Genomic DNA, 115343 nt, shown 5'->3' with positions numbered 1-115343 from the left:
CAGATGGGCGACATCCTGATCGGCAACGACGCCCTGCGCGGTGCGATTGCCGATGGGCTCATGCTCAAGGATCCGGGCGCGGCGTATTACGTGTACGAATGCTCCGGAGAGCCAGGGCGCGTGACGGGTGTCGTGGCGATCTGCCCGGTCGGCGTACTGACGGGCGACGACGCAGCTTCCGCAGATGCGGCCGCAGCCGCCCGTACAATCGCCGAGCTCAAGGTGCAGCCGCGCCCCGTGTCGCTCGCCTACGAAGCCTCGCCCGTCATGGATATCATCCTGGGCGCCGCCAAAGAGGGCGCGTCGCTCTATGCCGTCACCGACCCCACCGGCATTACGCATCGCGTATGGGAAGTCAAGCGCGAGGACGCCGTTGCCGCCATCCGAGCCATGCTCGATCAGGCACCGGAGCCGGCACTGGCCGACGACCCCGCCTACGCTGCCGCGCTGGCAGGGGCGGCGCAGCTCCTGGCAGACGAGGCCCGCGCAGCCGGCACCTACACGGGCAAAGAGCCGTTCAACTTTACCGTGGCCGTGCTGTTCCCCGCCGCGCAGGTCAGCGGCGGCGCGCCGCAGGTTCCGACGGGTCTGCTCACTCACCAGATCTCACGGTTCTAACGGGGCCTAAACGCCCAGCACAAAGACTCGGCAGCTCAACAAGCAAGGGGCGGGGATGCCTGCGCAGCCATCCCCGCCCCCTTCGCATCGAGCAATTATGTCGGCGATCCGAATCGCCGCACCCGCGCTACCCACGCCGCGGACCCGCCGCCGCCACGAGCGGCTCTAGCCCCAGCTCACGCGCGTAATCCTCCTGCGTAAAGACTTCGACCAGTTCAAACGTATCGGTTGCATCGTCAAACGCAAAATGCAGAACCGAGCAGTTGCCCGGCACGCGCTCGCGCTCGTCGGCCGCCGCTCCCCTAGAGTGGTCCAAAAACTCCTTGATGGCCGAGGCATGGCTCACCGCGAGCACGCACGAATGGTCCGGGCGTCGCATAAGATCGGTCAACGTCGTCACCATGCGCTCGCGTACCTGCATCTGGCCCTCACCGCCAAACTGACGATAAAAGTCACGCCACGGACGCTCGGGCATCAGCATCACGCGCTCGGCCTCAAAGTCGCCAAAGAACCACTCGCGCAGGCCATCCAGACGCTCGTAGGCAAGGCCCGGCCACAGGCTGGCAATAGTCTGCTCGGTGCGGTGCAGCGTCGAGGTGTAGGCGTGATCGGGCTCAACGCCACGCGCACGCAAGAACATACCGGCACGCGCCGCCTGCTCGCAGCCCAACTGCGTGAGCGGCGAATCGCTCCATCCCTGAATAATGCGTTTAAGGTTGAATATTGTCTGTCCATGACGGACCAGATACAGATCTTTGTTCATAGGGGTCCTTTCGTTCGTTACCAATCAAGGAGCGAAAACGCCCCGTCGCAATAGCCAAAATGAAGCACGGCACCGTTGTCGGGCTGCTCTCCCCCGCCGGTCACGCATCTAAGAAACTCCTGGCAGGCAGAGCCATGAGAGACCGCAAGCACACAATCGTGCTGCGGTCGGGCCATAATACGGGACAGCGCCGCGACCATGCGCGCCCGAAGCTCGCCTTCCGACTCGCCACCAAAGGCCACCGGATAATCGCCCCAGGGCTGCGGCGGCATATCGCGATTTGATGTGCCCTCCAGCGTGCCCAGGCGCCACTCGCGCAAATCATCGACCGGCTCTATGGGAAGATCCTCGCCAACGATCAGCTCGGCCGTGTGGCGCGCCCGACCCAACGGAGACGTATACGCGTGGTCAAAGGAGATGCCGCGCGCCTCAAACGCCGCGCGCGTCGCCAGTGCCTGCTCGCGCCCGCGCTCCGTGAGCGGCGAGTCTTGCCAGCCCTGCAAAATGTTCTGCACGTTAAGCTCGGTCTGCCCATGCCGAACCAAATACAGATCGGACACACGCCCTCCCCTCGCACCACCACAAAGGGGACAGGCACCTTTGTGGTGGTTTGCCGCCGGATCGCGCCGCAACGACGCAACTACACCAGCACGTCGGCAAGCGGACGCTTGGGCACGTGATGCACCTGCGCCTCGTCGCGCCAGTAATTAATAGAACCGTCGGGGTTGGAATCGATCGCGTCGATAACCTGGGTCTCGGCCGGCACGCCAAAAGCCATGATCAGCTTGAGCTCGTACTTGTCGTTATCGAGCCCCATCGCATCGATCGCGCGGGGCGTAAAGGCCTTGAACATGCAAGCCGCCACCTCGGGCGTTGCGCTGCGCGCGGCGAGCATCATCGTCTGAGCCGCGATGCCCGTGTCGACCTCGGTGATAGGCGCGGCGGGTTTGCCGGGAACGGTGCGCTCGGCAAGAATTGCAATGTAGCCGGTCGGACGCTCGCCCTCGACAGGACCCGGCCAGTCCTTGAGCGCCCCGGCCCATGCGAGCTCGTCAAACACGCGAGCGCAGTCCTCGGCACCGCTCACCACATGAAAACGCAAGCGCTGAGCATTGGCGCCACAGGGGACCAGGTGCGCCAGCTCTGCCAGCTCGAGCAAAAACTCGCGCGGCACGCGCATGGACTCGTCAAAACGGCGGCATGTGCGGGCGCGACGGACCAGCGCATCAAACGCATCCAGACCAAGCTTTTCGCAACCCTGCTTTGCCATCGACTCGGCGCTCGACGGCACCACGGGAACTGCTTCGTTCATAGGGACCCCCAAAAAGCCAATTGTTCTTAGGAAAATCTAACCTAAAACGCAGGCAATAACGAACAGAGCTGCAATGTTCTACACCTGTTGAATAGAAAATCGCGACGTGGGGAACAACGGAAACAAATCGGGGCCTTTGAGTTGCGTTTCGCCCTCCCCGGCCCATACGCCAGCGCCTTTAGGCGATACTGGTTGTAACGATCGCGGCTTACGCCGCACGGAAAGGAGGCCTCATGGGCATCTTTAAGAATGACGACCAGCAATCGAGTCTGTTTGGATTTGACGAGAAAAGCATGGCAGGCAAGGCGATTAAAGCCGTGCGCTGGATCTACGCCGCCACGGGCGTCATCGCGCTCATCGCCGGCATCGCGCTGCTGTTTGCACCCGCCAAGACCCTCGTCTTTTTGACGACCGTACTGGGCTTCTACTTTGTGATCACGGCTGGCGTCAGGCTGTTCACCGCCATTTTTGAGCCGCTGCTGCCCGCCGGCTGGCGCGTCACGAGCATCCTCGCCAACCTGCTCATCATCTTGGGCGGCGTGGTGATCCTGCGCAACCAGGCGCTTTCGACCGCGACGCTCAGCACGCTTGTGGTGGTCGTGGCCGGCTTTGGCTGGATTGTCGAGGGCATCATGTCGATTCTGGAGTCCGAGCTTTCTTCCAACCGCGCCCTCGCCATCCTGAGCGGCGCGCTCTCCATCATCGCCGGCGTGTTCGTGTTCATCTATCCGCTGTGGTCGGCAAAGATGCTCGTCATCTTTACCGGCGCTGCACTCCTGGTGTTTGGCGTGACGCTAGTTATTCGCGCTATCCGCTTTGGCAAGCTGGTGCACTAGATGCCGCGAACGCTGTTTATTGATGCCGACGCCTGCCCGGTCACGCGTGAGTCGATCGACTGCGCGCGACGGGCGGGTGTTGCCGTGGTTGTCGCCGGCAACAGCACGCAAAACCTGGAGCGGCACATTCGCCGTGACGACCCGCGCGATGCCGAGCACGCGCGACGTGGCTTTTGGGTCACAACGCTCGACGTGAGCGTAGGCGCCGATAGCGCCGACTTTGCCATTATCGAGCGTCTGCAGGCAGGCGATGTGGTCGTGACACAGGACATTGGCCTGGCGAGCATGGTGCTCGGTCGCGATGCCGCCGCCATCGGCGTGCGCGGGCGCGTGTACGACAAAGCCACCATCGATATGCAGCTGTTTATTCGTCACGAAGAAAAGAAAGTACGCCGCGCCGGCGGTCGCACCCGTGGACCGGCAGCCTTCACCAGCGAAGACCGCGCCCGCTTTAAGCGCAACCTCACCGACCTGCTGCGCTAACCAAGGTAGATTTTTGGGACATGCCTAAAAATCTACCTTTTTGTTTTGGCGATTGGCGCGCATCCAACGCCGGTCATGGCGGTAGATGTTTGAGGCATGCCCCAGTTTTTACGGGATACCTCAAACATCTACTTAGAGGCCAAAGGCGGAAAGGATAAGACCCCAGCCCGCGCCGATGACGTACATCATGACCAGGAACACAGCGTTTTCGCGAGCGCTGCGATTGGTGCGGAACAGCACCAGGTAACCCACGCCGGCAGAAATGAGCGTGCCGGCGAGCATCGGTGCCAGCTGCAGCGCGCCTTCCAGATACAGCTGCGTGATGACCACGCTCGCCGAGCAGTTGGGAATGAGGCCGACAAGCGCCGAACCCAGGACAGCGAGCGTCTCGTTGCCGCGCAGGAACTGCTCGATCGCGGACTCGCCGAAGGTCTCGAGCACGGCGACCAGAATCAGCGTCACCAGAAAAATGAATACCGAAACCTGCACGGTGTGCGAGATCGCGCTGCGGATAATCGACAGGACAGGCGCGCCTTTGTGTGAGTGGGAGTGACCGTGGTGGTGTTCGTGCTCGCCCTCGTGTCCGTGGTCGTGGCCATGTCCGTGGTCGCGGTCGGCCTCGTCTTCATCACAACCGCAATGGTCGCGCTCGCACAGCTCATGGATGTGGTCGGCGCTCACGCCCGCCTCGGCCACCTCGTCGATGATGTCACCGCCGCTGTGATCGTCATGCGCGCAGTTAACGTGCGCCGGATTGGCAGCGGTTCCCAACACGGTACGGCGGATCGCCGCATGAGCACGGGCGTTGCGACGCAGACCGCGAATGGCGGCATCTACGATAAAGCCCGTGACCAGCGCGATCAGCGCCTTCGAAGCCAAAAGCATCGCCATAGTCTGCACGGGAACCTGCTCGGCAAGCAGCAGTGGCAGCATCTCGTCGGAGGTCGAGAGAAACACCGCCACCAGGGTGCCCAACGTCACGACGCGACCGGCGTACAGCGTTGCCGCCATCGCCGAAAAGCCACACTGCGGCACCATGCCCAGCAACGAGCCAACCACGGGGCCAGCGGCGCCGGCACGCTTGACGGCGCCGTTGACGCGATCGCCCGCCACATGCTCCAGCGTCTCGAGGGCCAGATATGTCACCAACAAGAACGGCACCAGCGAGAGCGTGTCCTTGCCGGCGTCGAGCAAAATATCAATCAGCAAATCCATGACGGATGGAACCTTTCGTGTCTTTCGGCAGCATTGTAAAAGTCCTAGCGGTCAACTAGGGTATTGTAGTTGTCCTAGGCGTGATGCCAATAGTTGCATGTGGTAAACTATCATCTCGCCACATCTCAATGACCCCGAGCCGCATGACGCGGCCCGTCCAAGGAGCAGTATATGAACGTTTCGCAAGCACTCGAATACGAGCGCCAGCCGTTTATCCCCATGTTCATCTATGGCGATCACGGCGCCATGGAATCCGAGCGTCAAAAAGGCGAAGAGGCCCTCAAGGTGCTCGAGACCGAGTACTTTACCGCCGAGGGCGACCCTGGCTTCGACTTTGCCACCGTGCGCGACCTGGCCGACCGCAACCGCGACCTATGCGACCAGATTGGCGAGGCGCGCCTGCGCAACGTGACGCCCGTGACGCTTTCGCGCGGTCTGTCCGACGCCGATACCTGCGCCGCCATCGGCAAGATGCAAAAGCGCACCGCCGCGTCCGTCATGCGCGAGATCCGCGGCGACCGCGATGCGCTCGGCGTGGCGTACGCCCGCAAGCCCATCCAGGGCACGGTGCTCGGCATCGACATCGAGACCACCGGCCGTGCACCCGAGCGCGGCTACATCATCAACGTGGGCTGGGAGATCATGGAGCTCACCAGCGACGCCGTCCCGCACGACGCCGAGGCACACTATTGCGGCCTGCCCGATATCTACCGCGGCGAAGATGTGCCGCTGTCGAATATCCATCACATCACCTGGGACGACATCGACGGCAAAACGCCCTTCCGCGAGAACAAGGAGCTGCAAAAGCAGCTGCTCAAGCTCATGAAGAAATACCCGTACATGGCGCACAACGCCGCCTTTGAGGACAGCTGGTTCAAGATCCATCTGGACGGCTATGCCGAGGCGCGCCGAGCCGGCAAGATTATCGTCATCGACTCGCGCCAGATCTGCCGCAGCCTGGACGCCGACGTGCGCTCGCTCCCCCGCGAGTCCGCACCCGCCGCACTCGAGAACTGGGCACGCCGTCGCGGCACCCTCGCGCCCGACGCCAACGAGCAGCACCTGGGCCTCGACGACACCGACCTCATGCTCCGGACGGTGCAGGCCGAGTTCAACCTCAAGAACCTGTTTGCCAAGTAGATTGCCAAGCAGAGGCGCCATTCGCGAGCAATACTTGCCGGACCATAGCGCCCCGCGCAAAAGCGACACGCTGAGGCGCCTCCCTCAAGCGACGCAAAAACGGGCCGATGTCCAAGCGGATATCGGCCCGTTTTTCGCGCCGTACAACGCGGCCCTCCAGCCCCCGATGTCTAGCCGCCGCATAACCAAGAACTTCATCTGCGCATGTTCAAGCCAAATTGCACATTTTTGTTGACGCCGCCTTTGCATCAAAACGATGCTGACCAGCATCAGTTGTGGAGGTCTGCGTAGTCAGCGAGCTGCGACAATGCTCCAAATAGCATCTTTCTCCATCATTGGCGTCAAGCGCTTGGACAGCTTTTGTTATGCCGCGCCATTTTGCCTTGGCATTCATTGCGAACCCCGCCGCCTGGTCTGCCATGCTATCTGTATGAGTATCGTGCTTTCACATAACACGGCAAAAGCGGTCTACCAAGCCGCATACTCGGTATCCGCAATTGGCACCGAGCCCTGCAGCCCTGCCAAGATCTACGGGGCGCGCCCCAGCAAGGAGCTGCTCGACTCTGCCGCCGACTGGCTCGCCAGGCACAACGTCGCTCTGGATAACGATGCCCCGCTCGATACAACGGTGTTCGAGCGCGCAAACGTGCGCAGCATGACGGGCTGCAAGTGCCACGTATCATCCAAGCGATTCGCGGGCTCGCGCTTTATCAAGCTTGCCGACGACATCTATATTGTCGGCGTCGAACTCTGTGCGCTTCAGGCCGCAACCTATCTTCCCTTTCGAGAACTTGTGGAGTACTACTTCGAACTGTGTGGCGCCTATTCCCTTGGGCACGATGCCTCGACATCCTATACCGAGCGCTTCGCGCTCACCTCGACTTCGAGCCTTAAACATTTCTTTAACTCCCTCATCGACTGCAAGGGCCTCGAACTTGCCCGAAAAGCCATCCAATGCGTGCGGGACGGATGCCGATCGCCGATGGAAACGGCGTTTGTCATGATGCTCACGCTACCCAGGCGCGAGGGCGGTCTTGGCATTAGCGAGATCGAGACCGACTACGAAGTAAAGGTCACAGCTGCTGCAAAGAATCTCACGCGGCGCGAAAAGTTCTATATGGATGCATATCTCAAGCGATCCCGAACCGACATCGAATACAACGGATTTCAGCACGATGCCGAAGAAGACCGCGCCATTGACGAAGAGCGCAAGAACGCGCTGGCGTCCATGGGCTACGGAATCATTACCGTCAGTCGCTATTCCTTTATGCACGCCAGCGCCTTCGCCAGGGTTATGGAGGCAATCCAGCGAAAGGAGGGCATTCGCCCATCGCGCCTGCCCAAAGATTTCGCAATCAAGCAAGAAGAGCTGCGACAATTTGTGCTCAGGAGATTTATCGAGGAAAAGAAGCGTATTGAGGAGCTCCTCCGTCAAGACGCAGCGCAGGGTAATGCACTTGAGCTCGAGCGCGCAGTGCTCGAGGGCATCTCGCTGGACGACCCGACGATCAACAATGTCCCGGCCATCGACGACATGCAAGTCATCGAGCTAGATTGCCCGGAGTTCGCCCAAACAAGCACCTCCACACCCGAAGGCAGGGTGTACGGGGCCAGAACAGAGGCGGACTGACAGGGTGGGTACCCCGGCGACGTGCAAAAACGGGAGTTTTCAGCAGAGCCGAGTATCCGAGGGCGGCCGAATTGCCCCATTTTGCACCGAAGCCGCTGTTTTCGATGTAAGTTAGGCAACAGCTGGGGAATATCTATTGCCATTTGCACTCCAGTAAAGCCCTGTGGCGGCAAACGACGCTGTATCATGCAATAAATAACCCCTCGTCGATGCTGAAAACTCCCGTTTTTGCACGTCGCTAGGGTACCCACGTTGGCATCGGCGGCCTTATCAGCACCAACCAATGCCCTTAGCCGCCTCTGGGGCCAATCGACAGCAAAAAAATTCGCAAATTATATTGACATATGAACATGCGCTCATATACTCGGAAGTAAGTTATATGAGCACATGTTCATATGAAAGGATATTGCAATGAGCGAACACGCCGATGAAATAAGGACCGACATCGACACCACCATCGTGCCCGACATCCCCACCACTTGCTCGCCCGAGGACCTTCCCGACGAGGAGCTGCTGTACGACCTTGCCGACTTGTTCAAGGTTTTCAGCGACACCACGCGTATCAAGATCCTCTACGCTCTCATGGGCCGCGAACTCTGCGTGGCCGACATCGCCGAGGCGACCGCAACCTCGCAGTCCGCGGTGTCGCACCAGCTGCGCACGCTCAAACAGTCGCACCTGGTTAAATTCCGGCGCGACGGGCGCAATATCCTCTACTCGCTCGCCGACGATCATGTCTACACCATGCTCAACCAAGGCATGAGCCACATCTGCGAATAGCGACCAACCACGGTACCAGCGCGGTCTGCACCCAAGCCGCAAATACAGGGAAAGGAACCCATCATGAAAAAGCAGTTCAAGCTCGACGAGATCGACTGCGCCAACTGCGCGCGTGAGCTTCAGGACGAACTCGCCAAGCTCGAGGGCGTCAAATCCGTTTCGGTCAACTTTATGACTCAGAAGCTGACGCTCGAAGCCGACGACGCTGAGTTCGACGAGGTCCTTGATCGCGTCGTGGAGTTCACCGCCGACGCCGAGCCGGACTGCGAGATCATTCTCTAGCCTGCGCATACGCTGATACGCAAGGCCGCGCTTGTCGCGGCCTTTGTCTCGATGTTATATGAGTGGATGTTCATACATTCAAATGGGAGGATTGAGTCATGGCCACCGCCGACCCCAAGAAGAAAAAGAAGAAGCACAAGAAAAAAGAGTCACTCGAGCATAAACGCAACCGCATCCTGGTAGCGCTGGGTATTTTTGTCGTGGTGTACGCCCTCGATGAGCTCGGCGCCCTCACCGCCGCATTCGGCACCCCAGGCAACATCTACGCCAGCTTTGTGCTGTTCCTCGTGCCGTTTTTGATTGCCGGCTACGACGTGCTCCAAAAGGCATTCAGCAACATCCGCCGCGGCAAAGCCTTCGACGAGAGTTTCCTCATGGCCGTCGCGACCATCGGCGCGTTTGCCACGGTGCTCTTCCCCGATACCGACCCGCACATGGCCGAAGGCGCCGCCGTTATGCTGTTCTACCAGGTCGGCGAGCTGTTCCAGGCATACGCCGTGGGCAAGAGCCGCAAATCGATCAGCGCCATGATGGACATCGCGCCCGATTACGCCAACGTTGAGCAGGCTGACGGCACGCTCGAGCAGGTCTTTCCCGATGACATCGCCGTCGGCACCGTCATTGTCATCAAGCCCGGCGAGCGCGTGCCCATCGACGGCGTTATCGTCGATGGCGAGACACAGCTCGACACCGCCGCCCTCACCGGCGAGTCAGTCCCCCGTACCGCCAAGACCGGCGACGATATCATCAGCGGCTGCATCAACATGACGGGTCTTATCCGCGTGCGCACCACCAAACCCTTTGGCGAGTCCACCGTCGCGCGCGTCCTGGAGCTTGTGGAAAACGCCAGCGAGAAGAAAGCACGCACCGAAAACTTCATCACACGGTTCGCCCGCGTCTACACGCCCGCCGTCACCGGCGCGGCAGCGGTGCTCGCGCTCGGCGGCGGCCTGGTGACCGGCGCTTGGTCCGATTGGATCCTGCGCGGCCTGACCTTCCTCGTCGTCAGCTGCCCGTGCGCACTCGTGATTAGCGTGCCGCTGAGCTTCTTTGGCGGCATCGGCGGCGCGTCCAAGCTGGGAGTTCTCATCAAAGGCTCCAACTACCTCGAGGCGCTCGCCGATGTGGATACCGTCGTCTTCGACAAAACCGGCACGCTCACCAACGGCACGTTCTCGGTCGTCGCGGTTCACCCCGAGGGCGGCTATACCGAGCAATCGCTGCTTGAAGTCGCAGCCCTCGCCGAGTCGTTCTCCGACCACCCCATCGCGCAGTCGGTGCGCGCCGCCTTCCAGGGCGAACTCGACCCCAAGCGTGTATGCGACTCCACCAACGAAGCGGGCCATGGCGTGACGGCGAACATCGACGGCAAGCACGTCGTCGTCGGCAACGCCAAGATGCTCGCCGCGGTCGGCATCGAAGCGCCCGATTGCGAGGTCGTCGGCACTATCCTCCATGTGCTGGTCGATGACGTCTATGCCGGTCACATCGTAATTGCCGACACCGTCAAAGCCGATGCCGAGCAAACGATTCGCGAGCTGCACGCCGCCGGCGTCAAGCGTACCGTCATGCTCACGGGAGACCGCGAGGAAGTGGCCGCCGCCGTGGCCAATCAGCTGGGAGTCGATGAGTTTCACGCGCAGCTTCTGCCAGGTGACAAGGTCGAGCGCGTCGAGGCATTGCTGGCGACCGAATCGGGCAAGGGCAAGCTCGCCTTTGTGGGCGACGGTATCAACGATGCGCCCGTGCTCACCCGTGCCGATGTGGGCATTGCCATGGGCGCCATGGGCTCCGACGCCGCGATTGAGGCCGCCGACGTTGTACTCATGGACGACAAGCCGTCCAACATTTCCCGTGCAATCCGCGTGGCTCGCAAGACCATGACGATTGTTTGGCAGAACATCATCTTTGCACTGGGCATTAAGTTACTGATTCTGGTACTCGCGGCACTGGGCATTGCCAACATGTGGCTCGCCGTGTTCGGCGACGTGGGCGTGGCGATCATCGCCATCCTGAACGCCATGCGCGCGATGGGTGTCAAGAACCTGTAGCATGCGTGGCTGTCCGGCCGGGCGACGCGGCACACCACGCGCAAGGGGCGTCCCCAACTGCCGGCAGAAAAGGAACGTCCCCAAGTGCCGAGCCGCAGCTATAGCAGCCCAAAGTGCTTTGCGGCGTTGTAAATTCCGTCGTCGTCCACGGCGGTCGTCACGTAGGTCGCCGCAGCCTTTACCGTGTCTTGCGCGTTGCCCATGGCCACGCTCGTGCCCACGGCGGCAAACATCGACAGGTCGTTCTCGCCATCGCCAAAGGCGATCGCCTCGCTCGCGTCGATGCCCAGACGCTCCAGCGTCGCCGCCACACCCAGGTCCTTGCCGCCGTTGGCCGGAATAATGTCGCAGAACAGGTCGCACCAGCGCGTGGTGAGCGAATGCGACACGGCATCGGTCACGATATGCTCGTCGGCAGGATCCACAAAGGCGCAGAACTGGTAAACCGGCGCATCGAAGGCGTGCTCAAACGGCTCCTCGTGATAGACGATTCCCGCGTTGTTACCGGCCGTCACCACGCGCTCGGACAGGCGGTTCACAAACGAGTTCTCGCCCTGCATGCACAGTGAGTCATAGCGCCCCTCGGCCACCTGGTCCACAATCACTGCAACGTCGTCCGGATCAATCGGACAGCTGCGGTAAACGCCCTCGGCATCAAAGCAGTGCTGGCCCGAAAGCGTAATGTACGCATCCCAACCAAGATCGAACAGCCAATCGGGCATCTGGTAGGTCGGACGGCCCGTGGCGATCACGCACGCAATCCCCTGCTCGTGAAAGCTGTCGAGCACTTGCTGCGCCGACGCCGGAATCCGGTGCGTCTTAAAGCTCAGCAGCGTGCCGTCGATATCGAAAAACGCGGCTTTGATCATCCTCGTCTACTCCTCGCCCTCGAGCTTCTCGCTCGCCTCGAGCCACGCCATCTCCAGCTCGTCCATAGCGGCGTGAGCCTCGTCGATCTTTGCCTGTTGCTCGCCCAGCGCCGTGTAGTTGGTGGGGTCGACCTGAGCCATCGCGGCCTCGGCCTCCTCCACGCGAGCGCGCTGCGTCTCCATCTTGCGCTCGAGCGAGCTCACCTCGCGGCGGAGCTTCTGGCGCTCGGCGTTGGAAAGGCCATTGGGCTGACCGCTCGCCTTGGGCTTTTCGGCCGCAGCTGCCGCGGCACCGGTGTCGAACGTGCCGGTCTTGGCGCTCGGCGCACCCACGGGCTCGCCCTCGGCGGTGGCATTGCACAGGCGCAGGTACTGGTCGACGCCGCCGGGCATGTGCGTCAGGTGGCCGTCGAGCAGCGCCCACTGCTGGTCGGTCACGCGCTCCATCAAAAAGCGGTCATGCGTTACCAGAATCAACGTGCCGGGCCAACCATCGAGCAGGTCCTCGACAATCGCCAGCATGTCGGTATCCAGGTCGTTGCCGGGCTCGTCCAGGATGAGCACATTGGGCTCGTCCAGGATCGTCAGCAGCAGCGATAGGCGACGGCGCTGTCCGCCCGAAAGATCGCCGATACGACTCCAGAGCTGCTGCGTCGTAAAGCCCAGACGCTCGCAGAGCTTCTCGGGCGAGGTCTCCTTGCCATCGATAACGTAGTACTTCTTGTAGTTGCTGAGCACCTCGCGGATCGTGTCGCCCATGTAGGGCTCGAGCTCCTCGAGCTGCTGCGACAGCACGCCAAAGCGCACCGTCTGGCCAATCTTCACGCGGCCGCGCAGGGGCGCGATCTTGCCCTGAATCACATCGAGCAGTGTGGACTTGCCGGCGCCGTTCTCGCCCAAAAGACCATAGCGGTCGCCCGCACCAATGAGCCAGGTCACGTCGGAGAGCACTTGCTTGGGCGCGCCGTCGGTATCGGCATAGCCGGCGTCCACGTCGACCACGTCGATAACCTGCTTGCCCAGGCGACTCACCGCCAGGCGCTTGAGCTCCAGCTCGTCGCGCACGGGCGGTACGTCGGCGATGAGCTCGCGAGCGGCCTCCACACGAAACTTGGGCTTGGTGGAGCGCGCCTGTGCGCCGCGGCTCAGCCATGCGAGCTCCTTACGCGCCATGTTGCGACGGCGCTCCTCGGTAACGGCGGCCATGCGGTCGCGCTCTACGCGCTGAAGGATATATGCGGAGTAGCCGCCCTCGAAGGGGTCGACCTGGCCGTCGTGGACCTCCCACATGCTGGTGCAGACCTCGTCCAAGAACCAACGATCGTGCGTGACCACGAGCATGGCGCCCTGGCCGCGCTGCCAGCGGGCCTTTAAGTGGCGCGCGAGCCAGTTGATGGTGCGCATGTCCAGGTGGTTGGTGGGCTCGTCGAGCATGAGCACATCGTAGTCGCCGATCAGCAGGCGCGCGAGGTCCACGCGGCGGCGCTGACCGCCCGAAAGCTCGCCCACCGTGCCCTCCCAGGGCACATCGCTAATAAGGCCGGCCAGGATCTGGCGCGTACGCGGGCTCGACGCCCATTCGTACTCGGGCGTGTCGCCGACGACGGCATGATGCACGGTGTCGGTATCGACCAGGTTGTCCTTTTGGCCGAGCAAACCAATCGTCGTGTCGCGTCGATGCGTCACGCGGCCGTCGTCGGGCTCCAGTGTGCCGGCGAGCACACTCAGCAGCGTCGACTTGCCATCGCCGTTTTTACCGACGATACCAATACGGTCGCCCTCGTCCACGCCGAGCGTCACGCTCTCGAAAATATGCTTGGTGGGAAACTCTAGGCTGACGGAATCGCATCCCAAAAGAATCGCCATATGCCCTGCTCCTTCGTAGAAATTCAACGTTGTCCATGATAGCAGCGAGCCCCACCCCAAAACCTACCAAAAAGGGACAGGTTTATTTTGGCAGGTTTTATCTGGGCAAACGTCAGAGCAGTCCAAGGGCACTCCGTGGTAAAACGTTAAACCTGCCAAAATAAACCTGTCCCTTTTTGGTAGGTCGACGGCCGCACACGACACAAAAAGGCGGGCCATCTCCCGCAAGAGATGACCCGCCTCTCCAATCAGTCCCGCGGCAAGCATGGCCGCCGCGGGCCTCAAGCATGTCCCGGACTAGGAGAACATGCCGGTGAGGTAATCATTCAGCCGCTTATCCTTGGGCCGTTGGAAAATCTCGTCGGTCTCGTCGTACTCGACCATATCGCCCATGTAGAAAAACGCCGTGCGGTTGGACACGCGCGACGCCTGCTCCATGTTGTGCGTCACGATGACGATGGCGCGATCGGCAACAATCGATGACATCAGGTCCTCGATTGCCAGCGTCGAGATAGGGTCGAGCGCCGAGCAGGGCTCGTCAAACAGAATCACATCGGGATTGAGCGCCAGCGTGCGCGCAATGCACAGGCGTTGCTGCTGGCCGCCCGAAAGCGCGTAGGCGCTCTTGTCGAGCTTGTCCTTGACCTCGTCCCACAGCGCCGCGCCGCGCAGGCTTTCCTCGACCATGCGATCGAGCTCGTCGCGGTCAGTAATGCCGTGGCGTTTGGGCGCAAACGTGATGTTGTCGCGAATGGACTTGCGGAAAGGGTTGGGCTGCTGAAACACCATGCCAATGGAGCGACGCAGCTCGTAGGTGTTCTCGGTCTTGGTGTTCACGTTGCGCCCGCGGTAGTTGATCTCGCCCTCCACACGGCAGCCGCGAATCTCGCGATTCATAAGGTTGAGGCTGCGCAAAAAGGTCGACTTACCGCAGCCCGAAGGCCCGATGAGCGCCGTGATCTCGCCCTTGTGAAAGTCGAGCGACGTATCGTGCAGCGCATGGTGGTCGCCATAGTACACGTTGACATCCTTGGTGGAAAGCACGACCTCGTCGCTCACGGCTTTGCCGCTTACGCGCACGCGCTTCTCGCTCTCCCCCACGCTCGACAAAAAGTCCTGGGTCTCGGACGCGGCCGCCTCGGTTGCGGGCGTTGCATTTATCTCGCTCATTCGGCCGTCATCCTCCTTGCCAGTTGCTTGCCCACGATACGGGCGACTACGTTAAACAGCAGCACGCAGATCATCAGCAGTGCCGCGGTGCCCCAAACAATCTGCTGTGCCTCGGGGCTGCCCTCGCCGTAGATCTTATAGATGTGCACGGCGAGCGACTCACCGGGGCGGAACACGTTCCAGGCGCAAGTGGGACTCGACAGGTTAAAGCTCAAGAAGTTCAGACGCACCGGCGAGCTCATGCCCGAGGTAAAGAGCAGCGCCGCGGCCTCGCCAAACACGCGGCCGGCCGAAAGCACGATACCGGTCACGATGGCGGGCATGGCCTCGGGGATCAGGATGTGCAGCGTGGCCTCCCAACGGGTGAGGCCCATGGCCAGGCACGCATCGCGCTGGGCCTGCGGCACGTCCTCGAGCGCCTGCTGGATCACGCGCACCAGGATGGGGATGTTGAACATGGTGAGCGCGACGGCGCCGGAGATGATGGAGTACTTCCAGCCCAGCTGCACCGAGAACACCAGAAAGCCGAACATGCCGACGACGATGGAAGGCAGCGAGGACAGCGTCTCGATGGCGGTGGAGGCGATGTCGCGGATGGGTCCGTCCGGCGCGTACTCAACCAGGAAAACCGCGCCGCCCAAGCTGATGGGCACCGAGATACCTAGGGTGATCAGCAGCAGATAGAACGAGTCGAACAGCTGATAGAGCACGCCGCCCTGGGTTCCGTTGGCGCGCGCGGGCTGCGTGAGAAATCCCGGCTGGAACAGCGTCGAGATGCCCTCGAACAGAATATAGGCCACCATGGAGACGACGATGAGCATGACGATGGCGACGATTGCCGTCAGCACGCCCGTGGCGATACGGTCCTGCTTTTGGACGCGCCTGAGTCTCGCCTCGTCGATATGAATGCGCGTGCTAGCCACGAGCCTTCGCCCCCTTGCGGCCGATAAGGTGGATGATCAGGATAAAGATGAGGCTCATGCCCATCAGCAGCAGACCGAGCGCCCACAGGACGTCGTCTTGGGCCGAGCCCTCGGCATAGACCGCCATAGACGTGGTGAGCGTGGTGGTGATGGTGGAGGCCGGCGACAGCAGCGACGTCGGCATGGCCTCGATACCGCCGATAACCATGCGCACGGCGAGCGTCTCGCCAAAGGCGCGGGTCATGCCGAGGATGACCGCGGTCATGAGCGACGGCATGGCGGATTTGAGCACCACGTGCCAGATGGTCTGCCAGCGGGTGTAGCCCAGCGCGAGCGAACCCTGACGGTAGCTATCGGGCACGGCACGCAGGCCATCGACCGAAAGGGTGGTCATCGTCGGCAAGATCATGACGGCCAGCACAATGGCGCCGGGCAAGATGCCCAGGCCCGTGCTCACGTGGAAAACGCTCTTCATAAGACCGACGACCACGTGAAAGCCGACCAGGCCAAAGACGACCGAGGGAATGCCGGTCAAAAGCTCAATAAGCGGCTGAAACACCTTGGAGCCAAACTTAGGGCTAATCTCGACCGCAAAGATGGCAGAGCCGATGGCGATGGGCAGCGCGATAAGCGTGGAGAGCACCATGACCGCAAACGAGGTGACGATCAGGGGCAGGGCGCCGGTATAGGGCAGGCCGTTTTTGGCCGTGTTGGCCAGGTCCCACTTGGTGCCGGTAAAGAACTCGACGACCGAAACGCCGTCCTTGAGAAAAGCCGAGAGGCCCTTTTGGGCGACCATAAAGATGAGCGCGGCAACGACAAGCGTCACGAGCGCTACGCACGCGCCCGTGACGCCCAGGCCCACGTTCTCAAGGTCGCGCTTTGGCAGCTGTTTTGCCATTGCAAACCTTTCCGGGGCGATTACTTATTTAGCGGAGACCTTGCCACTGGCGTCCTTGACGACCTTCATGGCAGAGACAGGGATAAAGCCCTGTTCCTCGACGAGTTTGCCCTGGACGTCGTCGGAAAGCATGAACTCCAAGAAGGCCTTGGTGGCATCGTCGGCGTCCTTTGCGCAGTACATGTGCTCGGTCGCCCAGATCTTAAAGGAGTCGTCGGTGACGTTTGCGCTCTTGGGCTCCACGCCCTCGACCTTGATGGCGTTGAACTTGGAGTCGTCGAAGTGCGAGAAGTCGAGGTAGGAGATGGCGTTGTCGGTGCTGGCCATCTGAGTCTGGACGTCGCCGGACTTGTCGAGCTCGGCGTCGCCCTTAAAGTCGACGGCCTCGTCACCAAAGACGGCGGCCTCGAAGGTGGCGCGGGTGCCGGAGCCGGCCTTGCGGTTGAGAACGACGATGGTGGCGTCGTCGCCGCCGACCTCCTTCCAGTTGGTGATCTGGCCGGAGAAGATGCCCTTGAGCTGCTCGAGGGACAAGTCGTCGACCTTCACGTTCTTGGAGACGACGGGACCCATGCCCACGACGGCGACCTCGTGGTCGACGAGGTTCTTGACCTGGTCGGCCTCGAGCTTGGTCTCGGCGAAGACGTCGGAGTTACCGATGGTAACGGTACCGGCGGCAACGGCGGTCAGGCCCTTGCCCGAACCGTTGCCCGAGCCAGAGACGGAGACGTCCGGGTTGGCGTCCATGAACTTCTCGGCAGCGGCCTCGACGAGAGCCTGGAACGAGGAGGCGCCGTCGTAGGTCACCTCGCCGGAGACGAACTCGGCAGCGGCGCTGCCCTTGTCGGCGGCGTTGGAAGCGCCTGCGCCGCCGCAACCAACGAGGCCGAGGCCCACGAAGCTGGCAAGACCACCAGCGAGGCCGAGGAACTGACGACGAGAATAAGCCTGATCGAGCATAATCTTCCTTTCATACATGCGACTCGCGGGCACCCTGCCCGCTTTGCTGTTTGGAAAGATACTGCCTCGATCGGGCGGCGCCCGCGCCAACTGCGGTTTCTTACGGGCATTTGATAAACCCTTACCGCAAGCGCGACTCGGCTTTACAGACGAATAACAAACCCGCCCCCAAGCATGGCCCGCCTTTTACACCAATAAAAACAAAGTTGCGGTGAAATAGTTCCTGCTTGGCCATCAAATGGCCCATTCTAGGAACTATTCCATCGCAACTTAGATTAGGAAACCGCGTAACCTTAAAGCTCTAATTCATTCAAACGGAGGATCGCAACAATATAGATCTTGAGCGCCTGCTTGAGCTGTTCCTCGTTGGCGCACTCGTTGGGGCCGTGCATCTGGCCGCCCCATGCGGGCAGCTCCAGGCCGGTTTCCTCGGGGCCAAACGACACGGCGCGGGCAAAGTTGCGTGCGTACGTGCCGCCGCCCATGGCAAAGGGCTCGGCATGCTTGCCCGTAAACTCGTTATAGGTATCAATAAGCGCCTTCACGGCCGGATCGTCGGCGGACACCGAGAACGGCACCTTTGCACGACCCACACGGCACGTCACGCCAAAGCGGCCCACGAGCGGCTCGAGCTGCTCGCAGATGGTATCGGCGCTTGTGCTGTCGGGGAAACGTACGTCGATGACCTGCTCAATATGGCCATCCATCACACGGATAACACCGGGGTTGCACGTGAGCGGGCCAAACGCCGGGCTCGTCGCGTCGATACCCAGGCCGTGACCATAGGCATCCGCATGTACAAAGGTCAGAAACTTGACAAACTCGTGCTCGGCGGGCGTCAGCAGGCGCTCGTCGCGTGCACCAAACGCGTCCTCGGCCTCGCGCAGATACGCCACGATGAGGCCGACGGCATTGATCGTTCCCTCGGGCATCGAAGCGTGGCCGCCAATACCGTGGGCGAAAATCTGCGCATGCCCGTTATCGAGCGCCGTGATCTCCAGGCGGTCGGCGTTCTCAACGGGCGCCGGCAGCTCATCGGCGGCAATCGCGAGCTCGCAGATAGACTGCGACGGAATGGCGTTGCTCGCCTCGGCACCGCTCCACGATACGATGCGCCCGCCGTCGATCTTGGAGCTCACAAACGTCGCCCCAAACTGGCCCTTCTCGGCATTGCAGACCGGGAACTCGGCATCGGGCGTAAACAAAAAGTCGGGGTCTGCATGGTTCTCCAGATAATGGTGAACGTCGGACATGCCCACTTCCTCATCGCAGCCCAGCAGCGCGCGGAAGGTATAGCGCGGCACAATGCCGTGCTTGATCAGGTAGGCACCGGCGTAGAGCGACAACACGGCCGGGCCCTTGTCGTCGATCACGCCACGACCGAGCAGCCAGCCCTCGCGGCGCTCCATCGCAAACGGGTCGGTGTTCCAACCGGGACCGGCGGGCACCACATCCACATGGCAGATGGTCGCAAGCTGCTTATCGCCGCGGCCGGGAATGTCGGCGATGCCCACATAGCCCTCGTCGTCGCTCGTCTGGTAGCCGAGCTTTTGCGCAATGCCGAGCGCGCAATCGAGCGCATCACGGACCGGGCGGCCAAACGGCGCACCGGGCTCCGCATGGGCAGCAACGGCCACGGACGGATAGCTCACCAGCTGCTCGATATCGGCAACGACATCTTCCCAGATCTCGTCGACATACTCGGTAACGCTCTGCTCCACCTGATTCATGGACGTCCTCCTTACCAATGAGCGACGGCCACACCCGCCCCTCGCATAACGTCATTAGATGGCGAAAAGTTTAGCAAGCTCGGCCACCGAGTGCACCACTGCATCGGCGCCCGCCGCCTCGTGCTCGCCCGGCACCGCCGCGCCCGAATAGATGCCAATGCACGGCACGCCCCTTGCGTGCGCGCCCTCCACATCGTTAAAGCGATCGCCGATCATCACGGCATCGTCCGCCGTCGCGCCGAGCGCCGCCAGGGCATCGCGAACCGAATCGGCCTTGGTCTCGCGCCCCTGCGGCGGATTCATACCGACCACCGCCTCAAACTGCGAAAGCCCCAGCTCGCCCACCATGTCGATGCACTTTGCCTCCATGCGCGACGTCGCCACGGCCAAGTGATGCCCCTGGGCGGCCAGGCCATCGAGCAGTTCGGGAATTCCATCGAACACGGGGTACTCTTCCGGTCCCAGCTCATCAAAAAAGGCACGGTACTCGTCGGCCACCACAAGCGACTCCTCGCGCGAGAAGCCGTAAAAGTCGTGGAAGCTCTTCCACAACGGAGGCCCGATCATGCGGCGCAGGTCACCCATCTGCGCCTCAGAAAACCCGCGCGCAGCCAGCGTTTTACGCGTCGAGGTCATCACCGCCCGGCCCGTATCGGCCACCGTGCCGTCAAAATCAAACAGCACGACCGGCCGCTTGCATATCTCCAGAGCCTCCATCGACATCCCTCTTCCCCAGTTGAAGATTTCCACACCGACACTTCAAACTGTTGACTATTCAACAATTGAACCTAGCAATGTGGAGCGACTCTACTATACTTGTCGCACTTTGCTCTCAGAAGGCGGCGCGCAAGCGCCCCAACGAAAGGTGCAATTATGTCTTTTGCCATCATAACCGACTCCACGTCGGACATCTCCCCCGCCCGCGCCCAAGAGCTCGGCATTTACGTGATTCCACTTCATGTGATTATCGAAGGCGAAGACTTGCTCGACCAGGTGCAGGCCAGCTCACGCAGATGCTCAATATTCGCCTGACCGTTTCGCCGGGGTGGAAATCGGGCGAGATCAAGGCGATCAAAAAGGGTCGTGGCGCCAAGCGCATCGTCGCCAACCAATCCCTATTCCACCGCAACTTAGAAGCAGTTCATTTGGGACGGGGCCAAAAAGACTGATATCAAACGTTTCAGACCAGTCTTTTTAGCCCCGTCCCATTTTACCTACCCTACATCAGCCCGCTCAGGACAATATCGACGGCCTCGTTGAGGTCATCGGTGATGTGGACGAGGTCTGGATCGAGTGGGCTGATCATGCCGGCATCCATCACCGGGCCGTTGAGCCAGTCGAACAGGCCCTGCCAGTATTCGCTGCCCACCAAAACAAGCGGCATGCGCTTGACCTTGTGCGTCTGCACCAGCGTGAGCACCTCAAACATCTCGTCGAGCGTACCAAAACCACCGGGAAACACGATGGCGCCCGAGCTGTATTTGACAAACATGGTCTTGCGCACAAAGAAGTAACGGAAGTCCATGCCGAGGTTCACGTATTTGTTGAGCCCATGCTCGTGCGGAAGCTCAATACCCAAGCCGACCGACTTGCCGTTGGCGCTCGCCGCTCCCCTGTTGGCCGCCTCCATAATGCCAGGACCACCGCCGGTGATAACCGCCACCCCGCGCTGCGCGATCTTGCGGCCGACCGTGCGCGCCGCCTTGTAGAGCGGATCGGTCTTGGGCGTACGGGCACTGCCGAAGATGGTCACCGCGGGCCCGAGCTCGGCAAGCGCGCCGAAGCCATCGACAAACTCGGCCTGAATGCGCAGCACACGCCACGGGTCGGCGTGCAACCAGTCAGTCGAGTCCTCGGGCGCCAGCAGGTTGGCGTAGGTGTTGTCCTTAGGAATCATAGGGCCGCGCATAACCACGGGGCCGCGTCGGTACGTCTCGTCGTAGGCCGGCTCGCCCTCGACGTTCTCATTCTTAATCATGGGATACTCCTATCGAAAATAGAAACGGGCGGGGTCGACGCCATACGTCAAACACCCGCCCGAACATCAACCATTCGGTATGTACCCACGATGCATCAAGCGCTTGCAAGGCATCGGTCAGAGGTCGTGCAACCGATGCCGACGCATGCGATGCCCGGCGCCGGCTACGCACGGTCGATTGGCACGTAGCCTCGACACCGCGCGAGCGCCCCCGTAAGCGCACCCGCAGCTCTTAGTAATCCACTGCCGCGGGGCTGTTCATCCAGTCGCTCACGAACGCACCGTAACGGCCCTCGATAATGGCCTGGCGGGCACGCTGCATAAGGTTGAGCAGGTAGTAGATGTTGTGCATCGAAAGCAAAATGCCGCCGAGCATCTCCTTCTGCGTGACCATGTGGCGAATGAGCGCACGGCTGTAACCGCCCGTGCACACCGGGCAGGTACAGGTGGGATCGATGGGGCCGTCGTCGTGCGCAAAGCGGGCGTTGCGGAAGTTAAGGCGACCCTCGCTCGAAAACGCCGTCCCCATGCGGCCGGTGCGCGTCGGCAGCACGCAGTCGAACATGTCGATGCCCACGCCTACACCACGCACGAGCGTCGTCGGGTTGCCGACGCCCATCAGGTAGCGCGGCTTATGTTTGGGCATGTACTCGCTCGCGAGCGGTGCCAGCGTCTCAAACATGGTCTCGTGGTCCTCGCCCACCGAGTAGCCGCCAATGCCGTAACCGGGGAAGTCACCGCACTCCTCCAGATGGCGCAGCGAACGCAGGCGCAGGTCCAGATGCATGCCACCCTGAACGATGCCAAAGAGCGCCTGGTCGTCGCGGGTATGAGCTTTATAGCAGCGCTCGGCCCACATGCTCGACAGCTCAACGGCGCGCTCAACGTAGGCGCGCGTGGCGGGATAGCCCGGGCACTGGTCGAGCTGCATGCAGATGTCGGAGCCGAGCTTCATGGCGATTTCCATGTTGTCCTCGGGCGTCCAGAACACGTGGCGGCCGTCGTAGTCGTTGACGATAAAGCGCACGCCCTCGTCGGTGAGCTTGACGGCGTCGTTGTGGCTGAACACCTGGAAACCGCCGGAATCAGTGAGGATGGGGCCATGCCAGTTCATAAACTTGTGCAGACCACCCAACTCGGCGATGGTGTCCTCGCCGGGACGCATGGACAGGTGATAGGTATTGGCGAGCACGATCTGGGCGCCGAGCTGCTTGACAGTCTCGGCAGGGATGCCCTTGACGTTTGCCTTGGTGCCCACGGGCATAAAGATCGGCGTCTCGATGTCGCCGTGCGGAGTGTGCAGCACGCCGGCACGCGCATGCGTCGTCGGATCCTCGGCGATCAGGTCGAATTTAAATAGGCTCTGGTCCATAAACTGGAACTCCTTGGTTGCGGTTCATACGCAAACCATTATAAAGACCGCGGCAGGCGAACGGCATAACGTCTTTCGGAGAAGGGAATGTCAAGCGCAAACTGAATATAGCGGCCGTATTTTTGCTATCCAAGCGAGCCATCGAACACGTTTTGAAACTTTGCTGCGGCGCGCGGGATGCCGGCGCGAGACTTTATCATAGGGTGACAAACAACGATGAGGAGCACATGCCTATGACAGACGAGCTGGACCCCCAGACTCAGCAGCATATTGATGATTCCGCAGACGTCACCGACGACTGCAGCACTCCTACCTGCGTCGCCGCTTCCGTCGATGCATCCGCCGATGATGCGCACGCCGGTGCGGATAAGGCAACAGACACAGGCGATACTGTCGAGCATGACGAAGGCGAGCAACCGGAGTCGAACGACGCCGAGCCCGACGCGGACCCCGCGCCACAGGCGGCAGGACCCATCGAGGTATCTTCGGAAGAAGAGCTCGATGCCGTCATGGACTCCATGATGGATGCCGTCAAAGCGATGAAAGACGCCGTGGCCGACGCCGATGTGGACGCCGAAGAAGAGAAGGCCGCCGAGGCCGCATCGACCTTCGTGCCTGGCGAGACCCCCGTTGCCGACCAAGGCAGCACCGTACCTTCGTTCTTACAGCTCGAGCACCCTACAATTGGCGCAGATGCAGTTGACCCGCACACTGCCGGCTTTTCCGTGATCGAGGGCGGCACCGGCAATATCGCCACGTCGCAGGCGTCCGATGCGGGTACGGCCGACGCCGGTCACCCGACCGCTCCACACGCCCCTGCAGCCAGCCGCGATCTGGGAACCGCCGTCTCAAATACAGCAAACGCCGTAGGCACTTTTATCGCCCAGGGCGCCTCTGCCATGCGCGAGATGAACGCCGCAAAGAAGGCGCTCGCGGACGCTCGTGCCCACCTGGCCGAACTTGAGCAGCGCATCGCCGATCAAGGCGAGGAGCTCGAGACGCGCCAGGATATCGCAGGGCGTTACGACCAGATTGTCGCCGACCAGCGCCAGGCAATCGCCACGGCTCAAAAGACCGCTGCGGCGGCAGAAATCGGCCGCGATACCCATGCCGCCAAGACAACAGAGCTCAAAGCGCAGCTCGAACAAATAAAAGAAGAGGACGACGCCACCGAGCGGCGTCTCAAAGCCGCACTCGATGCCGTCGAAGCGCGCGAAGCCAGCTCGCGCGAGACCGGTAACCGCCTCGTACGACGTCTCGAGGATTCCAAGCGCATCCGCGACAAGGTACAGGCCGAGCGCGACGCCGGCATTGCGGCCGCACAACAAACCGTCAACGCCACGCGCGCCCAGCTCGAGACGCTGCGCCGTGAGTATGCCGAGCTGCAGCGCAATCCCTCGGCAAATCCTGCCAACTATACGGTGCGCACCAGCGAGCTTTCGATGCAGATCTCCGACACGGCTGATGCCCTGCGTAAAGCCGAGGAAGATGTCCCGCGCATCACCGCCGATCTTGAGCACTCGCTCGCAGCCGCCGAGCACGCCGTCGAGCAGGCGCAAGCCCCCATCGCCGACGCCAAGCGCGCCCATCAGGCCGTGACGGCCGAGGCCGATGCCGCGCGCGACGAGCTGCAGACCGCAAAGGCGGCCGCTGCAACGCGCCAGCGCGAATTACGCGAGAAGATCGTCACCGAGGACAAAGCGCGTCAAGAGCAAGAGCAGGCTATCGCCAATGCCCAGGCGGACGTCGCGCATGCGCAGTCGATCATCGAGCAGGCGACCGAGGTGCACAACCACCCCGAGATCACCGAATCGCTCGCGGGCTCCCTGGCTCGCGATAAGGACGAGCGTGCCGAAACCGAGCGCGAAGTGGCTCAGCTCGAAGCCGCCGAGAACGACGTGCGCGAGCGCACCCGTGACTCACGCGTCAAATTCACCGGCGCAATCGTCTGCATTGTCACCGTAATCCTCGTGATCGTCCTGATCTGGCTGTTCGCGAGCAAGTAAACCAGCTGCCAAAAAACACTCACCGCAACGTTTTGATTGGTGCAAAGGGGCCAGGCTTCTTTGCACCAACTTGGTGCATATAAAGCAGTCCCCATTGCACCAACAACGTTTGACCAGATAAAACCTGCCAAAATAAACCTGTCCCTTTTTGGCAGGTTGAACCACGGCAACGCCAATGTTTTGGCGAAGTCAGCGAAAACCCGCCAGAACGGCAATCTCTTGACAACCAAAGAAATGCCGATGTTTTGCCAGCGACAGCGAGCGGGTCGCATTTGAGGCAAGGTGACGTGAAACGAAAGGGCGCTGACCTTCTGGTCGCGCCCTTGAAGTTGAACGTCAGATTGTCCAAATGCGGCCCGCGCAGCGTCGAGCAGTTACGCGGTTCGTAGAACCGCGTAACTAACAAATGAGCATGGCGTCGCCAAAGCTGAAGAAGCGGTAGCGCTGCTCGATAGCGGCGGCGTAGGCATCCATGATCTGGTCGCGGCTAGCAAGTGCGCTCACGAGCATCATGAGTGTGGAGCGCGGAACATGGAAGTTAGTGATCAGCGCGTCGACCACGTGATAGGTCGAGCCGGGCATGAGGTAGAGCTGCGTCGTCGCGTTCTCGCGCGCCACGATGTCACCACGGCCGAGCGTGTCGGCCCCGTCCTTACGGCCCTCAAAATAGCGCGCCGTCACAGCCGGATCGGACACCGGCGCGTCCGCGTCAAACGCACTCTCGAGCGAGCGGACTGCGGTGGTACCGACAGCAATCACGCGATGCCCCTCGGCCTTAGCCTTATGCACGGCGTCGACAACCTCCTGCGACACGTGATAGCGCTCGGTGTGCATCACGTGCTGCGTGGGGTCGTCCTCCTCCACTAGGCGGAAGGTATCGATGCCCACCTCGAGCTCGACAGCGGCAAACTTCGCACCCTTGGCCTCGATAGCGGCCATGAGCTCGGGCGTGAAGTGCAGGCCCGCCGTGGGAGCGGCAGCTGAGTGCTCCTCCTTCATGGCGTAGACGGTCTGGTACTTCTCGGGATCGCCCTCGTAATCGGTAATGTAGGGCGGCAGCGGCACGTGGCCGGCAGCATGGATGGCCTCATCGAGCGTACGCGGCTCGCCGGCGGCATTGCAACCGGCCGGCTCAAAACGCACCAGGCGGCCGCCGCGGCTATCGGTGACAAAGTCGACGACCTCGGCCGTCAGCACCACGGGAGCACCCTCGGGCGCATGGGCACCACCGGCGCGATACTCAATCTGAGCGCCGGGCTTTAAGCGCTTGCCCGGCTTGACCAAGCACTCCCAAACATGACCCAGCGGATCCACGTCCTCGCGGCGCTTGAGCAGCAGCGTTTCGACCACGCCGCCCGAGCCTGTCTTGCGACCGATAAGGCGGGCCGGCATCACGCGCGTCTGGTTGATGACGAGCACGTCACCCGGCTCGATATAGTCGATGATGTCGCAAAAGATGCGGTGCTCAACGGTACCGCCATGCTCCAGTGGCGTTCCCGCCTGGGAGCCCCTGCGATCCACCACCAGTAGGCGGCAGGAGTCGCGCGGCTCGGCAGGAGCCTGGGCAATCAGTTCCTCAGGAAGGTTGTAGTCAAAATCATCGGTACGCATAGACACGTCGAATACTCCTTATATAGCTAAAATCCGCTCTACATCCTAGCAGGCTGCCAGCCCAAAAGAACTACTTTTTGGCGGCTTTGCGCTCGTCGCGGATGCGGGCGCGGTCCATGGCCGCCTCGACGGCCGAGAAGCGGCAACCACAGTAGTTCTGCCGATACATGCCCAGCTCGCGCGAACGACGCGTGGCCTCGGGATAATACGGGCGAAAATCGCGAATCACCGGGATGAGACCATGTGCCGCCGCCAAGCGCTCAAGCACATCGTTGCAGGTTTCGAACAACTGATACGGCGAGACGGCGAGCGTCGTACCCACAAACTCAAACCCGCACTCCTGGGCCACACGGCATGCCTCGGCCAGGCGCAGGGCATAGCACGCACGACAGCGACGGGGTCGATCGGCGCCCAGCGGGGCCACGCCGGCCTCCCAGCGCTCGCGGTCCTCCCCCGCCTCGATGAGCTCGATGTCGCCATCGGCACACCACCGGCGCAGCTCGTCCAAGCGGCGCTGCCATTCATCGCGCGGCTGAATATTGGGGTTGGTCCAGCAAATCGTGGGCTCAAACCCCTCCTCACGCAGCAGACGAACCGGCTCAAGCGAGCACGGCGCACAGCAGGCGTGCAACAGCAACGGCTTCATGGACATCTCCTCCCAATCTTTGCCCAGGATAGTCTTTTTGGGACGGGGCTATTTTGACTACTTTTGACATAAAGCAGTCAAAAATACCCATCTCCAAAAAGTAGTCAAAATAGCCCCGTCCCAAAAAGACTAAAAATAGCCCCGTCCCAAAAAGACTACTGACCAAAAAAGCGCACGCCAAAGGACGTGTCCTCGCAGGCGACAATGCGGCGGTCGCGCAAAATGGTCCGCACGTAATACCAGTCGCCCACACAGCCCGACAAATGCAAGCCGGCTGCCAGGTAGCACAGCAGCGGATAGCCCGAAAACGCAAACCCCAGGGTAAACGCTGTCGTCACGACAACCGTCGGCGCCAGACAAACTGCCACGTACCGCCGGCGCGAATACACCACGCCCTCGGCGCAGGCGTAAATCATGCACGTCTCGAGGTTCGCCCCAAAGGTCACGTGCGCACCGGCGGGCGCAAACAGCTTAAAGAACACGCCGTGCACCAACTCGTGCACGGCAAATGACGCCGCCGAAACCGCAGCCAAGCCGACTATCCAGCCCAAGACAGCCGTCCAGCCACCCGCGTCAGCCGCATCCAAGTCCGCGGGCCCACCCAGCAGCATAAACACCGGCACCAGGCACACGGCAAATGCGCCAAGCACGGCCATCCCCCACACAAAGCAAGCGTGCAGGAAATCCTCGTCTTCAAACGCATGTATGTTGGAAATCTCATTCATAGCATCTTAGGATAGCGCCCCTGCCACGTACCCGTCCGCATGTGCGATAATGTCGAACGATATGCACGAATTGACCACCGCGTCGCCGAGCCCCGCGCCCGGCCACGCTCTCACCATATGCGAAGGAGTCCCATGGCATCCAAATACTCCATGAACGACCGTCCCAACTGGCCTCGCCGCGCCATCGTCACCGCCGGCGAGCCCTATGGCAACAAGGGTCTTCACTTTGGCCACGTTGGCGGCGTCTTTGTTCCGGCCGACTTCTTCGCCCGCTTCCTGCGCGACCGCCTGGGCCGCGAGAACGTCATCTTCACCTCGGGCACCGACTGCTATGGCTCGCCCATCATGGAGAGCTACCGCAAGCTCAAGGAGAACGAGGGCTACGATAAGTCCATTAGCGAGTATGTCGAGTCCAATCACTCCCGCCAGGCCGCGACCCTCAACAACTACAACATCAGCTGCGACATCTACGGCGGCTCGGGCCTTGAGCCGGCGGCCCAGATTCACAACAAGGTGACCGCCGAGATTATCGAGCGCCTGCACGAGCAGGGCACCATCTCCAAGCGCTCTACCCTGCAGTTCTACGACGCCAAGGCCGGCACGTTCCTCAACGGTCGCCAGGCCATCGGCCGCTGCCCCATCCAAGGCTGCAAGTCCGAGAAGGCTTATGCCGACGAGTGCGACCTGGGCCACCAGTTTGAGCCCGAGGAGCTCATCGCGCCCAAGAGCCAGCTCACCGGCGAGGTGCCCGAGCTGCGCCCGGTCGACAACCTCTACTTCGACCTGCCCGCCTACCTCGACTTTATGAAGACCTACACCGCCAAGCTCGCCCAGAACCCGCAGGTTCGCTCCGTGGTCTCCAAGACCATGGAAGAGTGGCTGCTGCCGGCACAGCTCTACATCCAGAACAAGTTCCGCGAGGCCTTCGACGCCGTCGAGGATCAGCTTCCCGAGCACACCGTGCTGGAGCCCGAGGGCAACAAGAGCAGTTTTACCGTCACCTTCCCCAGCTGGAAGGAGCGCGACGACGCCCACGCGGTGCTCGCCAACGGCGGCGTGCGCTTCCGTAGCGGCAAGGCGCTCGTGCCCTTCCGCATCACCGGCAACATCGACTGGGGCGTTCCGGTGCCCGAGGTCGATGGCGTGACCGATGTCACCTGCTGGTGCTGGCCCGAGAGCCTGTGGGCGCCCATCAGCTACACCCGCACCGTGCTCGCCCGCGATGCCCGCGCCGCCGGCGTGACCGAGGGCGTCGCCGCCCAGGACGCCGCCCTTATGGGCGAGCCCGCCGCCGATTCCACGCAGGTCCCCGCGCCCACCTACCAGCACAGCTCGCTCGACTGGCGCGACTGGTGGTGCTCGGACGACGCACAGATCTACCAGTTTATCGGTCAGGACAACATCTACTTCTACTGCATCGCGCAGACCGCCATGTGGGAGGCCCTGGGTTGGAACCTCACGCAGAGCACCGTCAGCGCCTGCTATCACCTGCTCTACATGGGCAAAAAAGCCAGCTCGTCCTCGCAGACGCCTCCCCCGCCGGCAGACGACCTGCTCAACCACTACACCTGCGAGCAGATGCGTGCGCATTGGCTGTCGCTCGGCCTGTCCGAGAAGCCGGTGAGCTTTAGCCCCAAGGCATATGACACACGCGTGACCGGCAAGGACAAGGACGGCAACGAGGTGCGCGCCTGCGACGACAAGCGCGTTATCGACCCGGCCCTTAAGGAGAGCGCGCTTTTGACCGGCGTGTTCAACCGCCTGGCCCGCAGCTGCTTCTACGGCGTCGCCGTCAAGGAGGGCGACGAGAGCCCCTACCGCAACGGCTGCATCCCCGCCGGTGCCGCCTCCGCCACCGTGGTCGAAGCCGCCGAGCAGGCAGCTCTCGCCTTTGAGCAGGCCATGTACAAGTTCGAGACGCACCGCGCGCTCGCCGTGTGCGACGACTACCTGCGTGCCGCCAACAAGCGCTGGAGCGACGCCTCCAAGGCTGCCAACAAGCTCGAGGGTGGCGAGGCAAACGCCGCAATGACGCAGGCACTGGTCGACGCCTTTACCGAGCTGCGCGTGGCGACCGTGCTCATGCACGGTATTGTGCCGGCCGGCTGCGAGCTCATCTGCGAGTACTTCGACGTTGATCCGGTCGCCTTCTTTAGCTGGGATAACATCTTTGCCTCCACGGATGAGTTTGTGGAGAGCCTGGGCGAGGAGCCCGGCGAGCACCGCGTGAAGCCGCTGCCCCCGCGCTTCGACTTCTTCAGCAAGCACGAGAGCCAGTACTAGACAAACGCCAAGGCAGACTAGTCAATTTGGGACGGGGCTATTTTAGCTACCCCGTCCCAAATTTAACTGCAACGCCTGCCGAAACGGACGGGCAGCTAAAATAGCCCCGTCCTAAATTGACTACTTTTAATGGAATGGGAAGGAAAGACGGATGTCCAAGCCGCGTCGTCGTAAGCAGAAAAAGCAGGTTAAGCCCGAGCTCAAGCTTAGGCAGTTTGCCGCTACCGAGCTTTCCGACCAGCTTGCCGCCCAACACTCCGCCGCCGACCTGCCGCGCTTTATGATCGACACGGTCGCCGGCGCCTATGCGCCTGCCGATGCCGAGCTCATGATCGAGGGCTTTGGCGCCGCGGCGACACGCCCGGTCACGCTGCGTGCCAACACGCTCAAGGCGACCGCCGAGGACATCGCCGCCGCGCTCGACGCAGCCGGCATCGCCCACCAAACCGTTGCCTGGTACCCGGACGCTTTCATCCTGCCCGAGGCCCAGGTATCCGATCTGTGGGATCTCGACATCTACCGCAACGGCAAAATCTATCTGCAGAGCCTGTCGTCCATGATGCCTCCTTTGGTGCTGGGCGCTCAGGCCGGCGAGGATATCCTGGACATGTGCGCGGCCCCCGGCGGCAAGACGACGCAGATCGCCGCCCTCACCCAGGGACAGGCGCACCTCACCGCCTGCGAGATGAGCATTCCCCGCGCCGAAAAGCTCGAGGCCAACTTGGGCCGCCAGGGCGCCAAAAACGTGCCCGTCATGCGCACCGACGCACGCGAGCTTGACGAGTTCTTCCGCTTTGACCGCATCCTGCTCGACGCCCCCTGCACCGGCACGGGCACCGCCATCAGCGGCAACGAGAAAAGCCTGCGCGGCCTGACCGAGCAGCTGCTCTGCAAGTGCGCCCGCTCTCAGCGCGCGCTTCTGGACCGCGCCATGGGCGCCCTCAAGCCAGGCGGCACGCTCGTCTATTCCACTTGTTCGATCTTGCCGCAGGAAAACGAGGACGCCCTGCAAGAGGCCCTCGACAAACACATGGACTGCGAGCTCATCCCCCTCGACGGCACGCCGAGCGAAAGTGAAACGCGTCGCGCCCAGGAAGCTGGCGAAGAGCCACGCGTCGAGAGCAACGCCCTCACCGAGGCCATCGCCACCGGCCACGTCTCGACCGTCGCCAACGGCATGCCCGGCACGCTGACCATCCCGCCCAGCCGCGACTTTGAGGGCTTCTACATCGCTCTGATCCGAAAACGCAGCTAGCGCACGGACCAACTCAACAAGCTATCTCCGTACGCGCTTGTCCTGCTGGTCACGGTGCTGCTTAAGTGCCTCGCGTTCCTTGCGCTCGGCTCTTTTGCCCTTAATGGCCGTAACCACAAAGTAGATGACCGCGGCGGCTACGATTGCGCCCACGCATAGGCCAATCGAGCCCAATAATGTCGAGATTTCCATACCGCGTCACCTCTCTTTTGTATACGGGACATCCAAGATAGCACCTCGATTCCCGCCACCACAGCTCCTTCACGTTCGCGGCCCTTCAGTCTAACGGATGGCGCGGCGGGGAAAAATCAACTCGTCAAACGTTTTAGCAACGTAGCGCCGGTCGCACACTGCCGACCGCACATTATAGAAACGGACCGCAATGGATTCTCTCAACGATTTGAACGAGCGTGTTGACGCTTTTGTCGCCACCAGCTCCTTCGACACGCCCGCCGCGACGAACGACCAAGCCCCCATCGATGTTCCCGCCGAGGTTCACGAGGACATCGTCGCCTCGGTCGATTTCTCAGAGGTTGAGCTTGCGGACGAATTTACCGAGCCCCAGGTGGCCGTAACCCCCAGCGGCCTTTTGCCCATGGAGCCGCTGCCCATCGATGGGCGCCTGCGCAAGGCGGCCCTCCGCATGCCCGATGAGATCGAGGAGGCCAGCGGCTTTACGCTCTTTGGACGCCGCATCAAATCGCTCATCTACACCACCGACGTGGCGGTCATCCGCAACTCCAATGCCGACGCCGTGTTTGCCGTCTACCCCTTCACGCCGCAGCCCGCCATTACGCAGGCGCTGCTGACTGTTGCCGAGTGCCCGGTCTTTGTGGGCGTTGGCGGCGGTACCACCACCGGTAAGCGCTCCGTGCAGATGGCGGCCGTCTCCGAGATGCAAGGCGCGGCGGGCTGCGTGGTCAACTCCCCCGCTACCGCCGAGATGGTCGAGCACATCACCAACATCGCCGACATCCCCGTCATCGCCACGGTCGTTCGCTGCGATGACGATGCCCACGCCAAGGTGCGCGCCGGGGCCAAGATCCTCAACATCGCCGCCGGCAAAAACACACCCCAGGTCCTACGCGAGCTGCGAGAACACTATCCCAGCCTGCCGCTCATCGCACCGGGTGGCAAGACGCCCGAGAGCATCCGCGAAACCATCGCCGCCGGCGCCAACGCTATCATCTGGACGCCGCCTTCGGCCCAGCAGCTGCAAACCGACATGATGGAGCGCTACCGCAAGATGAAGGAAGACGCCACGCCTGTCATCTCGCGCGACGATGTGCCCATTATCGACCAGGTCGCCGCCGCCGAGATCAGCCAGGTCGAGAACATGAATCCCGACGTGCCGATTCCCGACGAGGTCATCGAGCGCGTCGCCTCGATCCACGATCATATCGAGGAGCGTCGCGCCAACCGCGGACTCAAGCCCTCGCTACACGGTTTCTTCTTCCGTGGAAAGAAACGCTAGCCGCAACAGCAAGGCCCGCCCCGCAAACAACGGGACGGGCCTTTTTCTGTTATCAAATGTCAGGAGGACAGGCGTAGCCGTTAAAACCGTCAGCCAGCCCACAAACGTTAGTCCACGCGCTTGTCGCCCATAAAGAAGAGCGCCACCGTACCAGGTCCGGTATGCGAGCCAATCAGAGTACCGATGTCATTAATCTCAATCTTGCCTTTAAGCTGCGGAATCTGTTCCTCTATCAGCGCCGCAACTGCCTCGGCATCCTCGCGACACGCCGAGTGCGACATGATGCACTTACCCGAATAATCCGCACCGCCCTGCACGTGTGCCATCATGGTCTTAGCCATCTCGGAAATCGCACGCTTCTTGGTGCGAATCTTCTCACGCGGCGCCAGCTCACCTTCGCAATCGACCGTCATAAGCGGGCAAATCTTGAGTGCCGTGCCGATGATCGCGCTCGCAGCCGAAATGCGACCGCCGCGCAGGTAGCTCGACAGATCGGTCGAGAAGAACCAGTGGTGCAGGTTGAGCTTATGCTCCTCAATCCAAGCGGCCGTCTCGTCGAGCGAAGCGCCGCCATCGCGAACGTCGGCGGCACATTCCGCCAGCAGGCCAAGGCCCGAAGACGCCGCCAGCGAATCGATGACGCGCACCTTGCCGCCCTGGGGATAGCGATCCGCGAGCATCTGCGCCGCAACGCAGGCCGATCCATACGTGCCCGAAATACCCGACGACAACGTCAGGTGCAGCACGTCTTTACCCTCGGCAACAAACGGCTCCCAAAACTCCTCGTACTCACCCACGCTCACCTGAGACGTCTTGGGCATGGCGCCCGCGGCAATCTGAGCAAAAAACTCGTCCGGCGTAATCGACTGATACAGATCGTCCGTATAGACAACATCGTCGATCTCGTAATGAAAACACACGACAGGAATATTGCGCGACGCAAAGAACTCACGGGTTCGATCGGCGGCGGATTCACAGGTCAGGACAAAATCACTCATATGAGGCTCCTTACTCATCGCTGCGCAAATTATCGCACAGCATGCGTGAATACGGTACAAATGTCCGTTATTTACCAAATTGAACCAAAGGTAGTGAACATCTTTACCGTCATCATCTCTAGCGATCCCGGAGGTATGCGCCTGCAAAAACGACCCTACGTCTCCACTCAACCGCCATATCTACCTCAACTAAATCGATTTAGCAAACCGTTCGGCCAACAATTCAATCTCCTAACCCCAATCGAAACAAAAGCAGCGCATACTGATAAACGTTTGACGCTGTTTATCAGTTTTACCAACCACATCGGAAGGTGTTTCATGGTCGCATTCGATCGCAATCCGCAAGACTTCAAGTATCTGCGCCTGCTGTCGAGACAGTTCCCCACCGAGCAATCCGCATTCACCGAGATCATCAACCTCTCGGCCATCCTCAACCTGCCCAAGGGCACCGAGCATTTTATGAGCGATGTGCATGGCGAGTACGAAGCCTTTATGCACATCCTCAACAACTGCTCGGGCGTCGTGCGCGAGCATGTCGACGAAATCTTTGGCGACACGCTCTCCTTTAACGAAAAGGGCGAGCTGTGCACGCTCATCTACTACCCGCGCGAGAAGATCGATCTGGTCCGCAGCCGGCACGAGGACTCGCCCACCTGGTACAAGACCATGCTCAACCAGCTCATTGTGGTTGCCCGCTCGCTTTCGAGCCGCTACACCCGCTCCAAGGTACGTAAGGCCATCCCGCGCGATTACGCCTACATCATCGACGAGCTGCTGCACACGCATCCGGACGAGAACAACTACCGCGTGCGTTATCACGAGCGTATTATCGAATCCATTTTGGAGACCGCCAGCGCCGACGACTTTATCGAGTCGCTCGCCTCGCTCATCAAGCGCCTCGCCGTCGACCACCTGCACTTGGTGGGCGACATCTTCGACCGCGGCGGCGGCGCGGCCAAGATTATGGACCGCCTGCTCACCTATCATTCGCTCGATATTCAGTGGGGCAATCACGACCTGTTGTGGATGGGCGCTGCTGCCGGCGAGCCCGCCTGCATCGCCACGGTGCTACGCAACAACCTGCGCTACGACAACTACGAGATTCTCGAGAACGACTACGGCATCTCGCTGCGCGAGCTTGTCGCCTTTGCCAACGCCACCTATACCGCCGGCGAGCCCATCAGCCCGCTCATCAAAGCCATCAACGTTCTGCTCTTTAAGCTCGAGGGCCAGATTATCCAGCGCCACCCCGAGTTCGACATGGCCGACCGTCTACTGCTCGACAAGGTCGATCACGATGCCGGCACGGTCACCCTCGCCGACGGCAGCGTGTGGCCGCTCACGACTAACGACTTCCCCACCGTCGATCCGGCGGACCCCTACACGCTCACGCCCGAGGAGCAGCACATCATAGACAAGCTCGTGTCCGAGTTTGTCACCGCCGATCATCTGCATCGCCACATCGATTTCCTCTATACCCACGGCTCCATGTATAAGGTCGCCAACGGCAATCTGCTGTTCCACGGCTGCGTACCGCTCAACGAAGACGGCACCTTTAGCAGCATGAACTGCCTGGGTACCTGGCACGCCGGCCGCGATTATTTTGATTTTTGCGACTATATCGCTCGTCGCGCCTGGCGCGTCGGCGACCGCGATGCCCTCGACTGGATGTGGTACCTGTGGATCGGCTTTAACTCACCCGCCAGCGGACGCGTGGTGCGCACCTTCGAGCGCGCCTACATTGCCGACAAGAGCACGTGGGTCGAGCCGATGGACCCGTACTACACGCTCACCACGTCCTCGTCCGTTTGCGACGACATCATGCGCGAGTTTGGCGTCGCCCCCATGGCTTGCTCGCCGACGGGCCATATCATCAACGGCCATACGCCCGTCAAGACCACCAAGGGCGAGCAGCCCATCCGCGCCAACGGAAAGTTGCTGGTCATCGACGGCGGTTTCTGTCGCGCCTACCACCCCAAAACGGGCATCGCCGGTTACACGCTCATCTCGAGCTCGCGCGGATGCCGCCTTAAGTCGCACCAGGCCTTTACCAGCGTTGCCGAGGCGCTCACCCGCAATGTCGATATCGAGAGCGAGACCAACCGCTTTGACGAGGCCGACCGGCGCCGCATGGTGAGCGACACCGATACCGGCGTCAAGATTCGCAGTCAGATCCAAGACCTGCGCCAACTCCTCGATGCATATAGAAACGGTGCTATCGAGGAGCGCGCCTAGCCCCGCCTACGGGGATTGGTTAAACTTGCTGGGTTTGTCATCCCCGCGGCGCCCCGGCGCCACCCTAAGGCAGGTACCATGCAAAAGCTCCTTGCGCAGATCATAAAGTTTGGCGTCGTCGGCGTCGTTGCCACCGTCATCGACTTTGGCATCATGAATCTGCTCCACTACGGCCTGGGCCTCAACATCTTGATCGCCAACACCAGCGGTTTTATCGTCTCGCTCATCTTTAACTACGTCGCGAGCATGAAGTACGTGTTTGCACACAAGGAGGGCATGAGCCGCCGCCGCGAGTTCATCATCTTTGTCGTGCTATCCGTTATTGGCCTGGCGCTCAACGACGGCATCGTGCTTGCCCTCAACGCCGGCCTGGGCCTCGAGGCCAATATCGCCAAGATTTGCGCTACCGCACTCGTCATGGTCTACAACTTTGTAACGCGAAAGATCTTCCTAGAGGGCGAGCAGACCAAATAGCTCGGCCTCCTCGTTGCACTACGGGGACCTGCGGATGACGCGCGTCGAGCGCTGTTTATTCGTGGGCCTTGCTCGTTTACGGGAAGATTTGCAGCGTTTGCGGATTTCCACTTGAATATTTGGCGAGTTCGTATAGTTCTTGCCAAAGACCTTACGTTTGCCATGCAAAAGCTCTAAAGTATCTCGTTGCTCGATTCATCAACGCATTGGATGTGATTACGTGCGCAACGCGCTGGCACAACCTCATACCAAGCAGTTCCTCAAGTTCGCTGTCGTGGGTCTTATCTCCTTTGGCGTCGACTGGGGCATGCTTATTGCGCTCGTCGAGCTGTTCCACCTCGACTTTTTGATGAGCACGACGGTCTCGTTTACCACGTCCGTCGTGGTTAACTACTGGCTCAGCATGAAGTACGTGTTCGACCATCGCGAGGGCATGAGCCGTAAGCGCGAGTTCACGATCTTTACCATCCTGTCGGTGATCGGTCTGGGCCTCAACGACCTGTACATGTTTGTGGGCGTCACGTTTTTGAGCATCGGCTACCAGGCCATGAAGGCCATCGCCACGTTCCTGGTCACCTGGTACAACTACTTTAGCCGTCGCTTTTTCCTCGAAGGCGCACGGTCGTAGACGGCCCAACATACCCTTGCATTCGCAACCGGTTGGAATTCTCGTTCCAACCGGTTTTTTGTTTGCAGAGAGACCCGGCGGCCCAGCCCCATTCGCATAAAAACGGGCGGCTCGGATGTTGGTCCGAACCGCCCGTTTGGCGTGTTATGTCAAGGCATTTAACCCGTTACGTAATACCAGACCACGCTGTCGCCATTGGAGAGAACGTAGTTGCTGCACGCCGTGTTGGGCGTCACACCGTTAACGGAGTACATCCAGCCGCTTGTACCACCGTGCTCCTTCTCGGCCAAACCACCGATAGCGGCGACATACGTGCCGTACGATGAGCCGTGCGCATTTACGGAAAGGCCCAGTGCGCACAAAGCATCGTAGGGGGTAGCGCCCTCGTTGAAGGTGAACGTACCGCCAGAAGACACCGGGTTACCCACGGCACTCGACGTCACAGAGACCGTCACAGTAATGTAGCCAGGCTGCTGCGAGCTGCCCTGATTGCCAGCAGAGGCGCTGTCGCCGTTGGATGCAGACCCACCGCCAGACACCGAGCCGCCGCCCGAAGAGGAGCCGTTTGAAGAACTCGATCCACCAGCGGATTCGGAGCCCTGTCCGGCAGACGCGTTGTTGGACTTCTTGCCGCCCTTGTCTTCGGACTTCTTCTCTTTCGAATCCTTGTCTGACTTCTCGTCCGAAGACTCGGAAGCGTCCTTGGAATCCGATTCATTCGAATCCTTGGACTCGGAGTCCACAGCGTCAGAAGACGAGGAGCCCGCTGTCTCCGTCTTGCGAGAGGCAATAGAGCCAGAGTCGGCAACGCTCCTCCCCGCCACGGCCCGAGCGATCCAATCGATGGACCAGGCGCCGCTGGCGGAAGGGTGAACAAAGCCCAGTGAGACGACAATCAGTGCGATGCAGACGGCCGTCAGAGAGCCAAGCAGCGCCTTGCGCCGAGAGGCGGACGCCGCCGAGGCGGCGCCCTTTTGCTTAGCATCGTCGAGCTGAATGAACGACGAGTCGGGTTGCTTGGAGTCGGCATCCTGAGGTTTATTGGACACAGCTCTCACCTACCGGCGCTTGGTAAACACGAACACGCCAATGACCGCAAGCCCGATCACGCCGGCCGCTACGCCGACAATGGCGAGCGGGTTGAAGCCAGACTGCTGTGCCGGAGCCTCAGCGGACTTCTTAGCGGTAGTCGCGGCAGCCGAGCCCGTATCGGACTTGGAGCTGGACTTCTTATCAGACTTCTTGCTGTCCTTCTTGTCGGACTTGTCGGAATCCTTCTTGGAATCCTTGCCGTCCTTGGTCTCGGTCGTGGTCGACGACACCGGCTTCTGCCCAGGCGAAACAGCACCGCCAGTCTGCTGGCCATTTGTGCCGTTACCGGAGCCAGAACCAGCACCGGCATTACCCGAACCGCCATTGGATCCGCCATTGCCGCTATTGGAGCCAGAGTCACCGTTGCCGCCAGGGGTAACGGCATTCTTGGTCCACTTAGCGTAGAGCGTCATGTCGGCCGTCACCGCAGCGCTAAAGTCATACGCCTTGGTGCAGGCAGCATCGGTGTACCAACCGGCAAAGGTGTAGCCCTTGCACTGCGGCTTAGTCGAGGGCTCCGTCACCGCTTTGCCTTCCTTCACGCGTTGAGAATCGGGCATCGCCGCATCCTTACCGTTGGCGTCGAACGTCACAGTATAGCGTTTGACCCTTTGGCCATTACCCTTGACAGCAAACAGCTTGCCCGAGTCATTGACATAGTAGAGTGAGCCATCGGATCCGACCGAAATAGAAGCCATGCAGTACTGCTGGTCGCCCGCCGCGGGCGTATAAAGCAGCTCGGCCTCGTCGTCGCCAATACGGTAGCGATAGATGCCGCCCGGGTTGTTGTTAGACGTAAAGTAGACGTACGTCTCGCCATTCTGGACAGAAACGACCGGCTGCGACTTTACATCACCGCCGCCCGAAGCCCCCTGACGAATATAGCTACCGTCCGCCTTGCAAATGGAATAGTCCACGGCAAGCGTCTCGGCATCAATCACTGCAAGCTGACCGTAGTAGTACGTGTACTTGTTCTGATAGCCGCCCATAAAGGACTCGGTCGATGCGCCTCCGACCACAATTTTGCCGTTGACCAACACCGGCGTCGAGGTCGAGCTGCTGCCAAACGAAACCTTGCCGAGCTCAGAAAGCGCTCCGTCCGTTCCAACCAAAAGCTTATGCAAAACGCCATCGGCACTTACAACATAAGCGATTGACCCATCGACCAGCACCGTCGTGCGCACGCGCTCGGCAATTTTGAGCGACGCAACGGTCTTTCCAGTTTCGGGGTCGACCGTGCTCACCGTACCGGAATCATCTGCGATGACGCCATAATTGCCCGAGAACGCCAAGCCGGCCCAGTAGTAGCCCTTGCTGTTCTCGTTCTTATGCTGCCACATAACCTTGCCATCGGAGATGCGCACGCAGAGCAGGTAGCCGTCGCTCGAGTCGGACCAGCTGGCCGATGCCGTCCCAAAGTAAGCAAAGCCGTCACGAACCGTAATGGACGCAAGAGACTGCTGGGCACCATCGGGACCAGCAGGCAACTCATCGGTTACCCAAACCGTCGCCAGGGCATCAACCGTCAGCGCCTGCAGACGACCGCTCGAAAGCGGCACGAGTATCACGCCGTCGGCGTATACCATACGCGAGGTCGAATCGATCTTTGCCGCCAAAGGCGATTCGGCAACAGTCTCACCCGTATCGACATTCTTCTTTAGCAGTTTGGAGCCAACGGCCACGTAGAGGTAGTCACCGACCAGCAGCGGGTCGGAAATACCCTTGCTCCATTCGCTCGAGCCCTTGAGCTCGCTCACCCATTTTGCCTCGGCGTCCTTCGTGGGCACAGGAGCATCGGTTACCTTGTTGGCGCTCGTATAACCAGGCCAATCGCTGTCCCAGTTGGGACGTGCGGCGCTCGGGTTCAAAACTACGCCGTCAAGCGGTTTTTCACTATCGGACGCGTAGACATACTGGATGTCGTCGCCGGGCTTGAGCACAGCCTGGTCGGCACCAACCTTGGAATATTCGCCATTGACGTAGAGCTGCCAATAGCGACCCGTCGCCTCATTCGAACCCAGCTTTCGACCGTCGGTCGACGTAATGCTCTCCAGGAGGAAGTAGCCGTCCTTCTCCGGCGTCTTCAGCTCGTACCCAAGGCCCGAAGCCTTCAGCGCCATCGACGTCAGGTCGGCAGCCGTCGCACCGCTCTGGAGCTTCGCGTCGTTGAAGGAGTACCAGACCGAAGTCTTCTCGTTAGCATCAGGACCAATCAGACTCAACGAGGCCTTGACTTTAGCCTGCCCAATCTCGTCAAGACTGGTACCAAAAGCGGAATAGTAGAGCACGACGCTATCGCCGGGGGCGAGGTGAACCTGGCCGGCGCCGACCTCAGGCGCCTTCCCGTTAACAAACAGCTGCCAGTACCTGCCTGTCGACACATCCCAGCCCAGCTTGCGACCATCCGCCGAAGTGATATCACTCAGATAGTAACTCGCCGTGCCCACACCGGTCGCGGTATGGGTCATGCCCTTTAGAGCGTCTTCAATCACATCGCCGGCAGTCGAGCCGTAAACGACACTCTTGGCGGAATCGGCCCAAACCTCGTCGTTGCCGTCGGCGTCGATACCAACGAGCTTAAAGGCAACGGAAATCTTGGGGTCGGAATGATCGACCGTACCAACAACGCGATACGTCGCCTTAACGCTCTGGTTAATGAGGCTCTGCAGCTTAGCGTTCTCGGGATGCGCCTTCGCCAGAGATTCGTACTTGGCGTACGTCAGGTTGCTCTCGACCGTAACAAGGGTATCGGCCTTGGGGCGCGTCACCTTTAGATTTTCGTTCGAGATGACCGAGGTGTCGCTCGTACGATACGTGCGCCAGTCGTTCCCCGACATCGCGTCGTATCCAGGAAGGTCTGCTGCCACAACGCCGGACAGCTTGCTGTCCTTACCCTTGCGGTACTCGATGCCGCCGTCTGCCGTAGGCACCGCCTCGGCAAAGGTCGACAGATTCTCGGTAACCGCGTCAACCGAAGCGTTATCGCCGAGCAGAGACTTTGCGTAGGCATCCTTGACCTGCTGCATAAATGCCACAGCTTGGTCAATCTCGGAATCGTCGATGGGCTTAACCTTGATGACGATGTCGCGCGTTACGGTTATGCCGTCCTTGGCAAGCGTAGCCGTAATAACTACTTCATTCGAGACGCCTTCGATATCGCGGGTAACGACCACGCGGTAGCCGTTGACCTTCGCAACAGCCTCATCGTTCGATGCATAGGAGAGCTTGGCGCCGGATGGAGCGTCGATACCAGAACGACGGGGCAGCTGGATGTCGCCCTCAACGGCATTGGCATCGATTACCTTTTGGGTAGCGAAATCCTTGAGCACAATGCGGTCAAGCGCAGCTGACAGCTCGGCCTTTTCGGCATCGATCTGCTCCTGAGTTTTCGCCTTGACGGTATAGGTGACAAGATAAGCCGTCCCGTTTGACGGGGCATTATTGTAGCCAGGAACCGCCAGCGAGAGCGTAGCCGTGAGCCAAGCAATCTGGTCGGTCATACCGTGGGTATACGTAACCGTCGGATCGCCGTAGCTGGAATTCACCTTGGCAACAGAGTCATCAAGACTCATCCAGTCAATAGAAGCAACCTTTATACCGTTGATGCTGATTGAGCCGGGAAGCGTTCCCTGCGTGACGCCCGCCTCAATCTCGTCGGGCAGACCCTCAGCATGAGCCCATGCCGCCTTAAGATAGGCGATGACCTTGCCACCATCCCATGCGAGCGTCGATGCGCGACCGGGCGTATACGACACGCTCGCGGAGCCAAGCGTCAGCGTATACGTCGGCGTAAACTGGCGAAGCAGCGAGTAATCAAGCGCGGAAGTCTTATCTGCAGGAGACAGGAAGAAATAGGAGATCTTTCCATCATCCGCGATGCCACCATCCTGCTTGGGATCGCGGCCGCCATAGGTTACGCCCGCAAGCGAAACCTTGATATCCGAGTAGCCTAAGTTGGCAAGCTTCGCCAAAAGCATGGAGCAGATGTTGGTATCGGTTCCCTGGGATGGATTGGGGTACCAGCCTGAATAGCCATCGGCCTTGAGCTTCGCAACCGCCTCGTCCAGCTTCTTCGCCTCATCAGACTTGAGGGCTTCGGGTTCGGCAGGAGCCTCTACGGGATACTTGAGGCTTGCCGTGAACTCGTAGTCGCCGGCGCCATACGTAACACGGCATGCGACATACTTGCCGGCAAGATTGGAGGTCAACTTGAGATCACGAGCAGTTGCGCCTTCGATAGCGGTGTAGCCCGACGCTGTCGGAGCGGCAGACTGGCTATTGCCGACATACCACTGATAGCCCAGCTGGTCGTACTCTGAGGAGAGAATCTCCTCGTCTTCGCCGAACTCGTCCTTGTAATAAGCTGCGACCTTAACGGTATCGCCAACCTTGGCGATACCGCTGCCAGAGGCAAGCCCGTTGCCGTCAGCATCAACAATTTCAGCCGAGTTAACGGTCACATATGCCGAACGTGCGGAAACGGCGACGGAGTCGGACGCATCGCCCTGCTCGGAAGCGACGGATACCGGCGCAGCCGAACCCTCTGTATTGACAGCATCACCAGCCGTCGCGCTATCGCCGCCAGCAGCATTTCCAGCAGAACCATCGGCAGAATCGCTCGCCGGCGCGCTGTTCGCGTCGGCGCCGGCGGCAACGCCCTCGTCGGCCGCCGCGCCCTCGCCGCCCGTCGCAGCCTGAGCCACAGACTCGGCAATGCCCTCGGTGCCCTCGGCCCAAAGTTGCGCCGGCGTGGTGCCAAAAGCCATGGCAAAAGCCAGGAACGCCACCAGACCGCGCTTGGCTATGCCGCGGGCAATCGCTCCATGACGACGCCACGAGGCGCGCTGGCACTCGTCCTCAAACATATCCATTTGTCTCCTACTGTCTACACTTGGAGCATTGCCCAGCGGCTGCCCCACGTCATCGCGCACATTGCGCTCGAGTACCCCCATCGGGGTCCCCCCTTCCCTCCAGAGCCCAACGCGTACCGGCGGCATGCGCCGCGGCCGCGTACAAGATGGGAGGCGATCCGACTTAACCTTACCGGCCCGGGCGCGCCGTCCGATCTGCGACGCGACCATCCCGGGCCAAGAGGAATTACGGTTACTGGTACAGCCGGGGACTTGCACCCCGATTCTCCCAAACACGCAGGAAAACCGCGCATTCGTGCGTCTCCGCACCACCATCTAGGCCATCGATTATTACTGTCGATATGGTAGCACGCAAAAGGGCCCCGCACACAGGCAAAGCCCAAGGTAAAAGCTATGGTTTGCGATAGGAAGGACTGTCATCGGACCTTGCAAGAACAGCCCGTTTCAAAACTATGCCGGTTTACGGGGCTAATTCAGCACTTCGCAACCATATCTGCCATTTTCGAAAACCAACGACTCATCTACCTGCGGTTTTAAAAGCGCGAATTTCGGTATGCTCGAGGTTCGGTGCTCCAGCCCCGTAAACCGGCATAGTTTTGTTCGGACCAGCCCACGCCGGCGCGACGCAAGGCAAAATGATCCGTTTTCCTCCGTCCCCCAGGGGCCATTAACGCTTGCCGCCGTGACTGTTACGCCAGATCTCGCGGCCCAGCATCAGCGCCAGCACCAGCGCACTCACGTAGCCCATAAAGCCAATGACCGGAATACCGAACACAACCGGCTCGATGCGCGCGTAGTACACCACCGACGAGCCGATAAACAGGCCGGCAATCACAATTGCCATCGACATGCGGTCGATAATTCCACCCAGCTGTCGCAGCGCCTTATCGCTGCTCATGATCTGCGTGTTCACCTTAAGCTGGCCGCGCGTGAGCATGCGCGACGCCAAGCCCAGATACTCGGCCGCCTCGAGCGAGCCTTTTGCCGCGCGATAGCTGCTCGCGGCAAGATCGTGCCCCATTTCGCGGACGCGCGCATAGGTGCTCTTCTCGTTTTTGATGTGCGTCTGGATGATCTGGATCATGTTGACGTCGGGCATATACTCGGTCAGCAGACCCTCGAGTGTCACCATGCCGCGCGCGAACATCGTCACCACGCTCGGCAATTCAACGTCGTTTTTGCGCGCCAGATTTAACAGCGAGGTCAAAAACTCGCCAATATCCAGGTCCTTAAGATCGAGCCCTGCAAAGTCGGCGACGATAAAGTCCAAGTCGGACAAAAAGGCCGAATGGTCGAGCTCGGCAGAATCGCCGCGCGTCACGGCAAAGCGCATAAGCGAATCCTTGAGCTTGGGAACGTCACCTTCGGCCACGGCGAAAATCATGTCCTTGACGATACCGCGGTCGTGACTCGACATGCGCCCGACCATGCCCAGGTCGATAAAGTAGACGATGCCGTCCTTGAGGATGATGTTTCCCGCATGCGGGTCGGCATGGAAAAAGCCGTCGTCGAGCACCTGCGTCGAGTAGTCCTCGACGATCGCGGCGCCAATCTTTTCCAAGTCATAACCCTCGGCCACCAGGCGCTCGGGATCGGCAATGGAGATACCGTCGATGTAGTCCATGACCACGACGTGTTCGGTGCAAAGGTCCAAGTAGGATTTGGGACACGAGACGCCATGCACGCTTTTGTGGAAGTCATAGAAATCGTTGAGGTTTTTGGCCTCGGCCAAAAAGTTGGTCTCCTCGCGAAACGAGGTCCACAGCTCTTCGACCACGCCATGCAGATCCACAAACTGATCAGTGTTGACGAACTTGGAAACGATGCGCACCACCGAACGGATGATGTCGATGTCCTGAGCCATCACCTGCTGCGCACCGGGGCGCTGTACCTTAACGGCCACGTCCTCGCCGGTCACCAGACGGGCGCGGTGTACCTGCGCGAGCGACGCGCTACCGAGCGGGTTGGGGTCGATCGCGTCGAACATCTGCCCCAGGCGCTGACCGTATTCCTCTTCCAAACAGCGGAGCACTACCTCATACGGCACCGGCTCTACGTCGGAGCGCAGACGGCGCAGCTCGTCGCAAAACCGCTGCGGCAAGATCTCGGAGCGGTTGGCCAGAATCTGCCCCATCTTAACGAACATGGGACCGAGCTCTTCGAGCAGACGACGCAGGCGCACCGGCGTGAGGTTGTCCCACACGCGATACTTTTTTATCAGGCGAACGATCTGCCCAATGCGCTCACGACGGCCTGCCGGCGTGAGCTGGTATTCCTCGTCCGGCGCCATCGCGTCGGGCTCCTCAGGGACCATATCGACAGCGCGCGGCTTCTTGCGAGCGCCCGAGACGGCGGCCTCGACCTCGTCGACAACCGCCGTCTCGTCACCCAAGGGATCTTGATTGTTGTAATCGGTGGTGGAATCTGCCATCTGCGCTGCTACTCGGCCTCTTCGGCGTCCTCTGCATCGTCGGGCTCAACGGACTCGACGGGCACCGAGGTCACGTTGTCCTCGACCGAATCGACGATGTCGCGCACATGGGCCAAAAAGGCCGTGCGCTCGGGGGCGGTCATGACGCGCACGCGGGCGAGGATGAGCTCGTCGAGCACGCGCTGGGCCGCAGTCTCGCCCTGCATGCCCAAGCGCTCGGTCAGGTCGGAGATGGTGCCGCCGGCCTGCTCGAACATGTCGGACACGCTGCGGGCGATATCGGGGGTGCCGGCGTCCTTGCGCACCTGCTCGCCCTTGGCATTGAGGTCGTCGAGGACCTTCTTGCCGCCCTCGACGGCAACGGCGGCGGCGCCGAAGCCCACGTTGATGGCACCGTTAACAAGCTGATCGAATTTCATAACCATGGTTGGCTCCAATCGTGAACAACTTCATTGGCCTACTTGTACCCAAGATTGAGCAAACGACACAAAATCGTTTGTCACCGGGATAGAAATCGAGCGAGGCAAAGCCTTTGACGGCGTTTGCCTCGCTCGTTCGCTGCAATGTTATCTTTACCTTACGTTATCGTTCATCGCGAAGGAATTCTTCATGGCGCAGCTCGTGGTGTAGAGCACCTTACCCAACAGGGCATCGGTCTCCACGCGCACAAGCTCGGCAAAGGCCTCGTTGGCGCGGGCGAGCTCGGCGGGCACCTCGGCCTCGGGCAGTACGGATACGGCAGCGTCAACGTCGTGGATCTGCTTGTGGCCCATGCCGCCGACCTTCTCCTGATAATCCTCGACCGCGCGACCGCACTCATGGAAGCGGACATCGGCCAAGGCGCCAATCAGGCGATTCGCCCAATAGAAATTCTCGGACGTCACGCGAGCCTGCGTGTCGGCATAGTACTCGGGCATGGTCTCGACATTGGCGTACAGCGGCACAAGCGCGTTAAACGAGTTAGAGCCAAACGCCATCCACTGCACGGCGCGATACGCCGGCTGCGCATAGGGGCGCAGCTGCAGCACGGCGAGCTGGCTGTTGCGGTTGATGCCGATGGGACGATAGGCGCCGCGCGTGGCGGGCGTACCCTTGCTGCCGTAGCAGTCGTACTCCGTGCCCTGGTAGTGGCTCGAAAGCACGTACTTGATGTCCTCGAGGGTCACCTTGCGCTCGGGCACGCGACTCCAGGGAATGTCGTCGCTCTCGGGCGTGTAGTCGGCGTCGGGACCGTCCCACGCATCGCTGGGGTTGAGGCAGCGCTGCATGTACCAGGCGCGCGGTGTGTTGTAGACGTGGTCGCTGTCGCTGTGCGAACCAAAGGCCTCGCGCGGGTTAAAGACCGCGGCGGGACCGTCGCCCTCGACACCCAACGTCAGGTCCAGATGCCACTCGGCCATCCAAGTGCGTAGGTCGGCCGAGCACATGTGGTCGACCTGCGCGCCCTCGGCATCGTCCAAGTCAAAGCTGTCGATACCCAGCTGGTTGGGCATGGTCACATAGGCGTCGTCGGGTACGCGCTTGGCGATCCAGTGGTGGCCGCCGATGGTCTCGAGCCACCAGATCTCGTCAACGTCACTAAAGGCGATGCCGTTGTTCTCGTAGGTGCCGTAGCACTCGAGCAGGTCGCCCAGAATGCGCACACCGTCGCGGGCGGACTTGGCGTATGGCAGCACCAGGGTCACCATGTCCTCCTCGCCCAAACCACCGGGCTGCGCCGGCACATAGCCGTCCTCGCCCTCGTTACCCTTGGCGGGCACGTAGTCCACGAGCGGATCGGCGCCGCGGACGCGCTCGTTGGTGGTGAGCGTCTCGGTTGCGGACATGCCAACATTGAGCTCGTTGAAGCCGGCCTCGGCCCAAATGCCATGACCCGGGACAACGTCGGGGACGCTTGTGTAACGCATGGGATTGTCGGGCAGCTCAACGGTCAGGTGGCTCAGGACACTCGTGTAGACACGCGGCTGCTCGTCGGGATGCACTACGCGCATGCGCTTGGGCTCAAATACCCCATTGGGCGAGTCCTCGTTGCGGGCAACCAGCGTCGACCCGTCATAGCTCGCGTTCTTACCGACCAAAATCGTTGTGCACGGCATGCGCATCCTCCTTGAGCGAAAAAATCAAACGGCAATAGTGTATCGCTTCGGTGCAAAAAGGGCGAAACCACAGCCTCGGCAGCCCCCGTGGTCAAAAGCCTATTTCGATGTGCGCGCGGCCGCTTCGATCACGTGTTTGGCGAGAATCGCGGTGGTCACAGCCCCCACGCCGCCCGGCACGGGCGTGATGGCGCCAACGATCGGCTCCGCAGCATCAAAATCGACGTCCCCGACCAGCTTGCCGGCGGCCTCGTCCCAGTTAATGCCCACATCGATGATCGTCTGGCCCTCGCGAACCGCATCCGCGCCAATCGTGTGCGCGCGCCCAACGGCCGCAACCACAACATCAGCCGCACGACACTCGGCAGCAAGGTCGCGCGTATGCGTATGGCACGTCGTCACCGTGGCATTGCGAGCCGTAAGCATGGCGGCAACGGGACGACCAATCACCAGAGACCGACCGACGACCGCGACTTTGGCTCCATCCAGCTCAACACCGCAATGGTCCAGCAACGCCAACACGGCCTCAGCCGTGCAAGGAGCAAAGCCCTCGCCTCGCCCCGAAAGCGTGGTAAGTAGCGAGGCCGGCGTCATGGAGTCGACATCCTTGGCGGGATCGAGTGCCGCGGCAACCGCATCCTCGTCAATCCCAGCGGGCAGCGGGCGAAACACTAGGCAGCCATGAACGGCGGGGTCGGAATTGATGTCCTTAATAGCCGCCAGCAGCTCATCCTGTGAAGCATCGGCGGGAAGCAAAACGCGGCAAGCCTCGATGCCAACCTTCTCGCAGCGCTTGAGGGCGCCGCGCTCGTACGATAGATCGTCCTCGCGCTCGCCCACACGAACGATGGCCAGCGTCGGCACAACGCCGCGTTCGCGCAGGACGGCGCAGCGAGCAGCGAGCTTCTCGGTCAAGGCACGGGCAACGGGAGCCCCTTTGAGCAGCTCGGCCATGGCTATCCCCTCTTCCTAGCGGCGTCGGCGGCACGGCGCGCCAGCGCATCGGCGCGCGGCAGCCACGTATCCAACAGATCATCGCACGCCGCCTCGAGCTCCTCGGCGCGTGCCCGGTCTTTCATAGACGTAGTGTTGGCAAAGAGCGTCAGGCTCGCACCCTGCATGGCGGCGCGGCAGAACACGGCGCCGCAGGCAACGTCGGACAGCAGCTGGCGCGACCCCTTGTCCGCCATGTCCTCGAGCAGCGCCAGCGCGCGCCCGCAGGCATCCATAATGCGATACGGTGGCATAGCCGCCACGTGCAGCGCATCCTGAATCGCAGCCGGTCGAGCCGGATCCTCGCGCGAAATACCGTACGCCGCGGACACCTGCCCATAGGCACGAACGTCCTCGGCGACCAACTCGACAAGTTCCTGCGCCAACTCATCCGCCCGGGCAAACGCGTGCGCCAAATCGTCCGCTCGATCGGCAAGCGCAGGGTTCGTCGCCCCGTAGCGCGCGACCATCCCGCACAGCGAGGCGCCCAGCGCGCCCACAAAGGCGCTCGCGCTACCGCCGCCGGGAACCGGCTCGCGCGCGGCAAGTGCCTCGGCAAATCCGCGACAGGTTTTATCCATCATCTCTTGGCTCATACGCACGCACCTTCAAGTCATATAGATCGGTCGGGCGGCAACCGCCGGCCAACTGTATCGATCAAGTAATGGTGCTAAGTCTAGCCCATAAGCACATGAGCGTCAGCGCATCTGGCCATCGCGGATTTCTATGACACACGATAGGCGTCAGCACCGCAAGCATGGGACACATGGCCCAGCCGAGCGAGCCGCCCGCGCGTACAGTAAAGGCAGGTAATCCATGGGCGATTACAGATGAGGAGACACGACTATGAAAAACTTTCTTATGCCGGTAGCCGACGAACGCGAGGATGCCGGATGCCGGAACCACCCCAAATGTGGCAACAGTACGAAAACGGCAGGCACCCCAACACGTCCGCCCGCCGATTTATTGCGCCGCGCAGACAATTAAACCGGCTTCTTTAAACGTCTGGGCAGTATAGTGGCCACAACGAGCGCGCAGCCGCACCCTGCGAATGGAGGAGTTATGACCGAACATCACGCCATCAGTCGCCGAGCGTTTACGCTGGGCCTTGGACTTGCAGCGTTGTCGCCTCTGGCAAGCCTGCCCGAAACCGCCATGCTGGGCATTAGTCCGCGGACAGCCTTTGCGGACGGCACGGCCGATCCAGCGGCCAGCCTCGACAAGTTCGTCATTCGCCTTCGCCCCGCGGGCTATTTTCGCACCGCGAGCGTCAACGAAGACGGCAACGTCATCGGCAACGTCTGCCACCTATTTAATGACGGCACGTCCAGCAAGCTCATCCTTGAGCACGTAGCGACCGATACAGATAATACAAAATGGTATGCCATCCGCACCCTGCTCAATTTCGAAGAGCACAAGAAGACGGGCTACAGCATTTGGTCGGTCGATGGCGACTCGGACGAAGATGGAAAGGTCATCCACGTATGGAGTGGCGAGCATGACGACAAGCCCAGCCGCTCTTTTGCGTTCGACCGCCAGCAAGACGGAACCTACATCATCCGAGACCGCACAAACGAGGACAAAGACTTTAATTACCTGGCCATAGAAAAGGACGGCAAAGACCAAGACGACAACAAGATCTGCCACAAGAGGACGAGCATTCCGTGGGAACTCGAACTTGTCGGTTACGACATGGGCGAGATCAATACCACAGTTAGCAGTATCGACTGGACCACGTATAGCAGCTACGTCGACGGACCATGTTGGATGAGCCACGTCGACAACAACAAATACCTCGACGAGCTGAGCATCCCGGGCACGCATGATACGAGCACCTGCAGCGTCGACAACGACACCGAGCCCCAAACCTCGCTTGTAAAGTGCCAGCAGGATTACATACCCACGCAGTTGCTCGAAGGCATTCGCTATTTTGATATCCGACTTGGAGGGAACAACGAGCACGACGACCCCGGTATCGTCCATGGAGGATGCTACCTGTTCAAAAAAGACGGGCACTATATGCAGCTCTCCGATGTCATCGGTTACTTCAAAACATTTTTGAAAGAAAACCCGTCAGAAGCGCTCATCATGCTTGTGTCACGAGGCAACAACGAAGCCACCGACGAAAGTGCTACGACGGCTTTCGCCAAGGTTTTGGGCAATGATCCCAATCTGTTCTATACGTCGAGCCACGTTCCCACACTGGGCGAGGTGCGCGGAAAGATCGTCCTGCTGCGTCGATTTGGACTCGCCGGCAGCAGCGTAAGCGGCCACACATGGGGCCTCGACCTCACCGAATGGGACAAAAAAATCGCAGCACACTCAGACAGCTCCTCTATGTGTCTCGTCCAAGACGTGCGAGGCTTTGAGACCACGGGCAATGCGGGCGACAAAGAGCCCTATTGCACAAAGGTATATGCCCAAGACCATTACAGCTGCACGGGATCCAGTAAGATAGCATGGGTCGATAGCGCCCTGAAGGCAGCGTCCGAACTCGAGCGCAACACCGTAGATATCACTGCCGCGGATGGAACAACGATGCAGGCAACGGAGCGCTGCTGGTCTATCAACTACACCAGCTGCACGCAAAACAACCCTTTTACCGCAGCGCGAGTGGTCAACGAGCATCTGTACAAGAGCCCGTACATCAATCCCGACGGCACCGAGGATACAGAGCCAGATTACCTCAAGCGCATTGGCATCATCGCATCCGACTTTGTTGATGCAGCGCTGGCCCGGAGCATCTATCAGCGCAATTACGATACGGAGCACAAGCAGACGGCTTCGTACCACCTCCCGACCCGCATGCGCATGACGTACGGCGACTCGCTGAGCGATGCCTCGCTCCAGGATGGCAAGACCGCTGGCGAGGGCTATTTCCGCCTCGTCGACAGCAGCAACGTACTCAACGTGGCGGCTTCGGGCCATGTGTTTGAAATCGTATATGTGGATGTCGACGCCTTGGGCAACAAGACCGTTACGGCGCTGCGGGGCTCCGTGCCCATCGATATCGATCCGCGCGCGTTGACACCCCATTTTAAGGGGCTCGAGGGCCTTAAGGCCGGCGAGGACGTGCGCGCCAAGATTACGGCATCACTCGAGGGCAAGCTCGAAAACGATGCCTGCACCGCCCAACTCGAGTTTATGCACGATGCAAACGGCGCTCCGGGAACGGCGATGGCCGAGGGTGAGGCATTTGCCGCGGGAACGTACTGGGTGCGTGCGAAAAAAGACCTGTTGGGCGACGCGGCGCAGAACTACACGCTCGCCAGCGACGGAGCCGCAAGCTTTACCGTAGCGGCCTCGGACAGTGCAGGCGGCGCCGGCGCCAACGCGGGCAGCGCGAACAAGAACGGTAAGGGCAACAAGGGCAAGGGCTCGGGCGGAAAGCTCGCCGACACGGGCGACGGCTCTGGCATTGCCGCCGGGCTCGCTGCCGCCGCCATAGCTACAACGGTCGCCGGCGCAGCAATGCTTGTCAACGACCGCGAAGACAGCGAAGGCGCTAGCGAATAGGCAAGCCGACCGTTTGGACACATCGACTCAATCGGGGGCGCAGGATACCGTTCTGCGCCCCTAGCTTTTGCAGATGAGTGAGCAGCGTGTCCAGCGCACTCGCAGGTCGAGCGCTCAGCCGCTGCGTCGTCCAATGCACAGCCGCAATTTTAGCCCGAACGTCGCTATCGGCTACATCACCGAGTTCGGCACGTTCACGAGTTCCTGAGCCTGGGAATGACTGCTCAGCCTGTAGGAACAGGCGGTCAGCAACCTATTACGGAGGAGCACGCGCTTACCCTTGACCCTGTTGACACCCGTAATGTCCTTGAGGTAGACGATCTTGGTATGGGTACCGAGGAAGTTGTTCTTCACGACCGCCTCGATACGATTGGGGTAGATGCTTATTCCCTTGAAAACGCCGGCACCCTTATCGTGAAACAGCACGTGTTGTTATCCACGCGCGCCACCCCTATGGAGTTCGATAAAAACATCTCTATGGCCACATTTTAGTCACCGCAAACCCTCTTCGCGGTCGTGCGCAGAGCACCAAAATCGTGTCCGCACGAGGCTTTAAGCTAGAGTCAATAAAGGTGTTTGATGCGCTTGGTGAGCTCGTGGGATGTTCCTCAAATCGCCGGTATCGGAGGAGGTCTTACATGGTTTACGTATGGGAATTCGAGTTCTTTGATTCGGACGGCGTTGTCGACGCTGTGCCATGTGGCTCGCTGGGCGGAGGTGGAACGTTCGGATCCGACCTAAACGACGCTGTCGAAAGCGCCGCCGATTTTCTCGCATGTATGGTCGACGATCACCTTATGGGCGGCGTCGATCTTCCCGCGCCGGACTTTGGACACCAGCCACAACACGGCGGCAAGATTATCGCCGTGGCCGTCAGCCGCGAACTCGGCGACATCCCCGCCGTCACCGCAGCGGATGCCGCTCGTATGCTCGGTGTTAGCTCAGCACGGGTATCGCAACTGATAAATGCAGGACTGTTGGATTCATGGAAGGATGGCGCCAAGCGCATGGTGTCCAAAGCTTCCATCGAGGCACGACTCGCCGATGCGCCAAAGGCAGGACGCCCGAAAGAAATGCCTGTTGCCGTGTAAAGAGACGTCTATGCATACCATTTTGACATATTGACCATTGAGTTCTCTCGATTCGCTACGTACTGCGTCGCGAATCGAGCTGGACATATTGCCGCTGATTACCACGCATCTCCAATCCGAAGTGTAAGAGGAGTTTTCCATGACAGACAGACCGAAAACAACACTGCGCGACTGCATCTACGGACTTGCCGTTGGCGACGCACTGGGCGTTCCCTACGAGTTTATGCCTCGCGGCACGTTCGAATGCACCGACATGATTGGCTATGGCACGCATGGGCAACCCGCCGGCACCTGGAGCGACGACACATCTATGACGCTTGCTACCTGTGACTCGATTAGGGAGCTCGGGCATATCGACACCGCGGACATGCGCGACAAGTTCGTAGGCTGGATTGCCCGTGGCGAGTATACGATTGACGGTGTTTTCGATTACGGCGGCACGACCGCTCGAGCCCTGCGCACCGGCAAAGGAGGCTCCTGCGAGCGCGACAACGGCAACGGATCGCTCATGCGCATCGCGCCCCTGGCGTTTGTCGACGCGACGGACGAAGAGATCCGTGAGGTCTCTGCAATCACCCACGCTCATAGAACATCGACCGACACATGCGTCATATTTATCGAGCTGATGAGAGACGTGCTGAGCGGCGCACTCCCCTCGTGGGCGCTGCAGCTGAAACGCGCGCCCGAGCACGAAATCAGATCCGGCGGCTTCGTGCGCGACACGCTTAAGGCAGCCACCTGGTGCTTCGTCAACACCAGCAGCTACGAAGACTGCGTGCTTGCCGCCGTCAACCTGGGCGACGACACCGACACCACCGCAGCCGTCGCAGGCGCCCTCGCCGGCACGGCCTACGGTATCGAGGCAATTCCACAGGAGTGGGTCGACGCCTTGCGCGGTAAAGAGCTGATTGAGAGCTGCTTGTTTTAGATCGCGGCGGCAGCAGAAACAAGCCAGGAGGCATCATGGAGAGGAAGACTGCACACATAGATGAGTTCCAAGTGGACGAGCACGAGATTCCGCTACTCCCAGCAGGGCTGAAGGAGGAAGGAGACCTCTATGTCCTCCCCGACGGGCGTTATCTTCCCTGCGGAGTCTACAAGACCGCGGACGGCGACTTGCTCCTTTATGAGCCATCCGAACTTAGTTTCTTCGGGCAGATGACTACCCAATTCAAAGAGAGCTAGAGGTTTGATTGCCCGTTAGATCGACACTGTTCCAAACCAGGGGATGGGTGGAGAAGGGGGTCATAGAAAAGGGCCGGTTGCAGCCGGCCCTTTAGACATTAGCTCCTGCGTTGCCCGCGTCTCCGAAGTTTAAGCGCTGAGGAGCGGGTTCCGCGGCACACCTTGATTTTACCCGGTGGGGCGGCTCTTTTGCAGCCGTCCCACCGTTTATTTACATCTGGCAACATCGGTATACAAGAGCCGGAGGGTTACATATAGGCAAGAAAACCTTAGCTCCTCCGACTCGCTTTCAGCTTAGCGCATTGGGGCGAACTAAACGGCAAGCGCGCATCTCGGGGATACGCAAGCAGGCGCTAACAAGAGCAATAAATGGCTTCGAGATACGGACCCTCTCACAGGTACGGCACCGATGAGTTTCCTATACCGCAGCGCCCAACAATCCATCATTCGCAACAATATCCTGCCGTGGCATTGAAAAACCCTGCATGGCCCGCCCTAAAGAGCAAAGTCTGGCGGCTGACATCGCTAGGCTAGAGTTGCCCGCCGATTGAACCCACGTTCAGCCTTTAGCGTTTAGCGTATTCAAGAAGCGAATCGCAAACCACCGTGCATCCGAACCCGGGAATGGAAAAGTAGACAACACCATCCGCGTCCTGCCATGCGACGATGCCATCAACGCCCGTTCGCTCCAGGACATACCAAGAAGGGTCGATGTCGGGCCAGTTTCCACGTTCCGCTCGCGTTGCGCCAACAACATCAAGCCTCGGCGATTTACAGATACCCGTGAGCTCGTGCCCATTGACGCTGGCAAAGGAGCAGGACTCGAGGTAGCTTCTATATTCCTTCGAAAAGCTCAACCCCAGCTTTGCCTCAGCCTCGGTAATCGCGCCGGAGTCAGCCGCGCCCAGACATCTGAAGTTCGGAAGCCCAGAAAGGCCCTGGTATACGTCGCTCATCCCAATACCCTACTATTCCAACACCTGCGCCATGTACTCCCAGAAGGCCTTCCTCTTAGAGTCCCAGTTGTTCCCATCGGCGTGTACGTCGGACTTCGTCAACTTATGCCAAATCTTCGAGTTTCCTCCGAGCCTATGCTCCTCCTGCGTAAGGATCGCCAGGGTCGAGTCGACCTGTTGCCCGATATGGTGCAACTCGTAAGGCTCTCCGGTAGCGGGATCGAGTGCCGCCAGGCCCTCCTTCATCCTCTCAAGGTTCGTGTGCCCCATCTCATCAGTAAAGGTGAGATCGATATCGCGAATAAGAGCCGTCTCGCCGTTGACCATCTTGGGGGTAAGCCCTGCGTTTTTGATAATCTCGTACTGATCCATGTCGTTAAATTGCTTGAGGACATCGAGCGGGAGCCCAGACTCCTTCTGAATGGACGCGACTTGGTCCATCGTCAAGCCACCGGTGGTGGCACCCCTTAGAGCCAGGGTCTTCTCGGCGCCTCCGCACAGCGCCCCACCAATCGCGCCCCACTTGAAGCCTTCGCTGCCGCTAAAAGCACCGGCCTTCAGAGCCTCATCCATGTCACCCGTCTCGATGCCCTTGAAGATGGCAGCAGAAACGCCGCTGATGGCGCCGGAGGACAGCGCGACCACCGCTCCGGACTTGGCCGAGACAGCAAATATCACGCTTGCAGCAGGCGCCCCGGCGGCGCCGGTAACAGCGGATACCGTGACACACACAAGGATGACCCCCGTGCCGACGGCGATGTTCCTCACCACCTGGTCGTAGGTGTCATCGTAGCCCTCGAATGCCTTGACAGTGGTCCGGCCGTCTTCACCAAGCGTAAAGACGTAGCGTTCGCCGCCGAAGGCTTCTTCAAGATCAGCAAGCGTATAGCCAAAGTAAATGTTCGACTGAGTGTTGTAGGAGAGCTCCTCAAGATATTCTTTCGAGACATATGTTGTCTGAACGTTCTCGACGTAGTACTCATCGGAATCAATCTTCTGGACAAGGTCAGAATATACGGCATCCGCCACGTAGCGCTGAAGATCAGGGTCGGAAAGGGCCTCGAACTCGAGGCCTGCCGTCTGAATGGCGGCGACCTCATTCACCGATCCGGATGCTCCCACGCCAGACGACCCTCCAGACTGCTCGGTGGAGGACGCGCAGCCCGGAAGCCCGGACACTGCCATCGCGATGACGAGTATCAGGGTAATGGCTCGCCTCATCACTCATCACCGCCTTCCTCGCCATCGAGATCCGTATCGGGCACAGCGGGCCCAGATTCGCTGGAAACTTCAGCAACAGCTATCTTCTTGCACCGAGCTATCACGATGAACGCGAGAATGAGGACTAAGCCCACAGCGAGCAGGGCGATAACAGGGCCGCCCATGCTGGCGGCGTCCCCATTCTTGCCGGAGACCTCATTGGCCGACGCGTCGGTCTTTTTCGAGGCGGTCCTGAACGACCCGTCGTCTGCGACGGTCGCGCCCTCCGCAATCCGCTCCTGGGCCTCGGCAAGTGTCATGTTGTTGGCGACCGAGGCCTTCATGGCATCGTTTGTACCCACATAGATCCTCTTGGTCGTGGCCTCCTCACCCGTATTGGGGTTCTTCACGGTCACCGTGTATATGCCCTCGTCTTCGAACACCGCACCGTCGGTCGCCGTCTTGTTGAAGCGCACGTCCTCGGTAAGGCCATCGCCGGTGCTGTTGAGAACCTCCCTCTTCACACTTACGTCAAGGTAGTGTGACCCAGCCATGTCAATCCGAAAGCCACTCGAGGTGACTGAGCCGTTGAACAGCTCGTTATTCGTCGCAGTGTCGAAGAGGAACATCATAGTGTTGCTGTTGCGTACCTTGAACTTGAAGAAGATGCGGTAGTTGTTGTAGGCCGGCCTGAACGGCAGGAGGCCTGGCGACTCGATCTCGTAGTCGAGAGCCACCTCGTAATCACCCTCCTCGTACATGTCGATATGGGTGTTGGCGCCGACTTTGACGCTCGAAAGGTATTCAGTGCTGACGGTGGGCTCGGTTGAGGCGTTCTGGTAATCGGTGTGCTTGGTTATGAGGGCGCCGTGGCCGAAATCGGTCTTGGGAATGCCGAAATACTCGTCGTACCCGTTTCCGTCGCCGGAGATTTTTCTTTTGTCGTCCCCGTTCAGGGAATCGATACTCTGATTGAGCTGAAAGCTAAGCTCAACCCGATCGCCACTGTTTTTAAGAAACACGGGGACATCGTCGCCCGCTCTGCTCGTGAAGCCGCTGACGACGAACCTGCCAAGCTTCCACCCGAAGTGGGGGTCCCCCTCTTTGATGCTGTTGGATTCCGAATAGCCGTTGTCCAGGCCCGTGTTGACAACCTTGTCGTAGTAGTACTTGTCGTCCTCGGAACCGTTGCTGCTTGAATCATCCGCCAGTACGTTTGTGGGCAATGTAACCGATAGAGCAGCGACGGCGCACAGCACGGCAAGCAACGCGCGTTTCATTCTCATTCAAGCGCTCCTAGCACCCGTTTCGACAATAAAAGTCATTATACAGAACGCCGCCAGCACATCGAAAGGGCGAGGGAGACTACGTCGGAATAAGCCCAAGCACGGCGCACGCCGAGCATTTTAAGGCGTTTACATACGACGACGGGTACAGCTTGCCCGCCACGCCACAGCGTCGGATTACGTCATCGGCAGGCGAACCGCAGCGATTATGGGTGCTCGCCATCAGCGCGACAAGCGTATTGTCCCGACCTCCATTCCAACCGAGCACAGGCTGGACGCCCAATGCCGGCAAGCTGGGCAACTCCACCCTCGCCCACCAATTCGCACAGTGTGCCGTCCTTATCGATGAAATAACGGACGGAAGCTCTTGCCGATGAGTGCGAGAAGCACAACGGGTTGTTGCGCCCCGACGCCTCAGTACCGGCTCAGCGAACCACGATTATTGAGATGCGGCTGCCCCGGCGGTGTAGTTGCGGGAATCGCGCTGGATGAACTCCACGTCGTTAGCCATCCTGCCCTTCCGATGAGCACCATCAAAATTCACCCCATACACGAAGTTCCCAAGCAGGAGTGACCCCAGCCACTGCCTTCATCATCTAGGTCATCATCCAGGGCGACCACAAATCAGTTGGAAGCTGAATGCCGGTTTCAGGAGGCGCGCTAGAATGGTGGAAAACCAGCAGTGTTGACCATATAAACGACAACCATCCGGAAGGAGCTTCCGTGAGGCTCTTCGACAAAGGCTTCGACCCATTGGCCGAAATTCAGAAAACGGCCGACTCTGCCGGCAAGGCAATCGGGGATGCAGCCGGCTCCATCGGAAAGACAATTGGCGACGTCGCCAACGCAGCCGACTCCGCAGCCGTTGACATCGCTGAAAAGGCCAGTCTGGTAGCCGGTGGCACTGCCAAGAGTATCCAAGAGGGTGCATCGTCGGCATTGGAGAATGCCGGAACCCAGATTAAGCAGATCAAGGAAAACCAAGAGAGCCATAAAAATAACTTCACGACGCTTGGGTCCCTTCAGCCCGTCGTAAACGTAATCAACGATGCCGCGGTGGCGCTTGACGACAAGAGCCGTACGATCGAGGAAAGTACGATTCCCGAGGTCGTGGCTGGCGCCCTGGGCGCAGGCGTTGGAGGCGCTGGCTCCTTCATGGCGCTGTACGGCCTCGGCTCCGTCGGTCTTTCCGCCGCAGGCATCACGTCAGGTCTTGCGGCGGCCGGTGGCATCGTGGGCGGCGGCATGGTCGCGGGCGTCTTCGTGCTCGCGGCGCCGGTGGCCATCGCAGCCGGCACGGGCGTCGCGGTCGCGTCCCACCTTAAGAACAAACAAATGGGCCAGGAGAAGGAGCGCCTGTACAAAGAGGCGCTTGCCAAGCACCAGGCGATTATCCAAGCGCTCAAGGACGAGTCAGACGCAAACGTTGAGCGCCTCGAGTACCTGCAGTCTCTCAACGTCCTGCTCGAAAGGGCGGTGCGAGATCTCAAGAGCGACCTGGCAATTCAAGATGAGTAGGTACGAATACTCCAACGGCGAGAGGGAGATCAACGCCGTCCTTGCCCACCAAGACGACCAGATCAAGTCGATTTCATTCCCATCGGCCGAAGAAATCGAAGGCCGCATTGCCAGCAGCGAGAAGCTGCTGGCGTCGCTCAGCTACGACCTCCCTCAACGCAACAAGGGCGCTAAGCCCGTCCGCACCGGTCAGCCGCTCATGGCCCCCACATGGAATCAGATACTCGACGAAGCCCTGCAAGCGGGCAACGGGTCTGCCGAACTCGAATACCTCTTCACAGAAGAAGAACTTCAAGCCAACCGCGAGGAGGTCCTGGCATTAAACGAGCAGTACAACCAGATCCATCGCATGGACGCCGTCGACGTGGCCATAGCCGCGAGCGCCGGCTTTCTAGCCGCAGTCGTGGACATCCTGCTCGTCGGAATCCCCCAGAAGACCCACGACGGCCTGAAGGCAGGCCGTCTCTCCGATTACATCCGTGACTACTTCGACAAGCGTTTCCCGCCCAATGAGATGGAGAGGCTTGCGAACTCCAAGGTAAGCAAGGTTCCCTACGACGCTCAGGACAACAGAAACACCGCCACGCGGGTGGAAGGCCTCTCGGCCTACTACCACAGGCTCTTATCCCTTGGACACGACCCGCTGCTTGGCTTCGTCTTCGGCGTGTCGGACATCCTCACGGGCAGGATGACTACCATCGATAAGAACGGCAAGATCGTATCCCAAGTGATGGAATGTTACACAGGACGTAAGGAGGCCGATATTTTCGCCGCTATCGCAAAGCAGATCATCCATCTCAAGTCGGACATCACAACCTCCATGGGCCTGCCCGCACCGCTCATGGAGCTGTTCAACATCATGCAGTTTGGTAGCATAGGCGAAGAAGAGCAGACGGTGGCGGAAATTGTCCAGGGCATGTATTTCGAGGGCTACGATTTCATTCACTTCTGTTCAACCTCGGTCCCCGTCGCCATAGTCGAAGTCGTGGTCAGGCTCTGTTACACGATCCGCAAGGTAAAAGAAGGGCTGACCATAAAGGATGCCATCCCGTTCTCAACCGAACCCAGCAAGAACCCCAAGCTCGCAACGATGCTCTTCACCGCCCATTGCGCGGCCACAGCCGTGAACGCCGGAAAGCTAGTCTTCACCGAGAACCCCATGGCTATCAACTACCCGCAATGGATTGCGTTCGCGAAATACAGCTACCAGCAACTCAAATGGGTTGCTATAACCAAACCTGCCGAGCGTGACTGGTTCGTTCGCAAAGCCACCGAAGGAGAGCTGGCAGACGCCTACGATGATATCGACCAACTCTTTGGCGAAATGTGTCCAGAGACTGTGGTCATCGGTTAGCTCCTCCATTACCGAACAAATAGGGCTCTATTTTCTGTAATCGGCTAAGATATCCGACAAGATGCCGGACGAGCCGGAAGGGGCTGACATGTACATCTACCTAAGCAAGGAGGACAGCGAGAAGCTGGACCGCCTCATGCGTGAGTACGAGCAGACCTTCCATGAGAGATGCCACGCCTACTGCATGAGCGACCCTATCGCCGAGATAGAGAAGTGCCTGAAGACCGGCAAGCCGTCCAAGATCAAGCCTGAACCCGGAGCGGTCTACTAGAGCAGTTTCAGAGCCCCTCTATTTTTGATGCCGCCACAACGGGCAGACACTTTTAGGAGACATCGGCAGACGTAATGTTGCTCAACGTTCGTGCTATGAGCGTGAGCGTTTAATGGAGTGCCTGCGGGTCCTGCCGCCGCACAAAAACGGGGCGGCCCGCACCCCTGCGAGCCGCCCCGTAGCCCTAACCTTCAAGTTACAGCAACAACCGGTACTACTCCCCTACTTCCCAAATAGCGCACCCAGAAAACCGCAGCGTTTGGACTTTTCTTCTCGGTAGGAGCCCTCGACTACCGCTGCCACCTGACGCGGTTGCCCGCCGCCTCCATGGCGCACGATCTGGTACAGAAACGGCGATTTAACGTATTTGACCTCGATGGGCGTGGCGTGCACGGTGCTTTCGCTCGACAGCATCACGTTGGGATTGAGCGGTGCCACCACATGTGTCTCGCGCTTGTCGCTAAACACCACCGCGGCCGCGCGGCCCGTCTGGCCGTTTACGGCAATGCGCACCTGCTCGCCATCGCGGCTGTCCGACGAGGGACGGTCGACAAAGTAGACCGGCACCATCACCAGGCCGTCCTTATGCTTGCGGGCCTTGCGCGCCCACGTGCGGATACTCTTTTTATTGAGCCCCAACACCGCCTCGGCATCGTTTCCGGCAACGTCGAGCGCCAGCTTATCAATGACCACCTGGTCCTTGGTAGACGCATCGACGGAGACAACGCGGAAGTCGCCTTCCTGCATGGCGGGATCGAACGGCCCCACCTTGCCAAAGTCCCACGGCTCCAAAATGCCCATAAGACGAACGTCCAGGTAGTTTGCCCGCGGATATGCCCAGTCGAGCACCTCGTAGTACACCAAGGTCTCCTTACTCAGCCCCTTGCCCGGGAAGGACGCCATCATGCGCAAATCCGCGAGCGCCATGGGAAAGTAGAAGAGCATCATGTTGTTTTGGATCGCGTCTTCTACATCGTGACCGGCAAAGGCTTCCGCATACTGGTGCACCAGCTGCAGCGCGTTGGCACGTGCCTGCTGCGGCGAGATTTCGCAGGGAATACCCTGCTCGGGTACATACTCCGCACCAACGCCCATGGTCAGGCGCTTGCTAAAGGTACCGGGCTTGAGTAGGTCTGCAACGCCGATCTTATTGCCGCAGGACGGGCACTCAAACACGCGCTGGGTCGACTCGCCTTCGAAGGATGCGCCGCAGAAGGGGCACGGGATGCTCACATGCGTGGCTTCCTGGAACTCCTGCGCCGTGCCGCGGTCCTCCCACAGTAGATGCTCCAGAACCGACTGGTTGCGCCAGTGCGCATGAAAGAAATACCAGTCGGGGTCCACCGGGCGCTCGAGCTGCGACACATGGGTGAGCTTAAGCAACCCATCGACAACCGTCAGCGGCGCATGGCGAATGCCCAGGGCGCTCTTGGGCTCCCCCGCATCGGCCTGCCACGGAACGACCGTGCCGCAATAGGCACACTCAAAGCTGCGTTTAGCCTGGTGTGAGTACATGGGGCCGCCGCAGTTTTGGCATTTGATGGCAAACATCTCGTCCATGGATACGTCCTCCTTTACGCAGGGGCTGTCGACATTAAGTATGTCGGGCAGGCAGGCACAAGCCCATACCCATGTGGCCCAAAATGGAACACCCGATCGGACAAGAAGCCCCGCTCGTTAGCTCCAGCAGACCATTGCTGCATTTTCTGAGCATCGGCGCACGGCGCGCCTATGCGAGCTACACTATCCCCTTAAACGAGGATGCGAGGAGGTACGCCATGCTATTTGTAAATCGGCTGGTACATACACTTGTTCCTGGCAGCGAGGGCGAGCCGGTCGATGCATCATGTCGCACTAACGCGGGCTTTGCCGCAAGCCTCATCTGCATTGGCCTCAACATTACCCTGTGCCTGGCCAAGGGCATCGCGGGTCTGCTCGCCGGCTCTGTCTCGCTCATCGCCGATGCCTTTAACAACCTCTCCGACGCCTCGAGCAACATTGTGAGCTTACTCGGGTTCCGCCTTGCCAGCCGCCCGGCCGACGAAGGCCACCCCTATGGCCACGGCCGTTACGAATACCTCGCCGGCTTGTTTGTCGCCGTCCTCGTTTGTGCCGTCGGCATCAACCTGGTGCTCGAGTCCATTACCAAGATCATCAAGCCCTCCCCCACCGCCTACACGCTGGTCTCCCTAGCCGCCCTCGTCTTGTCCATGCTCGTCAAATTATGGATGGCCGCATTCAACCGCGCGCTGGGCGACCGCATCGACTCGGAGACGCTCATCGCCACGGCGCAGGACTCCAAAAACGACGTCATCACCTCGGGCTCGGTCTTGGTGGCAGCGCTTATTTCGCAGACGACCGGCTTTGACCTCGATGGCTGGGCAGGCCTGGGTGTGGGTATCTTCATCTGCATCAGCGGCATGGGCCTGGTGCGCGACGCCATCAGCCCGCTGTTGGGACAAGCGCCCGACCCCAAGCTCGTCCAGGAAATCCGCGACAGGATCATGTCGTACCCCCAGGTCTTGGGCACACACGACCTCATGGTGCACGACTACGGCCCCGGCCGTCAGTTTGCCAGCGCACACGTGGAAATGCCCGGCGAGGGCGATGCCTTTGAGCACCACGAGATCCTGGACACCATCGAACACGATATTAAACGCCAGATGGGCATCGACATCACGCTGCACTGCGACCCCATCGCCACCACCGGCGACGACCTGCGCAGCTGGGTCAAGCGTGGCGTCATGCAGATCGATCCCGCGCTCTCCATCCATGACCTGCACGAACACGATGGCTTTGTGTCATTTGACCTGGTGCGTCCCGACGGTTTTCGCATCTCCGACGACGAGCTGTTGGAGCGCGTAACGCATATCGTGCACGAGCGCAGGCCCGATGCATCATGCGTTGTCACGTTTGACTCGGGCTTTAGCTCGCCCGACCGTCCGGCCGAACAGTTGTAGCCCCGCTCCACTCGGCCGCTAGTTTCCCTGCGCGCCCGAAATGCCGTTTTGCAGGGCATCCCAGGCGTTCGTTGCCATATCGCCCAGGTTCTGTGCAGTATCGCCGAGGTTCTGGGCTGTGTCGCCCAGCTCTTGCGCCTTGTCTCCCAACTCCTGTGCCTTGTTGCTCAGGTCCTCCAGCGTGTTAGAGCTCGAGCTGTCCGTGGCGCCTTGATCAGCGGACGCATTGCCCGACGAGCCGTCCTTGCGCGTGAGCTGAATCTCGAGGTTACCGTTGTCGTTATAGTAGGCAGACGTCACGACCCAATTGGCACCGACAACAGGTGTTGAGCCATCATCGGTCAGGATCACGGCATTCGAAAGATCGGCCCCGCGCGACTTGAGGAGCTTCTTGGCGTTTGACCAGTACTGACCCGGGATATCGCTCAGGTCGACGGTGCCGGACTGGGCAGTCTCGGTCTGCTCGGCCGTGGTATCAGTCGTGGCGCCCCGCTTGTTGAGCATGCCCGACACAATGGCGAACACAACCGACAAGGCAAAGAAGATCGCCAGCACGATGAGGATCTTCTTGATCACGCTCGACGAACGCGAAGGCTTCTTCTCCTCGTCCTCGCCATACTGGGGGATGGACTTGGGATACTCACGATACGGCTCGCGCGCGTATCGGTCGTGCGACTCGTAGCGCGGCTGTGCCGTGCGCGGCATATATGTCGTCTGCTGAGGTTGTGGAATGGGATTTTGCAGCAGGTCATCATAAGGGTCTACCGCCGCGTTGCCGTAGGGGTTCTGCGATGAGACACCATGCGGGTCCTGCGCCGCGTTTCCGTAATTCACAACGCGCGTGGGATCAGCCGACACCTGCGTCGTATCGGGGGCAGCGTAGCCGAGATTCGGCACGACGCGGGTCGCATCGGCGCCATTGCCCGTCCGCGGGGAGCCGTAGCCACCCATTACGGTCGTCTTGTCCTGGTCCATGCAACGTTTCCTTTCCGTCGCCCGTAAGCATCAAGTTATCCATGCATTCTACCCGCGCAAAAGCCTATGATGGACAAAGCCCGCCGGTATCTACAAGACATGCGCGGCCGACGGTCACAAGCGAATCGAGGATATGTCATGGCAAAAAGCAAGCTCATCAAGGACACGACGCGTGCCGAGCGTGAGGAGATCATCAAGCTAGCGCTCGCGGGCTGCGGCAACGGCAGCTGCGACAACTGCGGCAGCTGCAGCTTAGGAGCCGGCGACCCGTACGGTACCTACCAGCCCTACATTGACGGCGAGATGGAAATCGCCGATATCAACATGATGGTCGCCGAGCGCAACGCCAAACTCTTCGGCCTCCAGCGCGGCTAACGACCTCTTCTTGGGCTGTGCACCACAAAATGCGCCCATCTACTACGTTTAACCCAAGGGTGCCAACCATAGCCATATCTGTGTTAACAAAACCGCAGGTAAACGTCTTGCCGCATTGTTAAAAAACGCTCCATGGTCGGTCCAACCCTGGTAAACGTAGTAGATGGGCGCTTTTCGTGGCATGGCTGGCCCAGATAGCTTGTTTCGGAGCCAATTTGCATCAAAAAGTCCCCGGCGGCGCTGCGTTTTGCGCCACCGGGGACTGTTCAGTTCACTCCCTGTTCCTTTGCCCTACTCGTTGGGCACATGCGTGGCGCAAGGATACCCAGGCGTCACATCCTGACCGCAGGAATAGCTCGAATCTTGTAGTACGCCGACCTCGTCACCTGTTCCGAACGATACGGAGGAACGTAGCTATCGGTATAGGTACGCACAAAGCCCCGCCGGGCCTTGGTAGGCACGGCGGGGCGGGCAAGCGGCTATGAGCAGCAGGCTTAGAAAAGGCCGGTGATGTTGCCGTCGTTGTCGACGTCGATGTTCTCGGCCGCGGGAACCTTGGGTAGGCCCGGCATGGTCAGAACGCTGCCGGTCAGCGCGACCACAAAGTGGGCACCGGCGGAAACCTTGAGCTCGCGCACGGTGATGCGGAAGTTCTCGGGCGCGCCCAGAGCCTTGGCGTTATCGCTAAAGCTGTACTGGGTCTTGGCGACGCACACCGGCAGGTTGCCAAAGCCGTTCTCGCGCAGCTCGGCGAGCTGGCGCTTGGCAGCCGGCGTAAAGTCGACACCATCGGCGCGGTAGACCTTGGTGGCAACGGCCTCCAGGGCGTCGGCCACATCGGCGCCGTCCTCGTAGGCAAACTTGAGCTCGCTCGGCTGCTCAATCAGGCGCATGACCTCATCGGCCAGGTCGAGCGCACCCTCGCCGCCCTTGGCCCAAACCTCGGACAGCTTAACGTTGACGCCGAGCTTCTGGCACTCGGACTCGATGAGCGCAAGTTCGGCCTCGGTGTCCGTCGGGAAGCGGTTGATGGCGACCACGCAGGGAAGACCATAGACGTTCTGGATGTTGTCGACGTGGCGCAGCAGGTTGGGCATGCCGGCCTTAAGGGCCTCGAGGTTCTCGTCGTTGAGGTCGGCCTTGGCAACACCGCCGTTGTACTTAAGCGCGCGGGCAGTGGCGACGACCACGACAGCGCTGGGGCGAACGCCCGTCATGCGGCACTTGATGTCCAGGAACTTCTCGGCACCAAGGTCGGCGCCAAAGCCGGCCTCGGTAATCGCGACGTCACCAAAACGCATGGCCATGCGGGTGGCCATGATGGAGTTGCAGCCGTGGGCGATATTGGCGAAGGGGCCGCCGTGGACAAACGCGGGCGTGCCCTCGAGCGTCTGCACCAGGTTGGGCTTGAGCGCATCCTTAAGCAGCGCAGCCATGGCGCCCTGAGCCTTGAGGTCGCGGGCGCGGACGGGCTCGCCGGCATAGCTGTAGCCGACGACGATCTCGCCCAAGCGCTCTTTGAGGTCGTTGATGCTCGTGGACAGGCACAGAATCGCCATGACCTCGGAGGCAACGGTGATATCGAAGCCGTCCTCGCGCGGCACGCCCTGGGCCTTGCCGCCAATGCCATCGATAACATGGCGCAGTTGACGGTCGTTCATGTCGACGACGCGCTTCCAGGTGATGCGCTTAACATCGATGCCGAGCTGGTTGCCCTGCTGAATATGGTTGTCGAGCATGGCGGCCAGCAGGTTGTTGGCGGCACCGATAGCGTGGAAGTCTCCGGTAAAGTGCAGGTTGATGTCCTCCATGGGGATGACCTGGGCCCAGCCGCCGCCGGCGGCACCGCCCTTGACGCCAAAGACGGGACCGAGCGAAGGTTCGCGCAGGGCAACGGCGCTCTTGACGCCGCGACGACGCAGACCGTCGGCCAGACCGATGGTCGTGGTGGTCTTGCCCTCGCCTGCGGGCGTGGGATTGATAGCGGTCACGAGGACAAGCTTGGCCTGGTGATCGGTCGGCTCGTTGAGCAGTGAATAGTCGACCTTTGCCTTGTCGAAGCCGTACGGAATCAGGTGCTTAACGTCGACGCCGGCGTTCTTGGCCACCTCGGTAATAGGTAGCGGCGTGACGGAACGTGCGATTTCGATGTCAGTAGGCATGGGCGGTCCTTTCGTTACCGGATGAGAAAAAGACCAATTCAGCATAGCACGGGCGCGCAATAGTAAAACGCCCATAACCGATGAACGGCGATATGTTTATCCAATGCCCAGCGATAGCCTACAGACCAGCCAAAACAAACCCGCCCCTAAACGGTAGGTTCAATCCCCAAGTGCTCAAAGGTGCGAAGCGTTGCCTGACGACCCTGCGGCGTGCGAATCATCAACCCGCACTGCAACAGGTAGGGTTCGTAGACATCTTCGAGCGTACCCGGGTCCTCGCCCACCGCGCTGGCAAGGGTCGTCAGGCCCACGGCACGGCCGGAGAACGTCTTGGCGAGCGTCTCCAAGATGCGAATGTCCATCCAGTCCAGACCAAGCTCATCAATCTCAAAGAACTCGAGCGCCTGACGGCAGATATCAAGCTCAATAGGACCATTGCCGCGCACCTGGGCGTAATCGCGCACGCGCTTGAGCAAGCGGTTGGCAAGACGTGGCGTGCCGCGCGAGCGTGAGCCGATCTCGAGTGCGCTGGGATGGTCTATTGTCACGCCCAAAATGGTTGCCGAGCGCGTCACAATCTGGGCAAGCTCCTCGACCGTGTAGTAGTCCAGGCGATACGAAATACCAAAACGGTCGCGCAGCGGGCCGGTCAGCATACCCGAGCGGGTCGTTGCCGCCACCAGCGTAAACTTGGGGATATCCAGGCGAATCGAGCGCGCCGCCGGGCCTTTACCGATAACGATATCGAGCGCAAAGTCCTCCATCGCGGGATACAGGACTTCCTCGACCGAACGGTTGAGGCGGTGGATCTCGTCGATAAACAGCACGTCACCCGGCTGCAAGTTGGTAAGGATGGCCGCCAGGTCGCCGGTGCGCGCGATGGCCGGGCCACTCGTCGTCTTAATCTGAGCGCCCAGCTCGTTGGCTATAACGGTGGCCAGCGTGGTCTTGCCCAGACCCGGAGGGCCCGAGAAGATCACGTGGTCGAGCGTCTCGCCACGGCTCTGCGCCGCCTCGATCAGCACGCGAAGGCTCTGCTTGATATGCTCCTGACCGCAGTAGTCGTCCAGGCGCTGGGGACGCAGGGTACGGTCGACATCGAGGTCCTCGGGCGTCAGCTCCGAGCCCACCATGCGCTCGCCATGCGCCATGGATGCCGCCGGCGAGTTGCCGGGCGTCGCCCACAGGTCCTGAGAGTCATCGGCTTCCCACATCACGCATCCATTCCGAGTCGCTTAAGCGCCGCGCCGAGCAGATCCTCGACACGCATATCCTGCCCATCATACCCGCTCAGAGCGACATCGGCCTCCTGCGGGCTAAAGCCCATGGAAAGGAGTGCCGCACGGGCATCATCGATGGCCGAGGGAGCGGCAGCGGGCACGGGCATCGCAACCTGTCCGGGAATCACGTCGACCGGCACAAAGCCCTTATCCTTGGCAAAGGTACTCTTGAGCTCCAGAATGAGGCGCTGAGCTGTCTTTTTGCCCACACCGGGCACCTTAGCCATGCCCTTGTCGTCCTCGGCCATCACCAGCGAATACAGCTGCCCCACGGTATAGGTGGAAAGCACGGCGAGCGCCAAGCGTGGGCCAACGCCCGAGACGGACACGAGCCGGTCGAACATTGTGCGCTCATCCTTTGAGGAAAATCCGAAAAGTGTCATGGCGTCCTCGCGCACCTGCATGCGCGTGTAGAGGCGGACCTCGCCGCCGGGCGTCGGCAACGTGGCCGCAGTGCTGCCCGAGATGCCGAGCTCAAAGCCCACGCCCGACACATCGACGACAGCAGAGCTCATCGTGGCCTCGACAAGCGTTCCGTGGAGCTGGGAGATCATCAGTATCCGGTTCCTCTCTGTTGATAGAACTCGCCGCCGGTAAGCGCGCGGGTGCGGCTGAGGTTAACGTGGCAGATGGCGCAGGCCAGGGCATCGGCGGCATGGTCGGGGTGCGGGTCGTGATCGAGCTGCGTGAGCGTACGCACCATGTAGGCGACCTGCCGTTTGTCTGCAGCGCCGGTGCCCACAACAGCCTGCTTAATCTGCATGGGCGTGTATTCGCCAATCTCGAGCGCGCACTCCGAAAGCGCCACAAGCGCAGCGCCGCGGGCATGCGCCGTGGGGATGGCCGAACGAACGTTGGCGCCAAAGTAGATGCTCTCGATAGCAGCGGTATCGGGACGATAGCGTTCGACAACGCCCTTGAGGTCGCGGGCGATATGCGACAGGCGCACCGCGAGCGGACTTCCAGCACTGGTCTCGATGCAGCCATAGGCACGACAGCGAACCTCGCCACGTCGCTCCTCGATAATCCCCCACCCCGTATGGGCCAAACCAGGGTCGATACCCAAGATAACCAAGCTAACCTCCCCTCGTCACAAGCGCAGCGCAAGGCAAGGCCCCACGCACTATTCACGAACGTCTGTTCTAGAATAACACAACAGCGACCGTATCTGGCAAGCAAGGTCGAACCATAGGTTGAGCATAAGTCAGCGAGCGAGTCCCTGCCGTGGCAAGGTGCCGCGAAAGAGGAGCGCCGCGTACTTCTGTACGCAAGCGACGGTTTGAGCGGCAGATGGCCCGGCAGGGGCTCGCGTAGCGTCGACTCGTTACGCGGTTTGGCAAAACCGCGTAACCTTGGCCCCATCCCCAGTTTAGTTCTGCGAGAAAAAAGGAAACTGACGGGGATCCACCGGCGGATGTGGCATCGGCGTACCCTGGGGCCCGCCCTGCGGTCCGCCCTGGCCGCCCATCATCCTTTCGATGGCGTCCTGGACCTCGCCCTCGAACTTTTTCATTCCCTCGTGCAAACGACGCTGACCGTCCTCAGAGCGCAGCTCCTCCATCTGCTCGGGCGAAATACCCAACAGCTCACCCAACAGACCCATCATCTCACCGCGCATGCGATCGCCCGTATCGCTATCGGCAAAGCGGCGCACTTCGGCGCGCGCCAGTGAATCAACCGTCATGCGCTCCTTGCCGTTGAGCCCCAAATCGGACCACGCAAGCATGTACGGCCAAGCGCGCTCGGCAAACGAACGGGCCGAAACGATCGGCGCCGTCGGCAACATGCGACGGGCAGCCTCACCCTGTCGAACGAGCATCAGCAGCAGCGAGCAGGCCTCAGGCTTGCCAGCGGCCATCGGGATGTCGTCGAAAGATCGATTGCGGTCCACGTGCGCCTCGAGCGCGCCATCGACCTCACCCGGCTCAAGCCCGCCGAGCAGCTGTGCCGCGCGGTCGAGCATATCGACCGGACCGTCGAGCGTCGAGAGCGCCTGCGCCAGCACTCGCTCCATACAATCTTCCACCGCGTTGAGCGTCACGAGCTCTTGGGGCACCACGGCAGACGTGCGGTTGCGCACGCGCGCCACAAACTCAAGCGTCGACAGGTACACATCGCCAAAGGGCGCAAAGTCGCCCTGGTAGCCGCCGGACAGTGCGGGCGCCGCCAGCGCGTACTCGGTCTTGGAGAGCGGGCTCAACGCCATGGCGCCCAGCTCGAGCGCCGTATCCTCGAGCATCAGGCCCAGCGCACGCGAGCGCAGACGCTCGGCATCGCCCGCCGACACGTCGCGATCGAGCACACGCGCCGCATCCGGTGCATCGCGCTCGACGGCGCGAATGTGCAGGCGCTCGGCAATCGCGCGGACGGCGGCACAGCGGGCAGCCTCGGCCTCTTCCTGAGCCGGCGTAAAGATACGGTTGCGCCCCAGCACAAGGCCAATCACATTACGCGGGCCCAGAGCGTCAACGGCAAGTGCCGCCAGCAGGGACGACGGCAAGTCACCCTCGAGTGCCACCACAGCACGCGACGCGCCGCGAGCGCGGGCATTGTCGCGCACGGCGAGCACCAGCGCCTGCCACAGCCACGCCTCGGAACGAAACTCGGGCAGTTCGTGATCTTCCAGGGCATCGAGCATCACGCCGCGCTGAATCTCCTGAACCAGCAGGCTCTCCTCAAAACACGGCGCCTGGGCCACCACGCGACCGCAGTCGTCGAGCACAAACGAACCGCCGGTATACACCGACTCGTCGTACGCACCGACCGGCGCCATGCAGGCAAACCACACGCTGCGCTTAGATGCAATCTTGCGGTAGGCACCGCTGCGAACGGCGGCGATGGCGGCAGTCTCGCGGTCGGTCATGTCAAACGCGTTGAATTGGAAATACGCAATGAGGTCAACACCGGTCGGTAACATCTCGAGTTCGCGGTCCAAGTCAAAAATCACGGCGATGCGCACGCCGTCCACGTCGAACACCGGCGGCGCCCAGCGCGTGTCGTTGTTCTCGCCACGCTGCAGGGCAATGCTCGATCGCGCCGGCACCACATGACCGTCCTTGAGCATCATGTAGTCGAGCAGCGGCTGGCCCTCAAACGAAACGGCCGCGGGCACGATGCAGATCATATCGAGCTCTTGGATACGCTCGGCAACACCGGTCAGGCCTGTCAGCATGTCGTGCTCAAAGTCGGCAGTACCCATCAGGCCGCCGGGCAGAGCACCCATAAAGAGCGGAGCCGGGACGCACAGCACGCGCGCCCCGCGCTCGTGGGCCAGACGAGCCTGGTCCTCGATGCGACCGCAAATGCCCTCAATATCACCCAGGCGCATATCGATCTGTGCAAGCGCGAGCTTCATGGCCCAGCCCTTTCCGTCGTAAACCATCGAAACCGTAGTAAAAGCGCCGGCCGCATAATGCAGCCGGCGCTTGCATGTGCATATGCTAGCTATGATACCCCGAGCGGGGGCGCACTCCTAGAACGTCGCGGACCACAGCCCATGCAGGTTGCAGTAGGCATAGACGGTACCGGTCTTGGAGCCGCCAGCGAAAAACGTCGCGGGCTTCATGCCGGGCTCAAGGTAATGGACCTCCAGGCGGCCCTCGGCCTCAAGCGCGATCCACTCGATGTAGTGCTCGGGCAGCATGGGGTGCTCCGTCGAGCCCACGCGCGCACGAATGACGTGGCCGTCGCGCTCGATCTCGACAACAGGCACGTGCTTCTCGTGCGCCGCGTCCTCGGTGTTTGCCGTCAGCTCCGTGCAGCCGGCAGGGGTCGCAACGTCGTCGCCAAGAGCGGCAACGAGCTTGCCGTCGGAGTCTTTAAAGAATTTCGCCATGATGTTCTCCTTTGCTGATGTGCCAATGTTCTCAATGGTTCTTATGCCCAAAGAGCGCCGAACCATCCATGCCATTGCAAATGAACACAAAACGGGTGAGGCAAGCGGTCGGGCCAGGACGAACCGGCGACCTGGCCCAGCACGGCAGCCCCATCCCGCGCGCGGCTAGCGACCGTCACCACCGAGCAGCGCCAGAACGTCCTCGCGCGTGAACAGCGCCGACGAGATGCCGTCACCGCCGAGCACACTGTTGACCAGATCGCGCTTTGACTCCTGCATCTGCATGATGCGTTCCTCGATCGTGTCCTTGGCGATGAGCTTGTACACGGTCACGGTGTGCTGCTGGCCAATGCGGTGGGCGCGGTCGGTCGCCTGGTCCTGCGCCGCCACGTTCCACCACGGGTCGTAGTGGATGACCACGTCGGCGGTCGTCAAATTAAGGCCCACGCCGCCCGCCTTGAGCGAAATCAAGAACACCGGCACCTCGCCCGCTTGGAACTGCGCAACCATCTTGGCGCGGCTCTCTTTAGACGATGCGCCCGTAAGCTTAAGGAAGGCGATATCCTCCTTGGCCAGGCGCTTGCCGATGATATCGAGCATGCCCGTAAACTGGCTGAACAGCAAGATGCGATGACCGCCGTCGAGCGCGCCGTGGACGAGCTCCATACACGTATCGAGCTTGGCGCTTCCCGCCTTGTAGTCCGCGTAATGCAGATGAGGATCACAGCAGATCTGGCGCAGCTTGGTGAGCTCGGCAAGTACCTTGAGCTTATCTTTTTTGAACTCCCCGGCCTCGCGGTGCTGCACTTGCTGGGCAATGCGGTCCTGGTTGGCCAGGTAGAGCTTACGCTGCTCGCCGGTGAGCTGCGCCATCACCGTATCCTCGATCTTCTCGGGCAGGTCGGCCACCACGTCTTCCTTGACGCGGCGCAGCACAAACGGCGACACGAGCGCCTGCAGGCGAGCGGCGCTGTCACCCTCGGCGTGCTCGACCGGGCTTTCGAAGCGCTTGGCAAACGACTCGCGCGTGCCGAGCAGGCCCGGCATCAAAAAGTCGAAGATGCTCCAGAGCTCGGACAGGCGGTTTTCGATGGGCGTGCCCGTCAAGGCAAAGCGCACGCCGGCAGGCAGACGCTTGGCGGCGCGAGCCACCTGCGTGAGCGGGTTTTTAATGTACTGGGCTTCGTCCAGCACCACGCGGGCAAAGTCCTGCTCGACGTACTCGTCGATATCGCGACGCATGAGGTCATACGACGTCACGACCACGTTATGCTCGGCCACGCCGGCAATTTGCAAGCGACGCTGGGCCTTAGCGCCCACAATGGCGCACACATCGAGCGACGGGGCAAAGCGCTCCAGCTCGGCGGTCCAGTTGTACACAAGCGACGCAGGGCACACCACGAGCGTGGGCTTAGCGTCCCCCGCCTCCACGCGCGCCAGGATATGCGCGATCATCTGGAGCGTTTTGCCCAGGCCCATGTCGTCGGCCAAGATGCCGCCAAGGCCCAGGTGTTCGAGCGAACCGAGCCACTGGTAGCCATCGACCTGGTAGCCACGCAGCGTGGCCTTGAGCGAGGCCGGCACCGTAAAGTCCATCTTGCCGAGCGTGTCCAGGCGCTCGACGGTGCGACGGAATGCAGCGTCGCGATCGGCTTCGAGCGCGGACGTGCGCGCAAGCATGCTGTCGACGAACAGGGTACTCGACGCGGGAAGCGACACGCCGTCAAGCAGGTCGACAGCATCGACCCCCAGATCCTCGGCAAGGCCAAACGCGGCGCGCGCTCCCTCGTCCAGGCGAATGATGTCGCCCGACGTGAGACGAGCAAACGTCTGGTGACGCTTGTAGGAATCGAGGTAGATGGCAAGGTCTGCCGCCGAAAGGCCGCTCGCGCCCAGTTCGACGTCGAGCAGGTTGCTCTTGACGGTGGCGCGCACCGAAAGCTTGGGCGCAGGGCGGACCGAGATCTGGCGCAGGCGGTCGCTGAGCATGACCTCGCCCAGCTCGGACAGGGCAGACAGGCCCTCAGTCAGCAAGTGGAACAGGCTCTCGTCATCGCGTTCCTCAAACGCCAGGCCACCCTCGTAAAAGTCGAAATACAGAGCCGCCGTATCCATAACGCGAAACTCTGCCACCTCGTCGCGCGGCGGCACGCCCGGGCGCTGCTCTTCGAAGGGACTGCCCGGAGCGCCCATGCTAAAGAGATCTGCCGACCAGTCGCCGTAGGTAACCGTAATTTTGCAGGTCACGAGGCCATCGTCGACGCCGATCGCCATGGCAAAGCTTGGCTCGGGCGCCACGGTATCGAGCACAGCGGGCGCAGTAAGGTCGGTGTAGTCGCGCAAGATAGGCAGCGCCATGCGGCAAAACTCACCCACCTGGTCGGCGGCGATATGGACCGGTGTGCGGCAGGGCAACAAGTGCGATAGGAACGGCGCGGCATGTTGGGCAAACGCCGTGTCGGTACGGCGCGCGCGGCGCGTATCGACCAGATAGGCGACGTCGCCCGAGGCAAAGCAGTACGTATCGGCCGGAAGGCGCAAGTCGTAGCTGCCCCCGGTTGCCGGCACAATCTTGGCAGCAATCAGCGGCGGGCGCTTAGCCGGGACTTCGTTCTCCCCTTCCGGCAACGACTCGACCGTCACCTCGTAGGCGCGGTGCGTCGTCGTCCCCCGCGACCAAGCAGGTTCAAAGGACATGGTCCTGCCACGCAGCAGGTCCAGCACGGACACGATGGAATACTCGGATACCGGCAACTGACGCTCGGCGACAAAACCGCTGCGGGCAAAGTCGTACGATGCCGAGCGCGAGCTCGTAATATCGCCTAGGTAGGCGACCGTCATTGCAACAAAGTCGAGCAGCTTTGCCGACACATCATCGAAAGCCTCGGACACATGGGCAAACGTAAGCTTCTTGCCATAGGAGAACGTACCGCCGCGCGCATAGGCATCGGCCATGCCGTCGATATCCTTAACCACGTAGGACACCGAACCGCTGCGAATGCGGAACTCGAGCGCCCAGCTAAAGCGATCGGCAAACAGCGGATTGTAGTACGGCACCAGCGAGGGCTCCAGCACTGCTTTGGGCGCATCGGGGTCAATGGTGCCAGCGAGCTTGCGGCGCATGGCCACGAGTTTATCCATGCGCGCGTCCGAAAGATCGGAAAGCGCTGCCACAAGGCTCGGGCTCGTGGGCACGGGCGCCGGGAAGGGAAAGTTGGGGTTGACCGCAGATGCGCTGGGTGCGGGGCGTGTGGGCTGCTTGGACTGTGCGGGCGACACCGTAAACGTGCGGACCGGCGTGCGCAAACCCTCGACGGGCTCGGCGCCGCTGGCATCCAGATACGCCAACGCCGTGGCGATGGCGTGCTTGCACATGCCGGAATAGCGGAAGGCGGCGGGGCAATCGCAGCCGTAGTCGACAACCTCGTGCTCGTCCATATCGAGCGCCACGTGCGTCTTATACAGGTCGCCGCGCGAGCCACGCACCGTACCCTCGATATTCACATTTTTGGAGAAGCGCGAGCCGGAGTCCTCAAACGACAGCACGGCGCCGTTGAGCATGAGCGAACGCCCCTTCATAAAGGTACTGCTGAGCGCCGCCTCCTTACGAAGCGTCTGCACAAACGTCCCCTGCGCCATCGCTTCCTCCAATCTCGCCCGGGGTAGCTAATTTGGGACGGGGCTATTTTAGCTACCCCTATATGTCGGTTGAGATGTGTTCCGACCCCGACTCATTCGCCGTCAGCCAAAGGGTAGCTAAAAAAGCCCCGTCCCAAATTAGCTACCCCGCCAACGGCGTCCTTAGATCACCGTCACTCTGCCTTGGTTACCCACGATGGCCTTGGCCTCGGCCAACAGCGGAATCGAGCGTGCGTTGACCTTAGCAGGTACCTCGGCACGCAGCACGCGCCCGTCCGCCTGCTCGATAAAGATCTCTACGCGGTCGCCGCCCGGGTTGGCGGTGAGCACCGTGGCAAGACGCGCCATGTTGCCCTGGCTAAAGCGGCTGTTGGGCACCATGACCTCAAACACCTTGGGCTTGTTGTTCTCCTCGTTGAGCTCAAGCGGCACAATCTCCTGCGCGATGATCTGGTCGCCGCGGTCCGAGCGCTCGAGCTTGCCCTTAATGCGCACAAACGCATCGGACAGCTGCGCGCCGGTCTCGGGGTCGACCTCGCCGTACAGATACCCCTCGGCCTCCTTGAAGGTCTTGGGGAACACCACGACCGTGGCCTCGCCTTCCATGTCCTCGAGCTGCACGATGCCCATGGGGTCGCCGTTTTTGGTCACGCGCTTGGACACGCTCGAGACCATACCGGCCCACCACAGCGCCTTGCCCTCGGGAATTTCCTGGTTGATGGTGCCGCCCGTGGGGTTTTGCACCTCGTAGCCGGTGTCGATCTGCGAGAACGAGAAGTCGCGCGCTTTGCTGAGCGCATACTCAAACGGGCGCAGCGGGTGGTCCGAGACATAGATGCCCAGAACCTCCTTCTCCTGGCTCAGCTTAAGGTGGCGGTCCCATTCCTGGCCATCCGGATCGGGTACGCTCACCTCAAAGCCCGATCCCTCAACGTCGCCAAACATGTCGAAGAACGACGTCTGGCCGCTCGCGCGATCCTTCTGGCGCTTTGCCGCGGCATCGATGATGTTCTCGGGGTTGTTCTTGTCCACAAAGTGCATCATCTGACGACGCGGATACCCCGTGGAGTCGAAGGCACCTGCCTTGATGAGCGATTCGATCACGCGACGGTTGGCCTGGCTCGAATCCACGCGCTCGACAAAATCATGCAGCGTCTTAAACGGACCGCCCGCCTCGCGCTCGGCGATAATCGCCTGCGCCACGCCGGTGCCCACGCCGCGGATGCCGGCCAGACCAAAGCGCACACCTTCCTTGGTAGCCGTGAACTCGGTACCGGACTCGTTGACATCTGGCGAAAGCACGGGGATGCCGTCGTGACGGCATGCCGAGACGTAGTGCACGATCTTGTCGGTCTTGCCCGTATAGGACGTCAGGACGGCCGCCATGTACTCGTGCGGATAGTGCGCCTTGAGCCACGCCGTCTGCATAACCAAGATGGCGTAGCCGGCGGAGTGCGACTTGTTAAAGGCGTAGGACGCGAACTCGAGAACATCGTCCCAAATCTTCTGGGCGACCTCGCGCGTGTAGTTGTTCTTGATGGCGCCGTTCATCCAGTGGTCGTAGGTGGTCTCGTCCGAGCCATCCTCCCAGTGGAGCACCGTCGACGTGAGCAGCTTGATCTTCTTCTTAGCCACGGGCTTACGGATACGCGAGTCCGATTCGCCCTTGGAGAAGCCGCACATCTCGACGGAGATGAGCATAACCTGCTCCTGGTAGACCATGGTGCCGTAGGTTTCGCCCAAGATGTCGTCCAGACGGTCGTCGTAGGAGACGGCCGGCTCCTTGCCGTTCATACGGTTGATGTAGGACGAAACCATGCCGGCGCCCAGCGGGCCCGGGCGGTACAGGGCGATCAATGCCACGACGTGCTTGTACTCGGTGGGCTTCATGTTCTTAATCGTGGCCGTCATGCCGGCGGACTCGACCTGGAAGACGCCGGCGGTGTGGCCGGAGCCCATGAGCTTAAAGATCTCGGGATCGTCAAAGGGAATCTCTTCCTCTTTGATGTCGATGCCGAAGTTCTTTTTGATGTTTGCCTTGGCCTTGGAGATAACCGTCAGCGTACGCAGGCCCAAGAAGTCCATCTTGAGCAGGCCCATGTCGGCAACGGTATGGCCCTCGTACTGGGTAATCTCGACGCCGCCCTTGGTGTCGAGCTTGGTGGGCACGTGCTCGTTGACGGGGTCGCGGCAGATCAGAACGGCGCACGCATGCACGCCCTCGCCACGGGTGAGACCCTCGATCGAGAGCGCCGTGTCGATGATGCGGCGGGCGTCATCGTCCTTTTTATAGGCCTCGGCAAAGTCGGGGTTAAACAGATCCTCTTTGCCGGGTTGTTTTTCGAGCACCTGCTTGAGCTTGACCTTGGGGTCGCTCGAGACCATCTTGGACAGGCGCTGGCCCATGTAGACCGGGTAGTCCAGGACGCGCGCGGCGTCGTTGATGGCCTGCTTGGCCTTAATGGTCGAGTAGGTGATGACGTGGGTGACCTTCTCGGGACCGTAGAGCTGGCGAACGTGCTCCACGACCTCGAGACGCCGCTCATCGTCGAAGTCCATATCGATATCGGGCATCTCGGTACGCTGCGGGGACAGGAACCTCTCGAACATCAGACCGTTCTCGAGCGGGTCGAACGCGGTGATGTTCATGGCGTAGGCGACGATAGCGCCGGCGGCCGAGCCACGGCCGGGGCCGACGCCGATGCCGTTGTCCTTGGCCCATTGCACGTACTCGGCGACGATCAAAAAGTAGGCGGCAAAGCCCTTGTCGCAAATGACCTTGTATTCGTACTCAAAGCGCTCTTTGATGTTGACGCCACCGATCTCGCGCGTGGCCCAGTCGTCACCGTAGTGCTGGCGCAGGCCTTTCTCGCACTCGCGGCGGAACTGGCTCTCGTGCGTCTCGCCGGGATCGAGCAGCGGGAAGCGCGGCAGAATGATGGAGTCCCAGTCCAGCTCAACGTAGCACTTGTCGGCGATCTCGAGCGTGTTGTCGCAGGCCTCGGGGCAATACGGGAACATCGCCCGCATCTCCTCCTCGGTCTTCATGTAAAACTCCGAGCCGGTCATGCGCATGCGGTTGGGGTCGTCGACCTTGGCGTTCATGCCGATGCACATGATGACGTCCTGCACGGGCGCGTCCTCGCGGCGCAGGTAGTGGAAGTCGTTGGTGGCGATGACCTTGACGCCCACCTGTTTGGCGATATCAATGAGCGTGCGGTCCATCTGCTCGTCGGTCAGGCCGTTATCGGTGGTAATGCCGTGTTCCTGGATCTCGATGTAGAAGTCACCGGGGTCAAAGGTATCACGGAAGGTCTCGGCCCACTTGATGGCGCCTTCCATGTCACCGCGGTCGATGTATTTGGGGATGATGCCCGCGATGCAGGCGCTGGTGCAGATCATGCCCTTGGCGTGGCGGCGCAGGTTGTCGAGCGTCACGCGCGGCTTGTAGTAAAAGCCCTGCACGGCGGCCTCGGAGACCGTTTGCATCAGGTTGACGTAGCCCTCCTGGTCCTTGGCCAGAAGGATCATGTGGTAGAGCTCGGGTTTGTGGTCGCGGGCGAGCGTCTCGTCCGGCGTAAAGTAGACCTCGCAGCCAAAGATGGGCTTGATGACCAGAGGCGGCTTGAGCTCGTCGATATTGCCCTTCTCGTCCCACATGGCCATGTCCTTCACATACTGGGCATGCTCGCGCGGGTTTGCCTCGGGATCGGGCTCCACCAGCTCGTCACGGCGGTCCTTTTCCAAGAAGGCCTTGTCGTGGCTCCAAGTTTTGTACTCGGGCGTATTGTGGTTGACGGCGTCGCAGGCCAGGGCCAGATCGGGCACGCCATACATGTAGCCGTGGTCGGTAATGGCCACGGCGGGCATGCCCAGCTCTACGGCACGGTTGACCATATCCTGGATACGGGTTGCGCCGTCGAGCATGGAGAAAACAGTGTGGTTGTGCAGATGGACGAATGCCATGTGATGAGCTCCGATGCGGGTTCGTGTTCTGACTGAACGATTTTACCCCACGGCACGGACAGCGCCCGAACCTAGCCAAACCCACACGGGTAGCTAATTTGGGACGGGGCTTTTTTAGCTACCCTTTGACTGACGGCGAACGAGTCGGGGTCGGAATACATCTCAACCGATGTATGGGGGTAGCTAAAAGAGCCCCGTCCCAAATTAGCTACCCCTGAGCCGCGGTGGAATCGGGAGGGATTCCGCCGCACGTTATTGAGGGTTAGAGGTTGTAGGTGACCACCTGGGGCTCGGCGAGCTCGACTAAGACAGCTGGGGCCGTCTGCTCCACGCGGACGAACTTGACGGTCACCGTCTTAAAGCCCGCCTTATGCAGAACATCCGAATAGACGCGCGCCTGCAGGGCGTGCTTCTCGAGCAGCTGGTCGGGTGTCTCATCCGGCGTGCCACCCGTCTTGTAATCGATGACCAGTGCGCGTGACGGATCGGCCGGGTCGGTCGCCAGCGCATCGATGGCGCCCTCGGCATATGCACCGTAGCGGGCAATGTCCTTGTCCTCGCAGCCCAGCGAGAAGAACGGCACTTCGGCACGGACGCACGGCCAGGCAAGAAGCTCGGCACGGACCGACGACCTGAGCCAGCGATTCAGGGCAACGTCAAAACGCTCGCGCTGCTCCGGCGTCAGGCACCACAGGCGCGTCAGCGCATCGGCACGCTCAGCGGGCAGCGCATCGGCACCCATCTCGATGAGCCACTGGCAGGCGGCATGGAACGCCGAGCCCAGCGCCATGGGGTTGCCGGCGGGCTCGACAGCAGCCACGTCTGCATCGGCCATCTCCGAGCCATCCGACTCGGCATCGTCGCCCGCCTCATCCATGGGAACACGCGCCTCGGCGGCACGGTCTTCCGTCTCGGCATGGAGCGCCGCGGCGATCGACGAATAGCTGTACGAATCACGCGCCGGGAACGGACACGTGCCCATGCGCACGCCCGCCGCCTGGGGATATACGAGTTCAAACGAATCGGGCATGGGGTCGGCAGGACCGGGCACGGTTGAGTATGCAGCATTATCGGCGACATCGGTATCGCCGCGAACGAGCCTGCCCTCGGCATCCAGCGAAGCGTTGGCCTCAAACGCCTGCTTGCCAAAGGTAAAGTCCGAAAGCGAAATGAGCTCGTAGTCGCCCGGCTGGGAGTTGTCGAATACCAGGCGGTCGGCATCGAGCTGCGGCATGTCCAGAGCGTCGGTCGGCAGAATGCGGCGCAGCACGTCGTAGGTCAGATCGGTCTCGACATCGAAGGTCGGCGCCGTCACCTTGCCACGGCTCACGCCGGCATCCATCGCCAAGATCACCAGCTCGCGCGCACGGGTCATGGCAACATAGAGCAAACGGGCCCGCTCCTCGAGCGAAAGCTGCAGGTCGTCGTTGCGCAGGCGAGCAAATGCCTCGGCGGGAGAACCCGTCGCACAGACGTCCTCCATGAGCTCCGGCGGTAGCCACAGCGACGTGCCCTTGCCCTTAAACGCGTGCTCAAACTGCTTTTTGACGTCATCGCCCTTTACGAACGTGCCGTCCGCGAGTTTAACGCCGTCGAAGCGTGCCGGCAGCGCCACGACCCGCGCTCCGCCCTCGACGCGACCCATCTGTGCCGCACCCGAGGACTTACGCACGCCAAAGCACTCGGCGACCGCCACGACCGGATATTCCAAACCCTTGGAGGCATGAACCGTCATGATGCGCACCGCGCCGTCGCCCTCCTCGTTAAGGGCGCCCGGGGCCTCCTTGCCCGCCAGGAAGCGATCGAAGGCAAGCGCAATGGAGCGCGGCGAGTTACCGAACTCGGCCTCCGCCTCGGCCACGGCATCGAGCGCCTTGAGCACGTTGGCGGCGATGGCCTTGCCCTCGGGGCCGCGCTGCGCCAGGCGCACGAACCAGCCGGAGGCATTGACCGCGTCGCGCGCGATGGCAGCGAACGAATCACGCCCCACGCGACGCAGTGCGTAGCGCAGCACCTCGCGGGCACGCGTCACGAGCGGCAAGCCCTGCAAGCCCGGCACATCGGAATCGCTCATGATGCCCGCATCGATGTTGCGGCGCGACGTCTCGCCCGTCTGATCGTCGAGTTTGGTCGCCAGCGCCAGGAACTCCTGGGCGCCGAGTGCAAACATCGGCGAGGCCAGCAGTGGCATAAGGCCCTGTGCCGTATCGGCCGGGTTGGCGAGTGAACAAACCAGGGCGCGAACCGTCTGCACCTCGGCAGCTTGGGCAAAGACCGAGCCGCCCGCGATGACGCAGTCGAGCCCCTGGTCACGGAAGGCCTGTGCGTAGACGTCTGCGTTGGTCATGCGGCCCAGCAGCAGCACCATGCCGCCCTGGGGCTGGCCGGCATCGGCAAGCGCGCGGAATCGCTCCGCGATCGCGCGGGCCTTGGCCTGTGTGCGCTCCTGCGTACTGCCGCCGGCAACAAAGAGGGCCTGGCGGCGCGAGGCATCCGCCACCAGCGTGTCCTTGCGGCCGTCGCTCGCCTCAAGATCCAAAAAGCCCTGCATCAGGCCGCCGTCATCGCCGTCGAAGACGCGGGCCACATAGCGCAGCACCTCGTCGTGGCTGCGGAAGTTGCGCACGAGCTTGACGAGCTCGCCGGCGGGGGCATCGGACGTGGCAACCGTCTCCGACGCCGCCGTCGATCCCACCTTGCGCTCCTGGCGACGGAACACCTCGACCTCGGCGCCGCGGAAGCGATAGATCGACTGCTGCGCATCGCCCACGGTGCACAGCGCGCGCTCCCCCGCACCCGTCAGGTAGCGGATTAGATCGACCTGCATCTGATCGGTATCCTGGAACTCGTCGATCATGACCATCTTAAAGCGGCCCTCGTACGCAGCACGAATGGCAGGGTAATCGCGCAGGGCCTCGAAGGCCATGCGCAGCAGGTCGTTATTATCGAGGGCGGACTGGGCAGCCTTCAGTGCGCGATACTCGGCCTCTACAGAGCGGGCCAAGCCCACCAGTGCATCGAGCGCGGGGCCACCGCAGGCAAGCACGATATTGATAAATGCATCGGCGGCCTCGGCCTTGAGCAACTCGACCTGCTCCTTGGGGAACGCCTTGCTCGCGCGCGGCATGGTGCACGACATCATGAGTCGCGCCGCATCGGCCATGGTCTTGCCGCTCGCCTCGAACGCGTCGATGGCGTCGAGCGCCGTCTGCGCCTTCTCGGTCGCCGCCTTGCTTGCGCCCAGCGCCGATCGATAGGCATCGGCGAGCGCCGAGGTATCGGCCTGGCCGCGCGCCACGCACACGTCGTCCATGCCGCCCGGCAGCTGGCTCGAGAGCTCCAGCAGGTCGCGCACCAGACCCTTGATGGTCGTGCCGGCACCAAAGGGGCCGCCCTCGCCCGCCATGGGATACCAGGCGTAGAGGGCCTTGAGCGATGCCGCGAGCTCGGGGGCGGCATCGGGTGCCGTCGCGCGGGCCAGCACATGCTCAACAGCCTGGTCCATGAGCTCGTCGGTATCGGTGAGCACCGTGAACTCGGGGTCGATGCCCAACTCCAGCGCGTGTGCGCGCAGGATACGCGAGCACATGCCGTGAATGGTCGAGATCCACGCGTCGTCGACGGTCAGTGCTTCCTCGTCCATGCCCTCGTCGATAAGCGCACGGCGCACGCGATCGCGAATCTCGGCCGCGGCATCCTTGGTAAAGGTAATGGCGAGCACCTGGTCCAGATGCTCGACGAACGGACCGGATTCGGGCGAGAGCGCGTAGACGATGCGGCGCGTGAGGGTAAAGGTCTTGCCCGAACCGGCGCCCGCCGAGACAAACAGCGGACGGTCGAGCGTCTTGACGATCTGCAGCTGTTGCGGCATCAAGGTCGAAAGATCCATGGTCTACACGTCCCTCCTTACAAACGTTCCTTCGTGGTTATACGAGCAGCGGGCATGCGCGGCCTGCGTCGACGCCGGGTCGACAGCAGTGACGTTGCCCGCCTCGAGTTCGCGCAAGCGCTCGGCGATGCCGGCCTCCACGCGATCGAGCAGGGCGTCGAAGTCCATGCTGCCACCCTCGCCGGGGAAACCTTTCTTAAGGCCCGGGATGCGACCGTCGCCACGCTCTTCCTCGAGCAGCTCGGCGCTCGCGGCACCGCGCAACGCGGGCCTAGCGCCCTTGGTCGAAAAATAGAGTGCCGCACGGGTATCCAAATCCAGCGCCCGGCGCATGGCCTGGGCGTAGATGAGCGTTTGGGTATGTGGCGGCAACCAGCGCGGATCGTCGATGGGCGCCGTGCCCGATTCCTCGTCGCGCACCGTGGGGTCGGCGAGCTTAAACTCCTCAACGCCCGTGCGATGCTTGTAGTCAATCACCACAGCGCGATTCTCGGCATCCACATCCACGCGGTCAATGCGCCCGCCGAGCGGCCAACCGGCATACTCGACCTGGAGCTCGTTGAACGCAAACTCCAGGTAGCGCGGAGCGAAGGGGGCAAGCGCCTCGGACTCGTAAGCAAGCACGCCCTCCAGCTGCGGCAAGATCTCGGCCACCTGACGCTCCTCCACCGGCGAGAGCGGCACCAGCGGGCCCTCGTTGCCACGCTTGCCGGCGTGCTCGGCCAAGGTCTCGGCAAAGACCTCGTGCAGCAGCTCCTGCGCGCGCGGCAGGTTTTCGGGCGTCACACGCTCCATGCCCTCTTGGGGCAAGCGGGCATGCAAATGTTCCAGCACGTCGTGGACAAAGTTGCCCTTCTCCATGTTGCCAAAACCCGCGTCGATAGACTGGGGCTTAACGCGATACGAGACGAACCAGCACAGCGGGCAGGTGGAATAGGCCTCGATCTGCGAGGCAGACGTCAGACGCGGTACAAGCGGCGCGTCCTCGCCCTCGCCGTCCCGACGGCGCAAGACCAGATATGGCACGGCCGCCTCGCTCAAATGCTGAGGAGCCTCGCATGCCACGCGCTCGCGCTTGAGGCCCTTGCCGGCTGCAGGGTCAAAATCACCTACGATATCGCCCTCGCCCACGCATGTCACCTGAGCGGTACCGGTGGCCTCGGCATGCGCCCGCAACTCGGTCCACACGGCAGCCGGATAGCACTCGCGCGCCTGGCGATCGTGCGTCACGCGCGCAAGCGCAACCGGGCCACGTGCCGCCCGCATCGCGTGGCCAAAGCGCACGCGCAACAAGGCCGCAGGCTCAAGCGTCACGCCCTCGCGACCAAGGCTCGCAGCCAACGTGGCCAGCGGTCCTTCCTCGTGTGAGAGCGGATAGCTGTCCAGATCGACATCGGCAAACAGCACGGCATCGTAGCTGCCGGGGCGCAGAGCCGCCGCATCGGCAAGCGAGGCAAAGCGAACCTGGGCACGTGGCGCACCGTCAACCTCGTAGGTCTCGTAATCGTAGGCGGTGCTACGCTTGTCCACCTTGGTGCGAATGCCATCGAGCACGGGCACGGTCGCGGCCTGCGACACGTCGAGCGCGCGGGCGTCATTCATAAGGATGTCGATGGCGTGGCGCAGCAGGGCCGTCTCCGCTTGGCGACGAGCTTGGCCATCCAGGCTGCCCAGCGAGCGATCGGGCAACGCCTCGGCAACGGCAAGCATGGCCTTGAGCGCCGTCACGGGCTTGTCGCGCCACAGTGCCTGGAACACGTCCGAGACCACACACGGTACGTTCTTAAACCAGTTTTCGTCGCTCGCCGCCTTGCGTGCGCCCCTCACCTGGCCTTGCACGCTCTGCAGCAGGCTCTTAACGCCCGCGGTAGTCTTGCTACGCGAGAGACGCATATTCTTATCGAAGATACGGGCATTGGCTGCATCAGCGCCCGAAAGCGGGCTGTAGATCCAGTCGGTAAGCTCCGGCGCGGGCCACCACTCGGTCTTTGACGCCACACCCTCATCGGCCGCCTTCATGCGCTCGATCAAGCTGGCAAGCGCCGCAAACTGCCTGCCCGCAATGGATTGGGAAAACGCCGTGAATTCAGTTGTCTCGGCAGCGATATGACGAGCCGCCAGACGAGAGGCGAGCTCACCGAACAGCTGGGGTGCCCGGGCAGAAACAACGAGCACGCGTACGGGGTCGGCGGAGAGGCCGGCGGTATCGTCGGCCCCGAAACCCTGGCACGCTTTTACCAGATCATCAATTGCGTCCGCATAAGCATGAGCACGGGCGTGGGGGCCAGCGACCTCAATAAAGGCAGGCTGAGCGGTAGCTCCACAAGCGGCATCAGACGCGACGGCGTCCTCCCCCAGCGGCGCGACCTCAAACAGCACACCGCTGGCATCAAATGCCGCGGCAAGTTCCTCGCGCATCGCCGCCTGCTCGCGAGCAAGCAGCACGACGACCTCTCCCCCACTGTTCGCCACAGCAGACAGCAGCTCGAGCAGACCGTGCGTAAACGACGTGACGCCGCGTACACAGACGGCACGGGCGCACGCCGGCAGATTATCGGCCAGGGCGCTGGCCATAATGTCAGCCGCCTCGCAGGGCTCGACCATATCTCGACGGTCCAAACCGCCCGCGTAGGCACGCAAAAGCTCGAACACACGAGCCTCGGCATCGCTTTTTGGCTCAGGCCGGCAATTGTTGCCACGGCATCGCTCGGCAGCTGTCCCCGCCACACCTGGCAGCACATCGCGGGCCATACGCGCAAGCATGCGCACCGTGCCCTGGCTGCGCGAAAGCGGCTGCAGGTCGACATCATCGAGACGCGTGACCATGTCCGAAAACAGCATCTGGCGCTGCAGGTTGTCGACGAAACCGCGCCCGTCGCCCAAAAGCTCCCAAAGCGAGCGAAGCCACGACGCGGGCGTCTTGTAATCGATGCCCAGCGAAACGCCGGCTTCCGCCGCATCATGACGGCACAGGTCGAGCTCGGCAAACGTTGGCGCCAGCAGCACGGCACGCCCGTGGCGGGCAATAAGGTCGGCAAGCAGCGCCGACTCGGCATCGCTCAAATCCGTGCCGGCATTAGTGGTATAGATTCGAACAGGCATGGTCCTCCACTCAAACTGTTCGCAATAATCAATGCATCCATCCTACCCGCCCAAGCGGACACATTGCCACCGCAGCTTCATCTTTTGGCGCTTTGGAGACAAGTCGCTTTGCACCACGTTGGTGCCAAGGGGGCGGACTCGTCCGTTGGTGCAAAGGGGACAGGTTCGCTTGCACCAATTATTCGGCATATAAAAACCGCCCCCGGAGGAGCGGTTTTCCACAATTCGTTTTGCCGCGGCCTATTCGCCATCCTCCAGCTTAATGAGGATCTTGCGGTAGCCACCGTACTCGCCGTTGAGCGCCTTGGATACACGGCTCACCGTGGTGGACGAAGCGCCGGTACGGACCTGAACCTCGACATAGGGCTCGCCCTCGTCCAGGTAGCGCGCGACCTGCAGACGCTGCGATAGATCGCAAATCTCGCGCGGTGTGCAGATATCGGTCAAAAACGCTTGGATATCTTTCTCGTCGTCCAAAAGACTAAATGCGTGGACTAGCTGCTTGACATCAGGCTTGTCAAACATGTTCTCGATATTCATCGATCACCGCCAAACCCGCCAAAAGGCATCGAAGTTGATACTGGCACCGGGCATCGTTCGCCCATTCTATGCAATAGGGCAACGCATGTGGCTTTTGCCCGTAGTAGTTTAGCACACCACCAAACTAAAGTGACAAGACTCTCTGTCAGCGGCGCGTTTTTTAGGACGAACGCCGTTTTGAAACCGAATGCGCACGCAAGCTCCACGAATATCTGAGACAATGGGCGCCCAACGCAGAGGCGCACGCCAAGGCAACCATCCGATTCGCCGCGGCAAACGAGCTTACGCGCCACCAACACGTCACGCGCACCGGAAAGGAACCCACCATGCGCTTCTTGCTCAACTGGCTTTTGACCTCAATCGCTATCGCGATCGCCACGTTCCTCGTCCCCGGCATTCAGCCCTTCGGCATGGCCGACGCCTGGGTCTGCTTTGCCTTTGTGGGACTGTTCCTCAACGTCGTCGACTCGCTCGTCAAGCCGCTCCTGACGGTCATCTCGCTGCCGCTCACCATTATCACGCTGGGTATTTTTCAGCTTGTAGTCAACAGCTTTATGCTCGAGCTTGCCAGCTACCTATCGGTAAATCTGCTGGGCGCGGGCATCTCCATTGCCAGCTTTGGGTCGGCCTTTATGGGTAGCATTTTGGTGTCCATCACTCGAAGCATCTTCGACAGCATCGCCAGGAACTAAAGCAACCGGATACGGACCGCCACAACACGCCAAAACGAAGGCCGTCCATCGCAACGATGGACGGCCTTCGCCTTTGTCAAGCCTCAGAGGACAAAAGAATCTACCATTTCTACCCCGTCACCAAATGGCTGGTGGGGCTAGATGACGTAGTCGTAGCCCCCGTTGGGGGCGACGAGCGCATCGAGCGTCACACCGTCGAGGTAGTCGTTGATGAGCTTGTCCAGGTTCTTCCACACGTCGAGCGTGGGGCACTCATCAGATCGCGAGCAACCCTTGCAGTCGCCATCCAGGCAGGCGACCGGCGCCAGGCTGCCCTCGGTCAGGCGCAAGATCTCTCCCACCGTGTACTGCTCGGGCGGGCGCGTGAGCACGTAGCCGCCGCCCTTGCCACGCATGCCCGAGAGCATGTTGGCGCGCACGAGCGTAGCCAAGATGTTCTCGAGATATTTCTCGGAAATCCCCTGTCGCGCCGCAATCTCTTTGAGCGGGATGCGACCGGCCGCCTGGTGCTCGGCCAGGTCGACCATAACGCGCAGGGCGTACCTGCCCTTAGTAGAAACCAACATATATAGTGCTGCCTTTCGGTCTTTTAATCCGTTGAAATTCTAGCCGAAAAATTGGCTTTGAAAATACCCATTCCAGTCAAGGTGGTTAATCAGCTCGTAATAATCTCCTATTTCCTATTGCATTACTAGGCTTTAGTGTCTACTATGCTTGCCAACAGCTAAATGAACAACCTATAAGGTTTATGGGTTTAGCTACTAGGCCACCGTAAAACCACACGGTATCCAGTCATTTGAACACTTTGGAGGTTCACCATGAGCAAGGTTTATACGTCCATCGATCAGCTTATCGGCCACACCCCGCTTTTGGAGCTCACTCACTTTGAGGCCGATGAGGACCTTAAGGCCCGCGTGCTCGTCAAATTGGAATACTTCAACCCCGCCGGGTCCGTCAAAGACCGCGTCGCCAAGAACATGATTGACGAGGCCGAGAAGGCCGGCAAGCTCGTGCGCGGCGGCGACTATACCATCATCGAGCCCACGAGCGGCAACACCGGCGTCGGCATCGCCTCGGTGGCGGCGGCTCGCGGCTACAAGGTGATCATCACCATGCCCGAAACCATGTCCGTCGAGCGCCGCAAGCTTATGCAGGCATACGGCGCACAGCTCGTGCTCACCGACGGCTCCAAGGGCATGAAGGGCGCCATCGCCAGGGCCGAGGAGCTGCAGAAGGAGACTCCCAACAGCATCATCGCCGGCCAGTTCGTGAACCCCGCCAACCCCGCCATCCATAAGGCCACGACCGGCCCCGAGATCTGGGACGACACCGACGGCAAGGTCGACATCTTCGTCGCCGGCGTTGGCACCGGTGGCACCGTGACCGGTGTGGGCGAATTCCTCAAGGAGCAGAACCCCGAGATTCAGGTTGTCGCCGTCGAGCCCGCCACCTCCCCGGTACTCTCCAAGGGCCAGGCCGGTCCGCACAAGATCCAGGGCATCGGTGCCGGCTTTGTGCCCGACGTCCTCGACACCCAGGTCTATGACGAGATCATCCCCGTCGAGAACGACGACGCCTTTGCCACCGGCCGCGCCGTGGGCCACAAGGAGGGCGTGCTCGTGGGCATTTCGTCCGGTGCCGCCGTGTGGGCCGCGCTGCAGCTAGCCAAGCGCCCCGAGAACGAGGGCAAGACCATCGTGGCGCTGCTCGCCGATACCGGTGAGCGCTATCTGTCCACGGCACTGTTCCAGGACTAGAGCCTTTTTTCCCATAGGTTGAGCTCAGGGACGAACCTGCCTCCTCTCTCCCGGCGGTCTGAGCCCATCCCGTCAGGGTGTCCCACGAGACGTCCGAACTTGCTACAATGTCTGCGGCGCGGAACCAGCCTCCCGCGCCGCTTTTCTTTTTTGGCCACATGCCACCAAGGAGAACCTCCCCATGCACAACAAGCGCGTGCTCGTCGCCATGAGCGGCGGCGTCGATTCCAGCGTGACTGCCTATCTGCTCAAGTGCCAAGGCTACGAATGCGTCGGTGCCACTATGCGCCTCACCTGCCCTGCGCCCGATCCCGTCACGGGCATGAGCAAGGTCGACCGCGACATCGCCGATGCAAAGGCCGTCGCCGATCGCCTGGGGATACCTCACCATGTGCTCGACCTGCAGCAGGCCTTCGACCGCAACGTTATCGAGCGCTTCGTGACCGCCTACCAGGAGGGGCTGACGCCCAACCCGTGCATCATCTGCAACCGCCATATTAAGTTTGGCGCGCTGCTCGACGCGGCGCTCGATATGGGCTGCGACTACATTGCCACGGGTCACTACGCCAAAACGAGCCAAGCGCCCGATGGCACCTGGCAGCTGCACCGCGGCGAAGACTCCAAGAAGGACCAGAGTTACTTTTTGTATTCGCTCACGCAAGAGCGCCTGGCACGCACAATCTTTCCGCTGGCAGGGTTGGACAAAGAGCGCGACGTGCGCCGCATTGCCGCCGAGCAGGGCTTCATCAACGCCAAGAAGGCCGAGAGCGAGGATATCTGTTTTATCGCGGACGGCGACTACGCGGGCTATATCGAGCGCCGCTGCGGGCATGCCGCCGAGCCAGGCGATATTGTATGGCGCGACGGCAGCGTGGTCGGACGCCACAACGGCGCGCTGCGCTATACCGTCGGCCAGCGCAAGGGCTTGGGCGTCGCGATGGCGCGCCCCGTGTATGTAACGGGCGTTGATGCCGCCAACAACATTGTTCATCTGGGCGAGGCTGAGGACCTGACGGCGACAGCGCTCACGGCCAACGACTGGATTTGGAGTGCCCCTGCCGACCGCATGGAGGCAGAGCTCACGTCCGGCGACATTCGCGTGGGCACCAAGTACCGCTACCGTCAAAAGGACCAGGCAGCGACCCTTACACGTGGCGCCGACGGACAGATGCTTCTGACCTTTGACGAGCCGCAGCGCGCCGTCGCCCCCGGACAGGCCGTCGTTATCTATCGCGGCGACGTCGTCCTGGGCGGCGGAACGGTAACTGCCGCCATCAGGTAGCTGCAGGATTATCGCCGCACGTGTCGAAGCACCTCAACAGCAGCATTCACCTCGATAACGCGACGCTCGAGGCCGCGGCAAATGGACTCGAGCCGGCCCTCCGCTGTGGCCCATTCGCTCTGCGAAAGAATCTCGATCGCCTCATCAACAAATCCGTTGAGCCGCGATGAATCGAACCAATCGAGTGAGTCCGCAAGCGCCAGCTGGACGGAAGGGTCGGGCCCAAACGGCTTAGCAGAAAACCCAAACTCCCCAGCTGCGAGCACGGCAGTTGGTACGTTGTACCACAGGCAGTTGCCGCTATCGAACAGCGGAGCAGGCCTTATCTCCAGGGTGTCGACATTGCGGATGATGCCGAAGTTTCGCCAATGGCGATCGCTGTTGGCCAAAAGGGCATCGCAGACAATCATCTGCGACATAGACCTTCTCACGGCAGCCTCGTCTGCTCCATGTTTACCAAGGAAGCGGCAGTACCGGTCGTATGTCGAGTTTCCCCGCTGGCTACCAAGTGCGCCCTTAACGTAAACAGCCGGAACGTATTCCTCGCGGCCGTCAAGAAAGTCGTCGCACAGACACACAGGGCCATCGAACATTCGCTCAACCGTATAAGGAACAAACTCGCCCTCCGACAGCAAGCGACGATGTAGAGCCGTTGCAACCGCCTCGTTAAAGGGACGCTGATCGTCCATGCCGCACCCCTTGACCAGAACGCGAACAGCGTTGCGAATCATCCACGATTTAGGGAGCTCGCCCTCGGACGTGTTATCCGGATTTTTAAGACCGATGCCCTCCAGCCAACCCGAACGTCCCTCGGGCGCCGATCGCTCAAAATCATTCTCGAAGTAATTGAGGTTTCGCCATTTGAGCCCGTCGCATTCTGCCGGCCGCAGCCAATAGCAATCCGAAAGCGAGAGGCCCAGGCACTGAACCGGGACCTCGATGCCACTGGCAATTCCCAGTTCGCGATAGCGCGAGACGAGTCCGGGGCGAACATCGGGCACCGACCGATGGCTCCACCACACGTTGAGCTCCCGTTTATTCACCGTAGGAGAAGAGCTCGAGCACGTACCAAACGGCATTCGTTGTGCATCGAGGACCTCCGCGATTTCGAAGGGAAATTCGCGCGACGGATCAAATGAGACATGCGCGACCTCATGGTCGGCCGACATCAGCGTAAACTTGCGCCCCACATCGGCCGCAGGACGGCGTCCACGTTTGCGGACCTTTTGATAAGCGACCGCGGAATTGTACTCGACCATCTTCCGTCCGCCCACAATATCGCACGCAAGCGTTCCCGATGCGGCAAGTTGAGATATGCGGGCTTTCGTAACGCCCAGCAGGCGGGCAGCATCACCCATAGACAAGTACTCAGACGTATCCATACACCGCATCACCTCGTTAAGTAATTTACACGTTTAGTTAATAGATTACATATATCATAATACTAAACGACCAAAAGCGAAAAAAAGCCCGAGAAATCGGGCTTTAGCGATTGGTCAGCCGAGTCGCAAGCTGATCCCCTAGCGCTGAACGTAGGCGCGAACCAGCTCGTAGGTATTACGCACGCCGTCGATGTGGCTGCGCTCGTAGTTGTGGCTCGCGTACACGCCAGGGCCGATCAGGCCGTGACGGATGTCGTAGCCGGCAGAAAGCGTGGCCTCAACGTCTGAGCCGTAATGCGGGTACACGTCGATGGCGTAATCGAGCTCCAGCTCGCGCGCGATATTGGACAGCGTGGTCACCAGATCGTAGTTGTAGGGGCCGCCCGAATCCTTGGCGCAAATCGACACCATGCGCTCGGTGCAGCCCAGATCGTCACCCACGCAACCCATGTCAACGCTGATCATCTCGCGCGTGTCGGCCGGCACGAAAGCGCCACCGTGGCCAACCTCCTCGTACACCGTAAAGAGCAGTGAAACCTTGCGCGAAAGCGTCACCTCGCCAGCGGCGACGGCACGCGCCAAGCCCAGCAAAATGGAGGCCGACAGCTTGTCGTCCAAGAAGCGGCTCTTAATATAGCCGCTCTCCGTCACCGTGGTGCGCGGATCCATAGCGATGATGTCGCCGGTCTGAATACCCAGCTCGAGCACATCGTCCTTGCTGTCGACATTCTCGTCGAGCAGGATTTCCATGTTCTTCTCGATGGTCTTGACCGGCTCGTCGGCCACGTGCGCCGAAGGCTCGGTATTGAGGACCACACCCGTGTACACATTGCCATCGCGCGTGTAGACGGTGCAGTTCTCGCCATCGGCCGTAGACCACTGATGCCCGCCGAGCGTCGTGGGACGCAGGCGACCATTGTCCTTAATGGAGCGCACCATGGCGCCCAGGGTATCGACATGGCTCGCCAACACAAGCGGCTCGCCCTCGCCGCCAAGCTCAACCAGCACGTTGCCCTTATTGGAACGCTCGGGGCCAAAGCCCATATCGCTCAACGTTTCCATTAGATAATCAGTCGCCGCACGGGTATAGCCCGTAGGCGAAGCAATCGAGGTAAGCGCCTTCAACTGGTCAGTAATATAGGAGAGCGTAGAATCCATCTTGGACACCAAATTACCCTTTCATATCGAATTAAACCCACAGCAACAATACCACCGCGAACCATCTTTTTACCTAGCGAGACAACCCATCGAGCTTCTCAGAGCAGTGCCCGCCACGATAACGAGCCGGCGGGCCCCCGCCCGTTAGCCCCAGAATCTTTCCGCAGGACAGAAGGAGGCCCCGCCGCACGTAGTGCGCAGCGGGGCCTCCGACATGTCCGAGGACGATTGTGGGGCTAACGGGCAGGGGCCCGCCGAACCATGTTAGGCAGCCGGGCAGATCTTCTTGAAGAGCTCGATGACGTCGTCGAGCGTCGCCTCGCGCGGGTTGCCCGGGAAGCAGGCATCGGCCATGGCGTCCTTGGCCAGGACCTCGATCTCGTCAGCCTTCATGGCCTCGCAGACGTGCGGGATGTTCACGTCAGCGGAGAGCTGCTTAACGGCGGCGATAGCGGCGTCGGCAGCCTCATCGGTGCTCATGCCCGTGGTGTCAACGCCCATGGCGACGGCGACCTTGGCCAGGCGCTCGGCGCAAACCGGCTTGTTGAACTCCATGGCAATCGGCAGCAGCATGGCGCAAGCGACGCCGTGAGGGGTGTCGTAGTGAGCGGACAGGGTGTGAGCCATGGCGTGATCGATACCCAGGCCAACGTTAGAGAAGCCCATGCCGGCGACATACTGACCAAGAGCCATGCCCTCGCGGCCGGAGCCGGGCTGGCCGGACTTGGCCTCGGCAACGGAGTCGCGCAGGTTCTCGCTGATCAGCTTGATGGCCTCAAAGTGGAACATGTCGGAGAGCTCCCAAGCGCCCTTGGTGGTGTAGCCCTCGATGGCGTGGGTCAGAGCGTCCATGCCGGTGGAAGCGGTCAGGCCGGCGGGCATGGAAGCCATCATGTCGGGGTCGACGACGGCGACCTCGGGGGCGTCGTTGGTGTCGACGCACACGAACTTGCGGACCTTTTCGGGGTCGGTGATGACGTAGTTGATGGTCACCTCAGCAGCGGTACCGGCGGTCGTCGGCACGGCGATGGTGAACACGGCGTGGTTCTTAGTGGGAGCAACGCCCTCGAGGCTGCGGACATCGGCGAACTCGGGGTTGTTGATGATGATGCCGATGGCCTTGGCAGTGTCCATAGAGGAGCCGCCACCGACGGTCACGATAGCATCAGCCTCGGCGGCCTTGAAGGCCTCGACGCCGTCCTTGACGTTCTGAATAGTGGGGTTGGGCTTGATCTCGGAGTAGAGGCTCCAAGCGATGCCGGCGGCATCGAGCTCGTCGGTCACCTTAGCGGTAACGCCAAACTTGACCAGATCGGGGTCGGAGCAGACGAAGATCTTCTTGTAGCCGCGACGCTGGAGCTCGCCGGGGATCTCCTTGATGGCGCCGGAACCATGATAAGAAATGGTGTTGAGAACGAAACGATTAGCCATTGATAGCCTCCCATCGTGTGCGGGGCACCCATTACGCCCCACGCTATGGCTCCCATCCTAACGCTTTTGAAGCGAAAAACGCGTGAGAACGTCAGATTATTTAAAGCGTTTCAACAACTGGTATCGTCGCCGCCTGACCACTAAACAAAAAGGGGCGGCCGAGATGACCGTCCCCTCCCCATTATTGATCAGTGTGGCAAGGGGTCAGCCCCTTGCCACATCCTGCCGCTATTTTTGGCAGGCCTCTTTCCAATCTTCGCAGGCGCGCTTCCAGCGAAAACGCAGGTCGCGCTCGCGGTCGATAAACATGATGGCAAACGCCACGAACAGCAGCACGCTCGCCACCGCAATAGCGTGCAGCCCCATGCGCTCAATACACCAGTTTCCCAGCACAGCGCCAAACACAAAGGTAAAGATCACACCAAAGTACAGCAGGCCGTTTTCCAAAAAGCCGCGCTTGTGGGTGATGATGTAGTCGTCCACGTTTTGCAGCGCGTTGCGCAGGTTACCGATGCACATGGTCGTGGCAATGCCGTGACCGTGGATCTTGCGGAAGCTCTCGACCTGCATACCGCAGGCAAACGAGATGAGGCAGTTGGCGAACAAGTTGTAGCCGCCACCGGGGATAAAGCTCACGCCCAGCAAGATGACGGCTTCAAAGAACACCGTCACCTGGCGCCAGTGAATCACGCTGCCAAACCGTTCGTGTACCAGGTCGGCAAGCATAATGCCCACGGCAAACGACACCACAGGGAAGAAATAGCGCCCCGCGAGCGCCCAATTGCCCTCCGAGATACTCACGCCCACCAGCAAGATGTTGCCCGTCTGCGCGTTGGCGAAAACATGGTCGCGCCCAATGTACGAATAAACGTCCATAAAGCCACCGGCGAGCGCCAAGATGATGCCCAGCTCAATAGACTCCGATATCTGTTTGGCACGCTGCATCGTCGTGCGCCCTCCTTGTTGACGACCCTCTCGTGCGTTGGCGGAAACATAGCCGCCGTTCATACTGTAACCCATTGACAACATGGCGTGCGCGCGAGACGGACTCCCCAACGCGCAGATACACCGTCTGGAAACAAACGGCGGGCGCGGCATCGACACCCGACACCTCGTGTACTCCACCAGTCTTTTTAGCTCCGTCCCAAAAAGACTGGTTACAATTACGTGCAGCATACAGACACCGGGAGGAATCGTGGCAAATAAGCCCCAGGACGCTCAGCACAACCAGCACGGCAAGCATGCCCAACGCGGCCAGCAGCAAAAGCGTGGAAGCAAAGCCCAGGGCTCGCGCCCCGCGCATGCCCCGGCAGCGCCTGTCCGCCCCTGGCGCCCGGGCCGTGATAAGTTCCTCCCCGTCAGCCGCGCCGACATGGATGCGCGCGGCTGGGACCAGTGCGACTTTGTCTACATCTGCGGCGACGCCTACGTGGACCATCCCAGCTTTGGCATGGCCATCATCAGCCGCGTCCTCGACGCGCACGGCTACAAGGTGGGCATCATCTGCCAACCCGACTGGACCGACCCCGCCAGCATCACCGTGCTCGGCGAGCCGCGCCTGGGCTTTCTCGTCAGCGCCGGCAACATGGACTCCATGGTCAACCACTATTCGGTGACCAAGCACCGCCGCCACACCGACGCCTATACCCCCGGTGGCGAGGAGGGGCACCGCCCCAACCGTGCCGTCACGGTCTACGGCAACCTCATCCGCCAGACATTCAAGGACGCCCCCATCATCATCGGCGGCATCGAGGCAAGCCTGCGTCGCTTGGCCCACTACGACTACTGGCAGGACAAGCTCAAGCGCTCGGTACTGCTCGACTCGGGCGCCGACATCCTCATCTACGGCATGGGCGAGCACGCGATTGTCGAGATCGCCGACGCGCTCGACGCGGGACTGCCCGTCGATCAGATTACCTATATCAACGGCACCGTCTATCGCACGGGTTCGCTCGACGAGGTCTACGACTACGACCTGCTGCCCAGTTGGGACGACCTTACCGCCGACAAGCTCAACTACGCGCGCAGCTTTAACGTGCAGCAGCAGAATATGGACCCCATCACCGGACATCGCCTGGTAGAGCCCTACCCCAACAGCGTCTATGTGGTGCAGAACCCGCCGTCGGCGACGCTCACCACCGACGAGATGGACGAGGTTGCCGAGCTCCCCTACGCACGCGATTGGCATCCCGATTACGACGCAGCGGGCGGCGTGCCGGCCTTTGCCGAGATCAAGTTTTCCATTAGCTCCAACCGCGGCTGTTTTGGCGAGTGCTCGTTTTGCGCGCTCACCTTCCACCAGGGTCGCGTGCTGCAGATGCGCAGCCACGACTCGATCATGCGCGAGGCCGAGCTGCTCACGCGCAATCCCGAGTTTAAGGGCTATATCAACGACGTGGGCGGGCCGACGGCCAACTTTAGCCGTCCCGCCTGCGACAAGCAGCTCAAGCACGGCGTATGCAAGAACAAGCGATGCCTGTGGCCGAGCGTGTGCAAGAACATGGTGGTCGACGAGAGCGGCTACACCCAGCTGCTGCGCGACCTGCGCCAGCTGCCAGGCGTCAAGAAGGTCTTTGTCCGCAGCGGCATCCGCTTCGACTACACCATGGCCGATGCCTCGGATGAGTTTTTGCGCGAGCTGCTAGAGCACCACGTCTCGGGCCAGCTACGCGTAGCACCCGAGCACGTGAGCGACGCGGTGCTGTCCGTGATGGGCAAACCGAGCCGAGCCGTCTACGACGCATTCTGCCGTAAATTTGAACGCTTGAACCGCGAGTACGGACTCAAGCAGTACGTGGTGCCGTATCTGATCTCGAGCCACCCCGGATCGACGATGAAGGAAGCCGTGGACCTTGCCGAGGCCGTGCGAGACATGGGCTACATGCCCGAGCAGGTGCAGGACTTCTACCCCACGCCGTCCACCATGTCGACGTGCATGTACTACACCGGCGTGGATCCGCGCACCATGGAGCCGATCTATGTGGCGCGCGACCCGCACGAGAAGGCCATGCAACGCGCACTCATCCAGTATCGCAAGCCCGAGAACTACAAGCTCGTGCGCGAGGCGCTAGAGAAAGCCGGCCGTCGCGATTTGATCGGCTACACCAAGCATTGCCTGATCCGCCCCGTGCCGCCACGCCCGGGCGAGACATCTGCCGGCGGCGGACATGGCACCGGCAAGAAGGGCGGCAAGGGCCACGGTGGCGCTGGCGGCGCTGGAGCCAAGGGGCCCAAGGGCGGCAAGGGCCACGGCGGCATGTCGCGCGCGCAGAACACCGCCGGACGCAACCGCGCAGCTCAGGGGCGTCAGGGTGCCAACGGAGGCGGTCGCCGCAACTAAGGCAGCAGTGCGCTCGCTGCGTCCATCCCACACGCGTGGCGCAACGAGCGCATTGCCTCAACGAGGATGACGCCGGCGATAGCGACCGTAATTGCCACGTCGAGCGGCGTGTTCACAAACCACAGCATGCCCATGAGATACGACCCGGCATTAAAGGCAAAGTGCAGCAGGATCGTGTAGCGGAGCTTTCCGGTCGTCACGAGCAACCAACCAAAGATGAGGCCGGCGGCACCCGCGTAGCAACCCTGCACCCAATTCATGTGCATAAAACCGAAGATTGCCGCCTGCAGCACAATCGCCGCGGCGACACCCCACGTGCTTGGGGCCGCCCAGGGCACTATGGCGCCGTCTTGCGCACTCGCACGACGCCGGCGCTTCCAGAGCGGACGGCACTGGGGATTAAACGCACGCAGCGAAAACTCAAAGATAACACCGCGCACCAGGAGCTCTTCGCAAAACGGCGCGCCGAGCACCGTGGTCAGGACGGCAAGAGGACTGGTATCGCCCATGCCCGTTTCCTCGACAAGCTCGCTGTAGTCGGCCGCGGCATCGGGCAACAGCGACAGCACGGCGTCGGTCACGTAGCTAACGACCACCTGCAGGGCAAGACCGATCACGATAACGCAGGCGATGCGTTTCCACGCCCCACGCGCTCCCCCGCCGAGCGAATGCTCGCTTTGCGAACGCGCCATAAACGAGCGCGGCCACAGATAACGCCACCACAGCAGCGCCATCAAAAACGACGCCGTCTGAGCGGCGGCCTGAAGCAATTGAATGTCGAGGTCATCGATCGAAAAACCCATGAACACCGATGCGACGCCAAGGGCGGAGAACAAAACGACGCTCAGGGCTATATCGGCAGCGACAACGCCAAAACAGGCGAGCGCCCACGCTATCGCATTGAGCATGCCAGCCTCCTCAAAACCCGGTACTTGGGGACGTTCCTTAACTGCCGGCAGAAAATGAACGTCCCCAAGTACCGGCAGTTTGGGACAGTCATTGTTGATGAGAATCGGGTGCAGTGCCAAAGGCCCCGTTGGGCGAGATGTCGAACGGGAAGGTGCCACAGCGATTGAACGCGGCGATAAACATGCGGATGGCGTTGGACGGCGTGGTGCCCACGAGCTGGGTTGCCGCCGCGAAGGCCGCCTTTTCCTCGGGCAAGACCTTCGCGACAACCGGGGTCATGTGTTCTGCCATGGCGCTTCCTTTTTGAAACAACGGTGGTGCGGATAGATGCGGGCCACGCGGCTGGGCGACGGGCTGTGAAGGCAACCCGATTGGCCCGCATCTGGAGTTTGTTTCTGCGGCGTTGGTATTACTTGGTATTCCTAAGTTATACCCAGCAGATAGAATACCACACCCGGTCCCATGGGGACGGAGAAAAGACGGATGATTTTGTTGCTGGGTTAGTATTTAGAGCGTGATGATGTCCGAGATATCGAGGGCCTAAGCGTCGGCGTATGGCGCGCCCAGGCTGGGTATCCGGCGCATGGCGCCCTATTGTCTTGCATAATTTCGCTTATGCCATGCATAAAAAGACGGGGGCACCCCTTCTCGTCCCAACGTACCCCCGCTTGTACCGTGCAAAAACCGGAGTTTTCAGCATCGCGGCCCCCGCAGGCGGTGCCGCGAATCGTGGACGCCGCGCGATTGGCGTCGTTTTGGGGCACGGCGCGACGCGAAACGCGCGTTATCGCCGCGCCGGACGCCGTCAGCCAACCCAAATCGCCTGCCGAAGGATCCCGCTGGCTCAAAAAGACGATTCCGGCGCGTATGCAGTCACCCCGGCTTGCTGAAAACTCCCGAAAATGCACGGCGCGCCCCGGGGGACCCGTGCGCGCCACGAAAAACACGCCCGCATCCAAAAGAATGCGAGCGCGAAAGCCGGATGGCGGCAAGGGCGCCAGGCAGCGGGCGAAATCCCCGGCGTGTCCGCCCGGGCACCGCAGCCGCCGCGCGTCAGCAGAAAACCTCATGCCCTGCGTTGATGTCGGCCCCCGCATACGCGAATCTCCAACTAGGTCGATAGCCCGTATCCCTTGCCGCGACCGTCTCCGTGCGTTTCCACGAAGAAGACTGGCCCCACCTAATACTGAGCCCACTAAAAGGGCCCCGAGCATAGTCTGCTCGAGACCCAAACTCGTGTCGCCTTACCGCGCGACGCGTATGTTACTTGCGCTTGCCGCCGCCGTCACCGGGGCGACGGGAGCTGCCGCCGCGCTTGCCGCCACGGCTGTTGCCATAGCTGCCACGGTTATCGCGACCGCCGGCACGGCCACCACGGGAGCCGGCCTGGTTGCTGCCACGTCCGCCGCGATAGCCGCCGCGGCGCTCCTCGCGGGTATCGTCGTAGTTGCGCCAGTCATCGCGACGATCTCGACTGGCACGCGGATCGCGACGATCGCGCGACTCGCCAGAACGGCCGCCGCGCTCTTCAAAGCGCTTGCCGCCACGGGACTCACCGCCGCGGCCGCCGCGCTCGTCATCGCGACCGGAACGACGACGGTCGCCCGCGCCGCGCTTGCCGCCGCGCGAGCCACGGCCCTCGTCCTCGCGCTCAACACGGCGACGACCGCCGCGATCCTCGTCCTCGCGGCGACGGCGGTGCGCCTCGCCCTGGAACTGCTTGGCACGGCGCTCGGCACGGTTGCCGCGCGGGGCCGGCTCGACGGCACCAGCACCGCCGCGCTCCTCGGCAGCCACCTCGCGGGCCACGCTCTCCACGGCCTCGTCCACGCGAGCCTGAACGCCCTCGCGCACGCGGGTCTTGCCGCCGCGCTTGGGACGGCTCGGGCGCTCGCTGTCGCCACGACGCTCATCGCGACCGCGGTTGGAACGACCGGCCACATCGCCGTAATCGTCGCCGTTGCGCTTGCCGTCGCGACGCGCACGCTCAAGCTTCTTCTTGCTCTTGGACTTACCGCGCTTGGTCTTCTTCTTCACCTTAAAGGCCGCAGGGTCGCGCTCGGGATCAACCGCGGGCGGATTGGGGCCCACGTGCAAGTCGCCGGCCTCGTAGATGTCGGCCGTCTTGTCCATGAGCTTCTCGATCTCGTAGAACTCATCCACGTCCTGCTCGGTCACAAACGTGATGGCCCAGCCCAGCTCGCCGGCGCGGCCCGTACGGCCAATACGGTGGATGTAGTCGGTCGGCTCGGCCGGCACGTCAAAGTTCACGACGTAGCGCACGTCGCTGATGTCGATGCCGCGGGCGAGCACGTCGGTTGCCACCAGCACGTCGACGGTACCGTCGCGGAAGGCCGAAAGTGCGCGCTCGCGCTGGGCCTGGCTGCGGTTGCCATGAATCGCGGCAGCCTTGATGCCCTTGCGCTCCAGACGACGGCAGCAGCTGTCGGCACGGTGCTTGGTGCGCATAAAGACGATGGTGCGCTCCGGGCCTTCCTTTTTGAGGAACTCGGGCAGCAGGTTGTTCTTGGCCTCGATGGACACCGGGAACACAAACTGGTCGACGGTGTCGGCGGTCGACGTGGCGGGCGCGATCTCCACGCGGGCCGGGTCGCTCACTAGGTCGGTGATCTCGCCCACGGCCTCCTCGTCGAGGGTCGCCGAGAACAGCAGCGTCTGGCGCTCGGCTGGCGTCTCGCGCACAATACGGCGAACGGCGGGCAAAAAGCCCATGTCGAGCATGCGGTCGGCTTCGTCGAGCACCAGCACCTTTACCTCGTCCAGGTGGCAAGCGCCCTGCTCGATCAGATCGACCAGACGGCCCGGCGTTGCGACCAGGATGTCGCAGCCGTACTTGAGGGCAGCGGTCTGCGGCTTGTAGCTCACGCCGCCCACAACGGTCACGGCAACATGGCCGGTGACGTCGGCGATCTTGCTCGCGACCTCGTCGATTTGCTGGGCGAGCTCGCGCGTAGGGGTGATGACGAGCATCACGGGGCCGCGGCCGTTGCCCTCGGGCTTTTTAGCACCGCGACGACGGTTACGGCCGCCGCGCTCGCGCACAGGTTTGGGAGGAGCGATGTGCTCCAGGTTGTTCATGGTCGGCAGCAAAAAGGCGGCCGTCTTGCCGGTACCGGTCTGAGCGGCGGCAAGCAGGTCGCGGCCCTCGAGCACCACGGGGATCGAGCCGGCCTGCACGGGCGTCGGCGCCGCGTAACCCAGGTTCTCGATGGCACGAAGTATCTCGTCCGAAAGACCCAGCTCGTCAAAGGCGGGCAGGTTCTCGGTAGCGGACTCGACGGTCTCGGCGGCGCTGGCCTCGTCGGCCGCATCGAAGGCAGCCTGGGCCATGGCCTCGCGGGTCTCGTCCAGGATCTCGGCGTCGGTGACGTCGGATACAGAATTACGCATATGTTGTTGTTCCTTATCTGCACGCGCAAGGGGCACGGCATGCGGCCGCGCGGGCGTGCTTGGTAGTGCGCTAGTACATACAAAAAGGGTGCGCACAGAGAGGACGTTGCTCAGCACGCTGGCGATCGCTTTGGCAGCCATATCACGCGCCGCCCAGACGCAGCAGCTCTAAGCGATGGAGCAGATTCGCCGCCGGTTAGTATACCCGTACTCCGTATGCCCCCACGTAAACCACAGATGACGGGGCGAGAGGAGCGGGTCTGGGCCAATTGTCTCAATCTGTAACAGTTACGAGGCAAAACCAGGTCTACACGTTACGAATCGAGACAAACCAAAACCTCGCAAAACAACATCTCGATCTGTAACAGATAGAGGTCATTTTCCCTGCCAGATGTTACAGATCGAGATGTTAAGCAACCGCCGAATTGTTTGTCTCGATCTGTAACAGTAACTCGGCAAAAACGGAACTAGATGTTACAGATTGAGACGAAGGGCGAGGATGGTGCACTAACTTGGCAGTCGACACCCGTATCGGAATGTCATACATTTCAACTTTTGCCATACACCCCCAGGGGGTATGGGTGTATAGTATCGGCATGTTAACAATTCCAACACCAAACCAAACTACAGAAAGGAGAGGCCATGGCTCAAGATAAGTTCGACGTAGGCGGCATGACATGCGCCGCCTGCCAGGCGCACGTGGACCGTGCCGTGAGCAAGCTCGACGGCGTCCAAAGCGTCGCGGTCAACCTACTCGCCGGTTCCATGATGGTCGACTACGACCCCGCGCAGGTCTCCCCCGACGATATCTGCACCGCCGTCGACCGCGCGGGCTACTCGGCCTCACCCGTCAGCACGGGCACCGGTGCCGCCGGCTCAAACGGCAGCGCGCAAGTCAGGTCTGGCGCCGCCCATATGGAGTCGCCCACCAAAAAGCTGGAGGCCGCCGCCTCTGCCATGCACACCCGCCTCATCGTCTCGATCGTCTTCCTCATCCCACTGTTCTACATAGGCATGGGACACATGCTCGGCTGGCCGCTGCCCGGCATTTTCACCGACCATATCCACAGCATGACGCTCGCCCTCACCGAGCTTGTCCTTCTCATCCCCATCGTCTACGTCAACGACGCGTACTTTATCAACGGGTTTAAATCGCTCGCGCACGGCGCGCCCACCATGGATGCCCTTATTGCCGTGGGCGCCACCGCTTCCATTGCCTGGTCGCTCTACGCCATGTTCATCATGGCCGACCAGCTGGCCACGGGGCAGGTGCACGAGGCCATGATGACAGGCATGGACAATCTGTATTTTGAGAGCGCGGGCACGATCCTGTCGCTCGTCACCGTGGGCAAATACCTCGAGACGCGCAGTAAGTCCAAAACCGGCGGCGCCATCGAGGCGCTCATCGATCTGGCGCCTAAAACCGCGACCGTCGTTGCCGACGACGGCAGCGAAACCACCGTCGACGCCGATAGCATCCTTCCCGGCCAGGTCCTACGTGTGCACCCCGGCGAGTCAATCCCCGTCGACGGCGTGGTGCTCGAGGGTAGCTCGGCCGTGGACGAGAGTGCGCTCACCGGCGAGTCAATCCCCGTGGAAAAGACCGCCGGCGACACCGTCAACGCCGCCACCGTCAACCGCACCGGCTCGTTTACCTTCCGCGCCACGCGGGTTGGTGCCGACACGTCGCTGGCCAAGATCATCCAGCTCGTCGAGGACGCCAACGCCACCAAGGCGCCCATCGCCCGCATGGCCGACAAGGTCGCCGGCGTGTTCGTGCCCGTGGTGTTCGTGATCTCGGCCGTGACCTTTGCGGTGTGGATGGCACTGACCGGCAGCATAAACGAGGCACTTACCTCCGCCGTGGCCGTGCTGGTGATCAGTTGTCCCTGCGCGCTCGGCCTAGCCACGCCCGTCGCCATTATGGTAGGCACCGGCAAGGGCGCCGAGATGGGCATTCTGTTTAAGAGCGCCGAGGCGCTGGAGAACCTGCGCGGCGTGGGTACCGTGGTGCTCGATAAGACGGGTACGGTCACCCGCGGCAAACCTGCCGTGACCGATATCGTGGTAGCCACGCGCGCCGACGGCTCGCCCGCTATGAGTGAAAAGGCGTTACTGAAGCTCGCTGCCGCGCTGGAGCGCTCGAGCGAGCATCCGCTGGCCGAGGCGATTATGACCGAGTGCGAGGTGCGCGGAATCGTGGCGCGCATGGTCGAGGACTTTGCCGTCGTGCCTGGACGAGGCGTTACGGCGCGCGAGGGGCAGAATATCATCGCAGCCGGCAACGTGCGTCTGATGAACGAGCTGGGCGCGGAGGTGCCCGCCGGTCTTGCCGAGCGATTTGCCGCCGAGGGCAAGACACCGTTGTTCTTTGCCAAGAACGGCGAGCTTGTCGGCACCATTGCCGTAGCTGACGAGGTCAAGGAGACGAGCGCTGAGGCCATCGCTGTAATGCGTTCGCTCGGCGTCGACGTGCACATGCTCACCGGCGACAACCGCGTCACTGCCGAAGCAATCGCCCGCTGCGTAGGACTGAGCAGCAAGCAGGTCATTGCCGACGTGCTTCCCGCCGACAAGGAACGCCACGTGCGCGAACTGCAGGATGCGGGCGGCAAGGTCGCCATGGTGGGCGACGGCATCAACGACTCCCCCGCCCTGGCGCGCGCCGACGTGGGCCTTGCTATCGGCACCGGCGCCGACATCGCCAAGGAAGGGGCAGATGTGGTACTCATGCGCAGCGACCTCATGGACGTCGCCCGCGCTATCGAGCTTTCGCGCGCCACGATTCGCAACATCAAGCAAGACCTGTTCTGGGCGCTGTTCTACAACGGCATCGGCATTCCGCTCGCTGCGGGCGTGTTCTTCCCCCTCACCGGCTGGCAGCTCTCGCCGATGTTTGGCGCCGCGGCGATGAGCCTGTCGAGCGTGTGCGTCGTGTCCAATGCTCTGCGCCTGAAATCCTTTAAGCCTAAAGTGGCAAAATAGGCTCACCATTAAATCCATTTAGAACGGGTTTTCCAGGCGCCCGAGATTGACCTGAAAGAGGAGCGACGCGTACTTTGGTACGCGAGCGACGGCTTGAAGGTCAAGGTCGGGTGCCTGGGAAAGCCGACATAACAGAGAGGAATACCCATGCGTTACACAATTAAGACTTCCGGCCTTATGTGTGGCCACTGCGACGCTACTGTCGAGACGGCACTGCTCAACGTTGCCGGCGTGACCGACGCCGATGCCGATCACGAGACTCAGACGGTACAGGTGGAGTGCGCCGACACCGTGGCCGCTGAGCAGCTCGCTGCCGCCGTCGAGAGCGCCGGCGAGAAGTTCCACGCCCTGTCCGTGACCGCAGCCTAGCTGCTACCAGAAGCATTCGACCCCATCGACCAGAAACGAGGACCGCCATGATGGCAGACCACAAATCGGTGAACCGTATGCTCAAGACGGCGCGCGGCCAGATCGACGGCATCCTGCGGATGGTCGAGGAGGACCGCTACTGCGTCGATATTTCCACGCAGCTCATGGCCACACAGGCACTCCTCGCGCGCATTAACGCCGACGTGCTCAAGGCGCATATCGAGGGCTGCGTGACTTCGGCAATCGAATCGGGCGACGAAGACCTCAAAGCCGCGAAGCTCGCCGAGATCGAACGCGTCGTCGACAAGCTCTCTAAGTAATCGGCGCATTGGGGACAGACCACTTTGCACCGTCTTGATGTTCCGAGGACGGGTATGTTTGCACCACATTGGTTCAGATTAACCTGTCCCCCTTGCTCTAAATCGGGTATAAAGGCGTGCGGCATATCGAACGAAAGGCAATTTGCATGAATGACTTTATGAAGGGCCGCAATGGCGCTGACGAGCTCACCATCGTGATGGGTTTTACCGGTATCGTCATCGCGATGATCGGATCGATGGCCCGCGTCCAGTGGCTCAGTTGGATCGCCATCGCCGTCATCGTGATCGGCGTACTGCGCGGCCTGTCCAAAAACATCGACGCACGTCGCAAGGAGAACGACGCCTTTGTCGCCGGCTCGGCTAAGGTCCCCGGCTTGGGCAAGTTTGTCGCCAGCTTGGGTGGCAGCGCTGCAGCGGCCAGCACCTCACGCGCGGCCGGCACCAGTAAGGAAGACTTTGAGCGTGCCAAGCGCACGGCCAAGAAGATGTGGAAAGGTCGCAAGACCACGGCATACCTCAAGTGCCCCAACTGCGGCCAGATGCTCTCCGTTCCCAAGGGCAAAGGCAAAATCCGCGTCACCTGCCCCAAGTGCCACGCCAAGATGGAGACGCGCTCGTAGCCGCCATACCGCAGGACAAAATAAAAGCCGAGGCCTCGCACTGGGGCCTCGGCTTTTTTGAATGCGACAAAGGGCCCGCCCCCGTCACGCCTACGCCACGCCGTCGCGGGCAAGCTCCTCGGCAAGCGCCTCGGCTGGCATGGCCATAATCGTGTCGAGCTCGGCGTCCACCTCGGGAATACGCTTCACCTTGAGTTTGCGCACCAGATCGCCACGACACATCACGTGCATCGGCTCGCGCAGAGCGCACAGGTCATCGAGCGGGTTCTCGCGCGTCACCAGGATATCGGCAGCCTTGCCGCACTCGATCGCACCGGTCTCGCCACCCAGCCCCAGCAGCTCAGCATTGACCTGCGTAGCCGTATGCAGCGCAAACGCATTGCTCACGCCAACGTACTTGGCAAAATAGGCCACCTCGCGCCACATGTCGTACTGGGTCACGAACGGGCAGCTCGAATCCGTACCCAAACCTACCTTGATACCGGCTTCCAGCGCCGCACGAGCGCTCTCGATAATGCCCGAGCACACGATATCGCCGTTCTTCTTTTGCGTGTCAGTCGAATGAGTCTTTTCCGGATCGAGCAGCACAAACGGCAGTGCGGGGCTGATCGTGCAGGTCACACTCGGCGCACGCCCCTCGAGCTGAGTTCCCGCGGCGCCGCGGTACAGCTCCAGGATCTCGGGTGTCAACGGAGCGCCGTGCTCGATCGTATCGACGCCGGCCTCGAGCGCGGCGCGTACGCCCTCGGTGCTCTCGACATGAGCCATAACCGGAAGGCCCATATCGTGCGCTGCCTTGCACGCCGCCGCGGCAACCTCCACCGGCATACGCAGCACGCCCGGCTCGCCCACCTCGGTCGCATCGAACACACCGCCCGTTACGAACAGTTTAATGACGTCGGCACCGCGCGCATACAGGTCGCGCACCTGTTCGGCCGCCTCGGAGGGACTGTTGGCCACCTGCGCGAACAAGCCCGCGCCGTGGCCACCCGGCACCGTGACGCCCGTTCCCGGCGCCACCAAACGCGGACCCTGATACTTGCCGGCGTCGATAGCATCGCGCACGGCCAGATCGGCAAACAGCGGGTCGCCCGCGCCGCGCACCGTGGTCACGCCACTTGCCAGCTGCTGTTGGGCGCTGCCCTTAAGGATGCGGCGGACAATGGCGCGGCCAACGGGATTATCGAGCTTCTTCATCAGCGCGCCCGCATCGCCCGCCGAGACCGGCTTGCCCGAGCCGCACAGATGCACATGCATATTGATGAGGCCCGGCATGAGATACGCCCCGGCCAGGTCGAAGACCTCGGCACCTGCAGGCGCCTGCGCAACAGCGCTCGGCCCCATCCACGTGATGACACCGCGCTCAACGGCCACGGCCATGTCGGGCTGCGGCTCCATATGCTCCGAACCATCCAGGACGGTCGCATTGATAAACAACGTGGAACGATCGGCAGACGCCATATCGAGCTCCTCCCTCACGATTAACTTGAACATTTGTCCATTATCACCTAATGCAGCAAACTAAAGTCGAACATATCGGTTAGCGGAGGGACGAGAGAGCTGTGAGGGCAAACGGAGACAGCAGGGCAATGCTCCGGCCGTTCCAGCAAAACGTCTTGATTTGTAACAGATAGACCAGGTTTTAGCAGCCAGATGTTACAGATCGAGATCTTTCGGCACCGCGTCCAGCCTTTGTCTCAATCTGTAACAGTTAGGTCGAATTTTGGCCGTTAGATGTTACAGATCGAGATATTCTCCAGCCCTGTCGTCAAACATCTAAATCTGTAACATGTAGACAGGTTTTCGGCCTCTAGATGTTACAGATTTAGATCTTTTAGCGGCAGCCAACCTTCTGTCTCGATCTGTAACGGTTACGAGGCCAAACGGCCCCTTGTTGTTACAGATCGAGACAAACTCGTCCGGAACAACCACATCCGCGTTAGTCGTATCCCTCAGCACCCATACCACTGACGCTTCCATCCCTCAGCCAAATCGGCCCGCTGCGAAATACCCGCCAGCCTCATCTTTTCAGCCAGCTTCCCCGGGTTCTTGAGCTCATCAAACGTGAACCTCAGCACCTTGTGCCCGAGCATTGTCAGATGAGATTCCCGCTGACGCTCTGCTACGAACGGGTCGACCGACTCCCGATCCCCACCATCCTGCAGGGTATACTTTCCTCTTCCGTCGAGCTCGCCAATCACGCACGTCCCGTCCTCGAGCCTCCAGAAATAATCGACCCGAAACACCTGGCTCGAATCGAGCGGATCGCGAAACTCCACCTGCAACTCTGGCACCGGAAAACCGTATGCAATAAAGAACGCTCGGAACCGAGACTCGCCACCATTTTCGGACAGCCCGTCCGCATGCGACGCAATCACCTGAGCTCTGCGATACCCGCGTCTGCACTCGCAATCGGCCTGGAGCCGTTCGCAGAGGTCGTCGCGCGATATACCCTTCGCCCGCAGCGCAGAATCGGCAATCGCCAGACCATATGAAAACGGTGCACGCAGCAGACAATCCTCCACCGTGCGCCAAAACGGCGTCACTCGCACGCCGTCGACGCGCTCAAGCGCACCCGCCGCCTGCGGACGCAGCAGCCTATATCCCGTACTCAACGCCACCGAACAACCCGTCTTGACCAAGTAACGCGGCCCGAGCAGATCATTCGGCACCTCCAGACCCCATATCAGCGCGGCGTCATACCCCCAAAACGCCCAATCGGGATGAAACTCCGCAAGCCCCTTGATGGTCCGCCGAGCCCGCTCCGGCGGCGTCAACGCATCCCATTCATGCTGAAAACAGAATAGGTGCGATTCGGGCTCCGCAATATCGTCTGTGCCCACATGGCGCCGCAGCCACATGAGCTCGGCATTATCGTGCGTCGCAAGCAGCACGCCTTGTTCAGCCGCCTCCGCGAGCCTGGCGAGCATCCTATTCCGCGCCAAGGTGCTACGTGCTGCATGTTTGTGTTTGAAAACGGTATTAGACACTTCCATCACCACCACGTCAGACAAATGGACCATCGTCACCGTTGCCTCCGCTGACAAATGTCTTGATCTGTAACAGGAAGACAGTCTTTGAGCCTCTAGTTGTTACAGATTTAGATTGTTCGGCACCGCGGCCAACCTTTGTCTCGATCTGTAACAGTTAGGTCGAATTTTGGCCTGTAGATGTTACAGGTTGAGACATTTCCCCAGCTAGGTGCCAAACGTCTCGATCTGTAACAGTTGGATCGAGTTTTGGCCTGCAGATGTTACAGATCGAGACATCCCCCCTGCCGGGTTCCAAACATCTCGATCTGTAACAGTTAGACGTTCTCCAGACCCCTAAACGTTACAGATTTAGACAAACCAGCAACGCCCAAGCACTCGTCTCGATCTGTAACAGGTAGACCGGTTTTTTGTCCCTAGACGTTACAGACCGAGACAAATAGACGGGCGGCGGCGGCAGATGCCCATCCCCTACTCCCATTCCTGTTTGTAGATGTTGAGTGACTTTACGTAGCGCCCCTGGGCACCCATGATGTCGCGAACCAGCCGTAAGAAGAAGCTGATACACGAGGTATCGAAGCCATCTTCTAGGTCCTCAGGATGCACCGCGCCAGGCCCGTCGACCGCCGTATCGCTCAGGCGCGCAATGTCGTAGAGGTAGAGCTGCCCCGCCGTCAGCCAGACATCGTCGACGCACGCGAGGCGCACCGCAATCGCGCCATCGCGCCAGTGTTCCTTTTGCACGATATGCGGATCGTAGACGTCAAAGCGACGGTCAGTACGCGTGTCACGCAGCGCGACCATACCGGTCGCGGGATCCTTATCCAAAATGCCAAAGCGCGAAAAATAGTGCGTGCCGCGCACCTGCTCGAGCCGTCTGAGCGAAGTAGGCGAAAGCGACGCCGGCGGCTCGTCAACATACAGCTCAAGCAGCGTCTTGCCATGGTAATAGGGACGCTCGAACAGCAGCCAATCGGTAAATGCCATGTTATAGGCCATGATTTCATTTTGCGAGGGCTCCTCGCAATAGCTGAGCCATGGATCGACTATCACTTCGAACTGTGTACGCGCCGACTCCAAAAACTGAAACTTGCGTAGCATCCAAAACTGGGCCATGCCGGCAATATCGTCACCGACGGCCTCGGCCAGACGTCCCCGGTCCAAAACATGATCAGCCATGGCATCCTCCTCAAACTGATAAACCTCAATTTGAGCTTACGAGGAGGGCGGGTGGTCGCCGCCATCACGGGCGAAATGGGCATCGGGCTGCAAACCAGATGCTGACCAAGCACTTGACGGGATACTTGCAGATTATACAAATTGCCACAAAATCGCGGGTAGAACTAGACGAATCACCCGCGCCGCTGTCCGCAAACAACTAAAGCCGCCACATAAACAGCAGAGCGCAACGAGCGCAAACGCCAACGGGTAGGCAGCCAAACGTCGGCAAACGAGCAAAACGCTCGCAAACCCGCAAGGAGCGTCCCCGGATGCCGGCATATAAGGAACGTCCCCAGCTGCCGGCACTTGGGGACGTTCCTTATATGCCGGCCGTTGGGGACAGCCCTTGCCGATTCGATTGTTGAGTAACTCCGTGATTGTCTTACAGCCCCAGCGCCTCGGCGACCTCGTCTGCGCAGGCGAGGGCATCGGCCATGGCACTCACCACGAGCGAGCTGCCGTTGCGGGCATCGCCGGCCACATACACCGGCGCGGCATCCGCGGCAACGCCATCCACGCGAGCCGCAAGATGCGAGTCCTCGGAGGCCATCACGGGCAACGGACGGCCCGCCGTGGCAATAGGCACGTCAACAGCGTCGAACACGCCGTGCTCCGGACCCGTAAAGCCACAGGCGATCAGTACCAGCTGGGCCGGCACCTCGTGCTCGGAGCCCGCAATGCGCTCGGGCTTGCCGGCCGACCAGTCCAGATCGACCACGCGCAGGCCCGCGGCAGCGCCCTTCTTGTCCAGCAATACCTCGAGCGTATCCACGCCCCAAGCACGCATCTCGCCGCCCATGGCAGCGATAGCCTCCTGCTGACCGTAGTCGGTCTTCTTAACGTTGGGCCACTGCGGCCAGGAATTGCTCGCCGCACGCTTATCGGGTGCGGCCGGCAAGAACTCAAACTGACGCACACTGCGTGCACCCTGGCGCACCGCGGTACCCACGCAGTCGTTGCCGGTATCGCCGCCGCCAATGACCACAACGTCCAGGCCGCGCGCGTTCACCGCGGGCTCACCGCCATCGAGCACCGAGACGGTCGAAGCCGTCAGGTAGTCCACGGCATACACCACGCCCGGGGCATCCACATTCGCAGCCAAAAGACCGCGGGGCGTACGAGCACCGGCAGCCACCACAACGGCGTCAAAACCATTGAGCTTGGCCGCCACCGCAGGGTTCGTAACGTCAGTACCCAGCTCAAAGACAATGCCCAGCTCGCGCATGAGCGCCACGCGGCGCTCGACCACGGACTTCTCGAGCTTCATGTTGGGAATGCCGTACATGAGCAGACCGCCTGGGCGGTCGTCGCGCTCAAACACCATCACGCGGGCACCGCGACGCGCAAGGTCCCATGCAGCCACCAGGCCAGCCGGGCCGGAGCCCACCACGGCGACCGAGGGCGCGTCCTCCCCTGCCGGCTCAAAGCGACGTGGGCCGCCGTTTGCCCATTCGTGGTCGCTGATCGCGCGCTCGTTATCGTGAATCGTTGTGGGCTGGCCGTCGACCGAACCCAGGTTGCACGCAGCCTCGCACAGTGCCGGGCACACGCGGCTCGTAAACTCGGGCATGGGCGAGGTGAGCGACAGGCGCTCGGCCGCCTCGTCCCAGCGACCGCGATACACCAGCTCGTTCCACTCGGGAATCAGGTTGTGCAGCGGACAGCCACTCGGACGCGCCTTGCCAAAGCTCGCACCCATCTGGCAAAACGCCACGCCGCACATCATGCAGCGGCTCGCCTGGGCGCGGCGCGCATCGTCGTCGAGCTCCACATACAGCGGATCGAAATCGCGGCTGCGCTCCTCCACGGGGCGCAGCTCGTGGGTCACGCGATCGATATCAAGAAAAGCACCGGGCTTACCCATGGCACTTACGCCTCCTTCTTGGTCGAAGCAACAGAGCTGACAGCCACGGGCGCAGTGCCCTCTGCACCGCCCGCGACATCAAAGCGAGCGACATCCGCGTTGCTCGCGCGGCCGGTCACGATGTCAAACGCCAACTCCTCGGCCTGCGCATGCGTCTTGCCCACGGCCTCGGCCGCAGCGACAATCGCCAGCACGCGCTCGTACTCGGTCGGAATGACCTTCACAAAGTGCTTGCTCATCGTCTCAAAGCTGTAGAGCAGCTTAATGCCGCGCGGGCTCTGCGTCGCGTCCACGTGCTCCTGGATGAGCGCGCGAATCTGCGCCAGCTCGCCAGCCGTCGGGGCCTTGAGTTCCACGCTCTCGTGGTTCACACGGGCCTCGAGCGTGCCGTACTGGTCAAAGACATAGGCCACGCCACCCGTCATACCGGCGGCGAAGTTCTGCCCGACCTCGCCCAAGATGAGCGCCAGGCCGCCCGTCATGTACTCGCAGCCATGGTTGCCGCAGCCCTCGACCACCACGGTGGCACCGGAGTTACGCACGCCAAAGCGCTGGCCTGCCAGGCCGTTAATAAAGCCGCGGCCGCTCGTGGCACCAAAGAACGCCACGTTGCCCACGATGATGTTCTCGTCGAACTTGTAGGTCGCATGCGGGTTGGGGCGCACCGACACCTCGCCGCCCGAAAGGCCCTTGCCAAAGTAGTCGTTGGCGTCGCCGCACACGTTGAGCGTAATGCCGCGCGGGAGAAAGGCGCCAAAGCTCTGACCGGCCGAACCATCGCAATCGATGGTGATGGAGCCGGCGGGCAGGCCCTCGGGATGCGCCTTGGTCACCGCATTGCCCAAGATGGTGCCCACGCAACGGTTGACGTTGGCGATATCGGCGCGGAACCGAATCGGGCGCAGGTGCGCACGGGCATCGGCCGTATAGGGCACGAACAATGTGGAGTCGAGCGTCTTGTCGAGCTCGCTGTCCGCAGCCATCTGCGGCAGGAAGTGGCGACCGTCGGCGCCCGGGATATGGGCACCGAACTCGCAGGTCGCGCTCGCCAGCACGGGCGACAGATCAAGCAGGTTGGCCTTGCGGTTGCCCGGTACCTCGATCTGGCGCAGGCACTCGGGATGGCCGACCATCTCGTCGACGGTGCGGAAGCCCAGGCTCGCCATGACCTCACGCAGCTGCTCGGCAACAAAGAGCATAAAGTGCTCAACGTGCTCGGGCTTGCCGCGGAAGCCGCGACGCAGGCGACAGTTTTGCGTGGCGATGCCGGCCGGGCAGGTATCCTGCTGGCAGTCGCGCTGCATGAGGCAGCCCATGGAGATGAGCGGCATGGTCGCAAAGCCAAACTCCTCGGCGCCCAGCAGGCAGGCGACGGCAACATCGGTGCCGTCCATGAGCTTGCCGTCGGCCTCGAGCACCACGCGGGAGCGCAGACCGTTTTGCAGCAACGTCTGCTGAGCCTCGGCAAGGCCGAGCTCCAGCGGCAGGCCGGCGTGCCAAATGGAATCGCGCGCCGCGGCACCCGAGCCGCCATTGTGGCCGCTGATCAAGATCTTGTCGGCGGCACCCTTGGCCACACCGGTGGCGATGGTGCCGACGCCGGCCTCGCTGACCAGCTTGACCGACACGCGCGCGCCGGGGTTGGCGTTCTTAAGATCAAAGATCAGCTCTGCCAGGTCCTCGATGGAGTAGATGTCGTGGTGCGGCGGAGGCGAGATCAGGCCGATGCCGGGCGTGGACTGACGGACCTCGGCGATCCAGGGGTAGACCTTCTTGCCGGGCAGGTGGCCACCCTCGCCGGGCTTGGCGCCCTGG

At 61.2% G+C, this 115343-nt stretch carries 89 protein-coding genes (2 of these 89 running past the window's edge); 33 read left to right on the top strand and 56 right to left on the bottom strand.

Translation table 11 applies throughout. The annotated features are described in order from the left end of the window. Window positions 1-618 carry the 3' portion of a DUF1015 family protein gene (locus ACTQ1S_RS00735; RefSeq protein WP_441546815.1) on the top strand. 63 nt of this gene lie to the left of the window's left edge, so 618 of the gene's 681 nt are visible here — the last part of the coding sequence; the start codon falls outside the window, past its left edge; the stop codon is at window positions 616-618. 127 nt (window positions 619-745) lie between these two features. On the opposite strand, the gene ACTQ1S_RS00730 is transcribed toward ACTQ1S_RS00735, so the two are convergent. The 3 genes from ACTQ1S_RS00730 to ACTQ1S_RS00720 form a co-directional block, all read right to left on the bottom strand. Continuing rightward, a complete protein-coding gene (locus ACTQ1S_RS00730) occupies window positions 746-1381 on the bottom strand; it encodes a histidine phosphatase family protein (protein WP_441048236.1) in 636 nt (211 codons plus the stop codon). A 17-nt stretch (window positions 1382-1398) separates the two neighbouring features. Then, the gene (locus ACTQ1S_RS00725; protein WP_441546814.1) at window positions 1399-1941 is read right to left on the bottom strand and encodes a histidine phosphatase family protein; all 543 of its coding nucleotides are present in this window, start codon (window positions 1939-1941) and stop codon (window positions 1399-1401) included. An 80-nt stretch (window positions 1942-2021) separates the two neighbouring features. After that, window positions 2022-2693 carry a nitroreductase family protein gene (locus ACTQ1S_RS00720; RefSeq protein ID WP_441546813.1) on the bottom strand — a complete coding sequence of 224 codons (672 nt, stop codon included), beginning with the start codon at window positions 2691-2693 and terminating at the stop codon, window positions 2022-2024. A 233-nt stretch (window positions 2694-2926) separates the two neighbouring features. Here ACTQ1S_RS00720 and ACTQ1S_RS00715 point away from each other — a divergent pair, with 233 nt between their 5' ends. Continuing rightward, window positions 2927-3529 carry an HdeD family acid-resistance protein gene (locus ACTQ1S_RS00715; RefSeq protein WP_118099399.1) on the top strand — a complete coding sequence of 201 codons (603 nt, stop codon included), beginning with the start codon at window positions 2927-2929 and terminating at the stop codon, window positions 3527-3529. Beyond that, a complete protein-coding gene (locus ACTQ1S_RS00710) occupies window positions 3530-4012 on the top strand; it encodes a YaiI/YqxD family protein (RefSeq protein ID WP_154515742.1) in 483 nt (160 codons plus the stop codon). Window positions 4013-4144: 132 nt separating this feature from the next. On the opposite strand, the gene ACTQ1S_RS00705 is transcribed toward ACTQ1S_RS00710, so the two are convergent. After that, window positions 4145-5227, bottom strand: a complete 1083-nt coding sequence (locus tag ACTQ1S_RS00705) for a putative manganese transporter (protein ID WP_441546812.1) — start codon at window positions 5225-5227, stop codon at window positions 4145-4147. A gap of 171 nt (window positions 5228-5398) precedes the next feature. Between ACTQ1S_RS00705 and ACTQ1S_RS00700 the strand changes: the two genes are divergently transcribed. From ACTQ1S_RS00700 to ACTQ1S_RS00680, 5 genes are all read left to right on the top strand, one after another. Next, window positions 5399-6367 (top strand): 3'-5' exonuclease, encoded by a 969-nt coding sequence (locus ACTQ1S_RS00700; protein ID WP_441546811.1) that lies wholly within the window; start codon window positions 5399-5401, stop codon window positions 6365-6367. Between the two features lie 439 nt (window positions 6368-6806). Beyond that, entirely contained in the window at window positions 6807-7997 is a 1191-nt protein-coding gene (locus ACTQ1S_RS00695) for a hypothetical protein (protein WP_147347836.1), read from the top strand. Window positions 7998-8408: 411 nt separating this feature from the next. Then, a complete protein-coding gene (locus ACTQ1S_RS00690; RefSeq protein WP_117794534.1) occupies window positions 8409-8777 on the top strand; it encodes an ArsR/SmtB family transcription factor in 369 nt (122 codons plus the stop codon). Window positions 8778-8840: 63 nt separating this feature from the next. Next, on the top strand, window positions 8841-9059 hold the full coding sequence (locus ACTQ1S_RS00685; RefSeq protein ID WP_117583778.1) for a cation transporter: 219 nt from the start codon (window positions 8841-8843) through the stop codon (window positions 9057-9059). A gap of 98 nt (window positions 9060-9157) precedes the next feature. Beyond that, window positions 9158-11110: a heavy metal translocating P-type ATPase gene (locus ACTQ1S_RS00680; protein ID WP_441546810.1), complete on the top strand. Its 1953-nt coding sequence runs from the start codon at window positions 9158-9160 to the stop codon at window positions 11108-11110. Window positions 11111-11208: 98 nt separating this feature from the next. Here the strand turns inward: ACTQ1S_RS00680 and ACTQ1S_RS00675 are convergent, their stop codons facing one another. From ACTQ1S_RS00675 to ACTQ1S_RS00640, 8 genes are all read right to left on the bottom strand, one after another. Beyond that, window positions 11209-11979 carry a Cof-type HAD-IIB family hydrolase gene (locus tag ACTQ1S_RS00675; RefSeq protein WP_441546809.1) on the bottom strand — a complete coding sequence of 257 codons (771 nt, stop codon included), beginning with the start codon at window positions 11977-11979 and terminating at the stop codon, window positions 11209-11211. 6 nt (window positions 11980-11985) lie between these two features. Next, window positions 11986-13845 (bottom strand): ABC-F family ATP-binding cassette domain-containing protein, encoded by a 1860-nt coding sequence (locus tag ACTQ1S_RS00670; protein WP_441546808.1) that lies wholly within the window; start codon window positions 13843-13845, stop codon window positions 11986-11988. A 297-nt stretch (window positions 13846-14142) separates the two neighbouring features. Beyond that, on the bottom strand, window positions 14143-15015 hold the full coding sequence (gene pstB, locus ACTQ1S_RS00665; RefSeq protein ID WP_427719562.1) for a phosphate ABC transporter ATP-binding protein PstB: 873 nt from the start codon (window positions 15013-15015) through the stop codon (window positions 14143-14145). Further along, a complete protein-coding gene (gene pstA / locus ACTQ1S_RS00660; RefSeq protein WP_427795763.1) occupies window positions 15012-15938 on the bottom strand; it encodes a phosphate ABC transporter permease PstA in 927 nt (308 codons plus the stop codon). The genes pstB and pstA overlap by 4 nt, the downstream gene beginning before the upstream one ends. Continuing rightward, the gene (gene pstC, locus ACTQ1S_RS00655) at window positions 15931-16839 is read right to left on the bottom strand and encodes a phosphate ABC transporter permease subunit PstC (protein WP_427795762.1); all 909 of its coding nucleotides are present in this window, start codon (window positions 16837-16839) and stop codon (window positions 15931-15933) included. The genes pstA and pstC overlap by 8 nt, the downstream gene beginning before the upstream one ends. A 24-nt stretch (window positions 16840-16863) precedes the next feature. After that, window positions 16864-17799: a phosphate ABC transporter substrate-binding protein gene (locus tag ACTQ1S_RS00650; RefSeq protein WP_441083250.1), complete on the bottom strand. Its 936-nt coding sequence runs from the start codon at window positions 17797-17799 to the stop codon at window positions 16864-16866. Window positions 17800-18092: 293 nt separating this feature from the next. Further along, a complete protein-coding gene (locus ACTQ1S_RS00645; protein ID WP_427719569.1) occupies window positions 18093-19529 on the bottom strand; it encodes a M20 family metallopeptidase in 1437 nt (478 codons plus the stop codon). 54 nt (window positions 19530-19583) lie between these two features. Then, entirely contained in the window at window positions 19584-20252 is a 669-nt protein-coding gene (locus ACTQ1S_RS00640; RefSeq protein WP_441546807.1) for an HAD hydrolase-like protein, read from the bottom strand. Between the two features lie 150 nt (window positions 20253-20402). On the opposite strand from ACTQ1S_RS00640, the gene ACTQ1S_RS00635 reads away from it, so the two are divergent. Continuing rightward, the gene (locus tag ACTQ1S_RS00635) at window positions 20403-20561 is read left to right on the top strand and encodes a DegV family protein (protein WP_427719572.1); all 159 of its coding nucleotides are present in this window, start codon (window positions 20403-20405) and stop codon (window positions 20559-20561) included. 187 nt (window positions 20562-20748) lie between these two features. Here ACTQ1S_RS00635 and ACTQ1S_RS00630 read toward each other — a convergent pair whose 3' ends face one another. Both ACTQ1S_RS00630 and tgt read right to left on the bottom strand, forming a co-directional pair. Then, entirely contained in the window at window positions 20749-21507 is a 759-nt protein-coding gene (locus ACTQ1S_RS00630) for a TIGR00730 family Rossman fold protein (RefSeq protein WP_154515782.1), read from the bottom strand. Between the two features lie 232 nt (window positions 21508-21739). After that, window positions 21740-22879, bottom strand: coding sequence for a tRNA guanosine(34) transglycosylase Tgt (gene tgt / locus ACTQ1S_RS00625; RefSeq protein WP_441014862.1), 1140 nt, complete (start codon window positions 22877-22879; stop codon window positions 21740-21742). Window positions 22880-23112: 233 nt separating this feature from the next. On the opposite strand from tgt, the gene ACTQ1S_RS00620 reads away from it, so the two are divergent. Further along, window positions 23113-24885 carry a hypothetical protein gene (locus tag ACTQ1S_RS00620; RefSeq protein WP_441546806.1) on the top strand — a complete coding sequence of 591 codons (1773 nt, stop codon included), beginning with the start codon at window positions 23113-23115 and terminating at the stop codon, window positions 24883-24885. Window positions 24886-25284: 399 nt separating this feature from the next. Here ACTQ1S_RS00620 and queA read toward each other — a convergent pair whose 3' ends face one another. The 3 genes from queA to ACTQ1S_RS00605 form a co-directional block, all read right to left on the bottom strand. Next, window positions 25285-26496: a tRNA preQ1(34) S-adenosylmethionine ribosyltransferase-isomerase QueA gene (queA, locus tag ACTQ1S_RS00615; RefSeq protein ID WP_441546863.1), complete on the bottom strand. Its 1212-nt coding sequence runs from the start codon at window positions 26494-26496 to the stop codon at window positions 25285-25287. A gap of 70 nt (window positions 26497-26566) precedes the next feature. Continuing rightward, window positions 26567-27142: an epoxyqueuosine reductase QueH gene (locus tag ACTQ1S_RS00610; RefSeq protein ID WP_441546805.1), complete on the bottom strand. Its 576-nt coding sequence runs from the start codon at window positions 27140-27142 to the stop codon at window positions 26567-26569. 155 nt (window positions 27143-27297) lie between these two features. Continuing rightward, a complete protein-coding gene (locus ACTQ1S_RS00605; RefSeq protein WP_441031447.1) occupies window positions 27298-27867 on the bottom strand; it encodes a DUF3267 domain-containing protein in 570 nt (189 codons plus the stop codon). Between the two features lie 132 nt (window positions 27868-27999). Here ACTQ1S_RS00605 and ACTQ1S_RS00600 point away from each other — a divergent pair, with 132 nt between their 5' ends. Then, window positions 28000-30150, top strand: a complete 2151-nt coding sequence (locus tag ACTQ1S_RS00600; protein ID WP_441546804.1) for a class I tRNA ligase family protein — start codon at window positions 28000-28002, stop codon at window positions 30148-30150. A gap of 151 nt (window positions 30151-30301) precedes the next feature. Continuing rightward, the gene (locus ACTQ1S_RS00595) at window positions 30302-31405 is read left to right on the top strand and encodes an RsmB/NOP family class I SAM-dependent RNA methyltransferase (RefSeq protein ID WP_441546803.1); all 1104 of its coding nucleotides are present in this window, start codon (window positions 30302-30304) and stop codon (window positions 31403-31405) included. Between the two features lie 21 nt (window positions 31406-31426). On the opposite strand, the gene ACTQ1S_RS00590 is transcribed toward ACTQ1S_RS00595, so the two are convergent. Beyond that, window positions 31427-31597: a hypothetical protein gene (locus tag ACTQ1S_RS00590; protein WP_441014875.1), complete on the bottom strand. Its 171-nt coding sequence runs from the start codon at window positions 31595-31597 to the stop codon at window positions 31427-31429. A 190-nt stretch (window positions 31598-31787) separates the two neighbouring features. Between ACTQ1S_RS00590 and ACTQ1S_RS00585 the strand changes: the two genes are divergently transcribed. Further along, window positions 31788-32879, top strand: coding sequence for a hypothetical protein (locus tag ACTQ1S_RS00585; RefSeq protein WP_441063467.1), 1092 nt, complete (start codon window positions 31788-31790; stop codon window positions 32877-32879). 107 nt (window positions 32880-32986) lie between these two features. Here ACTQ1S_RS00585 and ACTQ1S_RS00580 read toward each other — a convergent pair whose 3' ends face one another. After that, entirely contained in the window at window positions 32987-33877 is an 891-nt protein-coding gene (locus ACTQ1S_RS00580) for a DegV family protein (RefSeq protein ID WP_427728969.1), read from the bottom strand. A gap of 318 nt (window positions 33878-34195) precedes the next feature. On the opposite strand from ACTQ1S_RS00580, the gene ACTQ1S_RS00575 reads away from it, so the two are divergent. From ACTQ1S_RS00575 to ACTQ1S_RS00565, 3 genes are all read left to right on the top strand, one after another. Next, the gene (locus ACTQ1S_RS00575) at window positions 34196-36112 is read left to right on the top strand and encodes a fructose-1,6-bisphosphatase (protein WP_441546802.1); all 1917 of its coding nucleotides are present in this window, start codon (window positions 34196-34198) and stop codon (window positions 36110-36112) included. A gap of 78 nt (window positions 36113-36190) precedes the next feature. Then, window positions 36191-36586, top strand: a complete 396-nt coding sequence (locus ACTQ1S_RS00570; protein ID WP_427728966.1) for a GtrA family protein — start codon at window positions 36191-36193, stop codon at window positions 36584-36586. A gap of 220 nt (window positions 36587-36806) precedes the next feature. Next, window positions 36807-37214, top strand: a complete 408-nt coding sequence (locus ACTQ1S_RS00565) for a GtrA family protein (RefSeq protein ID WP_370450581.1) — start codon at window positions 36807-36809, stop codon at window positions 37212-37214. A gap of 158 nt (window positions 37215-37372) precedes the next feature. Here ACTQ1S_RS00565 and ACTQ1S_RS00560 read toward each other — a convergent pair whose 3' ends face one another. From ACTQ1S_RS00560 to ACTQ1S_RS00530, 7 genes are all read right to left on the bottom strand, one after another. Further along, entirely contained in the window at window positions 37373-38263 is an 891-nt protein-coding gene (locus ACTQ1S_RS00560) for a DUF4430 domain-containing protein (protein ID WP_441546801.1), read from the bottom strand. 9 nt (window positions 38264-38272) lie between these two features. After that, window positions 38273-43177, bottom strand: a complete 4905-nt coding sequence (locus ACTQ1S_RS00555; protein WP_441546800.1) for an InlB B-repeat-containing protein — start codon at window positions 43175-43177, stop codon at window positions 38273-38275. Window positions 43178-43844: 667 nt separating this feature from the next. Further along, window positions 43845-45608, bottom strand: coding sequence for an ABC1 kinase family protein (locus ACTQ1S_RS00550; protein ID WP_441546799.1), 1764 nt, complete (start codon window positions 45606-45608; stop codon window positions 43845-43847). A gap of 8 nt (window positions 45609-45616) precedes the next feature. Continuing rightward, the gene (locus ACTQ1S_RS00545) at window positions 45617-46033 is read right to left on the bottom strand and encodes a hypothetical protein (protein ID WP_154515830.1); all 417 of its coding nucleotides are present in this window, start codon (window positions 46031-46033) and stop codon (window positions 45617-45619) included. A 147-nt stretch (window positions 46034-46180) separates the two neighbouring features. After that, a complete protein-coding gene (locus ACTQ1S_RS00540) occupies window positions 46181-47704 on the bottom strand; it encodes a C69 family dipeptidase (protein ID WP_441546798.1) in 1524 nt (507 codons plus the stop codon). A 99-nt stretch (window positions 47705-47803) separates the two neighbouring features. Beyond that, window positions 47804-48658 (bottom strand): bifunctional 5,10-methylenetetrahydrofolate dehydrogenase/5,10-methenyltetrahydrofolate cyclohydrolase, encoded by an 855-nt coding sequence (locus ACTQ1S_RS00535; RefSeq protein WP_441546797.1) that lies wholly within the window; start codon window positions 48656-48658, stop codon window positions 47804-47806. 2 nt (window positions 48659-48660) lie between these two features. After that, window positions 48661-49293 carry a cyclodeaminase/cyclohydrolase family protein gene (locus ACTQ1S_RS00530; protein WP_441546796.1) on the bottom strand — a complete coding sequence of 211 codons (633 nt, stop codon included), beginning with the start codon at window positions 49291-49293 and terminating at the stop codon, window positions 48661-48663. A gap of 466 nt (window positions 49294-49759) precedes the next feature. Here ACTQ1S_RS00530 and ACTQ1S_RS00525 point away from each other — a divergent pair, with 466 nt between their 5' ends. Continuing rightward, complete coding sequence (locus ACTQ1S_RS00525; protein WP_441546795.1) at window positions 49760-52213, top strand: phosphatidylinositol-specific phospholipase C; 2454 nt, start codon at window positions 49760-49762, stop codon at window positions 52211-52213. A 171-nt stretch (window positions 52214-52384) separates the two neighbouring features. Here the strand turns inward: ACTQ1S_RS00525 and ACTQ1S_RS00520 are convergent, their stop codons facing one another. Next, the gene (locus ACTQ1S_RS00520; RefSeq protein WP_441546794.1) at window positions 52385-52639 is read right to left on the bottom strand and encodes a hypothetical protein; all 255 of its coding nucleotides are present in this window, start codon (window positions 52637-52639) and stop codon (window positions 52385-52387) included. A gap of 212 nt (window positions 52640-52851) precedes the next feature. Here ACTQ1S_RS00520 and ACTQ1S_RS00515 point away from each other — a divergent pair, with 212 nt between their 5' ends. The 3 genes from ACTQ1S_RS00515 to ACTQ1S_RS00505 all read left to right on the top strand — a co-directional run bounded on the left by ACTQ1S_RS00515 (window position 52852) and on the right by ACTQ1S_RS00505 (window position 54489). Beyond that, complete coding sequence (locus ACTQ1S_RS00515; protein ID WP_441540526.1) at window positions 52852-53304, top strand: helix-turn-helix domain-containing protein; 453 nt, start codon at window positions 52852-52854, stop codon at window positions 53302-53304. A 139-nt stretch (window positions 53305-53443) separates the two neighbouring features. Next, window positions 53444-54232: an ADP-ribosylglycohydrolase family protein gene (locus ACTQ1S_RS00510; RefSeq protein ID WP_441546793.1), complete on the top strand. Its 789-nt coding sequence runs from the start codon at window positions 53444-53446 to the stop codon at window positions 54230-54232. Window positions 54233-54267: 35 nt separating this feature from the next. Further along, window positions 54268-54489 (top strand): hypothetical protein, encoded by a 222-nt coding sequence (locus ACTQ1S_RS00505; protein ID WP_441014893.1) that lies wholly within the window; start codon window positions 54268-54270, stop codon window positions 54487-54489. A 566-nt stretch (window positions 54490-55055) separates the two neighbouring features. Here ACTQ1S_RS00505 and ACTQ1S_RS00500 read toward each other — a convergent pair. Genes ACTQ1S_RS00500 through ACTQ1S_RS00490 form a run of 3 tightly spaced genes read right to left on the bottom strand, consistent with a single transcriptional unit; the run spans window position 55056 to window position 57931 of the window. Next, a complete protein-coding gene (locus ACTQ1S_RS00500) occupies window positions 55056-55445 on the bottom strand; it encodes an SMI1/KNR4 family protein (RefSeq protein ID WP_441055758.1) in 390 nt (129 codons plus the stop codon). A gap of 12 nt (window positions 55446-55457) precedes the next feature. Next, the gene (locus ACTQ1S_RS00495) at window positions 55458-56666 is read right to left on the bottom strand and encodes an HNH/ENDO VII family nuclease (protein ID WP_441546792.1); all 1209 of its coding nucleotides are present in this window, start codon (window positions 56664-56666) and stop codon (window positions 55458-55460) included. Continuing rightward, on the bottom strand, window positions 56666-57931 hold the full coding sequence (locus tag ACTQ1S_RS00490) for a hypothetical protein (RefSeq protein WP_441546791.1): 1266 nt from the start codon (window positions 57929-57931) through the stop codon (window positions 56666-56668). Before ACTQ1S_RS00490 ends, ACTQ1S_RS00495 begins: the two co-directional genes overlap by 1 nt. Before the next feature lie 723 nt (window positions 57932-58654). On the opposite strand from ACTQ1S_RS00490, the gene ACTQ1S_RS00485 reads away from it, so the two are divergent. The 3 genes from ACTQ1S_RS00485 (at window position 58655) to ACTQ1S_RS00475 (ending at window position 61074) form a co-directional block, all read left to right on the top strand. Next, window positions 58655-59449, top strand: a complete 795-nt coding sequence (locus ACTQ1S_RS00485; RefSeq protein ID WP_441546790.1) for a hypothetical protein — start codon at window positions 58655-58657, stop codon at window positions 59447-59449. Further along, a complete protein-coding gene (locus tag ACTQ1S_RS00480; RefSeq protein ID WP_441546789.1) occupies window positions 59442-60803 on the top strand; it encodes a hypothetical protein in 1362 nt (453 codons plus the stop codon). The genes ACTQ1S_RS00485 and ACTQ1S_RS00480 overlap by 8 nt, the downstream gene beginning before the upstream one ends. Before the next feature lie 88 nt (window positions 60804-60891). After that, window positions 60892-61074, top strand: a complete 183-nt coding sequence (locus ACTQ1S_RS00475; RefSeq protein ID WP_441546788.1) for a hypothetical protein — start codon at window positions 60892-60894, stop codon at window positions 61072-61074. Between the two features lie 222 nt (window positions 61075-61296). On the opposite strand, the gene ACTQ1S_RS00470 is transcribed toward ACTQ1S_RS00475, so the two are convergent. Continuing rightward, complete coding sequence (locus ACTQ1S_RS00470) at window positions 61297-62634, bottom strand: hypothetical protein (protein WP_441546787.1); 1338 nt, start codon at window positions 62632-62634, stop codon at window positions 61297-61299. A 218-nt stretch (window positions 62635-62852) separates the two neighbouring features. Here ACTQ1S_RS00470 and ACTQ1S_RS00465 point away from each other — a divergent pair, with 218 nt between their 5' ends. Further along, entirely contained in the window at window positions 62853-64034 is a 1182-nt protein-coding gene (locus ACTQ1S_RS00465; RefSeq protein ID WP_441063495.1) for a cation diffusion facilitator family transporter, read from the top strand. 18 nt (window positions 64035-64052) lie between these two features. Here ACTQ1S_RS00465 and ACTQ1S_RS00460 read toward each other — a convergent pair whose 3' ends face one another. Then, window positions 64053-65009 (bottom strand): hypothetical protein, encoded by a 957-nt coding sequence (locus ACTQ1S_RS00460; RefSeq protein WP_441546786.1) that lies wholly within the window; start codon window positions 65007-65009, stop codon window positions 64053-64055. A 138-nt stretch (window positions 65010-65147) separates the two neighbouring features. Between ACTQ1S_RS00460 and ACTQ1S_RS00455 the strand changes: the two genes are divergently transcribed. Further along, complete coding sequence (locus ACTQ1S_RS00455) at window positions 65148-65384, top strand: hypothetical protein (protein WP_035137347.1); 237 nt, start codon at window positions 65148-65150, stop codon at window positions 65382-65384. A gap of 494 nt (window positions 65385-65878) precedes the next feature. Here ACTQ1S_RS00455 and ACTQ1S_RS00450 read toward each other — a convergent pair whose 3' ends face one another. The 11 genes from ACTQ1S_RS00450 to ACTQ1S_RS00400 form a co-directional block, all read right to left on the bottom strand. After that, window positions 65879-67546 carry a formate--tetrahydrofolate ligase gene (locus tag ACTQ1S_RS00450; protein ID WP_427717820.1) on the bottom strand — a complete coding sequence of 556 codons (1668 nt, stop codon included), beginning with the start codon at window positions 67544-67546 and terminating at the stop codon, window positions 65879-65881. A 146-nt stretch (window positions 67547-67692) separates the two neighbouring features. Then, window positions 67693-68760, bottom strand: a complete 1068-nt coding sequence (ruvB, locus tag ACTQ1S_RS00445; RefSeq protein ID WP_117735946.1) for a Holliday junction branch migration DNA helicase RuvB — start codon at window positions 68758-68760, stop codon at window positions 67693-67695. Next, entirely contained in the window at window positions 68760-69380 is a 621-nt protein-coding gene (gene ruvA, locus ACTQ1S_RS00440) for a Holliday junction branch migration protein RuvA (RefSeq protein ID WP_154515896.1), read from the bottom strand. The genes ruvB and ruvA overlap by 1 nt, the downstream gene beginning before the upstream one ends. After that, window positions 69380-69901, bottom strand: a complete 522-nt coding sequence (ruvC, locus tag ACTQ1S_RS00435; RefSeq protein WP_035137351.1) for a crossover junction endodeoxyribonuclease RuvC — start codon at window positions 69899-69901, stop codon at window positions 69380-69382. Before ruvC ends, ruvA begins: the two co-directional genes overlap by 1 nt. Window positions 69902-70195: 294 nt before the next feature. Further along, complete coding sequence (locus ACTQ1S_RS00430; RefSeq protein WP_441546785.1) at window positions 70196-72181, bottom strand: hypothetical protein; 1986 nt, start codon at window positions 72179-72181, stop codon at window positions 70196-70198. 117 nt (window positions 72182-72298) lie between these two features. Continuing rightward, window positions 72299-72661: a desulfoferrodoxin family protein gene (locus ACTQ1S_RS00425; RefSeq protein ID WP_154515902.1), complete on the bottom strand. Its 363-nt coding sequence runs from the start codon at window positions 72659-72661 to the stop codon at window positions 72299-72301. Between the two features lie 165 nt (window positions 72662-72826). Beyond that, window positions 72827-76300 (bottom strand): DEAD/DEAH box helicase, encoded by a 3474-nt coding sequence (locus ACTQ1S_RS00420; RefSeq protein WP_441546784.1) that lies wholly within the window; start codon window positions 76298-76300, stop codon window positions 72827-72829. Window positions 76301-76462: 162 nt separating this feature from the next. Further along, window positions 76463-80266, bottom strand: coding sequence for a DNA polymerase III subunit alpha (dnaE, locus tag ACTQ1S_RS00415; protein ID WP_427717806.1), 3804 nt, complete (start codon window positions 80264-80266; stop codon window positions 76463-76465). A gap of 262 nt (window positions 80267-80528) precedes the next feature. After that, window positions 80529-84155, bottom strand: coding sequence for a UvrD-helicase domain-containing protein (locus ACTQ1S_RS00410; RefSeq protein ID WP_441546783.1), 3627 nt, complete (start codon window positions 84153-84155; stop codon window positions 80529-80531). A 3-nt stretch (window positions 84156-84158) separates the two neighbouring features. Then, window positions 84159-87257, bottom strand: a complete 3099-nt coding sequence (locus ACTQ1S_RS00405; RefSeq protein ID WP_441546782.1) for a PD-(D/E)XK nuclease family protein — start codon at window positions 87255-87257, stop codon at window positions 84159-84161. 240 nt (window positions 87258-87497) lie between these two features. Further along, a complete protein-coding gene (locus ACTQ1S_RS00400; RefSeq protein WP_154515917.1) occupies window positions 87498-87797 on the bottom strand; it encodes a YerC/YecD family TrpR-related protein in 300 nt (99 codons plus the stop codon). A gap of 326 nt (window positions 87798-88123) precedes the next feature. Here ACTQ1S_RS00400 and ACTQ1S_RS00395 point away from each other — a divergent pair, with 326 nt between their 5' ends. After that, window positions 88124-88489 (top strand): phage holin family protein, encoded by a 366-nt coding sequence (locus ACTQ1S_RS00395; protein ID WP_427717799.1) that lies wholly within the window; start codon window positions 88124-88126, stop codon window positions 88487-88489. 137 nt (window positions 88490-88626) lie between these two features. On the opposite strand, the gene ACTQ1S_RS00390 is transcribed toward ACTQ1S_RS00395, so the two are convergent. Further along, on the bottom strand, window positions 88627-89055 hold the full coding sequence (locus tag ACTQ1S_RS00390; RefSeq protein ID WP_154515923.1) for an RrF2 family transcriptional regulator: 429 nt from the start codon (window positions 89053-89055) through the stop codon (window positions 88627-88629). 252 nt (window positions 89056-89307) lie between these two features. Between ACTQ1S_RS00390 and cysK the strand changes: the two genes are divergently transcribed. Further along, window positions 89308-90246 carry a cysteine synthase A gene (gene cysK, locus ACTQ1S_RS00385; protein ID WP_154515926.1) on the top strand — a complete coding sequence of 313 codons (939 nt, stop codon included), beginning with the start codon at window positions 89308-89310 and terminating at the stop codon, window positions 90244-90246. A gap of 58 nt (window positions 90247-90304) precedes the next feature. Further along, entirely contained in the window at window positions 90305-91528 is a 1224-nt protein-coding gene (gene mnmA / locus ACTQ1S_RS00380) for a tRNA 2-thiouridine(34) synthase MnmA (RefSeq protein ID WP_441545509.1), read from the top strand. A gap of 8 nt (window positions 91529-91536) precedes the next feature. Here mnmA and ACTQ1S_RS00375 read toward each other — a convergent pair whose 3' ends face one another. From ACTQ1S_RS00375 to ACTQ1S_RS00360, 4 genes are all read right to left on the bottom strand, one after another. After that, entirely contained in the window at window positions 91537-92910 is a 1374-nt protein-coding gene (locus ACTQ1S_RS00375; RefSeq protein WP_427795723.1) for a hypothetical protein, read from the bottom strand. A 138-nt stretch (window positions 92911-93048) separates the two neighbouring features. Then, window positions 93049-94068, bottom strand: a complete 1020-nt coding sequence (locus ACTQ1S_RS00370; protein ID WP_441546862.1) for a M42 family metallopeptidase — start codon at window positions 94066-94068, stop codon at window positions 93049-93051. A 264-nt stretch (window positions 94069-94332) separates the two neighbouring features. Then, window positions 94333-95499, bottom strand: a complete 1167-nt coding sequence (gene fucO / locus ACTQ1S_RS00365; RefSeq protein ID WP_154515935.1) for a lactaldehyde reductase — start codon at window positions 95497-95499, stop codon at window positions 94333-94335. Between the two features lie 228 nt (window positions 95500-95727). After that, window positions 95728-96444 carry a YoaK family protein gene (locus ACTQ1S_RS00360; RefSeq protein ID WP_441546781.1) on the bottom strand — a complete coding sequence of 239 codons (717 nt, stop codon included), beginning with the start codon at window positions 96442-96444 and terminating at the stop codon, window positions 95728-95730. Between the two features lie 250 nt (window positions 96445-96694). On the opposite strand from ACTQ1S_RS00360, the gene ACTQ1S_RS00355 reads away from it, so the two are divergent. Next, window positions 96695-98839, top strand: coding sequence for a YgiQ family radical SAM protein (locus ACTQ1S_RS00355; RefSeq protein WP_441546780.1), 2145 nt, complete (start codon window positions 96695-96697; stop codon window positions 98837-98839). On the opposite strand, the gene ACTQ1S_RS00350 is transcribed toward ACTQ1S_RS00355, so the two are convergent. From ACTQ1S_RS00350 to ACTQ1S_RS00340, 3 genes are all read right to left on the bottom strand, one after another. Beyond that, a complete protein-coding gene (locus tag ACTQ1S_RS00350; RefSeq protein ID WP_441546779.1) occupies window positions 98836-99747 on the bottom strand; it encodes a CPBP family glutamic-type intramembrane protease in 912 nt (303 codons plus the stop codon). The two genes, ACTQ1S_RS00355 and ACTQ1S_RS00350, sit on opposite strands and share 4 nt — an antisense overlap. An 88-nt stretch (window positions 99748-99835) precedes the next feature. Beyond that, a complete protein-coding gene (locus tag ACTQ1S_RS00345; RefSeq protein WP_117734431.1) occupies window positions 99836-100039 on the bottom strand; it encodes a type II toxin-antitoxin system RelB/DinJ family antitoxin in 204 nt (67 codons plus the stop codon). A 972-nt stretch (window positions 100040-101011) separates the two neighbouring features. Then, the gene (locus ACTQ1S_RS00340) at window positions 101012-103159 is read right to left on the bottom strand and encodes a DEAD/DEAH box helicase (protein ID WP_441546778.1); all 2148 of its coding nucleotides are present in this window, start codon (window positions 103157-103159) and stop codon (window positions 101012-101014) included. Window positions 103160-103801: 642 nt separating this feature from the next. Between ACTQ1S_RS00340 and ACTQ1S_RS00335 the strand changes: the two genes are divergently transcribed. The 4 genes from ACTQ1S_RS00335 to ACTQ1S_RS00320 all read left to right on the top strand — a co-directional run bounded on the left by ACTQ1S_RS00335 (window position 103802) and on the right by ACTQ1S_RS00320 (window position 107453). After that, window positions 103802-106144, top strand: a complete 2343-nt coding sequence (locus tag ACTQ1S_RS00335; protein ID WP_441546777.1) for a heavy metal translocating P-type ATPase — start codon at window positions 103802-103804, stop codon at window positions 106142-106144. 147 nt (window positions 106145-106291) lie between these two features. After that, window positions 106292-106513 (top strand): heavy-metal-associated domain-containing protein, encoded by a 222-nt coding sequence (locus ACTQ1S_RS00330; RefSeq protein ID WP_154515953.1) that lies wholly within the window; start codon window positions 106292-106294, stop codon window positions 106511-106513. 50 nt (window positions 106514-106563) lie between these two features. Further along, window positions 106564-106833: a metal-sensing transcriptional repressor gene (locus ACTQ1S_RS00325; RefSeq protein ID WP_229778266.1), complete on the top strand. Its 270-nt coding sequence runs from the start codon at window positions 106564-106566 to the stop codon at window positions 106831-106833. Between the two features lie 146 nt (window positions 106834-106979). Then, entirely contained in the window at window positions 106980-107453 is a 474-nt protein-coding gene (locus tag ACTQ1S_RS00320; protein ID WP_441546776.1) for a hypothetical protein, read from the top strand. A gap of 90 nt (window positions 107454-107543) precedes the next feature. Here ACTQ1S_RS00320 and ACTQ1S_RS00315 read toward each other — a convergent pair whose 3' ends face one another. The 5 genes from ACTQ1S_RS00315 to gltB all read right to left on the bottom strand — a co-directional run. Then, a complete protein-coding gene (locus ACTQ1S_RS00315; protein WP_441546775.1) occupies window positions 107544-108914 on the bottom strand; it encodes an amidohydrolase family protein in 1371 nt (456 codons plus the stop codon). Window positions 108915-109405: 491 nt separating this feature from the next. Then, window positions 109406-110476, bottom strand: a complete 1071-nt coding sequence (locus ACTQ1S_RS00310; protein ID WP_441546774.1) for a hypothetical protein — start codon at window positions 110474-110476, stop codon at window positions 109406-109408. Window positions 110477-110914: 438 nt separating this feature from the next. After that, window positions 110915-111622, bottom strand: coding sequence for a hypothetical protein (locus tag ACTQ1S_RS00305; RefSeq protein WP_441546773.1), 708 nt, complete (start codon window positions 111620-111622; stop codon window positions 110915-110917). A 424-nt stretch (window positions 111623-112046) separates the two neighbouring features. Further along, a complete protein-coding gene (locus ACTQ1S_RS00300; protein ID WP_441546772.1) occupies window positions 112047-113528 on the bottom strand; it encodes a glutamate synthase subunit beta in 1482 nt (493 codons plus the stop codon). A 5-nt stretch (window positions 113529-113533) separates the two neighbouring features. After that, a protein-coding gene (gene gltB / locus ACTQ1S_RS00295) for a glutamate synthase large subunit (RefSeq protein ID WP_441546771.1) crosses the window boundary here: on the bottom strand, window positions 113534-115343 show its 3' end. The gene runs 2888 nt beyond the window's last position; 1810 of the gene's 4698 nt are visible here — the last part of the coding sequence; the start codon falls outside the window, past its right edge — the gene reads right to left on this strand; the stop codon is at window positions 113534-113536.

The sequence above is a fragment of the Collinsella sp. LCP21S3_D3 genome, from assembly GCF_052118305.1.
Lineage (GTDB): Bacteria > Actinomycetota > Coriobacteriia > Coriobacteriales > Coriobacteriaceae > Collinsella.
This window is presented reverse-complemented; position numbering and strand designations above follow the sequence as displayed.

Bases quoted from the DNA above. Each gene is read 5' to 3' on its own strand.
- ACTQ1S_RS00730 (WP_441048236.1), bottom strand. From the start codon at position 1,381: ATGAACAAAGATCTGTATCTGGTCCGTCATGGACAGACAATATTCAAC.
- ACTQ1S_RS00720 (WP_441546813.1), bottom strand. From the start codon at position 2,693: ATGAACGAAGCAGTTCCCGTGGTGCCGTCGAGCGCCGAGTCGATGGCA.
- ACTQ1S_RS00715 (WP_118099399.1), top strand. From the start codon at position 2,927: ATGGGCATCTTTAAGAATGACGACCAGCAATCGAGTCTGTTTGGATTT.
- ACTQ1S_RS00710 (WP_154515742.1), top strand. From the start codon at position 3,530: ATGCCGCGAACGCTGTTTATTGATGCCGACGCCTGCCCGGTCACGCGT.
- ACTQ1S_RS00705 (WP_441546812.1), bottom strand. From the start codon at position 5,227: ATGGATTTGCTGATTGATATTTTGCTCGACGCCGGCAAGGACACGCTC.
- ACTQ1S_RS00700 (WP_441546811.1), top strand. From the start codon at position 5,399: ATGAACGTTTCGCAAGCACTCGAATACGAGCGCCAGCCGTTTATCCCC.
- ACTQ1S_RS00690 (WP_117794534.1), top strand. From the start codon at position 8,409: ATGAGCGAACACGCCGATGAAATAAGGACCGACATCGACACCACCATC.
- ACTQ1S_RS00685 (WP_117583778.1), top strand. From the start codon at position 8,841: ATGAAAAAGCAGTTCAAGCTCGACGAGATCGACTGCGCCAACTGCGCG.
- ACTQ1S_RS00680 (WP_441546810.1), top strand. From the start codon at position 9,158: ATGGCCACCGCCGACCCCAAGAAGAAAAAGAAGAAGCACAAGAAAAAA.
- ACTQ1S_RS00675 (WP_441546809.1), bottom strand. From the start codon at position 11,979: ATGATCAAAGCCGCGTTTTTCGATATCGACGGCACGCTGCTGAGCTTT.
- ACTQ1S_RS00670 (WP_441546808.1), bottom strand. From the start codon at position 13,845: ATGGCGATTCTTTTGGGATGCGATTCCGTCAGCCTAGAGTTTCCCACC.
- pstB (WP_427719562.1), bottom strand. From the start codon at position 15,015: ATGAGCGAGATAAATGCAACGCCCGCAACCGAGGCGGCCGCGTCCGAG.
- pstC (WP_427795762.1), bottom strand. From the start codon at position 16,839: ATGGCAAAACAGCTGCCAAAGCGCGACCTTGAGAACGTGGGCCTGGGC.
- ACTQ1S_RS00650 (WP_441083250.1), bottom strand. From the start codon at position 17,799: ATGCTCGATCAGGCTTATTCTCGTCGTCAGTTCCTCGGCCTCGCTGGT.
- ACTQ1S_RS00645 (WP_427719569.1), bottom strand. From the start codon at position 19,529: ATGAATCAGGTGGAGCAGAGCGTTACCGAGTATGTCGACGAGATCTGG.
- ACTQ1S_RS00640 (WP_441546807.1), bottom strand. From the start codon at position 20,252: ATGTCGATGGAGGCTCTGGAGATATGCAAGCGGCCGGTCGTGCTGTTT.
- ACTQ1S_RS00635 (WP_427719572.1), top strand. From the start codon at position 20,403: ATGTCTTTTGCCATCATAACCGACTCCACGTCGGACATCTCCCCCGCC.
- ACTQ1S_RS00630 (WP_154515782.1), bottom strand. From the start codon at position 21,507: ATGATTAAGAATGAGAACGTCGAGGGCGAGCCGGCCTACGACGAGACG.
- tgt (WP_441014862.1), bottom strand. From the start codon at position 22,879: ATGGACCAGAGCCTATTTAAATTCGACCTGATCGCCGAGGATCCGACG.
- ACTQ1S_RS00620 (WP_441546806.1), top strand. From the start codon at position 23,113: ATGACAGACGAGCTGGACCCCCAGACTCAGCAGCATATTGATGATTCC.
- queA (WP_441546863.1), bottom strand. From the start codon at position 26,496: ATGCGTACCGATGATTTTGACTACAACCTTCCTGAGGAACTGATTGCC.
- ACTQ1S_RS00610 (WP_441546805.1), bottom strand. From the start codon at position 27,142: ATGAAGCCGTTGCTGTTGCACGCCTGCTGTGCGCCGTGCTCGCTTGAG.
- ACTQ1S_RS00605 (WP_441031447.1), bottom strand. From the start codon at position 27,867: ATGAATGAGATTTCCAACATACATGCGTTTGAAGACGAGGATTTCCTG.
- ACTQ1S_RS00600 (WP_441546804.1), top strand. From the start codon at position 28,000: ATGGCATCCAAATACTCCATGAACGACCGTCCCAACTGGCCTCGCCGC.
- ACTQ1S_RS00595 (WP_441546803.1), top strand. From the start codon at position 30,302: ATGTCCAAGCCGCGTCGTCGTAAGCAGAAAAAGCAGGTTAAGCCCGAG.
- ACTQ1S_RS00590 (WP_441014875.1), bottom strand. From the start codon at position 31,597: ATGGAAATCTCGACATTATTGGGCTCGATTGGCCTATGCGTGGGCGCA.
- ACTQ1S_RS00585 (WP_441063467.1), top strand. From the start codon at position 31,788: ATGGATTCTCTCAACGATTTGAACGAGCGTGTTGACGCTTTTGTCGCC.
- ACTQ1S_RS00580 (WP_427728969.1), bottom strand. From the start codon at position 33,877: ATGAGTGATTTTGTCCTGACCTGTGAATCCGCCGCCGATCGAACCCGT.
- ACTQ1S_RS00575 (WP_441546802.1), top strand. From the start codon at position 34,196: ATGGTCGCATTCGATCGCAATCCGCAAGACTTCAAGTATCTGCGCCTG.
- ACTQ1S_RS00570 (WP_427728966.1), top strand. From the start codon at position 36,191: ATGCAAAAGCTCCTTGCGCAGATCATAAAGTTTGGCGTCGTCGGCGTC.
- ACTQ1S_RS00555 (WP_441546800.1), bottom strand. From the start codon at position 43,177: ATGGATATGTTTGAGGACGAGTGCCAGCGCGCCTCGTGGCGTCGTCAT.
- ACTQ1S_RS00550 (WP_441546799.1), bottom strand. From the start codon at position 45,608: ATGGCAGATTCCACCACCGATTACAACAATCAAGATCCCTTGGGTGAC.
- ACTQ1S_RS00545 (WP_154515830.1), bottom strand. From the start codon at position 46,033: ATGGTTATGAAATTCGATCAGCTTGTTAACGGTGCCATCAACGTGGGC.
- ACTQ1S_RS00540 (WP_441546798.1), bottom strand. From the start codon at position 47,704: ATGCCGTGCACAACGATTTTGGTCGGTAAGAACGCGAGCTATGACGGG.
- ACTQ1S_RS00535 (WP_441546797.1), bottom strand. From the start codon at position 48,658: ATGGCCGAGCTGCTCAAAGGGGCTCCCGTTGCCCGTGCCTTGACCGAG.
- ACTQ1S_RS00530 (WP_441546796.1), bottom strand. From the start codon at position 49,293: ATGAGCCAAGAGATGATGGATAAAACCTGTCGCGGATTTGCCGAGGCA.
- ACTQ1S_RS00525 (WP_441546795.1), top strand. From the start codon at position 49,760: ATGACCGAACATCACGCCATCAGTCGCCGAGCGTTTACGCTGGGCCTT.
- ACTQ1S_RS00515 (WP_441540526.1), top strand. From the start codon at position 52,852: ATGGTTTACGTATGGGAATTCGAGTTCTTTGATTCGGACGGCGTTGTC.
- ACTQ1S_RS00510 (WP_441546793.1), top strand. From the start codon at position 53,444: ATGACAGACAGACCGAAAACAACACTGCGCGACTGCATCTACGGACTT.
- ACTQ1S_RS00505 (WP_441014893.1), top strand. From the start codon at position 54,268: ATGGAGAGGAAGACTGCACACATAGATGAGTTCCAAGTGGACGAGCAC.
- ACTQ1S_RS00500 (WP_441055758.1), bottom strand. From the start codon at position 55,445: ATGAGCGACGTATACCAGGGCCTTTCTGGGCTTCCGAACTTCAGATGT.
- ACTQ1S_RS00495 (WP_441546792.1), bottom strand. From the start codon at position 56,666: ATGAGGCGAGCCATTACCCTGATACTCGTCATCGCGATGGCAGTGTCC.
- ACTQ1S_RS00490 (WP_441546791.1), bottom strand. From the start codon at position 57,931: ATGAGAATGAAACGCGCGTTGCTTGCCGTGCTGTGCGCCGTCGCTGCT.
- ACTQ1S_RS00480 (WP_441546789.1), top strand. From the start codon at position 59,442: ATGAGTAGGTACGAATACTCCAACGGCGAGAGGGAGATCAACGCCGTC.
- ACTQ1S_RS00475 (WP_441546788.1), top strand. From the start codon at position 60,892: ATGTACATCTACCTAAGCAAGGAGGACAGCGAGAAGCTGGACCGCCTC.
- ACTQ1S_RS00470 (WP_441546787.1), bottom strand. From the start codon at position 62,634: ATGGACGAGATGTTTGCCATCAAATGCCAAAACTGCGGCGGCCCCATG.
- ACTQ1S_RS00465 (WP_441063495.1), top strand. From the start codon at position 62,853: ATGCTATTTGTAAATCGGCTGGTACATACACTTGTTCCTGGCAGCGAG.
- ACTQ1S_RS00460 (WP_441546786.1), bottom strand. From the start codon at position 65,009: ATGGACCAGGACAAGACGACCGTAATGGGTGGCTACGGCTCCCCGCGG.
- ACTQ1S_RS00455 (WP_035137347.1), top strand. From the start codon at position 65,148: ATGGCAAAAAGCAAGCTCATCAAGGACACGACGCGTGCCGAGCGTGAG.
- ACTQ1S_RS00450 (WP_427717820.1), bottom strand. From the start codon at position 67,546: ATGCCTACTGACATCGAAATCGCACGTTCCGTCACGCCGCTACCTATT.
- ruvB (WP_117735946.1), bottom strand. From the start codon at position 68,760: ATGTGGGAAGCCGATGACTCTCAGGACCTGTGGGCGACGCCCGGCAAC.
- ruvA (WP_154515896.1), bottom strand. From the start codon at position 69,380: ATGATCTCCCAGCTCCACGGAACGCTTGTCGAGGCCACGATGAGCTCT.
- ACTQ1S_RS00430 (WP_441546785.1), bottom strand. From the start codon at position 72,181: ATGAAGCTCGCGCTTGCACAGATCGATATGCGCCTGGGTGATATTGAG.
- ACTQ1S_RS00425 (WP_154515902.1), bottom strand. From the start codon at position 72,661: ATGGCGAAATTCTTTAAAGACTCCGACGGCAAGCTCGTTGCCGCTCTT.
- ACTQ1S_RS00420 (WP_441546784.1), bottom strand. From the start codon at position 76,300: ATGGCGCAGGGGACGTTTGTGCAGACGCTTCGTAAGGAGGCGGCGCTC.
- dnaE (WP_427717806.1), bottom strand. From the start codon at position 80,266: ATGGCATTCGTCCATCTGCACAACCACACTGTTTTCTCCATGCTCGAC.
- ACTQ1S_RS00410 (WP_441546783.1), bottom strand. From the start codon at position 84,155: ATGGATCTTTCGACCTTGATGCCGCAACAGCTGCAGATCGTCAAGACG.
- ACTQ1S_RS00405 (WP_441546782.1), bottom strand. From the start codon at position 87,257: ATGCCTGTTCGAATCTATACCACTAATGCCGGCACGGATTTGAGCGAT.
- ACTQ1S_RS00400 (WP_154515917.1), bottom strand. From the start codon at position 87,797: ATGAATATCGAGAACATGTTTGACAAGCCTGATGTCAAGCAGCTAGTC.
- ACTQ1S_RS00395 (WP_427717799.1), top strand. From the start codon at position 88,124: ATGCGCTTCTTGCTCAACTGGCTTTTGACCTCAATCGCTATCGCGATC.
- ACTQ1S_RS00390 (WP_154515923.1), bottom strand. From the start codon at position 89,055: ATGTTGGTTTCTACTAAGGGCAGGTACGCCCTGCGCGTTATGGTCGAC.
- cysK (WP_154515926.1), top strand. From the start codon at position 89,308: ATGAGCAAGGTTTATACGTCCATCGATCAGCTTATCGGCCACACCCCG.
- ACTQ1S_RS00375 (WP_427795723.1), bottom strand. From the start codon at position 92,910: ATGGATACGTCTGAGTACTTGTCTATGGGTGATGCTGCCCGCCTGCTG.
- ACTQ1S_RS00370 (WP_441546862.1), bottom strand. From the start codon at position 94,068: ATGGATTCTACGCTCTCCTATATTACTGACCAGTTGAAGGCGCTTACC.
- fucO (WP_154515935.1), bottom strand. From the start codon at position 95,499: ATGGCTAATCGTTTCGTTCTCAACACCATTTCTTATCATGGTTCCGGC.
- ACTQ1S_RS00360 (WP_441546781.1), bottom strand. From the start codon at position 96,444: ATGCAGCGTGCCAAACAGATATCGGAGTCTATTGAGCTGGGCATCATC.
- ACTQ1S_RS00350 (WP_441546779.1), bottom strand. From the start codon at position 99,747: ATGCTCAATGCGATAGCGTGGGCGCTCGCCTGTTTTGGCGTTGTCGCT.
- ACTQ1S_RS00345 (WP_117734431.1), bottom strand. From the start codon at position 100,039: ATGGCAGAACACATGACCCCGGTTGTCGCGAAGGTCTTGCCCGAGGAA.
- ACTQ1S_RS00340 (WP_441546778.1), bottom strand. From the start codon at position 103,159: ATGCGTAATTCTGTATCCGACGTCACCGACGCCGAGATCCTGGACGAG.
- ACTQ1S_RS00335 (WP_441546777.1), top strand. From the start codon at position 103,802: ATGGCTCAAGATAAGTTCGACGTAGGCGGCATGACATGCGCCGCCTGC.
- ACTQ1S_RS00330 (WP_154515953.1), top strand. From the start codon at position 106,292: ATGCGTTACACAATTAAGACTTCCGGCCTTATGTGTGGCCACTGCGAC.
- ACTQ1S_RS00325 (WP_229778266.1), top strand. From the start codon at position 106,564: ATGGCAGACCACAAATCGGTGAACCGTATGCTCAAGACGGCGCGCGGC.
- ACTQ1S_RS00320 (WP_441546776.1), top strand. From the start codon at position 106,980: ATGAATGACTTTATGAAGGGCCGCAATGGCGCTGACGAGCTCACCATC.
- ACTQ1S_RS00315 (WP_441546775.1), bottom strand. From the start codon at position 108,914: ATGGCGTCTGCCGATCGTTCCACGTTGTTTATCAATGCGACCGTCCTG.
- ACTQ1S_RS00310 (WP_441546774.1), bottom strand. From the start codon at position 110,476: ATGGTCCATTTGTCTGACGTGGTGGTGATGGAAGTGTCTAATACCGTT.
- ACTQ1S_RS00305 (WP_441546773.1), bottom strand. From the start codon at position 111,622: ATGGCTGATCATGTTTTGGACCGGGGACGTCTGGCCGAGGCCGTCGGT.
- ACTQ1S_RS00300 (WP_441546772.1), bottom strand. From the start codon at position 113,528: ATGGGTAAGCCCGGTGCTTTTCTTGATATCGATCGCGTGACCCACGAG.